This is a genomic window from Pseudoalteromonas sp. R3, assembly GCF_004014715.1.
GTDB lineage: Bacteria > Pseudomonadota > Gammaproteobacteria > Enterobacterales > Alteromonadaceae > Pseudoalteromonas.
Genome location: NZ_CP034835.1, coordinates 2,249,190 through 2,364,532, shown reverse-complemented (window position 1 = coordinate 2,364,532; position 115,343 = coordinate 2,249,190). Strand labels below are relative to the sequence as shown.

Sequence of the window (115,343 nt, the reverse complement as noted above, 5' to 3'; positions counted from 1 at the left end):
ATATCATGGCTGATCTCTTTGTTTTTAAAGTGCGGATGAACATTGCAGACTTGTTCCATCGCTCACATCATCAGGAAGTGTTCACCGCAGCGTTGCAAAAAGCCGAAACGCTGGAGCACTTTGTGTTGAAGTTAATCGGTTTCTGTGGCTTGTCGTATCTTGATAACGTGCACTGGCTGGGGGTGAGAGAGAAAAATCAACCCGATGTATGGCTTGAAAATACGCACGGGAAAATTGAGGTTGCACTGTATGTTGGTGAGCCCAGCCTGGGTGAATTGCAAAAGTATCGTAAGCATGCAGATAAAGTGGTCTGTCTGGTGGCCGATGCAGATGCCTGGTACAAGGAACTCTCTCCCCACTTGATTGCGATGCAGGACATTCGTATTTTTTCTTTATCGGCGGAGTTTGTGAGTCAGCTGGCTGGGGCACTGTCACGCAGCCTGCACTGGGATGTGATCATTGATAATGGCGTGATAAGTGTCAGTGATAAAGTGGATTATTACCAAAGTGAGATCATTAAACTACACTAGCTTAATGATCACATCTGTGATGGGTTTGCTGCAGCAGAGCAGAATTTCGCCATCACGCACAAACGCCAAAGGCTCTTGATTATAAGCAATCTTACCCCGGCAAAGCTTGGCGCGACAGGCACCACAAAACCCCTCGCGACATTGATAGGCGACCTCAACTTGATTTGCTTCTAATGTAGCCAGGAGTGAAGGGGAGTGAGCCGCATGTAATAGCGGCTCTTTTTCTGGGTCAAGAAAGATCTTTTTGACTGGCCTGTCTGTCATTACAGATCAAAGTCACCAAAGTCAGAGGCATCGACTTCTGAGTCGATCTGACCAACCAGATAAGAACTAATCTCTGCTTCTTGTGGGGCAACCTGAACGTTGTCAGAGACTAACCACGCATTGATCCAGGGGATTGGGTTACTGTTGCTTTCAAACTGTGTTGGCAGGCCAACCGCAGTCATGCGTACATTGGTGATGTATTCAACATATTGACACAGAATGTCTTTATTAAGACCAATCATAGAACCATCTTTAAACAGGTATTCAGCCCATTCTTTTTCCTGCTCTGCGGCTTCTACGAACATCTGAATAGCTTGCTCCTGACATTGCGCTGCAACGATGGCCATTTCCGGGTCGTCTTTGCCGTCTTGCATGATATTCAGAATATGCTGTGTACCAGACAGGTGGAGTGCTTCATCGCGGGCAATCAATTTGATGATCTTTGCATTACCTTCCATCAACTCACGCTCTGCAAATGCAAAAGAGCAGGCAAAACTCACATAAAAACGAATGGCTTCAAGAATATTTACTGACATGATGCACAGATAGAGCATTTTCTTCAGCTCAAACAGGTTAATATGCACTGTTTCGCCGTTGACTTCGTGCTTACCTTCACCGTACAGATTGTACAGAGAAACCTTCTCGATTAACTCGTCATAGTGTTTAGTCACGGCCTCTGCACGCTCACTGATCTTATCGTTCTCGACGATATCATCGAAGATAAGCTCGGGCGATTTTGTCACATTGCGAATAATGTGCGTGTATGAGCGACTGTGAATGGTTTCACTGAATGCCCAGGTTTCAATCCAGGTTTCCAGCTCAGGGATAGATACGATAGGCAACAAAGCCACGTTTGGAGAACGCCCCTGGACACTGTCTAACAGAGTTTGATACTTCAGGTTACTCAGGAAAATGTGCTTTTCGTGCTCTGGTAATGCCTGAAAGTCTAACCTGTCTTTGCTTACATCGACTTCTTCTGGTCGCCAGAAAAAAGACAACTGCTTTTCAATCAGCTTCTCGAAAATAGGGTACTTCTGCTGATCATAACGGGAGACATTAACAGACTGACCGAAAAACATCGGTTCCTGTAATTGATCGTTGTGGGTTCTGTTAAACGTAGAATACGACATAGATAATTCTCGACACCAAAAAAGAGCGGGTAAAATACCCGCTGACCAAGATTAGATTTTACAAGCGCCGCCTGCACAATCATCGTCTTCAACCTCAGGTTTCATTTCATCCTGAGCATCCGATGCACCGTCTCGGGTGTTGTGGTAATACAGGGTTTTCACACCCAGTTTGTATGCAGTTAGCAAATCTTTGAGCAACAGCTTCATAGGTACTTTACCACCCTCAAACTTAGTAGGGTCGTAGTTCGTGTTTGCAGAGATAGTTTGGTCAACAAACTTTTGCATAATACCTACCAGGCCAAGGTAGCCATCGTTTGATGGGATATCCCATAACAGCTCGTAGTTGCCCTTCAGTCTTTCGTACTCAGGCACAACTTGCTTTAGGATACCATCTTTACTGGCCTTAACGCTAATGTGACCGCGAGGTGGCTCGATGCCGTTAGTTGCGTTTGAGATCTGTGAAGAGGTCTCAGATGGCATCAATGCAGACAAGGTCGAGTTACGCATGCCATATTGCATAATGTCTTGGCGCAGTGCATCCCAATCCAGATGTAGCGGCTCGTTACAGATATTGTCGACATCTTTTTTGTAGGTATCAATTGGCATAATACCTTTTGCGTACGTTGTTTCATTGAACTTAGGACATGCGCCGCGTTCCTGAGCCAGCTTGTTAGACGCTTTCATCAGGTAGTACTGAATCGCTTCAAACGTTCTGTGGGTCAGGCCGTTAGCACTGCCATCTGAATATTTTACGCCATTCTTAGCCAGGTAGTAGGCAAAGTTGATAACACCAATACCCAGTGTACGGCGACCCATAGTCGCATTTTTTGCAGCCGGAACAGGGTAGTCCTGGAAGTCAAGCAAATTGTCCAAAGCGCGAACAGCCAATTCTGCTAACTCTTCAAGCTCATCCAGGCTGCTGATAGCACCCAGGTTAAAGGCCGATAAGGTACACAGTGCAATTTCGCCTTCTTCATCATTAACATGACTGAGCGGCTTAGTTGGCAGTGCAATCTCAAGGCACAGGTTAGACTGGCGGATAGGCGCAACTTTGGCATCAAACGGGCTGTGCGTGTTGCAGTGATCTACGTTTTGCAGGTAGATACGACCCGTGCTTGCACGCTCCTGAGCGAACATAGAAAACAGCTCAAGTGCCTTTATGCGTTTCTTACGGATAGACTCGTCTTGTTCGTACTGTACATACAGGCGCTCGAATTTTTCTTGGTCTTCAAAGAAAGCATCGTATAAGCCTGGGACATCTGACGGGCTGAACAAAGTAATGTAGTCATCTTTAATCAGGCGAGAGTACATGGTTTTATTGAACTGAACGCCATAATCCAAGTGTCTGACTCGGTTTTCTTCAACACCACGGTTGTTTTTCAGCACCAGTAGGTTTTCAACTTCCAGGTGCCAAAGCGGGTAGAACAGTGTTGCTGCACCGCCACGCACACCACCTTGAGAGCAGCTCTTTACGGCTGTCTGGAAGTGTTTATAAAAAGGAATACATCCTGTGTGGAATGCTTCGCCATTGCGAATAGGGCTACCCAGCGCACGAATTCGACCTGCGTTGACACCGATCCCTGCGCGTTGGCTCACGTATTTTACGATTGCGGATGAAGTGGCATTAATCGAATCCAGGCTGTCTGCTGTTTCAATCAGGACGCATGAGCTGAACTGACGAGTTGGTGTCCGCACGCCAGACATGATAGGTGTTGGCAACGAAATTTTGAATTGCGAAACGGCATCGTAAAAGCGTTTGATGTAGTCAAGGCGCGTTTCTTTTGGGTAATCTGAGAACAGGCTGGCAGCAACCAAAATATACAAGAACTGAGCGCTCTCATAGATTTCACCAGTCACGCGGTTCTGCACCAGATATTTACCTTCAAGTTGTTTTACCGCTGCATAGCTGAACGACATATCACGGTCATGATCAAGGAAGTCGTTAAGTTGCTCATATTCTTCACGGGTATAATCGGTAAGCAGACCTGCATCGTAGCGCTTATCTTCAACCAGTTTAGTGACATGGTCGTAGAGGTGAGGCGGTTCGAACTGGCCATAAGCCTTTTTACGTAAATGGAATACCGCCAGACGTGCCGCTAGATATTGATAATCTGGTGTGTCTTTTGAAATAAGGTCGGCAGCTGCTTTGATGATAGTTTCATGAATGTCTTCTGTGCGAATGCCATCATAAAACTGAATGTGAGACTTAAGCTCTACCTGAGAAACCGATACGTTATTCAGGCCTTCGGCAGCCCAGTTTATCACTCGATGAATTTTATCTAAATCAAGCGGCTCTTTACGGCCGTTTCGTTTACTGACAGATAATTGTTGGTTCATAGCTACGCCTGTATTCCCCCGGAATGCGGTAATTTTCATCGCATATTCATAATTGCTTAGCATTTCACCACTATATATGGTGTCCGCTAGAAAGAGGATCACAAGATAGTGGGGTTAGCGTCATTTTGCAATAGAACAACTTTCTATGGATTGTGGATAACATAGGGATAATATTTTTATGTTAGCAAATACTAACCTTCTGCTATCCAACGACGCTGTAAGCAAAAAAAAATCAACTCACGCCAGCCGATTTTTCGCTTTTTTTAAGAAATTTTCGCAAATTGCGCGACTGTTTTTTTTCTGCGCAAGTTTGTTCTCAATATAGTATAAAACACAATATATAGTGGTGTTTTATTATTAAGGGCACTAAATATAAGAAAAGATCGATTCTGGGTTAGTAAGATCCAGATCCGCAGACCAGCTTTGTGCTTCTTCCAGGGATGGAATAAAGCCCCATAAAGCGGCGGCAGATCTCATTCCTGCGGCTTTGGCTGCGGCAATATCGCGAGCAGCGTCCCCCACATATATACATTGCCCAGGGTTAACACCCAGTTTCTCTGCCACAAGCAATAGAGGTTCAGGGTGGGGTTTAGCAACTTCTAAGGTATCGCCACAGACAACCACCTCAATGTCTCTGAGTGCGGTGATCTGTGCTAGTAAAGGTAGGGTCAGAAAGGTTGGCTTATTGGTCATAATGCCCGTTTTTATCCCTTTCTGCGCAAGAGTCTCCAATAAAGACTCAACCCCTTTAAAACAGTGTGAGTGAACCGCCAGATTTTGTGCATAGTAGTCTAGCACTTCTTGCTTGAGGGTTTCGAAGTCGAATTCGTTCAGCTTATTGCCAAAGCCAACTTCTAATAGCGCTTTTACTCCATTGGAAATCGCAGGGCTATATTTTGCACGATCGACTTGCGCCATACCGTGCTTTTTCAAAACGTGATTCAGTGCACTACCCAGGTCATCACTGGTGTCGAGCAATGTCCCATCGAGGTCAAATATTACGGCCTGTGTCATGCGAGCTTCTCAAAATGTAGTAGGTAATTGACACTGACATCATTGGTCAGTGTAAAGGTTTTACCAAACGGGTTGTAGTTAATCCCGGCAGCACGACGTACTTTCAGGCCTTCTGCTTCAGCCCAGCCAATCAAAGTTGAGGGGCGAATAAATTTATTGTGGTCATGGGTACCTGGAGGCACCATTTTTAATACTCGCTCCGCAGCAACGACAGCAAGTAAGAATGCTTTGTGCGTTTTATTCAAGGTCGAAAAAAATACATCAGCACCAGGTTTGGCTGCTTTTGCAACTGCTGCAACTATGGATGCCGGGTCAGGTACGTGTTCCAACATCTCCATACAAGTGACCACGTCAAACTGCTCGGGGTGATGTGCAGCGAATTCTTCAGCAGACACTTTACGGTAATCTATGCTCACCCCGGCTTCGAGCGCATGTAGTTTAGCAACGTTAAGTGGCTCCTGGCCCAAATCAATACCGTGCGCTTTGGCTCCAAGCTTTGCCATGCTTTCTGTCAGGATACCGCCGCCACAGCCGACATCCAGTACATTTTTCTCAAATAATCCGCCACAACGGTCATTGATAAAATCCAATCGCAGAGGATTGATATCGTGTAGTGGCTTAAATTCTCCTTCGCGGTCCCACCAGCGTTCTGCTATTTCTTCAAATTTCGCAATTTCACTTAAATCTACATTTTGATGTTCGGTCATAAAAAACTTCCTCGTTGAACTGAGGGCATTCTATCGGTATTGGATTAAATTTCCGAGTGATTTAGCCACTGCATTAGGGCAGAATCTATGATAGTATCCGCAGTCGAACTAATAATAATTGAGCCTTTTGATGTCCATAGTGTGACACAAAAGGGAAAGACTCTGAAGGAAAGTGGTATTAAATGACTGATCTTGCCAATGAAATCCTCCCGGTCAATATCGAAGACGAATTGAAAAATTCCTATCTTGATTACGCGATGAGCGTTATCGTTGGACGTGCGTTACCGGATGTCCGCGATGGCCTGAAGCCTGTACACCGTCGCGTGTTATTCGCAATGAACGAGTTGCGTAACGACTGGAACAAACCTTATAAGAAATCAGCCCGTGTTGTGGGTGATGTGATCGGTAAATACCACCCGCATGGTGATAGTGCGGTTTACGATACTATAGTTCGTATGGCACAGCCTTTTTCATTGCGCTACATGCTGGTAGATGGTCAGGGTAACTTCGGTTCTGTCGATGGTGACTCGGCAGCTGCGATGCGTTATACCGAAGTGCGTATGGCTAAAATGTCTCATGAGCTATTGGCCGATCTGGACAAAGAAACCGTCGACTATGTGCCTAACTATGATGGCACAGAGCAAATTCCTGATGTACTGCCAACAAAAGTACCTAACCTGCTAGTGAATGGTTCGTCTGGTATCGCGGTTGGTATGGCAACGAACATTCCACCTCATAACCTGACAGAAGTGATCAACGGCTGTCTGGCTGTGATCCAAAACCCTGACATCACTATCGATGAGCTGATTGATTATATCCCAGGTCCGGATTTCCCAACCGCAGCTATCATCAACGGTAAGAAGGGCATCGAGCAGGCCTATAAAACCGGCCGTGGTAAAGTCTATATTCGTGCCCGCGCAGAGATCGAAACCGACGAGAAAACCGGCAAAGAAACCATCATCGTCAATGAGATCCCATATCAGGTTAACAAAGCACGTTTGATTGAGAAAATCGCCGAGCTGGTTAAAGACAAAAAGGTGGAAGGGATTAGCGCACTACGTGACGAATCTGACAAAGACGGTATGCGTATCGTTATTGAGATTAAGCGTGGTGAAGTGGGCGAAGTGGTGTTGAACAACCTGTATGCCCAAACCCAGCTGCAAACTGTGTTTGGTATCAACATGGTTGCACTTGATAATAATCAGCCGAAGTGTTTCAACCTAAAAGAAATGCTCGAAGCCTTTATTGTGCATCGTCGTGAAGTTGTAACGCGTCGTACCGTTTATGACCTCCGTAAAGCACGCGACCGAGCGCATACGCTCGAAGGTCTGGCGATTGCACTGGCAAACATCGACCCTATTATTGAACTTATCCGTAAGTCACCAACTCCGGCAGAAGCAAAGGCAGCACTAACCGCACGTTCATGGGAGCTGGGTTCTGTGCGCTCTATGCTGGAGCGTGCTGGTGAAGAGAACGTGGCACGCCCAGACTGGCTTGATGCTGAGTTGGGGATCCGCGATGGTCAGTACTATCTGTCAGAGCAACAGGCCCAGGCTATTCTTGATTTACGCTTACATAAGCTTACAGGCCTTGAGCACGAAAAGATCCTGGGTGAATACCAGGAGCTGTTAGATTTAATTGCTGAGCTACTATTTATTTTGTCATCACCAGATCGTCTGATGGAAGTGATCCGTGACGAGCTGGCGGAAATAAAAGAAAACTATGGCGATGATCGTCGTACAGAGATTTCAGCAGCAGCACACGATATTAGCCTGGAAGATTTGATCAACGAAGAAGATGTGGTCGTAACCCTGTCTCATGAAGGCTATGTGAAATATCAGCCTCTGTCTGACTATGAAGCGCAGCGTCGCGGCGGCAAAGGTAAAGCTGCAACTAAGATGAAGGATGAAGACTTCATTGAACGTCTGCTGGTTGCCAACACTCACGATACGATTTTGTGTTTCTCCACCTCAGGGCGCCTGTACTGGCTGAAAGTGTATCAGTTGCCACTGGCATCACGTGCTGCACGTGGTAAGCCAATTGTTAACTTACTGCCGCTGGAAGCCGATGAGCGTATCACCACGATTCTGCCGGTTAAACAGTATGAAGACGATAAATTTGTACTGATGGCGACGGCCAATGGTGTAGTGAAGAAGACGCCATTGACAGCATACAGCCGTCAACGTGCAAGCGGGATTATCGCTATTAACCTGAATGACGGTGATAACCTGATAGGTGCAGATATCACTGATGGCACAAACGACATCATGCTATTCACTGACCATGGTAAAGTTGTTCGCTTCAACGAGAAGCTGCGCGATTCAGAAACCGGTGAAGTGAAGATTGACCCTGAAACAGGTGAAGAAATGATGGCGCTGCGCCCTATGGGTCGTACTGCGACAGGTGTTCGCGGTATTAAGATGCCTGATGACGTGAAAGTTGTTTCGTTAATTGTACCTAAGAATGACGGCGCCATTCTGACCGTGACCGAAAACGGTTATGGTAAGCGCACGCCACTCGAGGAGTATCCGGCGAAGAGTCGTGCAACCCAGGGGGTTGTGTCAATTAAGGTGACTGAGCGTAATGGTCGTGTGGTTGGAGCTGTACAAGTTCAGGACAATGACGAAATCATGTTGATCTCTAACCGTGGCACCTTGGTACGTACCCGAGTCAACGAGGTATCTACCGTTGGACGTAATACTCAGGGTGTTATCCTGATAAGAACGGTTGACGACGAGCAGGTAGTTGGTTTACAACGTATCGAAGAGATTGAAATCGACGATACCCTGGAAGGGGAAGCTGAGCTTGTTGAAACGCCTGACACTGAAGAGCAGGCACCAGAGTAATCTGGGGGAAGATAAAAAAGCGGCTTAGGCCGCTTTTTTATTATTTCGACAGACATAATGTGAGCGCACAACATTACGTTCTGTGCGTTTACAAAAATAATTAAATACACTGCCTGGTGCAGTATAAAAACTGGAATGAGGAAATTATGAGCGTTTATAACTTTTGTGCAGGTCCGGCGATGTTACCTCCTGCTGTTATGAAAAAAGCCCAACAAGAATTTATTAACTGGCAGAACCTTGGCGTCTCTGTCATGGAGATCAGTCACCGTTCAGCGCCATTTCTGGAGCTGGCCCGTGAATGTGAAGCAAGTTTACGCCGTCTGATGAATATTTCAGATGAATTTGAGGTGCTATTTATGCACGGTGGTGGTCGCGGCCACTTTGCGGCAGTGCCGCTTAACTTGCACCAGGACGATGCGCCCGGTGTTTACATTGAGAATGGTATCTGGTCCTGTGGTGCGACCAAAGAAGGTCAGAAATTCACTCAGGTAGAGGCGATTGATATTCGTCGTGATCAGGACGGTGTTTTCGATGTGCTGCCTGTGTCACAGTGGGATTTACCTGAAAATGCAGCATATATTCACTATTGCCCTAATGAAACCATTGATGGCATAGAGTTATTTGAGGTACCAAAGCATCCAACCGCGCCGATTGTCGCAGATATGTCTTCAAATATCCTGTCGCGTGAAATGAACGTAGACGACTTTGATTTGATTTACGCCGGTGCACAGAAAAACATTGGCCCATCAGGGCTGAGCATTGCAATTGTGCGTAAGACTCTGCTTGAGCGCAAAGGTCTGCCAAGACCTGCAATTCTGGATTACGCAATTGAAGCGCAACAGCAAAGTATGTACAACACGCCACCGACGTTTGCCTGGTACCTGGCCGCTGAGGTCTTTAAATATCTGGAGTCTATTGGTGGTGTTAAGGCGATGGAAGCACATAATAAAGAAAAAGCAGCGCTTCTGTACGATTACATCGACAGCTCGTCTTTCTATATGAACAAAGTTGCTAAACACTGTCGCTCCTTGATGAATGTACCATTTTGGCTGCACGATGAGACATTGAATGAAGAGTTCCTGGCACAGGCGCAGGAAAATGGCCTGATTGCATTGGAAGGCCACCGTTTTGTAGGCGGCATGCGAGCCAGTATCTACAACGCGATGCCCATTGAAGGGATTAAAGCCTTGATCGCATTTATGGAAAAATTTGCTCAGGAGAACAGCTGATGGAACAACTCAGGCTAAACGCGATTAACAAAGTGAACGGCAGCGTTACTTTGCCTGGATCTAAGAGCCTGTCAAACCGGGTTCTGTTACTGGCAGCCTTGTGTGATGGTGTCACAGAAGTGAACAATCTGCTCGACAGTGACGATATACGTCATATGTTGTTAGCACTTGCAGAGATGGGCGTAAATGTTGAGTTAAATGCGGATAAGACGTCTGCTCGTGTTTTTGGTCAGGGTGGACGTTTCAAAACCCCGTCTGAAGCTTTGTTTCTGGGTAACGCGGGAACTGCATTCAGGCCTCTGACTGCCGTACTGGCGGCATCAAAGGGCCAGTTCACTTTGATAGGTGAACCCAGAATGGAGGAGCGTCCCATTGGCCACTTAGTTGACGCATTACATACTTTAGGTGCCGACATAAAATATCTGAAAAATAAAGACTATCCACCTCTGCAGGTCAATGGAGGTGCAATTGAAGGTGGTGATGTTGAAATAGACGGTAGCATATCAAGTCAATTTTTGACCGCACTGCTTATGGCCGCTCCACTTTTTGTTAAAGATACAACCATCCGGATCAAAGGTGAGCTGGTCTCAAAGCCCTACATAGATATCACGCTGGGTGTAATGGCACAATTTGGCGTTACTGTTGAGCATGACAACTATCAGGTCTTTCATGTTAAAGGCCAGCAAGGCTATGTTTCTCCTGGCAGTATTATGGTTGAAGGGGATGCATCATCGGCATCATATTTTATTGCCGCAGCAGCCATTGCAGGTGGCGAAATCGAAATCAATGGTGTAGGGCGTAAGAGTGTTCAGGGAGATATCGGCTTTGCTTCTGTGATGGAGCAGGTGGGAGCGGATATTGATTGGTACGACGAAAAACTTGTGGTGCGTAAAGGTGAGCTCAACGGGGTTGATATTGACGCTAATGCGATTCCAGATGCTGCAATGACATTAGCGACCGTTGCCTTGTTTGCAAAAGGCAAAACGGCAATTCGTAATATCTATAACTGGCGTGTGAAAGAAACAGATCGTTTGTACGCGATGGCAACGGAGCTTAAGAAGGTTGGTGCAACGGTAACAGAAGGGCACGATTTCATCGAAATCACGCCGCCTGATACATTTCAGCTGGCAGAGATCGACACCTATAATGACCACCGTATTGCCATGTGTTTTTCCATGGTGGCTGTAGGTGGAGTGGATGTCATTATTAACGACCCGGGCTGTACGGCGAAAACTTTTCCAACTTACTTTGACGTTTTGTCTTCGGTTAGTCAGTAACATCGAACCGGCTGTTTAGTCGTTTTAGATAACTGATATTTGGCCACTCTCAGGTAACTTGTTACTGACGAACAGGTTACCTGTCATGCCTTTTGGCTCTACCTTCTTTGTGCTGTAAATTTAAAATCAAACAAAAAGTTACATGTCAATAAGGATCTATTCAGCAAACTTGCGTATAATACCGGCGTTAATTTTTGGTGTGCATTTCGGGAGGTTTAAATGCAGGCTGTAATGCCAGTAATCACCGTAGACGGTCCAAGCGGCTCAGGAAAAGGAACGGTTTGTCGTTTACTTGCCGAAAAGCTCGATTGGGACGTGTTGGATAGTGGCGCTATTTATCGCGTTTTATCTTTGGCCGCTATTCATCATCATATTGCACTCGATAACGAAGAGGCTTTAGTTCCTCTGGCCGCGAATCTGGATGTTCAGTTTCCAATCGACGGCGTTACGAAAAAAATTAAAGTGATCCTCGAAGGTGAGGACGTTACACATACCATACGTAATGAGGAAGTGGGCGCAGCCGCGTCAAAAATAGCCGCATTACCCCGGGTTCGTGAAGCGCTACTGCGTCGCCAAAGAGCATTTCGCAGTGAAAGTGGTCTGATTGCCGATGGCAGAGATATGGGCACTATCGTTTTCCCAAAAGCTGAATTGAAAATTTATTTAACAGCCAGTGCACAAGAGCGTGCAAAGCGTCGTTATCTGGAGTTGAAGGATAAAGGCCTGGATGTTACACTAGATGGTCTTTTAAGCGAGATTGAAGCTCGTGATGACCGTGATATGAACCGCAAAGTCGCGCCTTTGGTGCCTGCGGAAGATGCTATTGTGGTCGATACTACTGAACTGGATGCAGAACAAGTGTTTGCGAAAGTAACCACTTTGGTTCAAGAGGCGATTGCCGCTGGCAAGTTGCCTGCATCGTTCTAGATTTCTTAACGCGTTGGCAGGAGGCCGACGTTATATTAACCACCCCATGCAGCATGGTTGCTAATTGGAATGTTTATTTATGAGACGTATTTAGTATGTCAGAAAATTTTGCGCAGTTATTTGAAGAAAGCCTAAAGGGTTTTGAAGCAGAGCAAGGCTCTATCGTTAAAGGTACTGTTATCTCTATCGAGAACAACATTGTTCTTGTTGATGCTGGCCTTAAGTCTGAAAGTGCAATCCCTGCAGAGCAATTCAAAAATGCTGCTGGTGAACTAGAAGTTGCTGTTGGCGACGAAGTAGATGTTGCACTAGACGCAATCGAAGATGGTTTCGGTGAAACTATTCTTTCTCGTGAGAAAGCGAAGCGTCACGAAGCTTGGATCCGCCTTGAGAAAGCTTGTGAAGAACAAGAAACTGTTGTTGGTATCATCAATGGTAAAGTTAAAGGTGGTTTCACTGTTGAAGTTGATTCAATCCGTGCATTCCTACCTGGTTCACTTGTTGACGTTCGTCCAGTACGTGACACAACACACCTTGAAGGTAAAGAGCTTGAGTTTAAAGTAATCAAGCTTGACCAGAAGCGTAACAACGTAGTTGTTTCTCGTCGTGCTGTTATCGAGTCTGAGAACTCACAAGAGCGTGAAGAGCTGCTGGCTAACCTTGTTGAAGGTCAAGAAGTTAAAGGTATCGTTAAGAACTTGACAGACTACGGTGCGTTCGTAGATCTGGGCGGTGTTGACGGCCTACTTCACATCACTGACATGGCTTGGAAGCGCGTTAAGCACCCAAGTGAAATCGTAAATGTTGGTGACGAAATCGCTGTTAAAGTACTTAAGTTCGACAAAGAGAAAACTCGTGTTTCTCTAGGTCTTAAGCAACTTGGCGAAGATCCTTGGGCAGCTATCGCTGGTCGTTACCCAGAAGGCGCTAAGCTAACTGGTCGTGTTACTAACCTGACTGACTACGGTTGTTTCGTTGAAATCGAAGAAGGCGTTGAAGGTCTGGTACACGTATCTGAAATGGATTGGACTAACAAGAACATCCACCCTTCAAAAGTTGTTTCACTAGGTGACACTGTTGAAGTTATGGTTCTTGAAATCGACGAAGAGCGTCGTCGTATTTCTCTAGGTCTTAAGCAGTGTAAAGCTAACCCTTGGCAGGAATTTGCTCGTCTACAAAACAAAGGCGATCAGGTTACTGGTAAGATCAAGTCAATCACTGATTTCGGTATCTTCATCGGTCTTGACGGTGGTATCGACGGTCTTGTACACCTGTCTGACATTTCTTGGAACACGCCTGGCGAAGAAGCTGTACGTGAATACAAGAAAGGCGACGAGATCTCTGCAATCGTTCTTCAGGTTGACCCAGAGCGTGAGCGTATCTCACTAGGCGTTAAGCAAATCGAAGCTGATCCTTTCAATAACTACCTAGACGCAAACAAAAAAGGTGCTATTGTTAAAGGTAAAGTGACAGACGTTGACGCGAAAGGCGCAACTGTTGAGCTTATCGAAGGCGTTGAAGGCTACATCCGTGTTGCTGACATCGCACAAGAGCGCATCGAAGACGCAACTAGCGTTGTTTCTGCAGGCGACGAAATTGAAGCTAAATTTGTAGGTGTTGATCGTAAGAACCGTACTATCAGCCTATCTGTTAAAGCTATCTTCGAAGCTGAAGAGAAAGAAGCGCTTGAGAAGCTGAAGAAAGAAGAGCCAGCATTCGAAAATGCAATGGCTGCAGCTTTCAAAAACGCTCAAAAAGACTAATAATCAGTCTTGAATAGAAGGGCACTTTTTGCCCTTCTTTTTTATCTAAAGGAAACGCTATGACAAAGTCAGAACTAATCGAAAAACTTGCTGAGCAACATATTCACGTTCCAGTCAAAGACGTTGAAAATGCGGTAAAAGAGATTTTAGAGCAGATGGCAGGTTCACTTTCAAGCTCGGATCGTATCGAAATCCGCGGCTTTGGCAGCTTTTCACTCCACTATCGTTCACCTCGTACGGGCCGCAATCCTAAAACTGGTGAAACCGTTGAGTTGGATGGAAAGTACGTACCTCACTTTAAACCTGGTAAAGAACTTCGCGATCGCGTAAACGCCAGTCTTGAAAGCTGAATAAAGAGGTAACGCTTGATCCAGGTAGTAAGAAAAGGATTATTTTTGGTACTGGTGATAATCGCTTTTGTACTGGGAACACAAAACCCAGCTTTGGTCAGAGTGGATTATATCATCGCCAGTTCAGAAGTGCCGCTAGCCAGCTTAATGAGCCTATGCGTGGTATTCGGTTTGGTACTAGGGTTGTTGCTGAGCATTGGCAAAATAACGCAGTTAAATAGGCGAATTCGCCAGCAGCAGAGAGTCAATCATTCGACGCAAGCGCACAGCAGTAAATGATTGAGTTACTTTTCCTATTGCTTCCGGTAGCAGCTGCTTATGGCTACGTCATGGGGAAAAACAGCGCTAAGAATCAAGCTCATGAGCAAAATCGAAAGATTACTTCGGAGTATAGCAAAGGGCTAAAGTTTCTTTTAGATAGAGAAGAAGATCAGGGCCTTGAGCATCTGATAAAATTATTGGAGGTCAGTGCTGACTCAGTTGAGCACTACCTCATACTTGCCACCTTATTCCGCAAAAGAGGTGAGCTCGATCGAGCCATCCGTATTCACGAACTGTTACTAAAACAACCCAGTCTGGACAGTCAGGTTATTCAGTCTTGCAAGCTCGCTCTAGCCGAGGATTATATCATGGCTGGTTTGTTAGATAGTGCCGAAGAGCATTTAGTCGAGTTGGTTAAATCAGACTATGAAGATGCACTCACACCCATTATTCAGCTTTACTCACAAACTCGAGAATGGCAAAAGGGTGTCAATATGTATGAGAGCCATTCAGATCTGTTTACCGAACAAACTTATTGTGCTGCAATTGCTAACTTTTACTGTGAAGCGGCACTTGACAGCCCAACGCAGGAACAATGTGATACTGAATACTTCGAGCGAGCACTCAAATTACCAAAGACGACAATCAGGCCTCTGTATGAATTAGGCCATGATGCATTGGGAAAAGAGGATAATGTTAAAGCAATTTATTACTGGCGTAAGCTGGTATCACAATTTCCCTGTGCCGTCCCTCTTGTGTTGCAAGACCTGCAAACTTGCTACCAACGTCTTAACATAGAGCATGAATTTTATACGCTGGTGAATGATTTGCTTAAAGCCAGTGGCGTGCTGGTAAAAATAAAGCATTGTGAAGGTCTCATGGAAGCGGGTCACACAGAGCAAGCGGTTGAATACCTCACAGACACGTTAAAGCGTGAACCATCAATTCGTGGTTTCAGTTTTTTACTTAAATTGCTCGCACGCAGACAAGATAAGTTTCAATCTGTATTAAATGAAGTAGACAATCTGGTGTCTGCTTATGTAGCAACAAAGCCAGACTACCAGTGTCGCAACTGTGGTTTCACCAGCCACAAACTCTATTGGTTATGTCCTTCCTGTAAGTCTTGGGAGTCAATACTGCCAAGCCAGGGCGTGGACGGTTATTGAAAATCGACATGTTAAAAGGTGAAATAGGTCAACTATGTCAAACACTGAAATGAAAAAGGTGCTTATTGCACTGGATTACGACAATGAAGCTGCTGCGCTGGCGTTTGTATCCCAGCTTTCTCCGAATGAATGTCGACTAAAAGTTGGAAAAGAAATGTTTACCTACTTTGGCCCTCAGTTTGTCTCCAAGCTGATCGACAAAGGGTTTGACGTATTTCTTGATTTGAAGTTTCATGATATCCCTAATACTGTTGCAAAAGCTGTTACGGCTGCGGCCGAGCTGGGTGTTTGGATGGTCAATGTGCATGCCAGTGGTGGCACTGAAATGATGAGCAAGGCTAAACAAGCACTTGAAGCCTACGGGGATAAAGCGCCCTTGCTGATTGCAGTAACAGTGCTAACCAGCATGGACCAGTCACAGCTCAGCAAACTGGGTATAGACAAAACTCCTCAAGAGCAGGTGCTTTACTTAGCTAAATTGGCAAAAGAGTCAGGGCTCGATGGTGTTGTGTGCTCTGCTCAGGAAGCACAAACTCTCAAGGCTGAATTAGGCAATGATTTTTGCTTAGTCACACCGGGGATCCGTCCTGCGGGGAGTGATGCCGGAGATCAGAAACGTATTATGACACCAGAGCTGGCAATAAAATCGGGCAGTGATTATCTTGTGGTTGGCAGACCTATCACTCAGGCAACCGATCCGGTGAAGGCCCTGAGCGCCATCAACGAATCGATCAAGGGGCTTTAAACCCAGCTCTACTTCAGACCAGTTCGCTTTAAAGAGCTGGTCTTGCTGTACTAACCTTGTGGGATTAGGGCAGCTATCTCACTTCCTCTATTACCTCTGCCCCCACATTGCGTTGGTTATTTTACCAGAGAAAGACCTCCCAATATCTATGAGCCTGCTACACTAGTATTGTTACAGGAAGTTTATATATTGTTATCATCAAGGAGTCGATATGAATCAGCAACAAGTGGTCAAGATAGTAAATGGCCTGGCTAATGGCATTGATCCGATCACAGGAGAGATCCTGCCCGCACAGTCGCCTTATAACCACCCAGACGTGATTAGGGCGCTTTTCCAGTCTTTACAGTGGCAGCCAAAGGCCAAGAAGGTAAAGAGAACTTTGGCTCAAAAGCAGCAGGAAAACCTTGAGAAAGGGCTACCGAAAAATTACGGTTTACCCTGGTCAGAAAAAGATATAGAGCAGGTGCTTGAACAATATAAAGGGAATGTGGAGATTGATAGAATCGCTGTTAATTTGGCCAGAAAACCGGGATCAATCATTGCGGTATTGAACAAACAAGGTATCGTTGACGATGTGCATGCTCAACAGCTCAATCAGCAATACAGGTATCAGGGGCTGCGCTAATCTGCTCTGATAAAGCCGCCGCGTCCAGAGTTAGGCTATTCTTATTTTGTCCTCAATTGCATGCTAATTTGAACGCATTTGAGGATACAGGGTCTTCAAATTGAGGTAATCAACATCAGGAGTGCAACGATGGATAAGTTTTTAGCGGCGGCGATTGAAGAAGCGAAAAAGGGGCTGGATGAAGGGGGATCCCGATTGGTTCTGTGCTGGTTCATAAAGGCCAGATAATTGGACGTGGACATAATCAGCGAGTCCAGAAGGGAAGTACGGTGCTACATGGCGAAATGGATGCCCTGGAAAATGCCGGCCGTTTGAGCGCTGCGGTATATAAAGAGTGTACTTTATATACCACCTTGTCGCCTTGCCCAATGTGCTCAGGAACTGTCATGCTTTACGGGATACCGAAAGTGGTGATAGGAGAAAACAAAAACTTTATGGGCAACGAAGCGTTACTTCGCGAACATGGCGTAGAGCTAGATGTGCGTCAGGATCCTGAGTGCGTCACTATGATGGACGAGTTTATCAAAGCCCGCTCGGACCTGTGGAATGAAGACATAGGTGAATGACCTTATCGAAAGTGAATGCCTTATCTAGGCCGCAGGCCGGCCTTTGAGACCATGATGTACGTCATTAAAAAAGGAACTTAATCCACTAATTCTTCGTCTTGCGGTTGTTTTGTGACCTGAATGTTTGTTAGGCTAAAGCGTAGCAGTCTCAGAACACAATTATAAGAAGAATAGTAATGGGCAATCTATTTTTAAAAGAGCGGGAGAATTGGTGGACTTGGATTGTCTGGGGTATTTTAGGGTGTGTTTCTACTGGTATCTTACTGCCGCACATCAGTGAGGTGTGGCTAGCACTATTGTCACCAGCTTGCTTCCTGCTTATATTAGCAAGTTGGATGAACTATAGTCGACGCTTTGATTTTAGTCGTGCATTTAAGGTGCTTAGTTGTGTGACTGTCATGTCCGTTATTCCTATTTTCATTGAACACCTGTTTCCAGTCATTGATCCGACGCAGGGCATCGTGGATATGGCTTTTGTGATACTCATATGTGTTGGGGTGAGCGTGATCGGGGCACTGTTTGCGAGAAGACCAAAGCAGTACTATTAACCGGAAAAGTCGAAAAGAGGGCAAAGTGCATGAAAGATAACCATCTAAGCATTACTTTTGCAAAATCTTGAATTAAGACTTTACATTTACGCCGCAGCACAATAGAATGCGCGCCAACAACGGAGAGATGGCTGAGTGGTTGAAAGCACCGGTCTTGAAAACCGGCATACGTTAATAGCGTATCTAGGGTTCAAATCCCTATCTCTCCGCCACCTCATTCCCAAAACCGCCTATACGGCGGTTTTTTTCGTTCGGAGGCAGTGATGGCTAAACAAGTGGTTATTCATAGTTCGTTATGGGTGATTTTCAGTTTCTTCTATTTAAGTGGTCTTCAGGCCGCGTTGGTATTGGCAATTGATGGTCAGGAGTATCCCAGTATCTGGATAACTTTGTTATATACATTTGCCTTCAACTTATTAGTAGGCCACATCATCACCAAGTATGAAAAATTATTCCCTATGATTGCTGGTGTGGTTATTTCGGTTTTCGGCGTAGTTGGCTTTGGTTGTTATTTCACCGATCGATTGGTGGGTTACAGCAACGAGCTGATCATAGGTTTGACGCTTAGTTTACCGTTTGCCACTTTCATGGTCAGAGAGTTCAAACTCAAAAACCAAAGCAAAGCGTAGCTAAGGCAGAGCCTTCTTATTCTTGCAGGCAGCCAGACTGCTTGCAGCGCTTTCCTGCGCTGTTTCTATAAAGTTATCGACCTCCCTGTTAGTCATCTATGCGCTGTGATACACTGCCGCTTCTTTTAAACTGATAAAAAAGTGGATCTAATATGTCAGATTTATTCAACACAGATGCTGAAAAGGCAAGTTATGGTATTGGTTTGCAAATGGGCGAGCAGCTAAAGTCTAACCCATTTGAAGGTTTGAACCTGAACTCGGTATTCGAAGGTATGAAAGATGCCTACGCCGGTGAAGCATTCCGTGTCGAGATCCCTGAGATCCAGGCTGCATTCGAAAAAATCAATGCAGAAATTCAACAGCGTCGTGAAGAAGAAGCCAAAGTACTGGCTGCTGAAGGCACTGCATTCCTGGAAGAAAATGCCAAGCGCGCTGAAATCACAGTAACTGAGTCTGGTCTGCAGTACGAAGTAATCGAAACAGGTGAAGGCGATAAGCCAGCAGCTGATTCAACTGTCCGTGTGCATTACCACGGTACTCTGATCAACGGTAACGTATTCGACAGCTCTTACGAGCGTGGTCAGCCTGCTGAGTTCCCAGTAAATGGCGTAATCAAAGGCTGGACTGAAGCACTACAGCTAATGCCTGTTGGCTCTAAATGGCGTCTATACGTACCACATGACCTTGCTTATGGCGAGCGTGGTGCAGGTGCATCAATCGCACCATTCTCAACTCTGATCTTTGATGTTGAGCTGTTAGAAGTGCTATAACTCAATAGCAGAGGCCGTTTAACGTAAGCGGCCTCTACTTTTATCCCTTCGTTTATTCGCTATCCTGTCCCATTATTATAAATCTTCATTTTTAAATATTTTGTTAACGTGATATTTGTTGTGTTTAATATTTATACAACATGGAGCACGTTATGTTTAAGAAAACCTGTCTGACTTTAGCTGTCGCTATGTCTGGTCTGTCAATGCAGTCTGTTTGGGCACAAGATGCTTTTTGTCCACGTGTTGAAGGCTTTTACTCTACCTGGGATTACCCTGCGGGTGGTCAACTAGATGTTCAACAACTGGCCACGGATAAACTCACACATATTATTGTGGCATTCGCCTATCCTAATGCTGATGGCACCCTAAACACGCTTGAAGCTGATCGCTATATTGATGACATTGTGGCACACGCCCATGCCAACAATACCGGTGTCATGATTTCAGTGGGCGGAGCCGGAGTCGACTTTCTGTCTATGGATGAGCAGGCTCGGGCTAACCTGGTAAAGAATCTGGTTGCTTATGCTGAGTTACACAAGTTAGATGGTATCGATGTCGACTGGGAAGACTGGAGTACATACAACCAGCCAAACCCAGTAGAAAGTGGCTATTTACTGGATCTGGTTAAAGACTTGAGAGCAGCATTACCAGCGCATCTGGAGGTCAGTGTTGATGTTCAGGCCGGTGGCTGGTCGGGGATTAACTTTCATCCCGACTTAGATGAGCACGCCGATTACATACGTTTCATGGCTTACGACTATACCGGAGGGTGGGGAGGCTCGCCGAAAAACCATCATGCTGCCTGGTCTTATATTCATGACGGCCTGGTTAACCCTGCACAGTGGAGCCAGAGTATGATCACTAAATACGATGTAAGTAAAACCAGCTTAGGTATTCCTTTTTACAATAAGTCCTTCCCGAACGGGGTGAGTGGCCCCGTGATGACTTTTACGGCACGAGATATTGTCGAAACTTTCGTTGACGGACTCGGCGTGGATTATAATGCTGGTTTCTATGAGCTGGATAACTACCTGCATTTTTGGGAAACGCCGGAGCTGGTGCGTACCAAGTCACAGTTTGTTGCCGACAATGGCTATCCGGGTATTTTTATCTGGGAGCTGCATCAGGACGCACGCGGTGAAAATAAGCTACTTGATGCCATTGGTGAAGTCTTACCTAAATGCCAGCCTTGTGCAGAGTCCTGGCAAGCTTATCCGAGTGTGTATCACACAGGGGATGTCGTGAGCTTTGCAGGAAAAAACTGGCGGGTTAATGGGGGGCCTTTACATGGAGTTGCGCCTATGACCGAAGGACATGCGCACAGGTACACCGAATTGGGCGCGTGCCAGAATTACGTCGCGGACCAATAAGTCCAACAGGCATAAAAAAAGCCCCAGAACGGGGCTTTTTAAGACTAAATTAGATTAGTAAGTTGCACTACCTTTGGTACGCGGGAAGGCGATAACGTCACGGACGTTGCCCATACCGGTTACGTAAGCAACGAGGCGCTCAAAGCCCAGACCGAAGCCTGAGTGCGGCACCGTGCCGTATTTACGCAGGTCGCGGTACCAGCTGTAGTCTTCTTTATCCAGACCCATTTCTTCCAGACGCTTATCAAGCACATCCAGACGCTCTTCACGCTGAGAGCCACCGATGATCTCACCGATGCCCGGTGCAACGACGTCCATTGCGGCAACGGTTTTGCCGTCTTCATTCTGGCGCATGTAGAAAGCTTTGATGTCACGCGGGTAGTTCTTGATAACAACCGGCGCATTAAAGTGCTCTTCTGCCAGGTAACGCTCGTGCTCTGATTGCAGATCTACGCCCCAGTCAACCGGGAATTCAAACTTCTTACCACAGTTTTTCAGGATCTCGATGGCATCAGTGTAATCAACCTGTGCGAAGTCTTTGTCGATAAATGACTCCAGACGTGTGATTGCCTGTTTTTCGATGCGTTGTGCAAAGAACTCCATGTCGTCACGGCGCTCTTCCAATACAGCTTTAAAGGCATATTTCAGCATGTCTTCGGCAAGGGCCGCAATATCGTCCAGATCGGCAAACGCTACTTCCGGCTCAACCATCCAGAATTCTGCCAAGTGACGCGAGGTATTCGAGTTTTCCGCGCGGAATGTTGGACCAAACGTATAGATTTTTGACATGGCGCTGGCATACGTTTCGCCGTTCAACTGACCAGATACGGTCAGGAAAGCTTCTTTACCAAAAAAGTCTTCGCTGTAATCAATGTCGCCCTTGTCTGTGCGCGGCAGGTTTTGCATATCCAGTGTAGAAACACGGAACATTTCGCCCGCACCTTCACAGTCACTTGCTGTGATGATTGGGGTGCTGATCCACATGTAACCTCTTTCGTGGAAGAAACGGTGGATAGCTTGCGACAAACAGTTGCGAACGCGAGTAACCGCGCCAATAACGTTGGTGCGTGGACGCAGGTGTGCATGCTCACGCAGATATTCGATGCTGTGACGCTTTGCTGCCATCGGGTAGGTATCCGGATTCTCAACCCAGCCCAGTACTTCTACTTTGTTAGCCTGAATTTCGAAAGCCTGGCCCTGACCTTCAGAGGCCACCAGAACACCGGTCACGGCCACAGAGCAGCCAGCGGTAAGACGAGTCACTTCTTCATAATTATTAAGCGAATTAGGGACTACGGCTTGAATAGGATCGAAACAAGAACCGTCATGGACGGCTAGGAATGAAATACCCGCTTTTGAATCGCGTCGTGTACGGATCCAGCCTTTTACAGTAACCTGGCTGTCTACCGCAACGGTGCCTGCTAGTAGCTCCGTTATCGCTGTGTGGCTCATCTTTACTCCAAAATGATTATTTATAATTAGTCGGTTGCGTGTGTTGTTTTAACTCACTGCCAGGACCACGCTTTTTGCGCAGTCACCTATGTCGTATCTTACCTGCGATGGACATATAAAAAAACCACCAAATGGGGATGTGAGTTAATTTCTTAAGGCTTTTTACCCTCTTTAGTGCGCACAGGCAAGAGAACGATTAATATTTGCTCATCTCAGAGCTTTATATTATGAAAAGTCGGTCGTCGTTTGCAGGCAATAGAGTAAAAACTGTCTGCCTTTTACTTGATGAATTACTTAATCGCAAAAATTATGGCATTATACCTGTCTACTACTAAGAAAAACTGGATATAAGTCGTTCAATAGATGAAACAGGCATTTATATTACGGGGATTACCTGGCTCTGGGAAAACACACTACGCATACGCACTGGCAGACGAGCTGGTGGCAGGCGATGAAACGCAATTTATCATTTGCTCAACAGATGATTACTTTCATAATGAACAGGGCGAGTACCATTTCGAAAAATTCAGATTGCCGGAATATCACAACCTCAATCTGGCACGCTTTATCAATGCGCTGGCTGAGGGGATCCCGCTGGTGATAGCCGATAACACTAATATCAAGCGCTGGGAATTTGTTGCTTACACCAGTGCAGCACAGGCGATGGGCTATCAAGTCAAAGAAGTGATAGTTGGTGAAGTGAAAGATAAATCAATGCAGCACTTGTATGCCAAACGCAATACTCATGGTGTTGCACTGAGAACCATTAGCAAGATGGCTTATATGTTTGAGTGGTAGTGGCAATAAGCGATTATCTGAAACGAAAAAGCCGACAAAGTTGTCGGCTTTTTTAGGGCTAGAATTCTTACATGGCTTCGTATTCGTCCTGCCAGAAGAATTTCTCTTCGCCAAATGCCGGTTTAAGGCCATCAAGCCAGGTCGCTTCTTCATCATATTTTGCAAAGAAAGGTCTCTGCACCCAGTCCGGGTTACGGGCTTGAATAAAGCGTAATACAAACACTTTCTCGCCGTTAATTTCTGTTACACCAGAGACTTCAACTTTACCCGGGCCTGCACTCATAGAAGGTCCGCGCACCGTGCGGCTCACACCCGATACATCTTTATAGGCATCGCGGAAGATTTCCCAGGTCTTGTAAAGCGGCAATTCAAAGTACCGCTTAGCACCGGTATCACGCTCAATGAACATGTAATAGGGGATCATGCCCATTTGTGTTTGTTCTTTCCACATCTCAGACCACATTTTAGGGTCGGTGTTGAGGTGGTTAAGCAAAGGCGCCTGAGTACGGATCTGTACACCAGTCTTGCGCAGCAATTTAATCGCTTCTTTGGCTATGTCAGTGCGTAACTCTTGCTTGTGATTAACGTGTGCCATAATAGACACGTGCTTACCGGCGTCGACCAGCTCTTTAAGCAGCGCTAACAAGTCCTGTGCATCCGGATCGGTCACATAACGGAATGGCCAGAAAGTCAGAGACTTAGTACCAATACGGATCGTGCGAATGTGATCAAAGCGCGGCTCTTTCAGTGCTTCGAGGTATTTACGTAGCTTAACAGTACGCATAACCATAGGATCACCGCCTGTCATAAGCAGATCGGTCACTTCTGTGTGCTCTTCCAGATAGCTGTGTAGCAGATCTTCGTCGTTGTTGTTAAAGCGAGTTGCTTTACCAACGAACTGTGCCCAGCGGAAACAGAAAGTACAGTAAGAGTGACAGTACTGGCCCTGTGCCGGGAAGAACAGCACGGTTTCTTTGTATTTGTGCTGAATGCCTTCAACGCGCTCACCGTCAAAGGTGGGGACGTTTTTATCCATCTGACCGGCTGGATGCGGATTAAGCTTTTGTCTTAGCTTAGTTGATAGCTCAAACACTTCTTCTGGCGTGTGCTCACGCTTAAGCAGTGCGGCCATTTCTTCGTACGACTCGTCGTCCAGCATGCCACGCTGAGGGAAAGTAAGCTGAAAAACGGGGTCGTTAGGTACTTTGTCCCAGTCAATCAGTTCATCAATAACATAGTTGTTCACGCGGAAAGGGAAAACGTTTGCAACCACCTTCATCTGAAAGCGCAGGTGCTCAGGCAGTTTTTCAAGTTGCTCAATTTTATCAATCTGACGGTGTTGATAAACAGTAAAGCGCGGTGGCTGATAAGCTTCAGCTGGCTGCAATTTGACGGTTTGTTGCATAGTTACTCGATTCTCAACTCTATTTCGAAATTTACAATCAAAGTCGCCTAGTCTAACAAAGCCATGAAATGATTTCAGGTACAAACGATGAAATATCTTAAATAATTGCAAAATTGGCAAAAAAAGTGCCAATTTCGCTTTTATTGTCGCACTTTTTAGCTGTGCTGAGGAAAACTAGTACGCGTTCTGTGCGATGGCGTCATAAATCCCATCAGCCAGTTGCGCGATATCTTCATCCGGTGTGATATACGGGGGCATCAGATAAATCAGCCTGCCAAACGGGCGGATCCACAAGCCTTTGTCAATAAAAAAGCGCTGTATTTTTGCCACGTCTATAGTGCGGTTTACCTCAACAACCCCGATTGCGCCCAGCACTCTGACATCTTGCACTGCGTCCAGTGCTCTACAACGCTCGAGCAACGCTAAACTATTTGCCAGGCGCTGGACCTGTTGTTGCCAGGCATTCGTTTGCAACAGGGTCAGGCTCGCATTCGCAGCAGCACAGGCCAACGGATTACCCATAAAAGTGGGTCCGTGCATCAGTACTTTGGCTTCGCCCTGACTGATCCCAATGGCTATCTCATCTGTGGTGAGCGTTGCCGACAGTGTCATGGTGCCGCCTGTCAGGGCTTTACCCAGACACAGAATATCCGGGCTAATGTCGGCGTGCTCGCAGGCAAATAATTTTCCGGTACGGCCAAAGCCGGTCGCTATCTCATCGAGTATCAGTAAAACATCATATTGGTCGCACAGTGTACGGAGTTTTTTCAGGTAATCCGGGTGATAAAAGTTCATCCCGCCGGCGTTTTGTACTATGGGTTCAATGATAAACGCGGCAATCTCCTGATGATGGGCTGCAAATGACGCTTCAAGTTGCGCAAGCTCTTCTTTACATGCCTGTTCATGAAAGCGCCCGGAGGGTGCTGGCACAAAAATATGCTCCGGCAGAAAGCCCTGATACATGCTGTGCATAGAATTCACCGGATCGCACACACTCATGGCGGCAAAGGTGTCGCCATGATAGCCTTTTTGCGCTGTCATCAGTTTAGTTTTGCGTGTATGACCCTGGCTCAGCCAGTACTGCAGAGCCATTTTAATCGCCACTTCAACGCTTACCGAGCCGCTGTCCGCAAGGAACACTTTATTGAGGGAGGCCGGGGTCATGGCAACCAACTTTTTACACAACTCAACCGCCGGCGCATGGGTCAGTCCGCCAAACATCACGTGGCTCATCTTGCCTGCTTGCTCAGTGATTGCGGTTACAATGTCGGGATGATTATAGCCATGAATGGCGCTCCACCAGGATGCCATACCATCAATTAATTCTTCTCCTGTTTCCAGGTGGATACGGTTGCCCTGGGTATGACTGGCCGGGTAAACGGGCAGGGGATCCAGCATGGAGGTATAGGGGTGCCAGATATGCGCTTTATCAAAGGCTAAATCGATTGTGTTATTATTGCTCACTTGTAAACCTTGCTTAAGTGGTCCGTGTTGACAATGGTAAAGCAAGAAGTAGACTAAGCCAATCACCGTCATAACAACTGACTAAAAAATGTCAGTCAAAAGAAGAGAATAATTATGGAATTGGGCACAGTACGTCACGATTGGACGCATAAAGAAGTTAAAGCACTATTTGAAATGCCATTCAATGATCTGTTGTTTCATGCTGCGAGCATCCACAGAAAAAACTTTAATCCCAATGAAGTACAGATCTCTACACTCTTATCTATAAAAACCGGTGCGTGTCCTGAAGACTGCAAGTACTGCCCCCAGTCGGGTCATTATAAAACCGACCTGGAGCGTGAACGCCTGATGGAAGTAGAAAAAGTCGTGGCTCAAGCCAAGGTGGCCAAAGAAAAAGGCGCAACGCGTTTTTGTATGGGCGCTGCCTGGTCTGATCCGAAAGATCGCGACATGCCTTATATCGAAAAAATGGTGCGTGAAGTCAGAGAGCTGGGCCTGGAGACCTGTATGACGCTCGGCAAGCTTGATAATGACAAAGCCCACGCACTCAGAGAAGCGGGATTAGACTACTACAACCATAACCTGGATACATCGCCTGAGTACTACGAGCAGATCATCACCACGCGTACTTATCAGGATCGTCTCGATACACTTGATCATGTACGTGACGCGGGTATGAAAGTCTGTTCCGGTGGTATTGTTGGTATGGGTGAGCAAGCGTCTGACCGTTATGGTCTGCTGATGCAGCTGGCTAACTTGCCAAAACAACCGGAAAGTGTGCCAATTAACATGTTGGTTAAAGTCGCGGGTACGCCACTTGAAGACGTAGAAGATCTCGACCATTTTGAGTTTATTCGCACCATTGCTGTTGCACGTATTATGATGCCGTACAGCTATGTACGTTTATCCGCGGGCCGTACAGCAATGAACGAGCAGATGCAGTCGATGTGTTTTTTTGCCGGCGCAAACTCGATTTTCTACGGTGACAAGCTGTTAACCACAGAAAACCCGGAAGCCGATGCAGACATGAACCTGCTAAGAAAACTTGGTATGCAACCGGAGAAGCGTCAGGATTATTCAGACGAAGCTTATGAAGCGTCTCTGAATTCTGCCATTGCAGACAAAGCCACTTCTGAACTGTTTTACGAAGCCAACTAAATGGCCTTTGAGTTCATCGATGCGGCTCTGAATAGCAGAGCTGCTGCCTCTTTGTTGCGCCATCGTCAGTGCATTGATAAGGTCTCTGCCCGTGAAATTGAAGTTGATGGTAAGCGTTACCTCAACTTCGCCAGTAACGATTACCTGGCACTGGCCGACCAAACACTGAACCTGACAGGCCAACCCGGTAGTCGCAGCTCCGCACTGGTGACTGGGTTTCAGTCAGTGCATGCGGCATTTGAATCGCAGCTCTGTGAAGCCTTTGGTTATGACAAAGCATTGCTTTTTGCAAGCGGCTTTGCAGCCAATACCAGTGTACTTCAGGCACTATTTAACGACCCGGCTGTTGGGCGCGAGGCAGAGCTGTTTCAGGATAAACTCAACCATGCCAGCTTGCTCGACGGTGCGTTGCACAGTCAGGCCAAACTGACCCGATTCAACCACAACGATGTGGGGCATTTGCGTGCCCGGCTCGAAAAATCCAAAGCAAAACACAAACTGATTGTGACGGAAGGCGTGTTCTCGATGGACGGGGATTGTGCCCCTTTAATCGACATTGCGCAGCTTGCAAAAACCCATAACGCCTGGTTGATGGTCGATGACGCCCACGCACTGGGCGTAGTAGGCGACAACGGGCTGGGCAGTATTGAACGTGGCGTAAAACCTGAACTTTTGGTGATCACCTTTGGTAAAGCCATGGCGTGTCAGGGGGCCGCAGTGTTATGCAGTGAACGGGTTCAGCAGTATTTATTACAGTTTAGTCGCGAATACATTTATTCCACGGCGATGTCGCCCATGCTGACCGACATCGCAAGCAGCCAGTTTGCTCAGTTACGCGGTGCAGTGTCACAAAGAGCGGCATTAAAAAATAACATTGCCTATTTTACACAAACCGCCGCGCAATTGGGTATTGCAGTGACGCCCTCAGACACAGCCATTCAGCCTATTGTTCTGGGCTCAGCAGACAATGCACTGGCGGGGCAACAGCAGCTTAAAGAGCGGGGCATTTGGCTTACTGCCATTCGCCCACCCACGGTGCCACAAAATGCAGCCCGATTGCGTGTGACACTGACTGCAGCGCATACAACGCAAGATATAGATGCGTTACTTAATGCACTTAAGGAGGCGATATGAGTGCGTCTGTTAAAGCGCAGGTTGCTTCGCGTTTTTCTCGCGCGTCTCAGGTCTACGTTCAGCATGCTAATGTCCAGCAACAAGCGGCGGAGATCCTGCTCAGGAAAATTACCCAACCCAGTACAACCTTGTTAGACCTGGGCGCCGGCCCCATGCAGCACCATGCAGCGCTAAGTACACGCTGCGCTCAGCTGGTGGCATTGGACCTCAGTGCCGGTATGTTAGAGCAGGGGCCTCAGGATGCATTTAAAGTCTGTGCGGATATGGACAGTTTACCGCTGGCAGATAACTGTGTAGATGCCATCTTCAGCAACTTTGCTATGCAATGGAGCCAGGATCATCCGGCTTTGTTTAAGGCGCTGAATCGAATATTAAAACCCGGCGGTAAAGCCTATCTGAGTGTTGTTGCCGATGGCTCACTGTGCGAAATACAGCAGGCCTGGCAGAATGTTGATGCGCACTGTCATGTTAACCGGTTTACACCCTTCGACAGTTTGCTTGCTTATAGCGAAGAAGCTGGGTTTGCGCTAGATGATGCCCAGCTGATGTGCCTTAAAGAAACCTTTGCAACAGCGCAGGCAGCTTTTAAATCTGTGAAAGCCATCGGCGCTAACCAGTTACAACATGAAGGCCAGCGCCGTGGCTTGCTGGGCAAGACACAATATCGTAAATTACTAGCAGAATACCCACTTACCAATGGCCGTGCCCAGTTAAGTTATCAGGTTGCGTTTATGGAGCTAACTAAATTATGAGTGCATTTTTTATCACCGGCACAGACACCGAAGTGGGCAAAACCCATGTGTCTTCTTTGCTGCTAAAACTACTGGCCCAGCGGGGAAAAAAAGCGGTGGGCTTTAAACCCCTGGCGGCAGGTGCCGAAGAAGCCTTTGGTCAGCTGGTTAATGAAGATGCACTAAGCCTGATGGAAGCGGCGTCTGTGCATGGTAAATACGAGCAGATCAATCCGTTTTGCTTTGAGCCGCCGATTGCACCGCATATTGCTGCCCAGCGTGCAGGTGTGACTATTAGCTGTGAAGTCTTAAGTGAAAAGTATCAGGAGCTTAGCAGCTTAGGTGCTGAATATACGCTGGTGGAAGGCGCCGGTGGCTGGGCATTGCCGATCAACGATACTCAGTTTTTGTATGACTGGATAAAGCAAGAAGAATTGCCCGTGATTCTGGTGGTGGGCTTGAAGCTTGGCTGTCTGAACCATGCATTTTTGACCGAACAGGCAATAGCCGCCGCCGGGCTAAACTGTGTTGGTTGGGTGGCCAATCAGGTAGACCCCGAGATGCAGGAATACGACGCCAATCTGGAGACCTTGAAACTGCGATTAAAAGCCCCTTTGCTTGCTGTCGCACCATACAGCGAAGGCACACCCAAACTACAGATCCACAGTGCATTGCTTGATTTACTGGGTCTTCAGCACAGCGCTAAAGCGTGACCCGAGTGCGTCGTCAGCACCGTAGTGGTAACTCAGTATTGTCTGTACTTAGCTATGCGGGCCTGAGTTTGGCATTCCTGCTATTGCTGTTCGTTACTCCGCGACAGGCGTCAACTCAGGCTCTTTCTGTTATCAAAGGAAAACCAATCAACCATTGCGACTATGGTTGTGCCCACGACAGAGCGATTAAAGTAAAATTGCTGGCGAGTGGCCATCTATACTTTATGTATGAGAAGGTCAGTTACCCTCTGAATGAGATCCGCGAGCTCGGTAAACTAGTAGATAAGTTGCGCATCGAAAACTCTACGGAAAGTGTTTGGTTGTACATATCACCAGACGCGTCAGTTGAAGATGTCATTGCGGCGTCAAACTTGTTCAGACAGCACTCAGTGCACCAGATAGTCATGGGCAGACTTGGAGCAGGAGAGTAAGCGTATGATCAGTTGCAGTGATTATGACTACTTTGAAATTGTTTGTATGTTTCGCTATCCGGTGACTCTGAGTCTGCGAAATGGTGAGCAAGTCTCGGGCACTGCCGCTGATCTATGTCGTGATATGAACAGGGACGAATGTATTCAACTGACTGTTTCAGGCACAACCAGGCAAGTTCTGCTCACGCACATTACTAAGCTGACGGTGACCGTCGCCAACCCTCATTTTTATGAAAAACAATTTAATTAGCTCATCGACTTTCTCCTTAAATTAATGAAAACTGTGTCTGAGCGTACCTACTTTGCTTTAAGGAGCATGCATGACACTCAGATTTAACGTATTTGGCAAGCGCATGTCTGTGAGCCGTATTGGAGCACAATGGCAGTTGTTTATTGACTCAGATACAGGGCTCCGAGCACGCGTGTACGATGTGGTGATCCCGCCTGAGCTGGATGACGGGGAGCTGGCGAAGTATCTGGATGATATTTATCATGAACTGTCTTGTGAACGTTACCCCAGAGTGACACAGGTTGATTAGGAGAACACTCAGGCAAAAGCCTGCCACTCCTAGCCCGCCACACTAAGGCCACCCAACAAAGGTCGCAGTACAGTTATTGTTGATTTTGCAGATTTTTGACTATCTTTAGTATCAATAAGGATGGCCAGTCATGGTGTACCAGATTGGCGTCATTAAGTGATCACCGGAGAAATCATGAATCTGCTTAAGCGCTTTTCCATTATCCAATTATCCATTATCAGCTCTACCGCCTTATTAATTTTCATTTTAATCCTGCTTAGCAAAGTGGTTTACCAATACTGGCAGGATATTGAAGCCACTAAAAATGACATTGCCTACATAGGTTTGCTGGATGCGATGGAAAAAGTGGCACATCACCATGCTGTGGAGCGGGGGTTAACGGCTGGTTTTTTGGGTAATCCTAATGCCCAAACCCGACAAGCGGTTGCTGCACAAAGATTGAAAGCAGATGCTGCGGTTAATGCGCTGGCGGGGTTATACAACGGGGTGTTTAAAGAAGACGACAAAGTACAAAAGTGGTTGCCGAACTTGTTTTCTTTGTTACGGGAAAAAGATGCGGTGCGTCGCGAGGTTGATCAGCAACAGGGAAAGAATGCGTTCAATTATTACAGCCATGTAAATCAGCTTGCGTTAAGTACTGCGATGCGCATGCAGGCCTATGTAACTAACCGCGAATTGGCGTCGAATTTATCCATTGCTTTCTTAATGGCACAGAGCAAGGAGCGAAAAGGTCAGTTGAGAGGGAAAGTGAATGGCGTGCTGGCAAGGAAGTCGGTCAATGAAGCTGTGGCGCGGGATCTCGCTTATTACCAGCTACAGCTATCACTTCTGAAAGAGCAGCTTGAGACTGCGCTGTCTGGCGACGTACTGAATACGTATAAACGGATCATGTCTGACAGCCGTGCACAAACACTGGATAGCGTTATCACGACGGTTTCGACGGCCGATAACGTCGATTTTTCGAGATTGCCCAATAGCAGCCAGTGGTTTGCCCAGGCAACAGGGCAAATTCAGGATGTAAAAGCGTTACTCGACAGCCAGTGGGCACATACACGAGAAATCAGCGAGGCGTATAAAGCGGATCTGGTCAATCAAATGGTCTGGCTGTTTGTATTATTTCTGATCTTTATGCTCATCATCATAGTGATCAACACGCATCTGTTTACTTCATTGCGAGACGAGCTGAACGAGTTAACCAGCATATTGACCAAAGTCGCGAATAACGGCGATCTCACTTTAGATGTAAGATTAAAAACCAGCGATGAACTGGGCAAAATATCGGAGTCCATTCACAATACGGTGTATGCCTTTAAAGATCTGTTGGTTGGGTTATCTAAGTCTATTAATGTAGGTACTAAACTGGGTAATCAGATGGAAAAAGCGGCCGGTCATGTCACGGAAGACGCTCAGCGCACGCAGAGCCTGGCAACCAATATTGCCGCGGCGATTGAGCAAATGGCCGCAACCAGCGAAGACATCGCCAAAGCGGCCTCAGATACGCTAACAGCCAGTGATCAGCTTAACGACGAATCTAAAAAGTTGCTGGAAGACAATCAGCGCAATCTGGATGCCATGAATGTGCTATCGCAAAGCATGGAGCAGGTAAACGAAATGGCACTTAATATGGAGCAGCAGGTGGAAGAGATTAACACCATACTGGACTCTATTCGCAGCGTAGCTGATCAAACAAACTTGCTTGCCCTGAATGCAGCCATTGAAGCGGCCAGAGCGGGGGAACATGGCCGGGGTTTTGCGGTCGTTGCCGATGAAGTCAGAGGGCTTGCCAACAACAGTAAGGGGTCGTCAGAGCAGATCTCTACATTACTCAGCAATCTGAATGACATCAGTCGCAATGTGGTCAATGCCATTAAGGAAAATACCGGCCTGGCGAGTAGTATTATGAGTGAAGTAGAACAAACTCGCCAGGTTTCTATGCAGGTGAGCGATCACAGTAATCACGTAGAGCAACTGACTACCTCAGTGGCCACGGCGGCGCAGCAGCAGTCTGTGGTTGCACAGGATATCTCCAGTAATACCACCGCGGTATTAGATGCTGCAAATGAAGAACTTAAAACCTCTCAGGCACTGAAAAAACTCTTTGATGACATGAAACTAAACAGTGATACACTGCAACGCACGATGGACAATTTTAAAATCGACTAAAGGCGCAGTTTCAACGAGACGATCTCTGCGCAGGCGTTAAGAGAGTGCTGGTATGTTGAATAAGTTATGGCGCTGGGAAGCGGGAAGGCAAGACTCGGGCTACGATAAAATGCTGTTATGCGGCGCAATCTGGCCCATTAAATTCGACTGTTACCTGATCCATTTCCCGGCGGGCAGTGAAATTAAACAGCATGTGGATCAGGTCAACGCTGGCAAACACTACCGGCTCAATATTATCCTTAAACACGCGAAACAAGGTGGAGAGTTTATTTGCCAAAATACCCTTGTAAACTGGACAAGGGTTAAACTGTTCAGACCCGACATAGAAGCCCATGCCGTGAGCAAAGTTACGCAAGGCAGCCGCTATGTGTTAAGTGTTGGTTGGGTGAAAGAATAATAGTTACCATATTCTTTGGTCAGCCAACTCTTTGTTCCTCAAGTAAGTCTAAATCGTGTAAAGCAAAGAACCACTAATGACTTAGCTTTAAAGGATGTTGGTCATCAATTTAATTTTCGCGCATTCAATAAGGAAAATGTATGGTCGTAAAATTCGCAAATCGTTTGATATTACTTACTCTGCTGCTCAGTACTTCCCACGCCTATGCAGACGAAGTCTATCGGCTCAGGCTGTTCTTTGGTCTGTCATTGCCAGGTGGCGGTGGGGTGTCGCTAGAGCAATGGCAGACGTTTCAAAACGATGAGATAGTAAAGACGTTTGATGGTTTTAATGTTGTTGATTCGGTAGGTTACTACAAAGGTAAACCAGAGCGCTCAAAAGTGGTGACCGTGATAGTGGACGAGCAGGGGGTTGAAAAGGCTAAGATGCTGGCGTCCTTATATGCCCGTCGATTTGGCCAGGACTCGGTAATGCTGGTAAAAGTACCGGTTGCTGAGTGGGATTTTATCGGGCCGGATTATAAAAGCGCTACGAACGTGAAATAGTTTTTGGTTTTGGGTGAAAAGGAATGGAATATTTGTGGTCTTGCTTTAAGCGCTTTGCAGTTAAGATGAAGCTTACGACGCTTGTTAGTTTTGCCCTCTGGTCAGCTCAGTCATACAGCCAAAGAGAAATCAGTATCGAGGCTTCTTTAACAATAGAGCCAACGTATCTTGAGGAAAGTTTGGTAAAGGGGCGAGAGGTTGTTAATCAGATGGTTAAATCAGGCATTTTCTCACCTGAGCCACAGGAAAGATTTGACTATCTTAATTTCCACTTTCCTGAAAAAGAAACGCGTGTGTTAGGGTATCAGCTTGTTTATTTTAACTACGAATATGCCGATAAGTACATTGGGTGCTGTATAAACCCTGGCGCTGCGGTTGTTCTCAGGCTCCCTTCAAATGAAGATGATGCCTATTTGCAAAAATTTGCAAAGCGTAACTACTGCAATATCTCAAGAGGCAATCACATTTATATGCCAAGGGAAATACAAAAGATGATCGTCAAGCTCGGAATCCCTACTGTGAACCTGGTAGAGTTATCTTGCAAAGAGCGCGATAGGCATGAGCTTGAGGAAGAAATTATGGCTCACGAGGTACGATAAGCTATGAAGGTTCCTTTAGCGTTAATTTTTTTATCAATATCATCGGCGTCGTACGCTGAAATTTTGGTTACGGCTAAGTATGAAGCAACAGTAACAAGGTTATGTGAAGAGACCGATGTTATGTGCGATAACGTTGTTTTAAACTTAATACATAATCTCAAAGGGGAGAAATTGCGGCTCGGCGGTAAAACATTACACAAAAACTGTCTTATCCCAGGTTCTGAATGCAGATTTGTCGGGTATGAATTTGAAGGGAAGCAGGTAGTCTACACACTCTTAACTGATGGTATGTTTCAAATCACCAATCAAAATGGCGAATTAGTATATTCAGAGAAAGGGAATTGGCTGTAGGTCTATTATGATTAGCATGAGTATTGAAAGTGCTACTTTATTGATAAAAGTTGGCGGCGTACCCTTTTTAGTAATGCCCATATTTATTCTGTTTTTTAAAGGAGTGAGCCTAAAACCTTTGCAAGTACTGACCAAATACCTCGTCTGTGTTGTATTCATGTATCTGGTTGTTGCAGCATCTTTATACAATTTAAATTATCAGCTGGATTTAATAGTTGTACAATTAGATAGAGATGGAGATGGTTCCATCAGTCTTGTCGAAGAGTCAACCTGGACTGAAGAGGAAATAAAAGCAAGAAAGATGCGAGTTGCTGATGGTGGCAGAAATGTGGTCGGCTACTTGTTAACGCCTTATCTTGCAGCGGCCTATAGCGCGGTCGTGTTTCTGTTTAGCTACCTTTGCATATGGTTCTTCAAGAAAATCAAAGTGCGATTTTATGCCTAGCACATTAATGCGTAAAAAATTCTACCTTCTGGCACTTATGTGTGCGCTCTGTCAATCTACATCGGCAGAAGCAAAACCCTGTAAAAATGTATCTGGTACATTATCGGTTTGGAACGGACACCCTCCGAGTCTAAGGATATCGGATACAGCGGATGGCAATATATATGGTGTTGAAGAAGCGGGAGAAGGGCCAAGCCCGGAGGCGTTACCTACTGGGCTTTATGCGCGCATTTTATCGGACGAAAATCACATCACAGCCACTTTCTGCCTGGACATACTGAAGGAAAATCGTCGCGTTGTATACGAAGGTACGGAAATCAGATTAATGAGAATTACCAGTTATACAGAATGAAGATATTCGGTATGGTAGCGGCGTATCTTTCTTAGTTAATATTGTGCGGGTGAGCTGATGAGCTCACCCTTGCTCTTTCTCTCTTGCCTGATAATTTGGCAGCAGTTCTTCGACAATGGTCTTTGCCGGGATGGTGTAGCGGACGCCACTGAACATTACTGAGGTGTTTTCTTCAATACCGGTTATCCCGGTCAGTGTCCAGCCTTCGCCTTTTTCCGGGCACCATACTTTAGTGGTGGGGGAATGACAATATACTCTTCGCTCATCTTAACGACTCCTGACGGCTGTTACTTAAGGCCCGATAGTTTATACTAATTTAGCGAAAAAGAGAGGGCTTTATTAAAAGCTTTTGGATGATGGAACCCGATGCAAATTAAAACCCCCAGATTGCTGCTAAGGCTGGTGAACTATCGTGATGTACCGGCGCTGGTGGCGCTGCTAAACGACCCTTTAGTAAGCCAGTACAATGATTATGGCGATAAGCTAACCCAGCCAGAAGTCAGGGCAATGTTACAGGCCGACCTTGAAGAATTCTACGAGGGGCGAGGCGGGCGCTTTGCGATTGAATATAACGGAGAATTCATAGGTACGCTCGGGTTATACGATTACCACGTCAATACAAAACACATTCACCTGGGCATTGAGCTTGCTCCCCGATTTTGGCGCCAAGGTCTGGCTTCTGAGGCACTCAGCGCGGCTTTGAATGCATTGGATATACTGGTGCCCGGCCGTGAGGTGTCACTCGTATTGGGCAAGGTTCAGCACAATAATTTGGCATGTCAGCGTTTGTTGAAGCATTGCGGGTTCCGACTAGTCAAAGGTGGTGCTGTTGCCATATTCGCGTTTTGTCCGTTGAGTGAAAAGGCAGGTTACTTTGATGAGTATGCCGCCTTTGTCAGTTCGTGACTATCATCTATCGATGGTAATGCTTTTTAACCTCGCGGGGTTGTTCACTGAAGTACAGCTGAAACTGTCGGCTAAAATAGCTGTGATCGGTAAATCCTACAGAAAATGCAATGTCACTTATTGAGTCATTGGTCTCTATTAGTAACTTTCTGGCCTGTTCTAGTCTAACCTGGGTCAGAAATTTTTTGGGTGTGGTATTCAGGTGCTTTTTAAATCGTCTCTCCAGTGCGCTGACCGATAAGTGACTTGCCTCGGCGATCTCCGTGAGTTTGAGAGGTTGAGCAAAGTTGGCTCTGATGTACTCGACTGGCGCCTTAAGTGCTTTCATCCCGGGTTGAGTACAGGTATGTACGTGGAGCTTTTTTGACATACCATAAGTTCCGATGATCTCGCCGCTTGCAGAATACAAAGGGCGCTTAGAGGTAACATACCAGGCAATACCGTCTGAACCATCGGCTTGATTTACTTCGAGTCGTTCCGTAACTGTTTGACCTGAAATTACTTTTTTATCATCAACCATATATTGGTGGGCGAGGTGAGGTGGTGCAAAAGCAAGATCGGTCTGACCAAGTATCTGGTGCAAAGAAGATACACCAATGTGCGCAAGGAAGGCTTCATTGCCGAATACGATTTCACCTTGCGCATTTTTAACCCAAAATAGCGTACCAGAGAGCATGTCGAGCATAGCTAATAATTGAGAAAAGTGTACAGAGTCGAAAAACGCATCGCTCTGATTTTTATCATTATCCATTGCATTACAGCTCATTCTTTTTCATTTCTTCTTATGTATACAATATATGTCATCGTAAGTCATTAATATAGATGTATTTAAATATTAATCATTAATTGGTGAATACAATGTCGCCGATTTTCTTGCATTATTGTCCGATTTTGACCTAACGCATAAATTCACTTTCTATTTACTATTTTTGCGATATCAGAAAAATAAGACAGCAGAATTAAGTAGATGAAAAAAATTAAGATGGGAATGGTCGGCGGTGGCCCGGACGCCTTTATTGGCTCTATACATCGCATGGCAGCACAGCTTGATGGTCAAATCGAACTGGTATGTGGCGTATTCAGTAGTGCGCCGCAGCGATCATATGAGTACGGAAGATATCTGGGTTTAAAGGCTTCGCGTTGCTACCAACATTTTAATGACATGCTGGAGATGGAATCTTCATTGCCAGAGGGCGAAAGAATGGAGCTACTAGCCATAGTCACGCCGAACCACTTGCACTTTCAAATGGCCAGCGAAGCGATTAAACATGGTTTTCATGTGATTTCAGATAAACCCGCCACGATTTCATTGGCTCAGGCACTTACACTGGCCCGTCAGCTTGCATGCTCTGATGTGTTATATGCGCTGACCTATACCTATACCGGTTATCCGATGGTGAAGGAAGCCAGATATCGGGTACACGCAGGCGAGTTAGGGACTATTCGAAAAATTATTGTGAGTTATCAACAGGGCTGGCTGAGTGGTAAAAATGCTGAGAGTACAAAACAAGCTAGCTGGCGACTTGACCCTGAACAGGCAGGGTTAAGTTGTTGCATGGGCGATATTGGTGTTCATGCAGCTAATCTGGCTGAATACATCAGTGGTAAATCTATCACCCATGTATGCGCGGATCTTAATACAGCATACGAGCACAGGGCGCTGGATGATGATGGTGCAGTACTACTCAGGTTTGGTGATGAAATCAAAGGAGTACTACTGGCCAGTCAAGTGGCTACAGGAGAAGAGAATAACCTTTCTATCAGCGTCTATGGAGATAAAGGAAGCCTAAAGTGGCAGCAGCAAAACCCCAACAGCCTGACACTCAGATATGCAGACAGTTCGATGCGAGTTATCCGAAGTGGGGTTGCTAATAAATCGTCTCTTGCTGTTGAAAACACAAGATTGCCCGCAGGTCATCCGGAAGGGTATATAGAAGCCTTTGCAAATTTATACCGCAATTTTGCAGCGCAAATTCGGGCGCGGCAATTGGTCCAGCCACCTTGTGATAAAGCGTTAGACGTACCGGGGATCAAAGAAGGGATCCGGGGAATGTTGTTCATTGATAGTGTTGTTCGGGCCAGCGGATCATCGCAAAAGTGGCATGCTGTTCAGGGGCGCAATTACATGACTGAAATTAGAGGGCCTGGTATTTTTCTGGCGCAGTTTATTGGGGATGAAGCGCCATATAATTCATTGGAAGGGCTTGCACAGTGGGCGTCAAGCTTGGGATACAAAGCAATTCAGCTGCCGACCCACATTGAATCTCTTTTCGATTTAGCGCATGCAGCCGAAAGTAAAGATTACTGTGAGCATATCAAGGCACTACTGGGGCGCTACAATCTGGTAATTTCAGAGCTCTCAACACATATACAGGGGCAACTGGTGGCTGTAGCGCCTTGTTATATTGAGATGTTTGCCGGGTTTTATCCAAACACCTTGAACAAAGATCCTGACTCAATTTCTTTGTGGGCGAGTGAACAGCTGATGCTCGCCGCTCAGGCCAGTAAAAACCTGGGGCTTAGTGCACATGCCACTTTTTCTGGCGCACTGCTTTGGCCTATGGTTTACCCTTGGCCTCAACGCCCTGGCGGTTTGATAGAGCAAGGATTCGAAGTACTTGCTCAGCGTTGGCTACCGATCCTTGAGGCTTTTGACATCGCTGGGGTTGATGTTTGTTTTGAGCTGCATCCGGCGGAAGATTTACACGATGGAGCGAGTTTTGAAGCGTTTCTCAGGCAGGTCAACCACCATCCCAGAGCCAATATATTATACGATCCAAGTCATCTACATCTGCAAAAAATGGATTATCTCGCCTTTATTGATTTGTATCATGACAGGATCAAGGCATTTCACGTCAAGGATGCGGAATATCGTGTCAATGGGCGGACCGGTGTATATGGCGGATATCTTAACTGGAAAGACCGAGCAGGGCGTTTTCGCTCCCTTGGCGACGGCCAAATCGATTTTAACGCGATATTCAGCAAACTCACACAATATGGCTTCGATGGCTGGGCTGTACTGGAGTGGGAGTGTTGCATCAAAGACCCCTACATAGGCGCGCTGCAAGGAGCCCAGATCATTAAAGATCTGATCATTAAACCGACTGAAAAAGCATTTGACGATTTCGCAGGCGGAGCCAGTTGCGAGATGACAAACAGGCGTCTCCTTGGGCTTGGGGAGCGTGAAATATGAACAGACAAGTCAAGCATTGGGCCTTTATTACTGCATGTATTGCACTGACGGTAACAGCGATGACTTTTGCTATCCGTGCTGGCATGTTGTCGCAGTTCAGTCAGGTAATGCAGCTAACCGACAGCCAGCTAGGCTGGGTCAACGCAATGGCATTTTTCGGGTTTCCAGTGGCAACAATCGTCGGTGGTGCTCTGTACAAAATGCTGGGTGCCAGACGGTTACTCATGATTGCATTTGCCGGCCATATATTGGGTTTGTTGTGCACCATATTTGCTTCGGGGTTTTACAGCCTGATGTTTGCAACCTTTTTAATTGGTCTGGCGAATGGTGCTGTTGAAGCAGGTTGCAACCCAATGGTTACCCGTTTATTTCCTACCAAGCAAACGACCATGTTAAACCGTTTTCATGTCTGGTTTCCCGGCGGTATCGTGTTAGGTTCACTGGTTTCAATATCAATGACCTATTTGGGTCTTGGCTGGCAGTTTCAGTTTGCCTGCCTGCTTATTCCAACTTTGCTCTATGGCGTATTGCTTATTCGTTTACCCGACAACTTTATCGAAGAACAGGCACCTGCGGAGCCGCAGCGTGGGGTATTAAAGGCTTTGTTTTCACCTCTTTTTTTGTTCATGTTGTTGTGTATGACGCTTACGGCGAGTACTGAGCTGCTAACCCAACAATGGATCGAACGCATACTCCGAGAATCCGGTGCGTCTGCCATGTTGACTCTGGCGCTGATCACCGGAGTGATGGCAGTCGGGCGTTATTTTGCAGGACCTGTCATTAAACAATTAAACCCACTGGGTGTGTTGCTTATGTCTTCTGTCGCGGCATATATGGGGATCCGCTTTATGTCTGTTGCACAGGGCTCTGAGGTGTATTACGCGGCGATTATTTTCGCTCTTGGGGTCACCTATTTTTGGCCCACTATGCTTGGATTTGTGTCTGAAAAGTTACCCAGAACCGGCGCACTTGGCCTGGGAGTCATGGGGGCTGCTGGTATGTTTGCTGTCAGTATCTGGAACCCGATAATTGGCCAGTTAGTTGAGCGAGGGCCGGCGGTGGGTACTCAAAATGCGTCCAGTACCTTAGTCGTTCTGAGTTACTTCCCACTTAGTCTGGTTGTGGCATTTGGACTGCTTTTGCTGGGCAGCTTTTATAAAGCCAGACGCCAAACTCCGAAAGGGGTATGCAATGACAGTTGAACACACTAATTACTCCAGAAGGCGCTTTTTGCAGGGTGTACTCATCAGTTTAGGGGCCGGTTTAAGTAACGGACTTATTGGTGATAGTGCTTTAGCAGCTGCGTTGAACTATCGGGTTGTGCCTGACGGTGAACCCTATCAGACCAAGGTGTTGAGCAAAGAACAGCTGATGCTGCTAAAGAGAGTATGCAACACCATTATCCCGGCAACTGAAACCCCCGGCGCCGGTGACATAGGCGTTCATGGTTTTATTGATCATCAGTTGTATCACTGCTACGACCTGAATGTACATAACCGTATGCGGGCGATACTGAGTGTAATCGAAACAAGCAGTCTGCGTATATATGGGCACTCATTCGCACAGCTTAATGGCGAAAAGCAAGTTGTGCACTTAACTCGACTGGAAACCGCAGCCGAGCCTTTCTCAGAGCAGCAGCGTACTGACTTTAAACAGCTTAAGGCACTGGTTTGCTTTGGTTACTACACGTCAGAAACCGGAGCCAGTCAGGAGCTTGTGTATCAGGCTTATCCTGGCGGATTCAAAGGTCAGATAGCCTATCGCGGGCAAGCTGGCTATGGCTCTTTGGCCTACTACTAAGGAGCTGTTATGTACATCAAAGAATCAAAACAAACGTATGATGCCATTGTGATTGGCTCAGGGATAACGGGCGGATGGGCTGCAAAGGAATTCAGTGAAAAAGGATTTAAGACGCTACTCATCGAGAGGGGGCGGGTTGTTGAGCATCGCAAAGATTACGTTGGCGAAGGCATGCCCCCATGGGAACAACCGCTTCGTAGCAAAGTGTCACTGGCGGAGATAGAGCAGCAGTATCATGTTCAAAAAAATTGCTATGCGTTTAATGACAGTACCAAACACTTTTTTGGTAATGACAGAGATTTACCATTTGAGACCGCAAAAGGAACTGATTTTTGGTGGATCCGCGCCAATCAGTTAGGTGGTAAATCATTACTTTGGCATCGCTTTTCATATCGCTGGAGTGACTTTGACTTTAATGCAAATAAATTAGATGGATTTGGCAATGACTGGCCAATTCGATACCAAGACCTGGCTCACTGGTATTCCTATGTAGAGCGTCATGTGGGTATTTGCGGACAGAAAGAGTCATTGCCACAACTTCCCGACAGTGAGTTTTTACCTCCTTTTGATATGACGGCGCCTGAGTTACACATAAAACAGCAGCTTGAAGCCGCCTTTCCTGACAGAAAGCTGATCCACGGCAGGCAGGCACATTTGACCAAACCCAGCGCACATCATCTGGCTCAGGGCCGGGGACAGTGCCAGGCACGTAATGAATGCCAAAAAGGCTGCTCCTTCGGTGCATATTTCTCGACGCAAAGCTCAACGCTGCCAGATGCAGCTAAAACCGGAAACTTACAGATAGCACCCAATAGCGTGGTGCACAGTCTGATCTACGATGGTATAAGCAATCGCGTTAAAGGCGTCCGAGTCATAGATAATGAAGACCTTTCACAACGGGAATATTTTGGCAAAGTGGTATTTTTGTGTGCATCTACGCTGGGTTCAACACAAATATTGCTTAATTCTCGCAACAAGACCTTTCCCAACGGTCTAGCCAATCGCTCCGGTGTACTTGGTCACTACCTCATGGATCATAACTATAACGCCTGGGCCAGAGCAGAGATCCCCGGATTTGAAGACGCTTTTTATTCCGGCAGGCGGCCAGGTGGATTGTATATACCTAACTTCTACTTCAAGCCTAATCCGAAAAGGCCATTTTTACGCGGATATGGTATGTCCGCCGGTGCTTATCGAGAGGACTGGAAGGCAATGCAGCACGAGGATGGCATTGGTATCGCATTCAAACAACAGTTACAGAAGCCCGGAAAGTGGCAGTTCTGGTTAGGGGCGCAGGGAGAGATGTTGCCCAGGTTTGAAAACAGTGTGCAATTACACGCATTTAAAAAAGACAAATGGGGCATACCGCAACTTGAGATCAACTGTCGCTTTTCTGAAAACGAACGATTGATGATGCTCGACGCCGCCGAGCAGGGCCAGTTAATGTTGGAAAAGATAGGCCTGGAAAATGTCTCTTGCGGCCTGCACGACAAACCGCCCGGTTCAGGGATCCACGAACTGGGTACTGCCAGAATGGGCAGGGATCCGAAAGACTCTGTGCTTAACGGCTTTAACCAGAGTCATGATATTCCAAATTTATTTGTTACTGATGGAGCTAGCTTTTGCTCTAGCGCAGTGCAAAACCCCAGTCTGACATTTATGGCATTAACAGTCAGAGCTGTGAACTACGCGGTGAAAGAAATCGCCGCCAGACGCATTTAAATAATAAAGGTACTTACTATGACGTTTTTTAAACGCTTTCTCTCAACGCTGGTATGCGCGGGGTTGCTAACAGCATGTAACGGACAACCAGGCACTCGCGACGCAGACAATCAAAGGACGATGCAACTTGAGCGATCACAAATCCCCGCGATCAGTGTGCAGTTATGGTCGGTCAACCATACGCTGAAAAAGACTTTAAGGGGACATTGGAAGCAATCTCGGCTATGGGATTTGATGCGGTTGAGTTTGCCGGTGATTTTGGCCCATATCGTGATGATCCTAAGGGATTGAAACGTTATCTGGATAGCCTGGATCTGCAAGTCAGCGGGGCGCATGTCAAAATGCATGAATTGACCGATGAGAAGTTTGAACAGACTGTAAGTTTTTATCAGCAGTTGGGCAGCCCAATGATGATAGTGCCCAGTGATAAACGAGCAGAGCAGGCCGAGACCATAGAAGCATTTGTTATGGAGTTAAACAAAGTTTCAGCAAAAATGCGTGCTAAAGGTATGCGTTTTGGCTTCCACAATCATGACCGGGAGCTGGTGCCTTACAAAAACAGCACGTACTGGGATTACATTGCTGCAAATACACCTGAAGACTTTGTGCTGCAGCTGGATGTGGGTTGGGCCCAGTACGCTGGAAAAGATCCCGTGACTTACATTAATCGCTATCCGAACAGAACCATTACTACGCACTTTAAAGCCAAATATCCAGCGGGAACATACAACAAGAAGCCTTTGATCGGTCAGGACATTACAGATTGGCCTGCTGTTATTTACGCTAATGTGAAAAAAGGTGGTACGCAATGGCTAGTGTTGGAGCAGGAAGAATACCCGGACGGATTAACTCAGTTAGAGGCAGTTCAGGTTTCAAAAAAAGGACTAGATAACATCATTACCCAACTGACCAATTAGGTCAGCGCACAACGACATAAAATAGGCCTTTTTCATTGTTAATGCCGCGAAGATGGCATAGCAGTCGGACCCAAAGTTACACCAAAATAACAAAGCATATTAGCCCGTACCGGCAATCAGAGGGCGGGCTGTACAAAGCACTACATATCAACAACAAGGATACAACAAGATGAAGAAACGCATTATTGCGGGGCTATGCTCGTTTAGTGCCTGTATTGCACCACTAGCAGTGCAAGCAAGCGTCAAACATGCCAGCACCGAGACGAGTGAAGTTAAAGCGAAACTTGCACACAATGAGTGGCCTCAGGACCCGTTAATGCCCAGCTGTGGCGCAGATGACAACGGTCAGGACTGGGCAAGATTGCAAAAGCTTGCTACTCAGCAACCTGTCGGGTTGATGGCACCATTTGCACAGCCCATGATGGCAGCAACACAAAGTGCACCATTGTCGCCCGAGCTATTAAGCAACAGTGCCGCAGTAGCGGGGCGCTACTATATCCCAGTCGTATTCCATGTATACGGTGACGCCTACAACTGCAGCGATGACAGCCAGAAGTGTCTGACTGACGAGAAAATACAGGATGCACTGACCAGGTTAAACAATGACTTTCAGGGACTGTCGGTCGACTCTCCTGAGGTCTCTCCTCAGTTTCAGGCGATCCGTGAAAATTTGAATATCGAATTTGTGCTGGCGGGTAAAGACCCTCAGGGCAACCCAACTAATGGTATTGTCCGATATAGTCACGATCAGAGGGGCTATGGCAACCATGATGATGAAACGCTGGCGAAAATACAGGCCGATGCCTGGGACAACTTCAGCTATATGAATGTGTATCTCATGCATGACTTGTATGATGATGGTAAGGAGACTAATTCCGGAGTTGCCTGGTATCCGGAATTAGCGATGACTGAGGAAAATACCGCACGAGTCGTCTATAACGGCCATTATGTGGGTAACAACACCAGTGAAAATTTTCGCTCGGTACTGACCCATGAGTTTGGTCATTGGCTTAACCTGATCCACACCTTCGAAACTAAGCAATGCTCGATTACCAACGAAGCGTTTTGTCATTCAACCGGCGACCGTAGCTGTGATACACCTCAGATGTCTATGCCCAGTGAAATGCAGAATAATGCGCCTAACTGCCTGGGACAGCCTACTAACACCGAAAACTTTATGCACTACTCAGACAACTACGCCATGTTCACACAAGTGCAGGTTGCACGTATGACCGCTGCGCTCCATAATCCAGCACGCAGTACTCTATGGTCGAACGATAATTTGATCAAAACAGGTTTGTCGCAGTATGTTAGCAATGCGGGTCATCCCTGGGATGGTAATTCGGGGCTGGATGTCGAACCGCAGGGGGAGGTGCTGGCCAGTTATCACATTCCTTTTGCTGCCAAAGCGTCAGTGGAGACCTTTGAGATAAACCTGCCTGATACTGCACACAACATCCTGTTTTATCTTAATGGTCACAGTGAAGACCCGGATCTGTATGTGTCAAAAGGCCAGATCCCGACACCACCGGCCAATGCGGATGAACAATGGATAGCCGATCTGATCTCTTTTAACAGTCCCGGAGACAGTGAAGCAGTTACGGTGGATACACCGGATGCGAATTATCCCTATTTTGCCTCTGTTCATGCGTTTACTGCTTACAGTGACACCACGCTGAGCGTCATTCAGGGTGAGGATCCCTATCTCAATGACGGTGAGCAGCGTTATACCTTGTTTAAACTCGATGGTCTTTGGGCGAATAAGAAAAATGCTTCCTGGCCGGACCGTAACGGTAAAACCTTTGACTTCCAATTCAGTGTACCGCAAGGCGCCAGCCGTACTGTGGTTGTCGTACCCGGGGGTTACCAGGGGCCCAAGATGGCAGATGGGTCAATCAAGAGAAATGGCGACTTAGATATGTACGTGGCCAAAGATAGGGCGGTTTCAAAAACACAGTTTGATTGCCGACCTTTCACCTGGAAAGGGATCACGGAATACTGTGAGTTTGAGGGCGGAGGCGATTTTGAGGTGATCATCGACCCCTTTGAAACTTACACCAATGCGAGCATTCAGGTGTATTACGAAATAGCAGACACACAAGATCAATTGCCGTTCGCAAACATCAACGGCCAGACGCGTGCAGAAGCGGTAGGCCACGCACTGAAGTTTTCAAGCGTTGGTTCTAACGACCCAGATGGCAAGATAGTCTCATTCCTGTGGGATTTTGGCGATGGTACGCAAAGCACTCAAGCAGAAGTTGATCATATTTATACCATGACTGGTACTTATCAGGTTAGCCTTACGGTTACCGACAATGCCGGGAATCAAAGCACAGCACATGGCAGCGCTGTGATCACTGAGCTATCGCCAGAGGATGCACCTTTGTGTAATGAGTGTGAACGTATTTACCTGGCTGACGAGCTAAACCTGGCAGCCAGTGCTGGTGGACAGACTTATAACTATGAGTTTGCAGTACCGGATGCGGCTTCTCTGGTAACCTTTGAGCTGGTCGAGCGTTACAATGGGGACCCAGATATTCACGTTAGTCGAAATCAGGCTGTGTCTAAATCTCAGTATGACTGTCGCCCCTGGGAGGCGCCAAATCAGACCGAATTGTGTCAGTTTGAACAAGGTGGTGTGTTTAACGTGATGATCGACCCGTTCAAGGATTATGAATTGCTGCGCTTCAAGGCGTACTATGATATCCATCGTGATGCCGACCGTTCCGCACCAAACCGTTTACCGATAGCCAACGCAGGCGGTAACCAGACCGTCAGAGCCGGGGAGCAGGTCTTTCTGGATGGACGTCAGTCGAGCGATCAGGATGGCGAGCTTATTACCTATCTGTGGGATCTTGGACATGGCACGACTCTGGTGGGTGAGACTATCAGTCATCACTTCGAACGCGCTGGCAGTTATCCCGTTAGCCTTACTGTGACCGATGATAAAGGCGCGAGCAGCAGCACACAGGTTATCATTCGGGTACTTCCGATTGGCGATTTTGATGAAGATGGCAATGTTGACAGTGATGACATCAGTGCGGTGCGCGCCGCCATTGCTGCAAACCTGCCACTGGACAACTCGTTTGATATCAATGGCGATGGCGTGATTGACAACGCCGATGTCACTGAGATGACTGTTTTGTGTAGTTTTGCAAATTGCTCGAACATTCCACCGCCACCTCAGCCTCCGCTTGCACAGGCCAGTGTATTAACGAGCAACAATCAAATCGGCCAGGCCGTGGCGTTCAGCAGTGCGGGTTCGGACGATGAGTACGGTCAGATCACCGCTTTTCACTGGGACTTTGGCGATGGCACACAAAGTGACTTTGCTAACCCAAGTCACAGTTACGCACAAGCAGGCGTATATCAGGCAACTTTAACGGTCACCGACAATGACAATATGACAGCCAGCGCAGTTGTCACAGTAGTCGTTGAGCATCCGCCCCTGACTAACGCTTGCGAGGGCTCAGATGGTTCAGCGGTGAGACGTCTGACTCCGAGTCAACCGCACTGCATCAACAGCACCCGTGGCTATTCATTTGCAGAAATGGATCGCGGTCCAAAAACAGTTGCTGTTACATTGATTAATGCGCCCGCCGATACCCGTATTTATTTCGGTGACGGTCACTGGCCCAAAGCTGATGGCAGCGATCATGACGCGGTGTCAGTGACAGACGCTGATCAGCAGTGCCTGTTCTATGAAATCACAGATCAATCTCGCTACTGGGGCTATCTGGTGATGTCAGGTAATCCGGTCGGTGCCACCATAGTCGTTGATTATGACGTTGCAGGCTGTCGCCCACACTAATCCCTGAAGACCATAAGCCACACCCTGTGTGGCTTATTTATTGTTACACCTATCGGGCACTGTCTTGAGGGTTAACTGTGCCCGCAATATAACAACACAACTAAATGAGACAACAACATGTATAAAGTAATCAAGATGACACCTCTGGTCATCGCTCTGAGCTCAGCCTCTGGCTGGGCGCAAGGTGACAGAGAAACGGCCACACCCATAAATGACTTTAGCGCTGCCGACGTAGCGCATATCCATGCCGATACTGAGTATAAAGCGGACGCAATGCACAGTAACAGGCAAATTACACCGAAATCAGAACTGCCTTTTGCAAGCCGTGCCTTTATGTCTTTCAGTAATGCGCTTTCGACTTCATCCAGCTGCCCCGATGAGGTATTCAGTCATCTCAGTGGTTCAGTTTTTCTGGAGGCGATAAGAAATCATGGTAAGGTCTGTATCGATACCTTGTTTAATGATAACCCTGAAACTCTGACTCTGGGGGCCTACACAGATGCTAATTTTGCAACCGTTATCAATGAGCTAAATACCCGCTTGGTTAACTACGATGGTCAGACTGATGTTACCTACCTTAGCGATTTGTTTTACTGGCTAAAAGCTTATTCGTATTACGATTTCAGACGTTTTGTGAACCCGACGACACAGCAAGCTATGGTTAGTACTATCAATACTCTCTACGCCAATGAGCACTTCTTTGATAAAACTGAAACCAATGCTCAGCTGATCCGCAGTGCGACGGGCATCATTAAAAATGCACAAATAGGTCAGTTTCTGGTGCCACTGACGCTTGGTCTGTTAGCCAGGTATGATGAATCCTACGAGCAAATTAATGACTGGGGCCGCTCAGCAACCCCTTTATTCTGGCAAGTTCTGAATGACTGTGCCGTGATACAAGCTGTCGTTCGCAACAGCATACACACGATCTGATAGATGCAATTACGGGTTTCATTAATGACAATCTGAATTGGCTGAGTAAGTCAGCCAACGATTACCACCTGTTCAATCTGGGGTATCAACTGGTTAATTTTTATCGTGGGGAACAAGAGCCCCACTTTGCCCAGTTAGAATCCAAATTACGAAATGAAATCACACGCATACTGAACAGTTACGGACCGCTCAAAACCGACCGTGAACGGACTCTTTATCTGGCTGTACTCGAATCGGTCAATTATAACCGTCAGTGTAATACTTACTCAGTGTGTGACAAGCCACAGGAAATCATTACCCAGGTACTTGGTAATCGCCTAACGTGCCCCTCAGGTAACCTGTTTATCTGGGCACAGGATATGACTGCAACGCAGCTGGCATGGACCTGTAACTCGCTCAAGGTCCATGAAGACCACTTTCATCAACTGTTGCGCACTGAGCGGGTCCCGGTTACACCGGATGACAATGATTCGCTCAGAATGGTGATATTCAATGATAAAAAAGAGTGGGTTACATACGGTGGAGTGCTGTTCAATGTCAGCACCAGCAATGGAGGGACCTATCGAGAGGGGGATCCGTCTAAGCCGGGCGATCAGGCCACCTTTTATGCTTATGAACATGTATCTGAGCGCCCGATTTTTGATATCTGGAACCTACGCCATGAATATGTTCATTATCTGGAAGGGCGTTATATCTCAAAAGGCGACTTCAATGACAGCAATAGTGCAGGCCGTACAGTCTGGTTTGGTGAAGGGATTGCGGAATATAGCTCGCTGAAGAACTGTAACCCTTATGCTGTTGAGGAGGCCAGAAAGGGGACTTATTCACTTTCCACTATATTCAGCAACGAGTATGGAGTGGGGCAAACACGGATCTACGACTGGGGCTACCTGGCAACACGCTTTATGTACGAGCAACAAAACGCCGCGTTCTTCGATATGCTGACGTTGTTTAAGGACGGTGATTTTGCGGGGTACCGTTCTGAACTGGTAGACAAATGGGTCGCTCAGAAGTTGTATGACGACCAGTTTTCAAACTGGCTGACACAAGTAGAGTCGACAGGGTGTGTTATTGATACCACGCGCCCTCCCTCACCAGTGGAGCCTGTGAATGTTGATGACATTCAGGGGAGTGATCAGGTTGGCATCAATGCCTGTGGGGTGCAGTTAGCGTCAGACAGAACACAGGCGGGTCAGGCCAGGTGTTTGTCAGGTACAGATACCCGACAGCTTAAAGAGTACCCCATTTACGTGCCCGAAGGGCTACAAAACGTTTCTCTGGAGATTACGCTACGCCATGGCACGGGCAATGCGGATCTTTATTATGAGTATGGCCGTCCGGATAACGGCTGGCGTTATACCCATGAATCTACAGGGCCCAGTAATGATGAAACCCTGGTGTTAGATAACATCGAAAAAGGTTGGCACTATATTGCGGTTGGCACCGAAACGGGCTATCAAAATACCACTTTGTTAGCTCGATATATTCAGCAACCCACCGCGGGTGAAAACGAACTGCAAAATGGGGTCGCTGTCCCCGTCAATGTGTCTGATAGTGGTCAACTGATTTATACCATGGCGGTGCCTGCTGGCGCGACTAATATTACCTTCAGCACCACAGGCGGAACAGGGGAGCTGGACTTGCATGTGAAGTTTGGCAGCGAGGCAAGCAAAACAGACTATGACTGTCGTCCCTGGAAAGTCGGTAACCGTGAAACCTGTCATTTTAGTACAACGAGTGGCGGGATTTACTATATCCTGTTGAGCGCCGACCCCATGTTTAGCGGAGCTACGCTGACAGGGCGTTATGACGCTAATTAACCTATAGCTCTTATCAGAAAAGTTAAAATAAAAAACCCGGCTGCATAGCCGGGTTTTCTTATAGTGGTTAGCTAAGAGGCTTATTCAAGCCCTTTTTTGCTGTACAAGGTAACCTTATCCGAAACCAGCGTCACTTTAATATGTTTGCTGTCGTTGCCCCAGGTGCAGTTAGTATGCAGGGTTTTTTCTTCGCACTGATCTGCTGAGCCTAAGAGTTGTTCTAGTTCAGTTTTATCCATACCCACTTCGATTTTGTCGTAGTTCTCCATGCTTACTTTAGAGCAGGCGGCCAGGCCGAGCAGCGCAGTCAGGATTAAAATTTTTTTCATAGTAGTTTCCGTCAGTGTCTGTATTTTCTGATTTGGAAGATAATCCCCATTTTGGGATGATCTAAATAATGGATGTCACCGCTGTATACACGGGTAAACTGAGACATTCTGGCGCTTTCTAAATCGCCTTCATCACTTTTATAATGATAGTCAAAGTTACTGGTGACGTATAAGTAATGCCGTATATGGATTTTCATCCAGCCCTGTAGTTGCCATAGCGCAGGGTCTTGCTCCCTTAGTGCACGCTCTTTGGGCTCACCCAGCAGGCTGATAAAGCCATCATCGGACGTATCTAAGCGAGCCACATAGCTGGCGGGCTGCTCGAACTTTTGTCCGCCATAAACGAGTATGTTCGGCGCGCGCTTTTTACTTTGGTCGGGAAAGCGCCAGCCGGTGTGCAGAATGGGTTCAAGTCCTTTCTTTTTTAGCTGATTGAGCACGCTGTCGAATTTAAGTTGCTCTTCGCTTAGCAAGTAGATGCTTTGTTTATGTTCCTGTGGCTCGGCATAGGGCGTCAACGGCAGCTGCTGATATTTTTCCATATAATCTATGCCGTCGGCGCAGTGCCAGGAGGTATCCTGTTGGACAAAGCGACTAGTTACCGTGCGAGGGTCAAAACGACTGTCACCATTCAGACAAGCTTGCTGGCCTGCGCTGTTATAGCCCTTTGTCAGCAAGTCCAGTGTCCGGTTTAAATCCAGCTCAGGGTTTTCAATCGTAAAGTCTTCATTCAGCTGATCGTTTTTTTGTTGGGCAAAGGCGATCAGCTCAACTTCATACCAGCGTTTTGCACTGGCCGGCGCAGAGGCCAGCAGCACTGTGCTTAGTATCGTCAGTGAAAGGGCTGTCCTTATCATGCCACCGCCTTTTTCTGAAAGTCGTCTATCATTGCATTTACCAGTTTTAAGCGTTCCTGACCATTTTTCTCTTCGATATTAAAACGTAACTTACTGGCACCTTCCATGCGGTACACAGCCGGGTTGCTTTGTATCAGAGCAATGATGAATGTCGGGTTAACCGTGGTACTGGCACTGAATTCAAAGTAGCCGCCTTTTTGGTTGGCTTCTACTTTGGTGATCCCCAGTTTAGCCGCTTTTGATTTCAAAAGTTGGATACTAAAGAGGTTTTTCGCTGCATCCGGCAGCAGGCCAAAGCGGTCGATCAGCTCAACCTTTAGTTCGTCCAGTGACTCTTCATCATTGGCGCTGGCAATGCGCTTGTACATGCTCAGGCGCATATTGACGTCATGGATATAGTCATCAGGCAGCAGGGCGGGGATCTTCAGGTCCACATCGCTTTGCTGTTGTAACAGGTTCTCAAGCGTCGGCTCTTTGCCCTCTTTGAGTGCCTGAACGGCCTGTTCCAGCATTTCCATATACAGGGTAAAGCCCACAGTCTGGATCTGACCACTTTGCTCATCACCCAGCAGTTCACCCGCGCCCCGGATCTCTAAGTCATGGGTGGCCAGAGCAAAGCCGGCACCAAGATCTTCGAGCGACTCAATGGCCTGCAGGCGTTTCACCGCATCTTTGGTCAGTGTCTGGCTGTTACGGGTTAGCAGGTAGGCATACGCCTGGTGATGGCTACGGCCAACCCGACCACGCAGTTGGTGCATCTGCGCCAGGCCCAGTTTGTCTGCACGGTCCATGATGATGGTGTTGGCAGACGGGATATCAATCCCGGTTTCAATGATGGTGGTACACACCAGCACATTGTGTTTCTGGTGATAAAAGTCGCTCATCAGCTGCTCAAGCTCTTTTTCACGCATCTGGCCGTGGGCGATGGCAATGCTGGCTTCGGGCACCAATGCGGCAATGTCAGCCGCGATTTTATCTATGGTCTCTACATTGTTGTGCAGGAAGTACACCTGACCACCGCGTTTAATTTCCCGCAGGATCGCTTCGCGAATAACCTCATCATTGCGCTCCTGCACAAAGGTTTTAACCGCCAGGCGTTTTGCTGGTGGTGTGGCAATGATAGACAGGTCGCGCATGCCACTCATGGCCATATTCAGGGTTCTGGGAATAGGCGTTGCGGTGAGCGTGAGTATGTCTACATCCGCACGTAGCTGTTTGATTTTCTCTTTTTGTCTTACCCCGAAGCGGTGCTCTTCATCGACAATCAGCAGACCCAGGTCTTTATACTTGATGCTCTGTTGCAGCAGCTTGTGAGTACCTATCACAATATCGAGTTGGCCATTTTCGAGCTTATCAAGGGTGTCTTTTTGCTCCTTGGTGCTATTAAAGCGAGACAATACGCCCACCTCAATAGGTAAAGAGGCAAAGCGGTCGCGGAAGTTTTCATAGTGTTGCTGCGCCAGCAAGGTGGTGGGGACCAGCACGGCCACTTGTTTGTTGTCGTTAATGGCCACAAACGCGGCGCGCATTGCCACCTCAGTTTTACCAAAGCCAACGTCACCACAAACCAGCCGGTCCATTGCCAGCGGGGTTTGCATATCACCCAGTACGGCATCAATGGCGTTGCGTTGGTCGTCGGTTTCTTCAAACGGGAAGGTGTCGCTGAATTCGCGATACGCCTGGCCGTCAAGTTTGAACAAGTGTCCGGGCTTACTCTGGCGTTTAGCGTAAATGTCCAGCAGCTCAGCGGCAACGTCACGGACCTTTTCAGCCGCGCGGCGCTTAGCTTTTTCCCACACATCAGAGCCGAGCTTGTGCAGCGGGGCTGAAGCTTCTTCACCACCAGAATAGCGGCTTAGCATGTGTAGCGCCGATACCGGCACATATAACTTAGCGTCATTGGCATAGACGATGGTTACAAATTCAGTGGCCACTCCCGCTGCGTCAATGGTTTGCAGGCCAAGGTAACGCCCAACACCATGATCCAGGTGCACAATTGGCTGGCCTTCTTTAAGTTCGGCCAGGTTGCGAATGAGTGCATCCTGACCCTGATCGTATTTATGCTTGCGACGGCGGCGCTGTGACACCTTAATACCCAGCAGCTCTTGTTCCGTCAGTATGCTCAGAGGTTTGGTACCATCAAGCAGCACCGAACGCTCCAGCGGGCTGACTATCAGACCCACATCGTTACGTGCACCGACAAAGTCGCTAAAGCTGTCGAACTCTTTGAGTTTCAGGCCGCTTGGCTTGAGCAAGGTCATCAGGGATTCACGACGACCATCCGACTCAACACTGAACAGCACCCGGCCTTTGTTCTTCTTCTGAGAGGTAATATAATCAAGCAGAGGCTTGTATGGGTCACTCTGTTTATGGTCAACCCGGACATCGGTCACTAAACTGGCACCGAGGTTAGTATGGCCCGCCTTAGTGCCTAAGCTTGCTTCACTCAGGCGAATTCTGGGGTAACGTGCAAAGCCTTCAAACAGGGTTTCGACATTTTGATACAGGCGCACCGGTTCCAGCAGAGGGCGTAGTGGGTCAACCCGACGGCTCTCATAGCGTTTGTTAACATCCAGCCAGAACTCCGAGGCGGCTTGCTCAATGTCGCCCAGGTGCATAAACACCGCTTGTTCTGGCAGATAGTCAAAAATCGTGGCTACCTGCTCATAAAACAATGGCAAATAATATTCGATACCCGCCGGCCAGTTGCCCCGGGTAACCTGCATGTAAATGGAGTCTTGTTCGCTGCTCGCGCCAAAGGTTTCACGATACGCAATCCGAAAACGCTCTATGTCTTCTTCATTGGTGGGGAATTCATGGGCCGGTAACAGGTCGATTGACTTGATCTGCTCGCTGGAGCGCTGGGTTTCAATATCAAACAGCCGAATACTGTCGAGCTCATCATCGAAAAAGTCGAGCCTGAATGGCGTGGTACTGCCCATCGGGAACAAGTCTATGATAGAACCGCGCACGGCAAATTCACCATGTTCCATCACCTGTTGAACATTGCGATAACCGGCCTGAGCCAGGGTTTCTTTGAGCTTTTGTGCATCCAGCGAGTCGCCTACTTTGAATTGCAGGGCGTTGCCGTAAATAAACTCTGGCGGTGCGGTACGCAACATTAAGGTAGACACAGGCAGCAGTAAGACGCCCTGATGTTGATGGCGTAAAGAGTTCAGGCTGGCAAGACGCTGTGAGATAATGTCCTGGTGCGGCGAAAAGTGATCGTAAGGTAAGGTTTCCCAGTCCGGAAAAACATGGACTTTGTCTTCGCCCAGCAAGTAACCCAGCTCAGTTTCAAGTCGCAGTGCACTTGGCGTGTCGGGGGTTACGACTACAACCAGTGCATCATGTTGTCTGACGCCCTCACTGATGGCAATGGACATACTGCTACCGACCAGCTGGCCCCAATGGATTTTATCCTTTTGTGATTTGACCCAGGGAAGTTGGTTCCACTGCGCTGTTGCCATTCATATACTCCTGTTACTGCAAGTTGTTTTTATTACACATGGTTTTTTCAATTCGCTTTCGCATTGATAAAACAGAACGGCCTGACTGAGTGTCGAGGCCGTTCGGTGGGATGATTTAATCCCGGTAGATTTTGCATAAATCCTGATAGTGGTCGATGCGACGATCTCTCAGGTAAGGCCAGATGCGTCGTACCGCTTCACTGCGGCTCTGGTCCAGTTCAACTACTAAGAGTTGCTCTTCAGTCTCACTACCGTGCGCCAGCAGTTCACCCTGAGGCCCGGCGACAAAGGAGTTACCCCAGAACTGGATCCCTTCACTTTGGGCGCTGGGGTCGGTTTCGTGACCAACACGGTTGACACTCAACACTGGCAGACCGTTAGATACGGCGTGGGCGCGCTGTGCGATCATCCAGGCGTCGCGCTGACGAATTTGCTCGTCCTTATCATCGCGCGGATCCCAGCCAATGGCGGTGGGGTAGATTAACATGTCAGCACCGGCCATCGCCATTAAGCGTGCGCCTTCGGGGAACCATTGATCCCAGCATACCAGTACACCCAGTTTACCGACTGACGTTTGAATAGGGGTAAAGCCCATGTCGCCCGGTGTAAAGTAGAACTTTTCATAAAAGCCGGGGTCGTCGGGAATGTGCATTTTACGATATTTACCGGCAATGCTACCGTCGGCTTCAAAAACTACTGCAGTGTTGTGATACAAGCCGGTTGCGCGCTTTTCAAAAAGCGAGGCAACGATCACCAGGTTCAGCTCTTTGGCAAGCTGGCAAAATAGGTCTGTACTTGGGCCTGGAATGGTTTCTGCCAGGTCAAAAAGGTCGGTGTCTTCGGTTTGGCAAAAATACAGGCTGCGATGCAGCTCCTGTAATACCACGAGTTTGGCACCCTGAGCTGCGGCATCACGGATCCCGGCAATGGACTTATCCAGGTTGTTTTGTAAATCAGCACTATTGCTGTGCTGAACCAATGCGACTTTTAACGTGTTGTTGCTCATTAAAATTTAGTCCTGTTTTAAAAATCCGGCGGGTAGCTGCATTGTAATACAGTGCAGGCTGCCAAATTGATGAATAATAGGCAGACAGTCAATGCCAATCACGGTACGTTCCGGGTGAGCGCTTTGCAATTGAGTCAACGCTTGGGCGTCGTTGTCATCACCGTATAGCGGCATCAAAACGGTGTCATTGATGATCAGATAATTTGCATAGGTGGCAGGTATTCGGTCGCCTTCATCGTTATAGACCGCTTTGGGCCAGGGCAGGGCAACCAGATTATAAGGTTTCCCTTGTGGTGTGCGGAACGACTTGAGTTGCGACTCCATGGCGCTCAGGGCAGCAAAATGCTCATCTTGTGGGTCATCACAACGGACATACACCAGAGTATCATTGGGTGCAAAGCGTACCAGCGTATCTATATGGCTATCAGTATCGTCACCAGCCAAATATCCGTGGTCGACCCACAGGAACTGTTTCGCGCCCAGTGAGTTACTTAACTCCTGCTCAAGTTCAGTTTTACTCAGGTGCGGATTGCGGTTTGGATTGAGCAAACACTCTGAGGTGGTTAACAGAGTACCAGCTTCGTCAATTTCAATGCCGCCGCCTTCTAGTACCAGCTCGATGCGCTCATAGTGATTTGCAGGGTTGATGATCTGAGCCTGAAGTTGCGCGTTAATTTGATTATCGAGCTCCGCAGCAAACTTATTACCCCAGCCATTGAAGGTGAAGTCTTTTACTGACAGCTGACCCGATGCGTCACGCGTAGTAAGCGGGCCATGATCGCGGGCCCAGGTATCATTACAGGGCGCATCAACAAACACAATTTGCGTCATATCGACGTCTGCGGCGATAAGCTTTCGGTTAATGTGTGCTTTTAGCTCAGTACTGTGTGCCACAATAACCACTTTCTCAACTTGAGAGATCTGCTGACACAAAGCGATATAAACGGGTTCAACCTGGGGTAAAATATCCGCCCAGTCGGTATCGGGATGTGGCCAGGTGAGCATCACTGCATCTTGCGGCGCCCACTCAGGTAAAAGTGTAAAACTCATGGTGTTATCAATCAAAATTAGTAGACGACTAGTTTAGCACTGACAGCTTGGCTGTCAGCTATTTTGTTCGTTTTCGTCGGGCGACTGACGCTTTTTTAGCTGCCGGGTTTGAGCATGTAAACTGGCACGGACCAGTAGCTCCTGATCGTTATCCCGGATCTGGGTAAAAGCCAGAGTATAGCGAAAGCCCGAGTCCACGGTTTCTTTGTCTATGACCTGCGCATAACAAAAGATGGCGCTGGCTTCGTGTTGCAGAAATACCTTGGTCCTGAAGTTCTGGCCAATGTCATAGTCCTGCTCAAGCGTTGCCGTAATGCCGCCACCGCCGTAACTGTCGCACCTCAGCAACTCGTCTTCAGGTTGTTCCGTGGCCAGGATATGGCTCATGATTAAGTCGATTTTTCGTGACTGGGCCTGCAGATAGGCGGCCAGATCGCTGGCCACATCGCCAAGGTTGCGCAATGGTCTTAGCGCATTTAAGTCCAGCTCATTGATTTCATTTGCCAGCCTGAACAGAGGCGGAATGGCAGATTCAAGCTGTGCCTGGCTCTTTGGTACCATGTTGGCATCTACCGGGTACAGATTGATTTGGTTTGATTCGGCAATCTGGAAATATTGCTCGAAAGTCTCTTTTAGGTCGCTATGCATATGCCGAAATGATACTGATACTGTCTTTATATCCATATACTAGCGAGTTTTAACCGCACTCGCTAGTATTATGCTGTTTCAGAATTAGACTCTGAATTGTTCTAACATGTTTTCCTGCTTGGCAATTTTCTCTACCTGAGACTGCATGGTGTGATCAACGGCTTTGGCTTCATCGAATACAGTGTCTGACAAGTTACGAATTTGCGAGGCGTTATTATTCACTTCCTCCACCACATGCTTTTGTTCACTGATCATATCCGCAATACTGACGTTTAAATCAACAATGCTTGCTATAGACTGGCGGATCGACTCAAGGGCTTCACGGGTGTCGTTGGCTTTATTGACCGACTTCTCTACTATGGTCTGACTCTGGTTCATCACCCCAACGGCGCTTTGTGCGCCGCTTTGTAATTGGTCAATCATGGCTTTGATTTCTGTAGTGGCTTCCTGAGTGCGTTGTGCAAGGGTCCTGACCTCATCGGCAACAACGGCAAACCCGCGACCTGACTCGCCGGCACGCGCTGCCTCAATGGCTGCGTTGAGGGCCAGCAGGTTGGTTTGTTCGGCAATGCCATTGATCACAGACAAGATTTGCTCAATGCCCGACGAAGAGACTTCCAGCTCGGCTACCACATCGACCGCACGTTTTATCTGTACAGACAGCTCGGTGATGGCATCGGTGGACTCAGCGACTATGGTTTCGCCGTTACTGGCAAGGTTGTCGGTGTTCTGTATGGCATCTGCAGCCTGTTGAGCGGTATCCGCTACTTGTTGCTCTGTACTTGACATATTACCTGTTGCGGTGGCCAGAGTATTAAGTGCGTTAAGCTGCTCTTCGATAGCCATGGTTGCCTGGTTTGCACCTGTTGAAGTCTGACGGGCATCTTCTAATACTTCATGGCCAAGTTGTTGTATATCCGCAATCAGATTTTGCAGACGAGAGGTAAAGCGATTGAAATTCTCTGCCAATGAGGCGAATTCTGGCTCGTTAGAGGCCTCTAAACGCACGGTCAGATCTGCGTGGCCTTGCGCAATATTCGCCATAGCGACATTGATGTCTTCAAGCGGTTTTAGGAGCAAGTTTATGACTAAAGAAAGTACGACCACAGCGGCTATCACGGCGATAATTGAGAATAAAGTGGCATCTTGTGCCATGGTATCAACTGCACTGAATACTTTGTCTTTCTCAAGTGCCACACCAACGTACCAGTCCAGTCCTTCCACATCTTTAAAGGTGACCAGATAGGTGCGGTTGTTCATCTCAACTTCCTGCACTATTTGTGATACCTGAGTACGGCCCAAAAACTCGCTAGCTTGTTGGCCATTAAGCTCTGTATTGGGGTGAGAGATAATAGTGCCATCTTTACTGACCATAAAGGCAAAGCCTGAGTCGAATAATTCGAAAGAATTGATCATGTTACCGAGCTTGGCCAGACTGACATCAAAAAAGATAGCGCCATGGAAACGGCCCCCTTTTTTCACAGGCGTACCCACGGATACCACAATTTCTTTGGTGACCGAATCGGCGTATGGGGCTGTGACTATCAGCTGATTTGCTTGTTTTGCGCCGGCAAACCAGGGTCGCACCCGCGGATCCCAGGTAGGGCCTGGATCCCAACCCGGATCACTGGCTACATAGTTGCCGGTTGCGTCTTCGCCATAGCCTATCAGTAAAAAGGTCTCTTTCAGCTTTGGCTGTGAAATCAGTGGCAGCGCATCTTGCAGCGTGTCGCTTTGCTCTACCAGGCCGGTGGTCAAAACTGCCAAATCAATGGCACCCTGCATTTGCGAGGTCACCGTATTGCTGATCCCCTGAATGATTTCTCCCACACTATCATTGACTTGTTGTTGTAAATTATCTTTCAGCAAAAAATACTGTTTGAGTGATAGTAGTAACAAGGCCAGAAAGAGCACTGAGGCTGAAACGGCAATTACCTTAAATTTGAACTTCACAGGCATATCTCCTAACTGCTTCCCTCTATAAAGGTAAATCATTGAGGGAAACTTTCAATTATTTAGGTATTTAAATCCAAAAATGGATCTTGGACTTAAAACAGGACCGGGCTATTAAAGTTACGTTCATCACAACTTGATTACATTAAATTGTAAATATGGCAATAAAGGGGTTTGGGTATGTTACACAAAGTGTATGGTCTGGCATTAGCTTCGGCATTTCTGGTTGCCTGTGGTGGCAGTGATAGCAATAGCAACTCTGGCACACAAACGAATGTGCAGTCGGAACAAAAGGCCAGGTTTACTTTGGGGGTGTCGGATGCGGCCGTTAATAATGTGGCTGCAGTGAACTTAGTATTCAAAGAAGTTGTTCTGCAAAGCTCTGGCGGTACGACGACACGTTTTGAAACGCTGGATGAATCCGGTAATCCACAAAAAGTGAACTTACTGGCTTATCAGGGTAGCAACACCTTCGAGCTGATCGCTGATAAGGAAATTGACGCCGGTGACTATGAATGGATGCGTGTCACTGTCGTCAATGGTATTGAAGGTGAAATCAGCGAGATGCGCTCTCATGTTGTGTATGAAGATGAAAGTCGGGCCGCACTGGCAGTCAAGCGTAAAGGCAATGATGGTGAGGGTGAAATCCAAATCAATTCAGTGCTGGTTAACCAGGGTGAAAATGACTATGTCCTGGAGTTTGACTTGGGTAAGGCGCTGGTTAAAACAGGAAACAGCAGCACGGTCTACCTAAAGCCGACTGCCGTCAGACTAGAAAATCAGGCGCTGGTATTTGATATTTCAGGCACCGTAACGGCTGATCTGCAAACAGCCTGTATCGCCGATAATTCTGCTCTGGCGCCGACCGTAGGTGGGTTTAAGCAGGTTGTTTATCTGTATACCCAGACTGAAGGTGAGCTTGGAGATGTGCAGGAAGAGGGTAACGGACCTATGGCAACGGCAGTACTCAATCAGGAGGGTCAGTTTGAGATAGGCTTTGTACCCGCAGGAGAGTATCAGATAGCCTATTCGTGCCTGGGGCATCTTGATGACCCTGAGTCAGTAGACACGACATTTGCATTGTACTCGACGCAATCAGTTTCAGTGAGTCAGGATACGGAAGTGACTTTCTCAGAATAACTGTCCATTATTCTATCAATAGTTGTGCTCCAGCCTTTTTGGCTGGAGGGTGACTATTCACCCCAAAGTTCATCCAGCTCTTCATCGGATATTTCCAGATAATCCATCACATCATCTTTGATCACTTGCCATTCGGGGTTTTGTTCGCTTACAGGATTAGTAGACAAATACGTTTTGTGACGGGCTATCTTTAAAATGGATAGCAAGTCGTTGCCAAGACTATCTAGTTCCCCTGAAGTGAGAATCCCGTCAACGTCATGTTGATAATAAATCACATTAATGACTATCTTTGGCAAACGCCACTGCTGAGCCAGCAAAGCGCCTATAGTACCGTGGCTAGTATGATATTGTGCGAATTCAAACTGACTTGCTTCGGTCCACCCATCAGTTTGTGCTTTGTCTAATACACTCTGATAGTCATCAAAGTGCTGACATAATATCGGAATGCCAACGCCATGAAACAATCCAAGCATATAGGCATGATTGGCCAGTGCTTGGCGATTAAGCCGATTGCAGATCAATGATGCATGCTGCCCTATTTCAGACTGGGTTTCCCAGAAATCACTAAGCGCTGCCGGCAAATCAACAGACGATTTCAAAGCAACGGCCTTAACTAAGGGAATAAGGCGTTTCAGACCCAGAATCATGACTGCCTGTTCGATGGAATCAATCTCGCGAGAGCGCCGAAAGGCAGCGGAATTGACTACTTGCAAAATGGCCGCACTGATCGCTACATCGCTTTGTAAAATTTCGGAAATCTTAGTGATGTTGGGTTCGGGAAGTTTAGCTTCTTCTGAAAACTGCAACAGTGCCTGAGGGCGCGGAGGAATACTGACCGTTTTTAAAATGAGTTTTTCTTGCTGTGTGAGGGAAATGGCCATGCAACACTACCTGTACGACTGACTATTATAAAAAGATAGTCAATAATCTGTGGTGCAGGCAACTCTGTGTTTCGCGAAGGAGCTAAAAGCAAAAAGCCCCGCTTAGGCGAGGCTTTTAAAACGCTATGTGTATCGATTATACGTTAGCTAGCGCCGAACGTGCGTCAACATATTCCATGTTGAAACCTTCAGCCACTTCTTTACACGTGATCTGACCCTTGATGACGTTCAGACCATTCAGGAAGTGCTGATCAGCAAGCAAGGCTTCTTTGTAACCCAAGTTTGCAAGCTTGATGATGTAAGGTAGAGTCGCATTGTTCAGTGCGAATGTAGAAGTACGTGGTACAGCACCTGGCATGTTAGCAACACAGTAGTGAACTACGTCGTCAACAATGTAAGTTGGCTCTGCGTGTGTAGTTGCTTTAGAAGTGGCAATACAACCACCCTGGTCGATAGCAACGTCAACAATGGCAGCGCCTGGCTTCATTGCTTTGATGTGATCAGCAGTAACCAGCTTAGGTGCAGCAGCACCTGGGATAAGTACACCACCGATAACTAAGTCAGCTTCCAGTACGTGCTTCTCAAGCGCATCAGCAGTTGAGTAGATCACTTTTGCCTGGCTGCCGAATTGAGCGTTCAGGCTGCGCAGTACATCGATGTTACGGTCAAGGATAGTAACGTCAGCACCCAAGCCAACCGCCATTTGCGCTGCGTTACGGCCAACCATACCACCACCGATAACAACCACTTTAGCAGGTTCTACACCTGGTACGCCGCCAAGCAGCATGCCGCGACCTTCACGAGACTTTTCAAGCGCCTGAGCACCAGCCTGAATAGACATACGGCCAGCTACTTCTGACATAGGTGCAAGCAGAGGTAGACCGCCACGTGCGTCAGTCACAGTTTCGTACGCGATACAAATTGCGCCGCTCTTAACCAGGTCTTCTGTCTGAGGCAGGTCAGGTGCCAGGTGCAGGTAAGTGAACAGGATTTGATCTTCACGAAGCATCGCGCGCTCAACAGCCTGAGGCTCTTTTACTTTCACGATCATGTCTGCTTCTTCAAATACCTGCGCTGCCGTATCACGGATCTCAGCGCCTACCTGAATGTAGTCTTCGTCAGTGAAACCGATACCGATACCAGCATTTGTTTCTACTATTACCTGGTGGCCGTGATTAATCAGTTCACGAACACTTGCTGGAACCATACCAACACGGTACTCGTGGTTTTTTATTTCTTTAGGTACACCAATAATCATAACAATTCGCCTCAATTAAGAACGGGGTAAAAATTTTCGACCATTATAGATATGGTTTGCTAGTATGTCCTACCTTTTTTGATATACTTGATAGTTATTAACACTGTATTAAGTAAATATTCAGGATAAAAAACTGAACATGCATACTCAGTTAGATAGAACCGATAGAAAGATTTTAGTTGAACTGCAAAAAGACGGACGAATTTCTAATGTAGAATTGGCCAGAAGGATTGGGCTAAGTGCAACACCTTGCCTGGAGCGCGTCAAAAAGCTTGAACGTGAAGGTTATATAAAAGGTTACAAGGCGGTTGTGGATCCGGTCAAACTGGGTCAGGGTTTGTTGGTCTTTGTGGAAGTCACAGTCAATAAAAATTCGCCTGACGTATTCGACCGGTTCAATCAGGCGGTAAAGCAGCATGACGAGATTATTGAATGTCATCTGGTATCCGGTAACTTTGATTATCTGTTAAAAACCCGGGTAACAGATATGTCTGAATACCGAGGTGTTCTGGGTGAGATACTATTGAAACTGCCTAGTATTAGCGAAAGCCGTACTTATGTTGTTATGGAAGAAGTCAAAGGGGAGCAAGGTGAAGTGATAAAACCTTGTGCACCCTAAGGAAATTCTTGCTAAGGTGTGCAAAAAGTCATGTTAGAATTAACTAAACAGTATTTAGGTATTACATAATGCGCTTAAATGGTATTCAGCGCCTGCTGGAGACTGGCCTGATCATCAGTACGGCGGCGGCAATTTTTACGCTGTGCGCACTCATCAGCTTTGATCCGGCCGATCCCGCCTGGACGCAAACGGGCGAATTTATCAAGGTCAATAACATTACTGGCGCTGCCGGTGCCTGGGTTGCCGATATTCTGCTGCTCAGTTTTGGCTGGTTGGCCTTTCTGGTGCCGGCTTTTATTCAGTTATTCGGCTACCTGTTATTTAAAAAACCACACAAATTATTGCAGCTTGATTACACCACGTTGGGGTTAAGGCTCATTGGCGGTACCTTGTTTATCACCTCTGCCAGCGCTATCTGTAGTATCAACTTTGATGATATCTACAACTTTTCTTCCGGTGGGGTAGTGGGGGACGTGGTCGCCAGTGCCATGATGCCAGCGTTCAATTTTACCGGTACCACCATCTTATTACTGTGTTTTTTCTTTGCCGGTTTAACCTTACTCACGGGTGTCTCCTGGGTTGAGTTCGTTGACTACATTGGCGAAAAGGTAGTGGCATTTTGTAAGTGGTGTTTTGCAAAGATTAAACATCGTGCAGAACACACGCCTGTTACAACACCTACACCAGACAATGTAAGTTTAGATAGTGAGGCACCGAGGCCAGAGTCTGCCCTGATAAACACCATGGATAGAGAGGCCGGAACTGATAGTGGACTCAATGATGATGTATCTGCAGAAAATGAGTTGGATACGTCGACCGAAGCAGAGCAGCCAGAACCAGAAGAAACTAAACCAAAGAAGCTTAAAGACAGATTGTTTGGCCCCAAAGCCGAGCCTGCCACAGAGTCAGTTCCAGACAGGGTGCTGGAAACAGATAAACGCTCTGGAGACGATATCGCTGTAGCACCAAGTGTGTTTGATGAACTCGATGATATTCTTGAGCAGGAAATTAATTTTTCAGCAGTTGACGATGAAGCTTTTGATACGGTTGCTGCACTTAATGCGCTAGACGACACACCTGCGCCAGCAGAGACCAAAGTTGTTTCGCCAGCCAGGCCATTGAAGCCCAAGGAAAAACCAGCCTCTGGTTATCAGCCGCCGCCCAGCGCTAAAGAGCAGTTTGAGGCTTTATTAGAAGCCGAGCCGCCGAAAGATCCGTTGCCCTCGCTTGACCTGCTGGACAGACCCGATAAGGCGAAGAACCCGATATCCGAAGAGGAATTGGAAGCCGTATCTCGTCTGGTAGAGGCTAAATTACTGGATTTCAATATTCAGGCCAAGGTCATGGGGGTTTATCCTGGCCCTGTTGTTACTCGTTTTGAGCTGGACCTGGCACCTGGTATAAAAGTAGCGAAAATTACTGGTCTGGCAAAAGATTTGGCACGTTCGTTGTCTGCGGTTAGCGTGCGTGTGGTTGAAGTGATCCCGGGTAAGACTTATGTGGGCCTGGAGCTGCCCAACAAGAACCGTGAAATAGTGCGGCTATCCGAAGTCATCAACGCCCCTAAGTTTGAGCAGAATCCATCACCCTTGACTATGGTACTGGGTAAAGATATCGCTGGCCAGCCTGTGGTCGCCGACCTTGCTAAAATGCCGCATTTGCTGGTCGCGGGTACAACTGGTTCAGGTAAGTCAGTGGGCGTTAATGTCATGATATTAAGCTTGCTATACAAGTCGCCACCTGAAGATGTGCGGATGATCATGATTGACCCGAAAATGCTCGAATTGTCGGTGTATGAAGGCATTCCCCACCTGTTATGTGAGGTTGTAACCGACATGAAAGAAGCTGCCAATGCACTGCGTTGGTGTGTGGGTGAAATGGAGCGTCGTTATAAGCTGATGTCGGCACTGGGAGTGCGTAATCTCAAAGGCTATAACCAAAAAATATTGGATGCCAAAGAAGCCGGACACCCCATTATGGATCCGCTGTTTAAAGATACCGATGGCATGGCGGATGAGCCACAGGAACTCGATAAGCTACCGAGTATTGTGGTGGTGATTGACGAATTTGCTGACATGATGATGATTGTGGGCAAAAAAGTGGAAGAGCTGATTGCACGTATCGCGCAAAAAGCCCGTGCTGCTGGTATTCACTTAGTATTGGCAACGCAGAGACCATCCGTTGATGTGATCACTGGTTTGATCAAAGCGAATATTCCAACCCGAATGGCGTTTCAGGTATCGAGTAAAATTGACTCACGTACCATATTAGACCAACAGGGGGCAGAAAACCTGTTGGGTATGGGTGATATGTTGTACCTGCCACCTGGCACCAGTGTACCAATCCGCGTGCATGGCGCGTTTGTAGACGACCATGAAGTGCATGCGGTTGTGAGCGACTGGAAAGCACGTGGTAAACCTAACTATATCGACGACATCTTGTGTGGTGAGGCCACAGAAGATATTTTACTACCAGGCGAGACAAGCGAAGGTGAAGATGAAGAATCGGATCCGCTATACGATGAAGCGGTGGGATTCGTGATTGAAACAGGTAAGGTATCAGTCTCGAGTGTTCAGCGTAAGTTGCGCGTAGGCTACAACCGCGCGGCTCGTCTGGTCGAACAAATGGAAATGTCCGGCGTCGTTAGTGCGCCAGGACACAATGGTGCCAGAGAAGTTTTGGTACCTAAAGGTGGAGCGAATTAATGAAGTTAAAACCACTTATTCTGGCCCTGAGTGTTACTGGGGTCATACCTGTTGCAGATGCAGCACAAACAACCGAAGCCCAGACCGTCAGCGTTGCGGCACAGTCATTAAAACAAAAGCTAAAGGCACTTGAGAGCTTCCGGGCCAAGTTTGAGCAAAGCGTTATCGATCAGGATGGTCACCTGATCCAGTCAGGTAAAGGTGAAATCGCCTTGCAATATCCAGCAAAAATCCGTTGGCAGCAGGATGAGCCCGATGAGACGCTGTTGGTTTCTGATGGGTTAAGAACTGTGTATTTCGATAGCTTTGCAGAGCAGGCTACCATTCTCAATACTTTGGGCCTGATAGACACTACGCCTTTTGTGTTGTTGACTACGCAAGACCCTAAACAGTGGCAAAAATATAGCGTGTCGGAGGTTTCAGGCGGGTATCGCATCGAACCTGTTCAAACGGGTGCCCAGGTGGAGCGTCTGGATGTTTTGTTTGCAGACAACAGTCTTAAGATAGGTCAGCTCAACGTGACAGATTCATCTGGCCAGATCTCTAGCTTTAAGTTTAGTGGTGCGCAAATTAATGTACCAATAGATGCAGCGCAGTTTAAGTTTGTTATCCCAGAAGGGGTGGTCGTCGACGACCAGACACAAAGTGACTAATCTGGGATTTGATTTTGCGCCAGATGTGCGGCCTTTGGCGGCGCGAATGCGTCCAATGGACCTGAATGGCTATATTGGTCAAAGCCACATTCTGGCACCTGACAGCCCGCTGCGCAGGGCGATTTCTCAGGGGCGGTGTCACAGTCTGATCTTATGGGGACCACCCGGTGTGGGCAAAACCACGCTCGCTGAAATCATTGCCCACCACGCCAATGCACAGCTATGTAAGCTATCTGCGGTGACTGCCGGTGTGAAAGAAATACGTGAGCAAGTCCTTGAAGCAAAAAACCGACTGGCCCAGGGGGGGATGCGCACGATACTCTTTGTCGACGAGGTGCATCGCTTCAACAAGTCGCAACAAGATGCATTCTTGCCGCACATTGAAGACGGTACCTTTATCTTTATCGGTGCGACCACAGAGAATCCATCATTTGCACTGAACAACGCTATTTTATCCCGGGCCAGAGTTTATACCCTTAAACCTTTGAGTCTGGATGAGCTGGGCTTGGTATTACGCCAGGCGCTGTCCCAGGACAAAGAGCTCAGCCGTCAGAAAATCACCCTGGACGATACGGTGATAGACGCATTATCACACGCAGCAGACGGTGACGCCAGAAAAGCACTAAATCTGCTGGAACAGGCTACTGATCTGGGTGCCAATGGTGAAGGACAAATAGTGATTGATGAAGCTGTGCTAAAGCAGGTTTTGCCTTCGCACCTGGCAAAATATGACAAGGGCGGCGACATCTATTATGACCTGATCTCTGCGTTTCATAAATCAGTGCGCGGCAGTGATCCGGATGCTGCGCTTTACTGGTATTGTCGGATTCTGGCTGGAGGTGGAGATCCTTTGTACGTCGCCAGAAGGCTGCTTGCGATTGCCACCGAAGACATTGGTAACGCCGATCCTCGCGCCATGCAGGTGGCACTTAACGCCTGGGATATTTATCACCGGGTAGGCCCGAGTGAAGGAGAGCGTGCTATAGCGCAGGCTACGATTTACCTGGCCAGTGCAGCAAAAAGCAATGCGGTTTATATGGCATTTAATCAGGCGCAACAAGATGCAGCGAGTGACCCGGATTACCCTGTGCCCGAGCATTTACGTAATGCACCCACCAAGCTTATGAAGGAGCTTGGCTATGGAGATGAGTATCGCTATGCGCACAACGAACCCGGTGCTTTTGCTGCGGGTGAATGCTATTTCCCCAGGGAGATTCAGCAACGTCGATACTATGACCCCAGTAACAGAGGGCTTGAGAAACAAATTTCGGAAAAGCTCCGTTATTTGCGTGCCCAAAACCAGCAAAGTCCACAGCAGCGCTATAAAGATGAAGATGACTTCTGATGGATCCACTTAAAACCTATTTAATGATTGCCTCGGGCGGTGCATTCGGCGCTTGCTTGCGCTTTTTTATTAGCGATCTCACCCTAAAACTCTTGGGTAAGGGATTCCCTTTTGGCACGTTGACCGTTAATATTCTGGGTTCACTGTTGATGGGCATTCTCTACGGATTAATTGATAAGCAGATCATTGAAGTATCACCGGCTAAAAGTCTGGTCGGAATTGGCTTCTTGGGTGCTTTAACGACATTCTCTACCTTTTCAATGGATTCTTTGCTGTTACTTCAGCAAGGCCAGATTGTGAAAATGGTACTGAATATAGTGTTGAATGTCGTGATGTGTATTTTCATGGCCTGGATAGGCCTGTGCTTAGTCATGCAAAAAGGTTAAAAGAACAAACTATGTTAGATGCAAAGTATTTACGCCAGGACATTGAGGAAGCAGCAGAGCGTTTGAAAAAACGTGGCTTTGAACTTGATGTAGCAGCTATTAACGCGCTGGAAGAAAAACGAAAAACACTGCAGACCAAAACTCAGGAGCTGCAAAGTGAGCGTAACAGCCGTTCCAAGGCGATAGGCCAGGCCAAAGCAAAAGGGGAAGACGTTCAGCCGCTACTTGATGCAGTTGCAGATCTGGGCGATCAGCTCAGTGCGGCAAAAACTGAGCAGGATGAAGTGCTGGCTCAGTTGCAAGATATTGCAGCAACCTTACCTAATCTGCCGGCCGAAGATGTGCCTGTGGGTGCTGATGAAAGCGAAAATGTTGAAATCAGTAAATGGGGCGAGCCTAAAACATTCGACTTTGAAGTAAAAGACCACGTTGACTTGGGTGAAGCGCTGGGCAAGGGTTTGGATTTCGAAACCGGTGTTAAGTTAAGTGGCTCACGCTTTACCGTGATGCGTGGCGGTATTGCCCGCCTTAATCGTGCATTATCGCAATTTATGTTGGATACGCATACAGATAAAAATGGTTACACGGAAATGTGTGTGCCTTACCTGGTCAATAAAGCAAGCCTTTATGGTACCGGTCAGCTGCCTAAGTTTGCAGAAGACTTGTTCCACACTGAGGCACTGAGTGAAGACCAAGACGGCTACAGCCTTATTCCTACTGCTGAAGTACCTTTGACTAACTGTGCTCGAGATGAAATCTTCGACGAAAAAGAGCTACCTGTTCGCATGACTGCTTACACACCGTGTTTCAGAAGTGAAGCGGGCAGTTATGGTCGCGACACCCGTGGTCTGATCCGTCAGCACCAGTTTGATAAAGTAGAACTGGTGCAGCTGGTTAAGCCAGAAGACTCAATGGCAGCACTGGAAGAGCTGACAGGCCACGCAGAGGGTATTTTACAGGCGTTGGAGCTACCTTATCGCAAAGTGGTTCTGTGTACTGGTGATATGGGCTTTGGCGCTGCTAAAACCTATGATCTTGAGGTTTGGTTACCTGCACAAAACACTTATCGCGAAATCTCGTCTTGTTCAAATATGCAAGATTTCCAGGCTCGACGTATGCAGGCACGTTTTCGTCGTGCAGGTGAGAAGAAGCCAGAATTACTCCATACACTAAATGGCTCTGGATTAGCAATTGGCCGTACTTTGGTTGCAATATTAGAAAACTATCAACAAGCTGATGGTTCTATTGTTGTGCCAGACGTATTGAGACCATATATGGGCGGTCTTGAGATAATTCAGTAAAACACTTAACACATTGATCTAAGGCCGCATTCCAGCGGCCTTTTTTATTACAAATTAATGAATGTTTTTTTACGCTTAAATATCAATAAACAAGCCTAAAAAAAGAGTAAAAAAGATAAATTAGCTAAGAAAGTCGGGTTTGTTGTATTAATTTCTCTTTTATGCCGTTTTTATTATCCTCACTCATCGTCAGCATGTTGCATGTCAAAACGATATATGATTTATTGTTTTTGAAGGTTTGGCCAATCCTGAATTAGTCGACGTGTGTCTGGCAAAAAAGTGCATTCGCAGTCGGCCGTTGTTTAACCATATGCAATAGTAGAAATGTTAGTAGTTAAGTGAAATTCGAGCTATCGGCTGCCAGGCAGCCTGCGGCGAAGCACTGAATCAAATTGTACCGAGGACATTGTCGTGTTTCGTACGGATTGATATTTACGAATTTATTAACTATTTATTAAATGTGGATGTCGTAACGACGAAAGCAACTTGAAAAATATGAAGGTGAGGAATTTACCTATGAAGAGACAGAAAAGAGACCGTTTAGAAAGAGCACATGCCCAGGGATTTAAAGCAGGTTTAGCGGGCCGGTCCAAAGATTTATGTCCATATCAGCAAGTAGAGCACAGATCCGAATGGTTGGGGGGATGGCGAGAGGCCATAGATAACCGCAACATGTACAAAACCTAAATTCCTATAAATATCTAATGACTAAGCAATGTCAAAAGCCCCTGTAAAGGGGCTTTGTTTTTATAGACGCTAGATACTTAGAATGCGCTAGTGTCCTGGAACAAGCCAACTTTCAAGTCTTTTGCTTCGTAAATCACACGACCATCAACTTCTACTGTGCCATCTGCCAGACCCATAAACAGCTTACGCTTGATAACACGTTTCATGTCTACACGGTAAGTTACTTTCTTAGCGGTTGGCAAGATCTGGCCTGTGAATTTAACTTCACCTACACCCAGTGCTCGACCAAGGCCCGGACCGCCTGACCAACCCAGGAAGAAACCGACGATTTGCCACATTGCATCCAGACCCAGACAGCCTGGCATGACCGGGTCGCCACGGAAGTGACAGTCGAAAAACCACAGATCAGGGTTAATATCCAGCTCTGCAACGATTTGGCCTTTACCGAATTCACCGCCATCTTCATTAATCTCGATGATACGGTCCATCATGAGCATATTATCGATTGGCAGGCGACAGTTGTTCTCGCCAAACATTTTGCCTTCAGCACAGAGGATCAGTTCTTCTTTTGTATAGCTATTTTTTGGTTCCATAATCTTCAATCTTAGTCTTAAATTGCCGCTACTTTAGCTTACACTTGTACGCCAAACAACTCTGAACAGTTAAAATTTGCTTGCTCTTTAAGCACTTTAACCATTTGGCGCCGAATTCTTTATCAATTACCACTGCTGAGCTTCGTCATTCTAGTAGCGCTATTACCCTATATGCGTATATTCACAGAATAATGGCGTTTTTAAAGCGCAACAAACTGGCAGGGTTGAGGTTAATGAATGAAAACCATTCAAATAGTCATCTCATATTGATAATTTCCTTGTTTCTCGACCTTTCAGGGCGATTTTTGTGTTAAAAATCTTTATAATTGACTTAGTCGTTTTTAATGTTAACGGAAGTTTATGATCCTTTTTGTAGATGCTTTGACGGTAATTGATTTTTCTTACTTGTGTAGTAAACGCGGCGCCGTCGGCGAGAGCTGGATTGTTGATATGACATTGCATGGCCAGTTGAATGAAGAGTCTATGGTGCTGGACTTTGCCAAGGTAAAGAAACAGATCAAGGCCATTATAGATGACACAATTGATCATAAGCTGGCAATTCCAAGTCAACTGGATTGCAATTTGTCTTCGCAAGACGGCAGAGTGAGGTTTGACGGTGAATTTTGCGGTCATCACCTCGCTATGAGTGCACCTGACGAAGCTGTTTGTATCGTCGAGGGTGACGTTATCAACGAAGACGCTGTGATTGCGTTTTTGAAGCAACAAATCTTGCCTAACATGCCTGATAACGTGAAGGACGTCGAAATTGAACTTCGCCCTGAGCCTAGTCGCAGTTTTTACTACCATTACAGTCACGGCTTGAAAAAGCATGACGGTAACTGCCAGCGTATTATTCACGGACACCGCTCTGACATTGGCATTTATCTTGATGATATTAGCATGCCTCGTTTGCAAAAGGAGTGGGCGGAGCGCTGGCAGGACATCTATCTTGGCAGTGAAGAAGATTTGATTGATGCAAGCGCACTAAAGCACATTACTGCACGCGACAATGATTATGCTTTTGCTTACTCGGCATCTCAGGGATACTTTGAGCTGGCCATCAGCAAATCACGTTGTGACTTGATCCCCTGTGACAGCACCGTTGAGTGTATTGCAGAGTATCTCGCCGGTGAGATCAAAGCACAGTATCCAGAGCGAAAAGTGAAAGTGAAGGCGTTTGAGGGCGTTGGAAAAGGAGCAATCGCTTATGCCTGATTGGCTAAGTAAAGCAAAGAAAACGGCCACGATTTTGGCCGGTTTATGCCTTGGTATGGGATCTGCTCATGCCATTGAGCTTAAAGGATCACTCACCCAGGGGGGATGGTAATTGCGCAGCTGGATGGGGTGCAATCTGCCAGGCTTAACGATAAAGACCTTGCCATAGCCCCGGATGGCAAGTTTGTATTTGGTTTTGGCCGAGACGCCGGCGTTGAACATAGTCTGAGCTGGGTCGACAAAGACGGCAAAACCCACACTAAAACTTTGCTGATCACGTCTCGCGACTATGACATTGACCGCATTACCGGGGTTGAGAAAAAATATGTCTCACCACCAAAGGAAGTATTGGCTCGGATCCGTAAAGAAGGTGCGCAGGTCAGTGCCGCTAGAAGCAAGCTGAGCACTTTACCGTATTTTGATGACCCGGTGTACCGTCCTTCAAAGGGCAGAATATCAGGGGTTTACGGCAGCCAGCGTTATTTTAATGGCAAACCCAGAAGACCCCATTTTGGATTGGACATTGCCAATAAAACCGGCACACCGGTGTTGGCCCCTGTCTCAGGCAAAGTTGTTTTTGCTAATCCAGATCTCTATTACAGTGGTGGCACTCTGATCCTGGACCACGGATATGGTATTACCTCTACCTATATACACCTCAACCAGTTACATGTTAAGGAAGGGCAGCTGGTAGAGCTTGGCGACCATATTGCCGACATAGGCGCAACCGGCAGGGTAACAGGGCCACACTTGGACTGGCGTTTTAATTGGTTTAATGAACGTCTGGATCCACAACTTCTAATGATTGATCAACTCGCAACGAAAAGCAGTAAAGAATGACACAAACAGATAAAGACGCAGTAATAGCTCAACGAATTAAAGACTCGCAAACCTCGGTTACCAAAACGGTATTTCCAGGTCGTACCAACCACCATAACACACTGTTTGGTGGCGATGCGTTAGCCTGGATGGATGAGGTGGCCTTTATTGCTGCGACGCGTTTTTGCCGCAAACCTTTGGTAACCATTTCATCAGACAGAGTCGACTTTAAAGAAGCGATCCCGGCTGGCACATTTGCAGAGCTCGTAGCTAACGTGGTTCATGTCGGTAACACCAGCTTAAAAGTGGAAGTTCACATTTACCTGGAAACCATGCACAAAGATGATAAGCACCTGGCCATCTCTGGCAGCTTTACATTTGTAGCTGTCGATGACAACCACAGACCAACGCCAGTAGTTTGTGATCAAATGTTGAATGGCTTTAGTTAACGGACAGTTCGCAATCAGCATTATTTTATGTAGGAGTCAGAACGACTCCTTTCATCACACAAGAACACATCATACAAAGGCTTGAGTTCATAAACTTAGCAATGACTGATTTGTGTCCCCATTTTTCACCAAACCGCCTTTTATAATCGAGCTGGTTTGCAGTATCATCAATGTGGCGGGAAGGTGCTTTTAGCAGTTTACCTGGAAGGAATTCATGGATTACGACATCTCACCGTATTTAAACCTCACTCCGCTAAACATAAAACAGGCGAGTGTACTACTGGAAGCTGTAGAGTTGAGCAGGGAGAGCCTGGAAACTTACTTGCCCTGGGCAGCGTCTGTTACGGATCTGGATGGCGCCAAAAAGTATATCTCAGAACGTCTTGCTATGTCTGACAGTCGCTATTTTTCTATTATGTATCATCATCAATTTATTGGTGTTTTTGCTATTAAATCGGTAGAGGCACCCAATACCTGTGAAATCGGGTACTGGCTTTGTGAAACAGCACGCGGTAATGCAATAATGGATAAAGTTCTCCGAGTGATGTTACCCAGATTACAAGAAGAGCTAGCAATGCGGCATATCGAGTTTCATTGCCTGGATTTTAATGTCGCAAGCATCAAAATCGCGCAACGGGCAGGGGCTAAACTGGTCCGGCGCTATGTGGTTCCAATGCAAGATAAACTACCAAAAACTATGTGTATATATACCGCGGACTTGTCATAAAGGGTTGTATGAAAGAGTTACTTAACAAAGGCAAAGTAATGTTGTCTGAGATGCCGGAAAAAGTGTCAGCAGAGCTGGCATCAGGCTTTCAGTTTGTAAAAGAAAAAGTGAATGGACTGCCTATTTTCATGTCCGTGGAGAGGACTGCAAGTAACAGCGGCATAAGGTATGATGAGAAGCATTATTTTGTCGTACCCTTTGCGCTTAGTGAGCACGGCTTTGCACTTCATACTATAAGAAACCTGCCCGAAGGGGTGCCTGAAGTTAATGAGCTGCCAAAAAGGCGTATTTTTCACTTTCCAACCACCCACGCTGAGGCCCAGCTGCGAGAATATATGGTTAACTGTGCTGCACAGCTTGCTATAGAGCGAACCAGCGCAGACCCGGGTTCACTGCATTCCCTGGCTGATCAGATAGACGCATTAGACCGCAAACTAACCTATGGTATGCTTTTGATTGGCGGTGTTGCGGCTTTAACTAACCCCTTGTTGGGGGCTGGGATCGCTGCTAAAGCTTTACTCCCGGGTGTTGCAGGCATAGTCTCAAAATTTACACTCAGGCCAGCTGCGCAGAAGTTGGCCGAGCATAAAGAAGTCGAAGCTATCAGACAAGCAGAAGAAAACATACTTAGAGAGTTCGGCGACGCAAGCACGGTTAAGGTTATCAACCCGATTTTACAACAGCTAGATCTTGCGTTACGTACTACAGAGAATCAGCACGACCCGTTGCTTGATTTTAATTTTAGTACCGCTGAAATAAAGGAGCTTAACGGCGATAAGTGGCGAGTACTCACGGAAATTGCTATGTATCATATCTACAAAGATGTGTATCTCGACCCATTATTGTACAAACAAGCTAAGCTCGGTCCTGAGGATATTCGTTGGTTTGATGTGTTATTTAGCGATTTAAAAGACAGCTGAAGGGGTATTGGGTTTTAGCTGATACAAAAAAAGAAAAAGTCGACCTTCAGGTCGACTTTCTCTGCTCTATAGCACCATTGCAGCAATCCAGCCAAAGATAAGCAAAGGGATGTTAAAGTGAATAAAAGTTGGGACTACTGAATCCCAGATATGGTCGTGTTGACCATCGGCATTTAAACCGGATGTTGGTCCTAAGGTCGAATCAGATGCCGGTGAACCTGCGTCTCCCAACGCTCCTGCTGTTCCAACAAGTGCAACCGTTGCCATAGCAGAAAAGCCCACTTCCATTGATAGAGGTACAAACAGAGTTGCGATAATAGGCACCGTCGAGAAGGAGCTACCGATGCCCATAGTAATAAGTAAACCCACCAGTAATATCATGGCAGCGGCCAATGGTTTATTCTCTCCAACAAAATCAGCACACGCACTTACCAAACTGGCAACGTGACCGGTTTCTTTCATAACAGACGCAAAACCTTGTGCAGAGATCATAATAAAGCCAATCATCGCCATCATAGCAACGCCTTTACTGAATACATCTGAACTCTGGTCCCACTTAACAATACCAAACAGACTGAACATCATAACGCCAACCAGACCGCCCAGAATCATTGAACCGCTGACGTTCTGTGCAAGTAAGGAACAAACGATAGCAAGAGTGCCAGCAATGATAACCTTACGTTTTTCTTGAGCATCATGACTCATGATGCCCGGCTGTAGCATATCGGACGTCACTTCATCATGAGTATACTGACGCGGTTTACGGTAACTGATGAATACCGCAATGATCAGGCCAATTAGCATTCCCAGTGCCGGGATCACCATGGCATAGGGGACTTGTGTATTGATTATTTCTAGGCCGTTATCAACCAAGTTTTTGTGCAGAATTGAATAAAGATAGATACCGCCAAATCCATAAGGCAACACCATATAGGAAGTTGCCAAACCAAAAGTCAATATACAGGCAATGGCTCGGCGGTCGATATTCAGCTGATTAAATATCACTAACAGTGGCGGTATCAGGATTGGGATGAAAGCGATGTGCACCGGAATAAGGTTTTGTGATGCGACAGAGCAGCCCAGAATAATAACCATAATCAGCATACTTAACAGCTGACTAGAGCTTTGCTGATTGCCGTGGACCAGTGACAGCAGCTTGTCGGCTAGGATCTGGGTTAACCCAGATTTAGAAATGGCAACAGCAAACGCACCTAACATGGCATAGCTCAGCGCAATTTCTGCGCCACCGGAGAGGCCGGAATTAAACGCATTGAGTGTTTCCGATAACCCAAGGCCGGCACTTAGCCCGGCAACCATAGCACTGATCGTCATTGCAACAATCACGTTTACTCTAAATAGTGTCAGGCCGAGCATCAGCAAAACACCAATAATGACAGCATTCATAATGTTATTTTTTCGCCTTTTTTATTATTAAACGACCCAGCGCCTTCATCCTTGCAGCTTCCACCTTGGTTAACGGCGCTCGGGAAAATCTCGATTTTACAAAGTATTGGTTAAATTCTTCCAGCTCCTGCGATAAAGCGGGATATTGAGATTGCAACGCAGACAAAGCTTGTGCGGGGGTGACTTTGTGTAGTCCATCCCCTCCAAGGCGACATACTGCGTGATGCAGTCTGACAGCTTCTGGTAATTTTACAATCTGCTGTCGTTGCAGGTACCAAAAGCGTATGACAAATATCGCGATCAATAGTAAAAACACGCTCAGTCCCGGTAATATTTTATGGTATTGACCGAATAAGTCTCTCAGCAGCCGTGATTGCTTCTGATGGTCGAAATTTAACACCCAGCGTGTCCACTGGTAATCTAGTTGCTCAATCTGAAGTCTGAGCCAATTTACCAGAGCCAGATTTGAATAAGACATCAGGCTCAGGCCCAGGTTATCTTTAAATTCCTCTTCGAGCGCTGTCAACTCTGACAAAGAGCCCGTGAGTCTGTCTGGTGCAATCCAGGCTGTTGGGTCCAGGCGATACCAGCCTTGTTGTGGCACATAGTACTCTACCCACGCATGGGCGTCATACTGATAGACGCTATAATAGCCACGTTCGTCGTTATATTCACCACCCAGATATCCTGAAACCAGGCGAGCAGGAATTCCCGCTGCACGCAACAGAAAGGCGGCCGTTGCGGCGTAGTGACCACAAAACCCTTCCCGAGTCTGGGTTAAAAACATGTCTATGCTATCTGTAGCATTGATTGGCGGAGGCTTAAGTGAGTAACGAAAACTGTTCTGAACAAAGTATTGTTTCATTTGCTCAATAAACTCAGCGGTATTGTTGGCACGACTATCCCATTGCTGAGACAGCTCAGTAGCTAGCGGGTTAATTTCTTCCGGCAATGCGGTATTGACTCTATACTGCCAGTTTACTAGTCCGGAACCTGATATGTGGATGGGCGTCACCTGGTATTCAATGCTACTGCTGAGATGCTTTTGCATAAACAAAGTACCAAAGTGGTTGGTATTAACCCCGCGCGTAGTCGATTTTGCCTGGCCCAGACTATATAACCAGGTTTTACCAGATGCTCTGGCAATCACAGTATAGCTTTCACCGACTGCTCTATAGGGCGTCTGCAGCGGCACGTCATGGTGCGGTGATACCCGCCATCTTGTGCCGTCAAATTTATCGTGTACCAAAGTACGCCAGTAAAACGGCGGTTGCATTTGTGCATTATTGGGCAAGATAGCCCTGAACACCAACTCGTCTGAGCGAGACAGTTCAGAGATCTTAAAAGGGTCAATATCTTCAGACAATCCCGTTTGCGTTTTTTTGGCACCGGGAAGTTGCCAAAACGGTGAAACTTTAGGGAGTAGAACAACCATGATAGCGGCCAAGGGAAGAGCGAGTAACAGGTGTTTACTCGCTTGTTTTGTGGCGCTGCGAAGCTCAATACCATGTTCTATCCAAAGCATTTGAGCCAGGTTTACTACCAACATCGCAAGTACAAACAACAGTGACAAAACATTCTGAGAAAAGATAAAAAAGCAGGGATAAACAAAGAAGTTGAGCAACTGAACAGACATTGCCTGTTTTTTTGATTTAGCCTGAATCGTCTTCAATGCGCACGCACCCAACAATAAGGATACAAACATTTCCACCAGATTTGAAAAACCTATCGCTACAAATACGACCAGTATGACAGTAAAAGCCAGCAGGTTGATCATTGTCTCGGAGGGCCCTTTAACTAGGCCTCGATAGATTGCTACCTTAAACAACACGATAAGCAACATAGCGCTGGTAAATACAACCCCAAAGTGGTTAAACAGCAAGAGACTGACTAAACCATATATCACCGTTGTGATTAAGGTTTGTGCCCCCAGGAGCTTGTCAGAAATCACTTAGTGCCTCCAAACACGTTTCCCGATGTTTGTCTCCACGATCAACGTCAACCTGAACTGCATTACTCAGGCGTAATGCGAACACGTCACCTTGCTTGTCTGCTTCAAGGATCTGGTGGCAAAGTTTTGACAAGCGTACTTCTTTGTTACCATCGTGCGCGGCGTAGTCAAAAGTATGTTGGGAGTAATAACTGTCGCCGCTGTACTGTTTAACCAACAGTTGCTGGTTTTTAGCAAAGTGTCGCCAGGATATTCTGCTTTTGCTTATGCCCGGTCTGAACCGTTCCAGGCCATCAAAGTTTTCATGGCTTTGTGTACTTTGTTGTAAATACTGACCCTGAGACTCGGTAGCTTCCTGAGCACTGAATGTCAGTTGACACGTCAGTGGAGCTGGGTAGATACAAAATGTTTTGTCTACATTCAGGTAGGTCCAGACCCGCACCAAACCGAACGGATAGCGACTGGATAATTTAATTCGACCAAGCTGATATCGGCCCCTTTGTTCAGGGTGTAAAAAGAGTGAGGCGACTGTTACCCCTTGATAATAGTTGTGATTACTGGGGCTGGAATCATATTCCTGGCTTGCTATATCCAGAGAGTAGCAGTCATGAGGAGTAGTAAGTTTGATACGTACTTCGACAGGCTTAGATGCAAAATTGTTCTTAATATCCAACAACTGTATCGTCAGGCCATGCAAATTTAGGTACCCATAAATCAGCGCAAGTACCAGGATCAGAAGCATAATATACGCGACGCCGAGTATCAGATTGTTCTGGTAATTACTACCCAAAACAAAGTTAAGGATCACCATACATAGAAAGAATGCGCCTTGCCTTGACGGAACAATATAGATGTTATGATGCGAAAGAGTGATTTGCGCAGCGCTGTGCTTGCGCTTGATCATATCAGCCAGCCAGGACTGTAGCCAGTCACTGCGCATTGTTACAGTACAACCGCGACGTTATCAAAGATCCCCTTGACGACATCATCCAGCTCATGTGTGGCAATATTCAGACGATGACCGGCAACGGCTCCAAATACGGCCTGTACATCATCTGGTAATGCATAATCCCGCCCCAAGGTTAGCGCATAAGCACGAGTTGCCAACCCTAAAGCGATACTGGCACGTGGTGACAGGGGATCACTAAACTGCCCGCTAAAACGCGTGAAATTTACCAGGTTGATGATGTATTGCACCACGGAGTCTGACAGGTTGATGGAAAGTACCGTTTGCTGAAGTGCGGCCAGTGCATTCAGGTCTAATACGCATGGTATTTCGCTCAAAGTCTGCCTTTGCAGGTTATTACCCAAAATAAGACTTTTCTCGGCTTGTTCATCCGGGTAGCCTAAGCTGATCCGCAAAAAAAAGCGGTCCAGCTGCGACTCTGGAAGTGGATGAGTCCCGATTGATGCAATGGGTTTTGTGTTGCAATGACAAAAAATGGGTCCGGCAAAGGATGTGTCTTACCATCAACCGTGACCTGACGTTCTTCCATTGCCTCAAGCAAAGCGCTTTGTGTTTTTGGACTGGCTCGATTTATTTCATCGGCGAGCAATACCTGACTAAAAATAGGCCCAGGGTGAAAGTCAAAACTTTGCTGTGAGCTATTAAATACACTGGAACCGGTTATATCGGCAGGCAACAGATCACTGGTAAATTGAACTCGTTGGTAACTCAATCCAAGCACATTCGCAAGACCGTGGGAAAGGGTAGTTTTGCCCATGCCGGGCAAGTCCTCAATTAACAGATGTCCCTTACAAAGCAGGCAGACAACAGCGAGCTTGATCTGCTCTTCTTTCCCCAGTATCAATTCTGAGAGCTGGTTGATTATTTCTTCGGTGGTTTTATTCATGCAATCATTTCGAGTCTTTTCATTACTGAATCGACTTTTTTAGCGTTAAAAGGTTTAGCAATAAAGCCTTTTGCGCCCAACTCCCAGGTATTTTGCACGTTTTCGAGACTGTTATGCCCAGAACACATAATGACATGAACATTGGGGTAATTGTCATTGATGTATTCCAGAATTTGTGTGCCATCTGTATCTGGCAATTCTATATCCAGGAAAATTACATTAGGTAATTTTTCAGCCATCAATGGCATCGCTGATTTAAAGTCTTCAGACTCATAGACTTCTTCAAAACCCAGATTTTCAAGAATGTCTATCAGGTAACTACGTACATCTTCGACGTCATCGATGATCAAAATTGGCTCTAGGGGTCTGACAAGTTCCATATTGTATTTACTTCTTTTGAACGACAAGGCTAATACTAAGACAAGCGTAAAGTGAGCTCAATGGCATTTTATCAATTAACTGTAAATTCATCTTAACGACCAGGTGGCTAACACATAAACCTATGCATACCTACTGAAAGATATACCAGTATTTCTCAAAATCTCACATCAAGCAGTGAACGATATCGATTAGTCGATAGCCAACGTTCACTGACTTTCAGGCTAATAAATGGTGCTATGTGATTTGCGGGTAATACATGTGTTGGCTATCTTTTGTATGAAACTTTCTTAACTGATCCACCAAGAAGGATGGCTGTGAGAATACTATCAGTAGACGATAAATCGCAAAACAGAGCGCTACTGGAGCGGGCTTTGAGAAGTAAGTTTGATATAGCTTCTTCGGATGGTAGCGAACCAATTTTCCCCTTCTTGAACAGCATAAACCAGACGTTATATTAATGGATATAATGCTGGGACAGAGCTACACAGGGTACGATTTGGTCAAAGAGCTCAGAAGTTGCGCAACATATGCAGAGTGTGAAGTGATATTCATATCAGCTTTGGACTCAAGTGAAGATAAGCTCTTGGCCTACGGGTGTGGTGGAGATGATTATATTTCTAAACCTGTAGATGTTAACGAATTGCTCGAAAAATTAAAGAGGGTGGAAGTTCGTATTTCGGAGCGAGCATTACTTAAAGAGCAGTTTGAAATGGCCTCGGATACTGCATTTTGTTCAATGCAACAAGCAAATGAGCTGGGAACCCTTATTAGTTTTTTTACAGATAGTTTAGATGTTATTGAAATAGAAGAACTTTTTGAAAATATAAGAAGGTATTATGGTAATGCGGGTGTTAGGTGTAGCTGTGAGTTTCGAGTTGCCAATACATATCATCAGTTTCCCAAGCAAAGTACAACCGATCTGGAGCGTGAGATCCTTGAATTGGGTAGGGTGGCTAAACGAATAGTCCCGTTTGGATCAAACATGCTTTTTAACTCACGGTTTTGTTCAATGTTAGTCAAAGGAATGCCCGTTCATGATGAATTGCTTATGGGACGAGCCAGAGACAACTTCGCCATCTTACTTACAATAGTTGATAGCCGCATTGAGTTTATTGAAGAACAACTGGAAAAAGAACATATACGCAAAAAAGCAATTGAGGAACTAAAAAGTCAGCTGGAGGGAGATTTTTCGACAATCAAGGCGCTCTGTGAAGAGCAAGACAATCAAATTGCAAAGTTCATCAGCAAACTGTCTCAGGATATTCAACTAAAGGTGATAACACTTGGACTGGATGAAGAGCAAGAGGCCGCACTTATGAGTCTGATTGACGAAGCGCAAGAAGTTGTTGAGGAAGCACAAGGTATATCTTTTGTTATAGAGGATAAGCTGTTTCGTATCACCCAGCAGTTAAGAATTATAGAGCAGCCCAAGTAGTGCGTAACACTAACATCAGAGTTCACCGTAGTGCACTCTTTTACCTAAGACTTAAAGGCTAGTAGGCGGCGATATTGTGGAAAAAATGAGAGAAAACTCGGTGATCTTGGCTATTGATGATAACCCTACTAACCTGAAATTACTGCAAAGGCTGCTCAGTTCAAAAGGTTACCATAATCTGCACTTGCTATCTGATTCACGTGAATGTGTAGAGGTATATAAGAAGCTCCTGCCTGATTTGATTTTACTCGATATCAATATGCCCTATATGGATGGCTTCGATGTAATGGATGCGCTTTTCTCATTAGAGTCAGTACCGATGGCGCCTATCATAGTGATTTCAGCGCAGCACGATAGCGAAAGTACTCTTAAAGCTCTGGAAAAAGGTGCTAGAGACTATGTTACAAAGCCGTTCGAAAAAAATGAACTACTGGTCCGTGTAAGGAATTTATTGGAAGCTCATCTGGCACACAAAATGCTGAATAATCAGGCAAACGTACTAGAGCAGATGGTATTACTGCGTACCAAGGAGCTACACGATACTCGCTTAAGCGTTGTTCAAAGACTTGGCATGGCGGCCGAATACAGAGACGAGGAAACCGGCAACCATATATTACGTATGAGTCATATCTGTAAGCTTATCGCCCAGAGACTAGGCTGGGATGAATATGATGTTGACCTGATCCTCAATGCTAGCCCAATGCATGATATAGGCAAGATAGGGGTACCGGACGCCGTTTTGCTAAAAGCGGGCAAACTGACCACAGATGAATGGGAAAAAATGAAAGCGCATGCAACCATAGGAGGACGACTCCTAGAAGGCGACGAGTCTGATTTGATGGTAATGGCAAAAAATATCGCTCTGACTCATCATGAAAAGTGGGACGGCTCGGGCTATCCAGAAGGACTTCTTGGGGAGCAAATCCCGATAGAAGGCCGCATTGCGGCCATTGCCGATGTCTATGATGCTTTGACATCTGTGCGCCCTTATAAACATGCATGGCCAGCTTCTGAGGCAATAGATTATATAAAAAGTAGTAGTGGCAAACATTTTGATCCTAAACTGGTTGATATATTTATAGATAATATTGATGAGATAAACGAGATAAAGAATCAGTATCAAGACTGAAAGAGGGCAAGTAAAGCTTTAAAAAAATCTGCACTGAATTGAAGAGCTAAAAAGGAAACATCGGCATGTTTATCGTTAACAAACTTTTTCGTCTTCTAGATAAATTACGGTCTCAAATTGAAGCATACGAAAGTAATTCGACACCGTTGAGCCGTGAGTTGCTATATTCAATTAGTGAGAACTTTGAAGAGCTATTTAACCAAGAAAGTAATTTTGTTTATCCAAGTTCATTTCTAAATAAGACAATTAAAAAGTACTTAAAATTTTTTGATTGTGGGCCATCCGAATACGAAATTGGAACAATGCATGACAGCATTGAAGCGCTCATGCAAATCCTTTTAAATATTGACCTGTACTCAAAGAATGCTCCGATCGATGACAAAATTAATAAAGACAAGAGTGAAATCATTGTCATTGATGATATTGAATCAGACCGGTTGCAGTTAAAAGATATTCTTATTCGCCTAAATTTTTCGGTGTCAACTGCTGTTGATCTTGAACATTTTATAAAAATAATAAGTAGTCAATGTAAAGTTGTTAGAACGGTAATATTAAAGTGGAATGGAAAACCAGAAGACCCAAAGCTTATTTCTATTGTCAAATCAATAAAGTCGAGTGAAAATTCTGACATCAGACTTGTCTTAATGTCGGGAGCATTCTTCAAAAGTGATACCAGGCTTGCTTTGTTGAAAGCTGGAGTAGAACAGCATATAAAATTACCTTGTCACGAAGTTAATATAGCGCCTTTGGTAAGTTCACTAAAAAGTGATTGTGATGAGAACCCTTATCGGGTATTGATCGTTGATGATAATGCCTTGACGTTAAGTACGTACGCCAAAATACTTCAGGAACAAGGCTTTGAAACATTCGAGTTTTCTGAGCCCTTAGCTGTGCTTGATAAACTTCAAGAACTAAACCCAGACGTAATATTGCTTGACTTTCATATGCCAAAAATTCTAGGTCCTGAACTGGCTCTGCTGATCAGGGAACAGTTAGGTTTCACGGATATTCCAATTGTTTTCCTTTCTGGTGATTCAACACTAGCCTCACATTTATATGCGATAAAATCTGGTGCTGACGACTTCATACTTAAGCCTGCCGAACACCACCACCTATGCCTTACGATATCAGTCCGTGCTAGTCGTTATAGAATTAAAAACAGCCTGGAAAATGAGTTGAGAAAAGAAATGCTGGAGCGTGATAAAGAGCATCAGGCCATCAATTCCCATGCAATTGTAAGTGTTGCAGATAGGCGAGGTAACATAACCTATGTGAATGATTATTTTTGTCAAATAAGCGGCTATTCAGAACAAGAGCTAATTGGTGAGAATCACAGGATAATTAAATCCAATACCCACGACTCATCTTTCTACAAAGATATCTGGAAAACTATATCTCAAGGTAAAACCTGGAAAGGTGATATTTGTAATCGGCGTAAGGATGGTGGCTTATACTGGGTGCATTCGACAATAGTTCCTCTTATTGGTGAAAATGGTCACCCTAATCAGTATGTATCTATCCGTACAGATATTACAGCCAATAAAATGTTGCAAGAAGCACTTAAAGCGATGGTTATAAGCACTTCCACAGCGATTGGTCACGAGTTTTTCGACGAAACAACACAGGCGCTGTGCATAGCTACAGGAGCCACTTGCAGTTTTATATCTGTTATGACTGGTCAGCCAGGTGTAGCAAAAACAATCTCGCTTTTCAGTAATGGGGAGTTTTTGGAGGAATTTACTTATGCACTTGAAGGAACGCCGTGTGAGTATATCAAAAGTAATTCAATTTGTTTTTATGAAGAAGGTGCTTCACGGAAGTTTCCGGCAGACCCATGGTTGCAAGAAAACAATATCGAGGCATTTATTGCAGCTCCGCTCAGTACTCTAGATGGAGAAGTGTTAGGAGGCATTGGGCTAATGAGCGATAAGAAGTTATATAATTGTGACTATATAAAATCTCTCATCGCCGTATTTGCTGACCGTGTTTCCTTGGAGTTACTACGAATTCAAAACGATCGAAAACTCATACTAGCTAAGGAGGAAGCCGACCGGGCAAACCAAGCAAAATCTGAATTTTTGTCTAGTATGAGCCATGAACTTAGAACACCACTCAATGCAATTCTTGGCTTTGGTCAGCTTTTAGAATCATCAGAAAGCATATCTGGTGATGATAAAGATGATTTATATGAAATATTGAAAGCTAGCAGGCATTTACTTAGCCTAATAAATGAAATATTAGATTTATCTAAAGTAGAGTCTGGGAAATACAGTGTCAAAAGTAGTGTCTGTGTTGTTAACAGCATCATAAATGAATGTACCTGCTTGGTTAAGGCTAGCTGTATTGATAATGATATAGATTTGGAAGTTAATGATGTTGAAGAAGTAAAAGTCAAGTGTGATCCTATGAGGTTAAAGCAAGTAATAATAAACCTGTTATCAAACGCGATAAAATATAACAAAAAAGGAGGTAAGGTAGTGGTGAGAATAGCGAATAGAAGAGCGCATTGTGAAATTTCTATTAGCGATAGTGGAGTAGGGATTTCCGAAGGTGATATGGAAAAGCTTTACCAACCTTTTAATAGATTGGGAGCAGAGTCCACTGAAACAGAAGGTACGGGGATCGGATTAGCTTTCTCAAAAAAATTGATTGAGTTAATGCATGGGGAATTATATGCAGAAAGTGAGCTCGGTGTTGGTAGTACATTCACTATCAGATTGCCTAAAGAAGGAATATAGAAATCGGATTTTTTTATTTATTTTTATTCACAATTAAATAATTACCACGCTGTTTTTCAGAAGTGTGATTTTTATAACTGCTAAGCGGTTTTTTATTTAAGTGGAGCTTTAAAAGCTAATTGAGAAGGTCTTTTGGTGGTGTAATGAGTAAAAACGAAAAGGGTTTTAATGTCGATAAATTCGACGAGTTGAATTCTCAACTAGCCTCTCAGTATTCAAGGTTGTCAGCTGTAATCAATACCGTTGTTGATGGGATTGTTACTATTGATAAGAAAGGAGTAATTGAGACGTTTAACCCTGCTGCAGAGCGAATTTTTGGCTACAGAAAAGATCAGGTTATCGGACATAATGTAAAAATGTTAATGCCAGAACCTTACACAGCTGAACATGACTACTATCTAAATAGTTATCTTACAACAGGGAGTGCTAAGGTAATCGGTCTAGGTAGAGAGGTTGTTGGCCAAAGGGCCGATGGAGCCTTATTTCCGATGGAGCTTTCTGTAAGTGAGATGCAAGTGGACGGCGAAGTTATGTTCACAGGAATTGTGCGGGATATATCAGATATTGTAGAACAGAAGTCATTACTGGGAGACCAAGTTGCTCGTATAAAAGCAATAATTGAAACTGTCATTGATGGCATAATTACTATCGATGAATATGGGGTTATTGAAAGTTTTAACCCTGCGGCAGAGAAAATTTTTGGTTACAAAACCGATGAAGTCATTGCAAATAACATAAAAATGCTAATGCCCAAGCCTTATCAACAAGAGCATGATCAGTACCTAAATAATTATAAAGTAAGCGGCATTAAAAAGGTAATAGGTTCAGGACGAGAAGTATTGGGTCAGAGAAAAGATGGCTCTGTGTTCCCTTTGTCACTTTCAATAAGTGAAATGAACATCAACAACAAAAAAATGTTCACTGGTATAGTGAGAGATATCACAGAGCAAAAAAAGTATGAAATCGCGCTAAGTCAATATAGAGAGACACTTGAGGAAAAGGTTAAGCAGCGCACGTTTGAATTAGAAAATGCAACTCAACAAGCCCAAGCCGCCAATAAAGCTAAGTCAAAATTTCTCTCTCGAATGAGCCATGAACTACGCACTCCTCTAAATGCTATTATCGGTTTTACACAATTACTCGATGACGAAGAGCTAACTGAAATACAGAGAGATAATTTAAAAGAAATCGCATTGGCCAGTAAGGCTCTTATGGCTATGGTTGATGATATACTTCAAATCAATGCAATTCAAAATAAAAATATCAATCTAAAACTGGAGGAGGTTTCTCTCAATGAGGCTGTGAAAGAGTCGTTGAAGTTACTTACACCCAAAGCGTTAGGTAAGAGTATTTCCTTGGATTTTAACCATGAAGAAGAATTTTTTGTAACTGCAGATTACTCAAAGTTGAAGCAGGTAATTACAAACCTAATCGATAACGCTATTAATTATAACTTTGAAAGAGGGACGGTAAGAATATTGATTGAAACCTCAGAAGAACAAGTGAAAATTAGCTTTATAGATTCGGGGAAAGGAATTAGCAAGGAGCAGTTAAAAACAATTTTTTCTCCATTTGAGAGAGCATCTGACGAATATACAGGAGAAGAGGGTATTGGGATTGGACTTACAATCGTCAGGGAGTTAGTTCAGGCCATGGATGGAGTGGTTGGTGCATCTAGTACGCAAGGTAAAGGGTCAACTTTCTATTTTACACTTCCTCTATTACGCATAGTTGGAACTGATGAAAAATAGCTTCACGTGTGTTGTATATTGAAGATAATATAACAAATAGAAAGTTGATGAAACGAATGATAAGCAGGTTGGATGGCATCGAATACTATGAGTCCGTTGACGGCAACTCAGGAATAGAAGTGGCTAATGAATTATTACCCAGTTTAATTTTGTTAGATATTAATTTGCCCGACATATCAGGATATGAGGTGTTCCAGGCAATTCGAGACCATGATAAAACAAAGAACATTCCAATTATTGCTGTATCCGCAAATGCGATGGAAGCAGATAAAGAAACAGCAAAGGCGCTGGGGTTTACAGATTACATTACCAAGCCTATTGAGATGAGCATACTAAAAGAAAGTATTGATGTTGCTCTTGGTACTGCGGACAAAGAAAACCGGCCGTTTCAAAAATGAGGTTCATGTATCATCACCCAATTATGGTTACGTGAGCTCAACGAGTTAGAGATTTGGAGAGCAACGCACAGCCAAGCAAAAAGTGTTAACCTCTACACTTAAAATGTCCGATACCGTCTAGTATAGGACATAGTAGACTTATTAGGAGGTCCCACACCAACCTCAAATTACTTAGTTAATAACAACCTATAATTTACGTTATGTTAAATGATATATTCATGGCAAGTTTACGGTTAGTGACTAAGCTTATGATAATAAATCTGAGAGTCTGTTTACAATGCCGTATGTTTTGTCCTTATATCTTTGCTTTATTCTGCTCTTTCCGCTTAAGGGCTTGGTGTAAGGGGTCGTTCATTTCTAGATTTAGCCAAGATGGGAAATTCGGTTGGTCGTCGCTCTGAAAGCCCTATTAATCAAGGCCTGAACAGATCCTAGCTAAAAAATCACCTGTTTGCAAATTACGTTTGTTTTTAGACAAAAACCGCTCATTTCATATCATTCCGCGCTCATTCCTGCTCACAATACGTTTAGAATTAGATCATTAATCGCCGTTTTAAACGGGCTTTAAACACACTTTAAAACGCCTTTAAACCCCGTTTAAATCTGCTGAATGGCCACCACGCGGTTTTGGTCTGGCATTACCTCAATGATGATCAGCACATCGTTAATGGTTAACTGGATCACGCTTTGGTTGAATGTGCTCAGGCCGTTTGCCTGGACTATATCCATCATTGAGGCTGCTTGCTCGTAGCCTAAAACCTGAATGGCTGTTTTGATCATGGGCTCGTCTATGACTACCAGTGTGCTTTTGGTTTGCGGTGCTTTGGTGAGTACGTCGTTAGATACGTCGCTGTGCAAATGGCCTAACGAGAATACGCGGCCTGTCTCTGGCTTGTTGAGTGCCTGGCGAGCTGCTGCAGCGGCAACCTGCTTTTTATAGTAACGTTGGCCTTCCTTAATTGCGCCGTTAAACAACGGCGTCGTGATCTCTCGTAGGTTTTTATCCAGGCCTGCGAGCATTTTACCGGTTGACTGATCGGCACCCAGCCATGCTTTACCAGGATTGTAATTCCAGCCGAGATCTATGCCTGGTAATTTTTCTAATTCTTCGCCCGTTTGTGGGTCGACGACCTTAAACGGTTTTAGGTGGGCATTAATCGCTGAGTCTGGCGTGACTGTCAGGCCCATACGTTTAATGTCTCGCTCGCTGAGGTTGACTACTTTGCAGCGGCACATCCAGCCGTTTGGTGGATAATGTGTATCCCAGAACTTATGCTCCAACGGTAGCAATATATAGTGCCACGTTTGGTGCTTGGGTCTTACGCGTTGATCACCGGCTGTTAGATACAACAAATACGGTCGTCGCTCTTTTAGCCTGGTCTGTTGCTCCCAGCGGCCAGCGGCACGTGCGGTGTTTTTGTTGTTTTGGTATATAACCTGAGTGCGCCAGCCCCGCTTACCATTGTATGACCAGCCATGTTTAGCCACGGTCTCATCAAACCGCTTACGAAACTGAGTGATCGTCTCGCCGTCCTCGATGGCCTTTAGTACGTCTGTATAGAGGTCGTTTAGCAGCGCGGTTTTGGTTGCACCGGCAACCGTAAACGCACGCGCATGGATATGGCCCATCAGGTCTTTGTATGACTCAGTGGGGATTTGGACTTTGTCTTTAAAGTGGTTTATGGCCTCGCGGAATTGCACCTTGTGACCATATTGAGGATCAGTACTCGCAGGCATTATTATTTATACCTGCCGATCAAATCAGTTTTTGATTTTGAGCCCTGGCTGGAGCCATAGAAAAAATTGAGAATTGCGCCGAGTGTGGTACCCAGCAGAAAACCCAATATCGTATCGGCGAATCGCTCTGAGCCCTCTGGTATATCTACAAACGTTATTGCTGCTATATATAGAGAGGTTGCGATTGCCCAGAACCAGGAAAAATAGTAAATGAACCGCTTGGCCACCCTATCATCCTGATCCAGCGCCGCCTGCTGCATTTGCCTGGCACCTTGTACATTTTTCAGGGCAAGAATTGCCAGCTCTTGCTCCTTATTGAGCACAGCCAGACGAAACTGCGTTTGTAATGTGTCATTGCTACTTAACGCATCGACCAGATTGGCGGGGTCTTTGGTGCCGGTAACGGTTTTGGCTATATCAATGACCTTGTTGGCCACGCCAGCGGCGTTTGAGCCTGATAGCCAGTCACCCAGTTTTTCGTCCAGGCCTGTTAACTTTGCCAGGCCCACGGCAATCGCTATTGGTCCCATAGTCACCTCAGAGCTTTGCTATATCCAAAGAAATTGCCTGATCAGCGCCCTGCTCATCTTGCTCATAGAAACGGATGAATCTACAGCTATCAATTGCTGTGACTGACTCGGCAATAATGTCCATGGCCTTTTGCCATTTACCGGTATCGTCCGATATTTCCAGGCGGCGCAGGCTTAAGATCCGTTGTGGGTTTAACGTGCCTTGCTTATCAGTGGCAAATACTTTGTTCACGATCGCCTTGATGTTTTGGTTGCCGCCTTCGGTCCATTCGTTCAGGCACTCGTCTATCACTTGCTTAGCGACTTGTAGCTCTGGGCCCAGCTCGATGCGTTCCTGCACCTGGATTTTTACAGACAGTGAATGGTCAAACGAACGCAGCGTAATATTGCCTTTTTTGCCGCCCAGGTTTACGTCATATTCTTGTGCCAATAGCTCCAGAAAGTCGTCTGATTCCTCCATTTGTGCCTGTTTGAACGCGGCTAGTTCAGCTTGTTGTTGTCTGGCCTTGGCAACAGCCTTGCGTACATACTCATCCTTTATAAGATCTGTTTGTTTGATGTTGACGACTGCAACCAGGTTGCCTTTGCCGTCTTTCATAAAGCCTTCAGGTATACCGTTCATGTTTAAATTTCCTCATCATTCGCTTCATTCATTCCCGCTAAAAATTCATTTTCAAACGCCTGCCCTGCGATGTCGGCCAGTGCGCCTGATGTGATGTTGGGGAATTGTGCTTTTATCTTGTCTGCCAGCGCCTGGACTGAGTCCGATTGCTGGGCAAACTCATATATCTTTGCGATCTCCAGTTCGGTTGCCTGGTCAAACGCATCGAATGTGGGTATGTCGGTGGTTGGTTGATCGCCTGCGGCAAACTCCACCTTGGCGGCGCTGGCTATGCCAGTGCCGTCGTCTTTTACTTCCAGGATTTCTTGCCCTTGCTGAGGCTTTGGAATGCCCAAGACTTTGTAGGCATAATCCTCGCTCACGGGTATTAACCTGGCGGACTCACGCACTACGTTTACCGTGTCCAGGTTTATCTCTTTCTGGTCTCGCCAGATGTATTTTGGTGGCTCGCCGCCATCAAAATTAACTCGGTGAACAATTTCCAGGATTTGGTTTCGGTACCCTGATACCAGCGCCCTGTCTGCCCTTTGGTTTTCGCCCGCTCTTTTTGCATGAGTCTCGCTGGCCGCACGGGCACCTGACTTTTGCTCTGTTGCCAGGGTTTGGGAGGTCAATGCCTTGCTCATCTCTGCATTACACAGGTCGATCAGCTGCTTTTGCACTGGCTCACCGCTCATTTTGCTCTCTAGTATCTCCATTGTGGCATCATCGGGAATAACCGCGATGCCATCTGTGATCAGCTTGGCCAGCCCCTCCATTAACTCGGTGATCTCATTGTCCTGCGTACCCACAGGGTACTTACCTACAGGGAATGGCACGCCGAACCGCTCGCACAGCTGCACAAAAAACTTGAACCCGCCGTGTTTGAACGTCCAGGGCCAAAAACAACTGCTCAGAAGCGCGGTACCATAGGGATTTTTGGCTGTTGGCATGTGGCGAACACATGTCCAGCGCTCTGGTAGGATTGGCTCACCCTGTGGGTTTTCGCGGGTCCTTACCAGTAGCTCATGATCAGGTGTAAACACAAACCGGCCTGCTGGCCACTGCTCTACGGATGACGGCAACCAGCGCCCGTCGGTCTTTTGGAACTTGCCCAGATGCGTAACCGCAAACCCATGCAAAATAGCACTGTAGTTGTGCCAGTCGGTGTCCATCCACTCCGTCATGGCTGCCGGGCGGCGGCCCATGAGTGCCATAGCCAGCTCATAGCTGTTTTTACTGGCGGCATCATCACCACCTGGTACCAGCTCAGCACTAAACGCGAACATGCCTGATCGCAGGCTGCGCAGCTCTCCGATCACATGGGCATCCGTTGCAATCTCGTCATAGATAAACGCGCTTTTACCTGCCTTGCGGAGGATCGGGTCTGGGTTTGGCAGCTCTCGCATTAGCCCAAACATATTTGGGTCTGTTTGCGACATGTTGAACATCTTTTGCAGGGCTCTATATCCCTTATAACTCAGGTGAGGTTTAGACATGGTAGCCCCCTATTGATTTGGTCACTTTGGTACTGCGGACCTTTGGAATGCCACCGGCTCCGGTGCTGGCAATCATCCATAAAATAGTTAAACAACAGCTCAGGTCGTAGTGATGGTTGCTCTGTTTCTCTGGCCAATTCTCCAGCTCGTCGATCAGCAATGGTGTCTTGGAGTGAAACAGAATCTGCGCCGGTTGATTGGTTACATAGGGCTCCAATCCTTCAATGCGTTCTTCTTGGCTCACCGTTGCTGTGATCCCGCGCAATGGCAGTGGTACGCCCTCCTCTATACCCCGCTTAACGTAGTCCTGGCGCATGTATTCAAACGCGTTGTTGTTCTCAAACCCCCACACCAGGCATTTGTATTCGCGCTGCAGGCGGATCAGGTCATTGAGCAATTTGCTGGGCCCTCGTACCTTGCGGCTCTCGTACTCTAAATGCAGCTGGCTTAGTTCTTTGCAAAACAGACCAACCAGTAACGCACTGGGGTCGGCCCCGGCAGTTCTGCCCATACTGGGGTCGCAAGCGCCGTAGGGCGTCCATATCCTGGGCAGATGCACCCAAAACTCCATTGGATGGAATATCATCTCGTCATCGGCTTTGGCTATACCCTGCATCTCGCGGTTAAACTCGCGTTTATTAGACGCCCACATCACCATCAGGTCATACAGAGATCGCACACTGGGCCAGCTGGTTTTTGCGCCCTTTGACATTTGCCGCTTGTTCTTGATCCAAAACTTAAATGAGGGTTTGTCCTCTTTAGCAACGGCCTGGCCTTTGGCTGCCGCTTTTTTCTCAAATTCTTTGTCCTTGTAGATCATGAGTTCGCGGCATTCTTCCCACAGGTCCATGCGCTCGGGAAGTTACCGATCGCTTTAAACCTGTGTACCAGGTGGCCGGGCGCGTGCTCGGCGCGCGAGATAGGGTCGTCGCTGTTTAATACCGTGTTTACGCCCAGGAATTTAACCGTGCCGTCGGGCGGGCCGAGGTACTGCACCGCAGCCTCAAGGAATGCCCATCGCGAGTCCCGCTCGGTAGCCGACCTGGCCTCTTTATCCGTGATAATGTCATCGGCCATGAGTAATTTAGGGCGGCTGGCACCATGGAATGCGCCCCGTACGGACTGCTCAGCGCCCCGGCTTTCAAACCGCACGCCCTGGGCGGTAACAAACTCGCCAATTTTCCAGACTGGCGACGCCTGGCAGACCTCCGGAAAATCCAGCATCAGGTTGTTGTTTTGCAGCAGCTCGGTTTTAACCACTTCGAGTGTTTTGGCGGGCATTTTTGCTTCTGCGCCAAATAAAATGGTGTAGTCAATAAATATGTCGGGCTTTGCCAGGCCCAGCTCTTTGCATACGTCGTCATCCTGAAGCAGTGCCAGCACTGCCACATAAACCGGTGCTATCTTTACGCCCAGCGTCGACTTACCTTCGCCCCGTGGTGCAACAAACCAGTTTTTCCAACCATTGGTTAGTTTTAGCGCCTCGGGGAACCAGTTCATAAAGTAGGCCTGGAACTCACTGGGCTTCTGCCCCTCGTCCAGCCACATGTGGTGAGGGAAATAAGTATACACGAAATACTCAAAGTCACCGCCCAGCACCTGCTTACGCCTTGCTTTAATGGCCTCCGGGCTTGGATCAATGTCTCTTTGTTTGGCCTCAATATCCAGGCGCAGACCAGCGGTGATCTGCTCCAGCTCAGCCAGAAACTCTTTGCTGTTCAGGTCAGCCATCAGTCATCCATTATATTGACGAGTTGCGGGCCAAATGCGGTCAGTATCTCAACGAGTTGAGGGGCATAATCGGGGTGATTTTTGCCAACAAATGCAGCCAGCTTTTTGAGTACTTCGGCTGCCACGGCGCGTCTTTCAACCTTTTTATTTCCGCCGCTCAGATTCATCACTTTTGAATAGGTATCACTAAGCTGGGTTAGCACCTTTATTCTGTCTGCCAGCGACAGGCCGCTTTCTGGGTCTTTGATCAGGTTGAACGTTTCATGTACCTGGATGGTAAATTCTTCTACAAAATCTTGGGTAAACTCTCCGGCTGGGCCGGTTGCCTTGCGTGCTGCCGTTCGCGCCAGGTCCCAGTCATCGCCATTGGCCTTGGCTTCGGCTTTCCAGCGGCGTGCTGTTCCGTCAGCTACGGAGTGTTTTACAGCCGCAACAGACAGTGCCAGCAGCTCATTTACGTAGCTATGGCGAACCGCATTCTTTATCTCTGCAGAATGCGCCATACTAGCCCCCGGTTTTGAGCTTCAAAAGCTCGGCTGCAATTGCCACAGCCAGGGCGGTAACGCCACTGATGGTGCCTACTTTGATTCGGGTGTTGGTGACCTTTTCTTCAACCGTTGTCACGCGCTGTTCGATGCCATCTACGCGCTTGTTCAGGTCAGACTTTATATCTGTTAGCTGCTGGAGGATTGCAGTTTGCGTGCCTTGTATCTCGCCGATCGATCTGAATAGCTGATGTTCTTGTTCTGGTGTCATTCGAACCACTCCCCTGATTGCATTTGCTCGGCCAGTTCGTCGGCGCGTTTACCTACCTGCACGGCCCAGCGGCTGTCTAACATTTCTAAAGCGGCCGTTTCCCAGTCGGCTTTTTCGACGGCGGCGATGGTTTTTTTGAAATTCAGCAGGCCACTTGTGCCCAGGTTAAATGCCATGTTGATCAACACCGCTTCGCGGGCTGGGTTACAGCGTGAGGTATCAATGTTGGAGCGCACCTGGTCAGTGAAGTAGCTAATGTCGTTACTTAGCAGGTAGTCGGCTTCGCGCTCGGTTATGCCGCGTTGTTCCAGGTTGCGGCCTACGCCAATTGTTTGAAATCCTGCTGGGCAGGTGTATGGCGTCAGGCGCACGCCTTCATGTTGTTTGAGTTGTTTGATCAGCTTTTCCATTCGCGGCCCTTAGTTTTTGTTTGGCAATTTGAAAACATGTGGGCACAGGTCTGGGTGCGGGTACCGGGGCGCGTTGCTTATCCAGCTGCGTGCGAACGGCTTTGCGTAGCAGTGCAATGAGGTTGGGCTGGCATTCCCGGGAAATGGCTATTTTTGCCTCCCGAGTTGGGGCCGCAACTATGCGTTTGCTAGTGACCAAACAGGCTCAGATGTTTTGCTCATGGGCCGAGTATGGCGGGTTTGCTGGGGTAAATTAGCTGTAAAATGTTTTACACAGGGTGTGCGGTGGTGTGGCTATTTAGGCTAAAACAAAAAACGACCTACTGCAATAACGGTCGTTTAAATTGGGTTTAAACTCGGTTTCAATCGGGCTGGATGGGCCTTAGTGCCGGTAATCCGTTTTTGAATTTTTGGCCTGGCTCAATGGCTTTGTCGGTGGGCTCATCAACGGTAAACGCGCCGCCCAGTAGAAAAATCAACCCGACCAAAATCAAAGCTGTTTTTAGGTGTTTTTTCATATCATTTCCCAGTATATGTCAAATGGTCCACAGAAAAACAGCCCGACTTACCCTGTAGTTTCACCACCACTTCACCGCTGCACATGGTCCAGGCGTCGCTCGCAGTTTTGACCGCTTCGCCGTCTCTAAACGTCATAACAGATTGGTAAATAAACCCACTACCGACAGAGTATTGTTCGTTAAATTGTTCTGCTGTTAGTTTCATAAATCCTCCTGGCCAATGTCCAGCCTTGGTAAATTGGCGTACATTTCGTTTGTGTCACTCACAACACCACGTAATTCGCAGTGCTGGACCTTGTTACCTGTTAGCTGTGTGTATTTTTCAGCGACCAAACGCGCTATGTCGTGCTCGTCTACCTCAACAACCCCGTAAACCTCATTGGTTGCTACCCGTGCGTCTTTCCAAAGCAAAATTACGAATGTATCCATGGTTAAGCCTCATTTTTTAAACCAAACATTTCATCACAATGCTGACACTGAGCTTCCTGGTCGCGCAGTTCATCCGGGTAAATAAGGGATTCTTCCTCGCAATATGGGCAGCGAGCACGGACTTCAAACTTTGTAAATTCGGCTGTTTTCACTTCATTTCTCCTAATTCTTGTTCCGCCTGGGCCAGTTCTTTGTCCAGGCCGTACAGTGGCAAATTTAACGCCACTCGGTGTTGTATGTGTCTCTGTGTAAAGCCCAGCGCCTCGACATAGTGCTCCTTTTTTGGCTTGTCGCTCCATGCCAGCTGCTGGGCGGTTATCAGGACAATGTTATTGCTGTCCATTGTTAAAACAGCTCTTGCTGCAGGTGGCCGTCTCCCCGTTGGCCTAACCAGTCCTCGATGGCGGCTGCGTCTGGCTCTGCCTGCCTAACCAGGTTGGTTATGTGCTGCCGGGTCAGGCCAAACCGCTCAACCAGTTGGTTTACATGGGCTCCGGCTTTGTACGCCTCAATGATCTGGCGGTTACGTAGCTGAGCCAGCACTTTACCGGCGGTTGGCACCTGGTAGCTTTTACAGCCATGTTCCTGGGCTATACGCATTGCCAGGTCGGTACCAAAAACCTTGCTAAACTCGTGCTCTGGTCCTGGCTCTGCGGGGATGTAAAACATCCGGTTTTGATGTTCCTGGAGCAGCTTTAGTGCCTTTTGAACACCCAGCACCGCAACATACACCCGCACACCGTGAGGCAGCACGCCCAGGTCAATTGTTAGCTCAGCCATAGTCGTCATCCTCGAACAGGTAACCCAGGCCAGAGTCTTGCGAGCACAGCGCGGCAAACTCTTTTTCCTCGGCCAGTATGTCTATTTTTCTGCGCGCGGCCCCTTTTGCTTTGTCGCGTTTACTCAGCTCAGGATAAACGCCCTCGCTATATTTGGGGCGTTCTGGGTTTATAGTAATCTCTGCACCTCTAGCCATTGGGTACCTCCCGCGCCAGCCACTGCTTTAGCATGTTGATCAGCTTGCCCCAGTGATCGTTTGCTTTGTACAGGTTGGTGCCGTCGGTGTAGGTTTTACACCAGTTTTCGCAGGCCTCTTTGCTGTCTTCATCCACCTTACCGGCGCTGGCCAGTTGGCCCCACAGGCTAAAGATCAGGCGTAGCGATTTGTTCAGTGGCTTTTTGGCTGCCATACCGTTGTAGCGGGTCAACAGAGCCTGTTGCTGGTTGGGGGTAAGCCCTGTACAGCTGTTGGTTACGTTGTTGCTGATCTGCAAAACGTTGGCAACGTGTTCGTCCTGGCCTATTCCGGCCCGGCTCTGTGCCGCTTTTATCTTGCGTACCATGTTCATGCCGCCACCTCTGCTTCCTCGATTTTTACCGTTGGAAACGTCATATACTCCAACAACTTAAAATCCCAGGGCTGATCGTCGCCCTGGTACATTCGGGCGATGCGGTCGAACCGGTTCGTAAATTCCTGCGTAAAATTTACATGTGATTTAACCTTGGTAAGTTGTTTGCACTCGTATAACCTTTGCCCAAGGAATACGCAGAACGCGCCTACTACGTTGCCGTCTACCTCGTCCAGGATAACGCCCTCGGGGTCGTTTTTGCCGAGGTGGTGCAGCATGGTGCGTTCGTCCAGGTTGTCATTGAGGACGAAATGGCCGCTAAAGAAGGCTTCGTGTACTTTTACTGAAATTGCCATGTGTATTTTCCTTCTGTTGATGATGGCCTTGTTGCAGCAAGGCCTTTACTTTTGTTAAGGGTTAAAATGGATTTCTCTAAAATTACTGAGCTTTGTGGCTCCCTGAAAACAACACTTGCAGACGCGCTACCTGCCGAGCACACCAATGTGCTAAGCAAAATAATTTCAGGAATGTGCCCACGTGAATTTGTTGAACTGGAGCAAGAATACAGCGCGCAGTCTGAGGCGTTGATTCAAGGAATTTTGAAAGCGGTGCATGACTTTGGGTTAGGTTCTCAAGTCTTGCAATCCGCTTTGCAGACCGTAGTTCCAAACGCGCACGACTCGAAAGCACTGTTGGTTTATTACTATGCGCTGTGTCAGCTGTGTGCGGCTCAGCGGGTGTATGAGTCGCTGATGAATGAGCCTGATCTGCTCGACACAACAATGTTTTATCTAGACCGCATTCAGTCAGCTTATCGGGTGTCGCTGGACGCTCAGCCTGCGGGTGTAATTGAGTGGCCGTTTGCAAGTGAGCCGCCCTTCGTGCTGGTGCCCAGCTGGGTGTAGTACATTAGTCATTTTATATCTCCTGTTGTGGTTGCTGAGTGGGTTGTACAGCAGCCCACTCTTTTAAAAATCAGATAGTTTGCTTATTCAAAATGGTCGCGCAGATGCTGTTCAGCATCAGTTTGTCGACCTTCTTATTTGGGTTCTTGCGTACATGTGAGATCACGTGTGGCATCACGTTTTCGACCAGCATTCGAGCATTGCCCTCCACGCGAGAGTGCAACCATTTCCAAAATGCTTCGCTGTCATCGGCCAGTGGCAAAGCGCCATGGCTTAGCTCCATGAATAAGGTTTTGATATCTTCGATAGGCAGTTCGCCTACCGCACGAGGCCAGAAGCACACGCGGCTGGCGATCAGCTCGTAGCGCTCCTGGCTTTGTAGTTTGTCTACAAGTTGGATATTGCCGATCAGCACCACACCAATTTGTGCACGGTCAGAGATAGTACGCAGTGGGTCGAGCGCGTTGGGTTTGCACTTGTCGGCCTCGTCCAGGATGATGATTTTGTTGGTGCCTTTGAGTGCGTCGACTATTTTGTCGCGCAGTCTGCTGTTGCCACCGGTTTTGGATATGCCCAGGCGGTCAGCCAGCTCCTTTAGCACCTGGGTAGAGGTCATATCCTCGTCGCCATCAACCATAAATACGTGGTCGTTGCTGTCACGGTAGTGCTCCGCCCCTTTGCTTTTGCCAATGCCTGCAGTGCCCGCAACTACGGCAATACGCCGGCGCTCCTGGGCATGTTCGCACGCCATTTTTATTAGTTTTGGTACTGATGTTTGTACATAGGGCACATCCCCATAGCGGATGCGGATATTAGCCAGGGCATCGCTTTTTGCGGGCTTGCTATCCTGTTGTACCTCCATGTCGGTAGGCTCCAGGATGCTCCAAATCTCGTGCAGCAACTTAGTAGGGCTCGCAGCGTATTTGCCGTTTAACAACTGGCTGATGGTGCCCGAGCTTTTATTAATGCGGGTTGCCAGGGTGCTGCTCATAACGCCCTGCCCCTCCAGTTCCTTCTCCTTCATTCGTCGCTTGATACGGGCGAGGATCAGCTTGTCGTCCTCTGTGTAGGCGTTGGATATAGGCGCATCTGCCATAAACAGTTGCGGGTCAAACTCACCAAAAAACTGTTGCCACAGTGAGTTGATCACCTTCTTGGGGTCAATGGGGCTTTTGCCCTCCAGTACAGCCTGTACGCTCTCCAGTGCCCAGCCATTGCAATACTCAGTGGCGGGTATGTTAAATAGCTCAATCTCGTTGTTGATAATGCGGGTTTGCAGCTGCTGCAACTCGCTGTAGTGCTCTGTAAATGTCATTATTCGTCATCCTCTGTTACTGCAAAATCGGTTAGCTCCAGTGCCTCTGGTTGTTCGGGTTCAACCAGAAAGTCGTTCAGGTCCATTTCAAAAAACGGGGTTTGCTCTTTGTGCTCAATGCTCAGGGGTCCGGTGTCGGCTGCCAGTTCTTCAACCTCGTCTACATCCACAACGCGGGTTTTTGCGGCCTGTGCCAGGATTTCGTGCTTCTTCTTATCCAGCCGCTTGAGCTGGAACTTGGTGCGTTCGTCGCGGCGCTGTTCTATGCGCGACTCAGGAATGGCGGGCACTTTGGTTTTCAGGTGTGCAATGAGCAGCAATTCGCCAGTTAGCTCATGGAGTTTGATTGTTTTGTCGTCGGTCATACTGAAACCGGCTATCAGCTCCTGGCCGTTAAACTGGTGCAGGTAGTCGGCTGTGTACGTACGTTTGTGTAACTGGATCTGGCCACGGCGCACCTTAACTTTGGTTTTGGGCAGAAAATCAAAATCAATGTGTGGCGGCTTTGATTGCACAAAGTTCTCGTCCCACACCTGTTGACGGGTTTTGCCGGTTTCCTCCGGGTGCGGGCTGTTGTGGTAGTGGTCTAAAAATTTATTAAACTCGGCCACCCATTCCTCAACGGTGGGCAGGTGGCGCTTACCCTGTTTAATCTCCTTGAGTACCAGCTTTTTAAAGCTCTCGTCTTCGTGGCGGCCGCAGTAGGTCTGGAACCGCTTGCCAACACGGTCTTCCATATGCAGGAAAAACCGCTCAATCCATTTAGCACGGGCATTACCAGGAATGGCAAAAATAGGCTCTATATCCAGCTGGGCATACACGCCTATGCATTCCTCATTCATCATGTTGGCCTTGTAGCCCGAGCCGTTATCCACGTAAAACATGCTCACCAGGTGATCGTACTTTTTGATAGAGGTCGTCAGGGCGTTCAAGGTTGCTAATGTGTTTTCGGCCTCGCTCAGATCCCAAGCAACAATTTTGCGGCTGCGTACATCCTGCAGTGCGGTTAACTCATACCTAAACGGGTTGCCACTTTTATGGTGGGCCAGGTAAACATCCAGCGTATGGCCGTCGCCGTTATATAAGAAACCAGCCGGAATGTGCGCAGTAGAGCGCAACTTAAAATCTTTATGGGCTTCTTTGTACAGCTTGGCACCCATGCGGTACGGGCTCTTAGGGCCCAGTTCGTGCGGCAGCGAGCCAATAAAGCGCCGCACCTGGTGCGCCTCTACTTTATAGCCTTCGGCTTTCAGGTCGTCGGCCACCATGGCAAACGACGGCGATGTGGGGGCATGGTAAAACTGCAGCGCGCGGGTGGCCCAGTTTGGCAGGTCTTTGCCCCTGCCCCGGTGTGCTGGTAACAGCCCTTCCAGGCCATTGGCCTTGTACGCCTTTACCCAGTTAAACAGGGTTGCACGGCTGGGCACCTTATTAACGGTAATAATGGCTTGCGATAGAGCAGGCGTAACCAGTCCGCTTTCCAGGTTTTGTTTAAACCTTACAAATGCCGCATCTATGGCAGTGCCAGCGCTGAGCAGGTGTTTAACTATGGTTTGCCTGGCCATTGCAGTACTGCGGGCCTTATCGCTGGCCTGTTGCCAGGTGGGCGCAGCCACTTTGGCAGGAAGGTTATTAAATTTGATCACAGCAGGATGCATTACTTATCTCCTTTCGTGCTTAATCGGAATGATTCCAGCAGGCGCTCGCGCTCGGTATCGACGTATTGCCACTCGGCATCGTCAAACCTGGGCAGGTTGTCGATGCCCTGTACATACTCGCCAAACTCCATGTGTAGCTGGCTGAGCATGGTGCCTATCTGGGTGTAAATACTGGCGTAGGCGTGGTGTACCACCTGGGCGGCGGCAATGCGCGATGGCAAGTCCAGCGTGCGCAGCTCGCACAGCTGAGTAACCCCCATTTGCGCCTGCTGGAGTGCGTCGTTTAATAATTCGGTATGGCAGATGGCGTCTTTGCGTATCTCGCTCAAAAATATGGGCATATCAAACCGGCTGGTCGGCGTTTTGCGCAGTCGCTCCTGCTCCAGTTCGTTGATCAGCTCGGCTTGCGAGTCTTCGAGTTCAGACTTTTTCTCCAGCAGTTCGGCTACTTGCTCGCGGATGTTCTTGCTGGCTGTTTCAGCTAATACTTCGTAGTCTTCATCGTCCAGCTCTTTGAGCGTTTCAATGGGAACTTTGGTGAGTTCGGTCAGCTGCTTTTGAGACATGTTCAAAATGGACACCGTGTCCATTTTGCTTTTTGGTAACTGTTTTAGCATTTTTGCTACAGCCATTACCCTTGTAGCTGTGCGTCTGTGTATGCCGCGCTCAATTAACATTTGAGAAAACTGTCCATGTTTTAACTGTGCTTTGACATGCAATAAAATGAAGCCCATTTCTGCTGCGTCGCTAAATTGTCGATTTGCCAGAAATGTCGCCCGGTCCATGCACTCGTCAATACTATTAGGCATTACTATATTGAGTGGCGCAGTTTGGCTTTCTATCTGGTGTTGCAGTTCATCAGCTGATTCTTCACCAACGATTGCAGCGAGTTCAGTTGTCATAGCAACCTCGAAATTTGGGCAGATCTTGGTCTTTGATAGGCATTGTCATAGCTCCGGGATTAGTTAGGACTTAGGCGAGAGTTGTTCTAGCAGTCGCTGCTTATGCTTTTGTAATTGCGAGATTTCAATGTCGGCCTGCGCTACATCTTGCATCATTAGCTCGCGCTGGTTTACAGCCTTATACATAATCGGCTCAACAAGAATGTTTAGCGGCTCAATGCTTTTTAGCGCCCACAATAGCGCTGGTAGGTATTGAATGGGCATATTTGTCGACTGGCTTGGGGCAAACCAGCGATTCAAGTTACCTTCATTTACCTCAACTTCATGTGCTTGCAGTGCGCGATTCATTCTGTCTGCAAGGCCTGCGCGAGTGAAGCCGCTTCTGCGCATACACGCGTTTACAGCATGTGAGAAAGCTGCCAACACTTCACAATCGGGTGGCGTTTGACTTTCAAAAATGTTGTTTTCTAGTTTAGAGTCGTAATTTTCCACGTGAAAATCTCCTGCTATTTAATGTGGTGCTCGTTCTACATATGATCCATTCTTGGTACTGGGACCGGCTTACCTTGTTTAATTGCATCTGCAATTTGTTGCCGTCTGATTTCCCGATTTTTTGGACCTCGCTTTTTTCTTGTTGTGTATTTGTCACCAAACACGCTAGTAAGGGTTTTTCCGAGGGACAGACAAATTGCTGTAGCTATGTGCTTAGAGGTCGAGTTGCCAGCAGCAACGTTGTATACATGTGAAACTGAGCAGCCTTTTGCGGCAGCAATATCTGAAAACTGGACGTCATTTGCTGATAAGCCGCTGCTGATGTCTTCGATAGACATATGTTCAAATTTTTTTTCTTGGTCAGTCATGATAGATTTACCTTTATGCTTAAATTGTTTCGCTAAAATTATTTTGCACTTAGTGTTTTTTCAAGTTAGCGCTAAATAAATATAGCGTCAAGTTTAATTTTTATTTTTTATGCTAAATAAATTAGGTGTTGACAGCTAAAAATGTTTACCGATAGTATGGCGGTGTCTGAGATAGGTGATGTGATCTCAAAGCTGCAAAAGAAATTTGGTGTGAGTAGTGATCGGGCTTTGTCAGAAGAGCTTGGGCTCTCTCATAGTGGGATAGCTATGGCAAGAAAGAAAGAGACGCTTCCATACGCAGCTATAGTTTTAGCTTGCATCAAAAAGGGTGTCTCTCTTGATGAGATCTTTGAGATTGAGAGTAAAAGCAAATCAAATGACGCTACTTTCAATGACAAAAAACCAACTGTGGAATCCAGCGGTAGTGTTAGAAATAGTACCGAAGATGCATTGGCCGCATTGGCCTTAGTTGAAGAAATAATGGATGATTTGTTGGAACCAAAACACCTTGACGCGGAGCGTGAACTCATAATTCGTAATAAGTTACGGCCAATGTTAATTGAAAAAGCATTTGAGCATAACTTTAACGAAATCATGGTTAAAACCATTGCTGAGGGAGCGCTTTATATGGCCTACTGAAGGATAAATAATATGAAAATTAGAATTGCCCCACTAGCTCTGCTCCTTGGAATGCTGTCTTCATCGGCAGTTGCTCTTGAACCTTTGCCTGACAGAGCGCAAGTTCAGCGGATGAATGCTGACCTGTTGTTGCCAGATGGCAGCACACTCAATGTAGATGTGTCGTTTGACTGTGGCAGCGACTACAAAAACACAGCCGTTATGGTTATGAGTAATTCAGGCGCCCAATTAATCGCAGCTGCTTATACTCACTTGTATGGTGAAAGTGCTGGTCAATCCGTTATGGAGGCCTGGGAAAACAAGCAAAATGCGTCAGACCCTAGAAAACCTACCTACCTATTTATTCTTGCTCCCCGAGAGCAAAACTTCGATTGGCAAAAACGCCAGCAAAACAAATTTAACAAAATGGTTTCACGTGTTAGTATTAATGAAACGAGTGTTGTTAATTTTGAAATGGATTCTGTTTCTTCATTCCCTCCAGTGGTGCTAGCTGGATGCGGTGTACGAAACCACAACCCGCAAGAAGTCGAATAATTAGGGCCAAGGGGTGGCTATGACCTCCCCTTATAAAAAGGAATTCTTAGCTATGTTTGCAGCAAGGATTACATTACTGGCGTTAGCTTTGCACGGTGGAGCAGCAGCCTTAGAGGTTGAGCATCTTAGCAGTGTTGCTCAGGACAGCCGTGATTACGTTTATTTCCCGTCACATGAAGGGCTGCTCAGATATGATGGCGAACACCTTCTAAATTTGAGTCACTTCTCAGCGTTGCCCTCTGGTCTTGCAAGAGATATTGAGATCAGCGATACGGATGTAGCGTATGTTTTATATAACTCCGGTGCTGTATGGTCAATTGATCTTAGGAGCCTTGAAGCTCGATCATTTGCTGAAACATCAGCAACGAATATAGCCATTACCCATGAAAGTCTATTCACTCAGGAAGCTAACCGTGTTCTTGAGTATAAGTTGAGCACAGGTAAGTATGCGATCCGACTATCGGGGAAAACTGAGGTTATAGATTTGGAATCTGGATATGGTCATGTCTTTGCGCTAGCAAGTGATGGCCTCTATCAGTTTCAAAAGGGTATGAGTACAAATGTCGTGGCACAAACAGTCAAAGTCGGCGACATTGATGTAACACCACACGGAGTTGTGTATTTTGCTAATGATCATCTCGGCTACTACTCGAATTTACAGGGCACTACGCTTACCAATGACTCGATAAAGCGCGCTGAGAACCTTACATACGTAGCACCTTACTTTGTTTATTACACGGATGGTGACAGTGTGAATGAAGTATCGTTAACTACGTTGGAACAAACTCGTGAGCAAGTAAACTCTACCAGAAAGACTTACCTCTCCATGTTTGCTGATAGCAAGCAACAGCTTTGGGGTCTAAACATTAACGAATTTGGTATTGTGGAGGGCAACAGCCGTGTTAGTAATTTTACTGTTGGCTCACCCTACAACATTTTGGAGCGTGTAAACGGCTCATGGTGGGTAGGGACAACGAAAGGAGTATACAAGGATGGACAGCCAGTTGAGTGGCTCAATGAGCAGATAGGCAAGGATTTTGAAGTCACTGCGTTTTCTACTTTTGCAGGGTACCTGATCGTATCTACGAACGATGGTGCGTACTCTGTTGACGTAACCAAGCGTGCCGTTAAACCGATTTTTAACGGCTATGTTATCAACTCGACTGTAATCAACGAGCAGCTTTACCTGGCAACGGATGAAAGCGGAATTGTCCGCTTTAACTCAAAGTTGGAATATGATGATTTTCATATTATCAACTCAATGTTGATCAGTAACGAGATATTGAATGTAACAGAGATTAATAGTCACCTGTATATTAGCACAGCAGCCGGATTGGTCAGGGCCAGTGAGCCAAATTCAGTTTTCCATGAATACCAAGGTCAATCTAAGGTAACTGATGTTGCAATGTTTAATAGTAATATCTATATGGCGACTTACGGTGACGGGCTTTATAGAAAAGATGGCGACGACTGGATTAAAGTTCCTTCTCCCAAATACATCAAAGAGATTGTAGAGTCTCAGAACAAAATATATTTGCTGACAAACAACGGTATTCATTTTTTGGACGCCGATAAATCAGCGACTCAGCTAATACGCGAAACTCAAGATCATGCTTTCATGATCGGCAGTATGCGTATAGTGGGTGAGCGTATCTATGCTGTTAGCGATAGTGCATTTCTGGAGATTTCAAATTCTAGCGAATTTGAATTGGACGCTCCAATCGTGAGTTATGTGAAATCAGCTAACGGGGTCTCACTGGGTAATACGAGTTTGACATTAGATCAAGACGGTTGGCTCGATATTGCGGTCTCAAATTTACAATATGCGTATAATGATCGGGTTAAATATGAGTATCGTTTCAATGGTGGTGATTGGCTGTCTTTACACAGCCCAATGCTACAGTTGAACGAGTTGGCTCCTGACCGCTATGTAGTTGAGTTCAGGCAGCGGCTCGGGGAGGCTTGGAGCGAGTCAGTAACCTATCAGTTTGAGATTACGTCTGCTTGGTACAACTCCCCTACAGCAATTACCGCTTACATAGCATTTGTTGTGGCTGTTTTACTTGTTGCTGGTCTTTATGTTCATTTTTGGATTCAATCGTTTCACAGGGTCTATCGTCAAAACCGTGAAAAGTTACAGCGCAGCAACCTTACTCATGCGGCTATGTTAGCTGAGCAAGCTAGAGTTCTTTGCTCTGGTGACGACACCATGTTAACTGAGGGGTTGGTTAAATTAGATAAAGTGCTAGAGCTGCTTGAACCGATTGCGCACAATGGTCCGTATCTGGGCGATCAAAAACTTAAGTCGGGTTTAGACTTACTCCAAGTGCAGTCAAATCTACAGGCAAAGATTAAAGTTCATTTTGACGTAACGTTGGGTCGTCTAAAAATGGATAAGGAATTGGAGAAAGACGTTTACTCTGTGGTATATCACGCGCTGCACAATGCAGTACTCCACTCCGAAGGTACATTTGTGAAAGTTAATATTCATAAGCTCAAAAGCCAACTTGAAGTATGCATAGAAGATGATGGAGTAGGGATCCCTTTAAGGTCGCGCCTGCATTTTGGTGAAGGCCTGTACACAATGAGAGATATAGCCAAAGCATTTCACACCAAGTTGCGTATTAAGACAGGAAAGAAAGGAACGAGTATTTCGATGATGTTCCCACTCATAGAACCAGAGCGCCCAACCAAAGATGAAATCCAGCGAGATATGCTTGAGAAGATGTAAAAGGAGATTAGCTTATGGCGATGCCTATATCTAGAGTTTACGTTTACAATACAACGTGGGAAGGCTTTGTTAGCCGAAAGGCAGATTTGTTTAATGAGATATTCAAGTATACAGACCTTACACGAAAAAACACTATTAATGACCTAAAGTCCAAAAATTGGAATTACAACCCTATTAAAGGGGTAAACAAGAACGACAAATTAGAAGTTCTATTAAAAGATAAACTAATTGTGATCACGTTAAGTCCAGAGATTGAGAGGAAGCATTTTGGAGCTTACTTTAGCAAACTGAGTTCTGCTAAAGGAAAAAAGAAAGCTCACCTTACCCTTTTTGTAGTTAAGAATGAAAAATATTTAGAAGATGGTGTCGAATTTATGCAAGGGTATGCGCTAAATAAAGGAGCAATCGAAGAAGATACTGCATTGGTTGTTTGTTCACACCATCATTCAGGCAACCCTGAAGTGATTGATTTGGCTTTAGCGAAAAAATCTCGACAAAACTCTTTAGATTATGAAGAACTCACAGCTGATACAATACACTTCAAGAAGGAGTATTTCCAAGCTGGCAAAATTATTTTGTCCCACTTTCAGGAAGTTCTCAGCAATAATTTTCCCGAACACCACTTTAATGTAGATATTACGCTCGGGAAAAATTCAATAGGTATGACTATAAAATTCACGCCAGGCATGAGAAAACTAATTACACAATTACTCAGGGACTATGCGTGTGTAGTAACAGAGCAACAATCTAGCCATACGATTGCTAAGACAGAGCAAGAGCAGTTTGAACTAGAGAACGTAATCAACTTGGCGGCATTGTCTGTTGAAAGGAACCTAGCGCTTAAACAACAAGAAGTGTTTGATGAATTGGAACAAATTAAAATTCAAAATAAAAAGTCAAATCACTTACTAAAAGATTTATTCGCCAAAGTAAGAGACGTAAACGAAAATGTTGAGATTACACAAGAGTTGCAGGCTGACTTGCTTGTGTTAAGTGAACAGGGTTTTGAGGCTGTCCTAGATAGAATTGGATGTAATGAACCCGAAATAATCGAACTTGTAGAGCGATTGGACGAATTAATTAAGTGTGCAAATCTTGATGCCAAGAGCTTTTACGAAACCGCAAGAGATTTGAAGGCGCGCTCCACACTGGCGTTTACTAGCTTCAAAGAGTACGCGCTTAGCACCTATGTTGGTGTAGCTGGAAATCAGGCCTTTGCCATTCTTAATCAAATCATTTGACATAGTTGTCGTATTGCAATGAAAATCCGAGTTGCAGGTCATATTTTACCTACTCTCTCTGAGAGAATTCGAATACTCTAGTTGTGAATGTAAGCAAATAATCATGAGGAAATTATATGAGTACACTCTGCGACTATTTAGGGCTACCTAAACACTTGTTTGATTCGTTAGATATCGAAATTGAGGAAAACTGGGGTAACTCAGATCAGATGCTTTATAACTATTATTTTTATGTAAAGAAAGGTACACCACAGGAAATCTTAAATCTTAAATGCTGGGAAGTCGGTGACATGGTAGAGATACCGGTCGATGTTTTTGCTGACGAAGAACCTGACTTTTAATCTACTATTCTCGGGCCCAAGTAGCCCGCTTTGAATTGCGCTACCTGGACCTATGCGTAAATCCCATCTCCTGAATTACACCCAAAATACAAAAGCGCTCAGACGCGCCCTGAGCGCCGCTGTGATAATTTTGCTGTGGGTAGAGTTGCATTAAAACCGTTTAAACTGTTTCAGGCGTTTTTAAACCGGTTTTAAACTGGGTTTAAACTCATGTTTGAGGTGGTGGGTGTTGCGGGTGGTAAAAAGCGTAGTAAAAGTTACAATTACGCTTTCATAAAGACAAAGTGGTTATAAGACAAAAAAAGCCGCTGATACAGCGGCTTTGTGATGTAGTCATTCTACTTGCAGTGCGTGCAGTTAGGAATGACCAAACAGCGCTTACCTTTCTTGGGATAAATAGTTTTGCCATTTTTAACCACATGGGTAACAAAACTAATCTCACAAGATTGTTTGCACTTTGGACAGTACCCAGTAGCCATACTGAATCCTCCACAAAGTTGTGAGGCGCAGCGCATAATTTAACTTGAAAAAGTTATTATTAAAGTCTAATATCAATGTCGCCAAACAAGTGATTTAAACCTTTGCTATGCCTCAGGTTGAAATTACCCTTTACTATTAAAGTAAAGGAACCCTTGTGAACCCTACTCCGTTTGGATAGGGTTTTCACATATAAAAATCAAGTGATAACTGACTAGTCTCATATCCCATGATTTCCAAAATCTTTTCGGCAAATGAATCTGCCTGCCACTCGGCATCCTCTTCTTTGCACACATCGTCATTGTCTGTGTGATGTAGAAGAGCTTTGTGACTAAGTGACATATGCCCTAATTCATGCAGCATAACTGCTAAAGCATCTCTATCCCCACCACAAGCGTTTAAATATATTGACTGAGGTACAGATATTACAGCTTTATTTGGGTCATAATGTCCTTTAGTCACAAAGAGCCATTCAGTATCATCAATAACTTGAAGGGTTACCCCTATCTCTGATAGCTGTTCAAAACATTTATCGAGCTTTCGTTTATTTCTTTTGTTAAAGCCAAAATATTTGGCAACTATCACAGCTACGCTATTGATTCGACTGAGAGGCATTGGTGCAACGCGATTTCCTCTCAGTCGGTAACTTTCAGGCATACTCTACTCCTAGCCGTTTTGATTAATCGTTTCTAAAAAATCAGCAAATCGTTTAAGCTCATCAGGAGTAAACGAAGAGTTAGCAAAACCAGCTACTAGCATTTGTTGCTGTTGTGATAGTCCTGATAAGGACACACTTTTGTTTGCAACGTCAGCCAGAGTAGATAGGTTTTCTATTTTAATTCCTTCTTCTTGAAAGAAATCTTCGATCTTACTCACCCATTCCTTAGACACTTTTTTACTTCCAGTTTCCAGGCCGCTTAAAAAAGCTGCTGATGTACCAAGTTCTTCAGCCATCGTTTTCAACGTATGTCCTACGTCTATTCGTGCCTTACGAACTGCTTTTCCGAAATCTGTTAGTGACATGCTTAATTGCTCCATTAGACCCGGTTAGTTATTTGGGTCAGGTTAAATATAATAAATACCGGGAAATAATTCAACCGATTTAGTTAATTTATTTTCATTTTTTATGAAGGCTTGGTTTAAGTTACTGTTTTATATTAGAAATCAACTTAAGCAAATCTGTTCTTATTCTCCATCTATTACGCTATTCAGGTTAATTGAAAACACCGGTGTGTCTTTTTTGTTGGGTTTGACGTTGTCCAGGATAGTGCGCAGCAGGTTGTAGGTTTTAGGTGCTTTCGTGCCTTTGCTCCAGTTGTAACCCGCCTCGTCCAGGAACGTTTGCTCTATGTCGTTCCACTTTGGCAGGAGTGCGTCCCAGTACGCGCTGGAGCCTGCCAGTTTATGCAGCTGGGACTTATCGCCGTTGAACACCTCCTGGAGCATGACCAGGCAGCGGTTAAAGTCGCCCGGATCTGACGGGTGGCTGACGCGCTTTTTGTTGTAACCGAGTAGTTTAAACCCCATGTATTCGCTGCTGTAACCTGTTCGGCCTGTTGCCAGCCAGTTTAAAAAACGCTGTTCTGTATTCATTATTTATCCTCAGGGTTGATCATTTTTGATTGCCTGAGTAGTCTATTTAAAGCCGCTAACCCGTTTAGCTGTAAAGTGTTTTACACCTAATTTAACCCCTCTCCCCCGCTAACATCAGCTCATATCATTAACCGTGAGTGAGCACGATGGCTGACAAAGCAACAACCAAAAACACTGAGTTTGACTGGTTCGAAATCTTTCGGGCTGGTACGCATACCGATTCATCCGGGCAGACCCAGGAATTTACTGAGGCTGACCTTAATTCTGTTGTTACCAACTTTACCCCCAAGACCAGCCCGCTGGTGATTGGCCACCCAGATATGAACGCCCCGGCATGGGGCTGGACCAGCGAACTGAAAGTAGAAAACGGTGCGCTGTTTGCCCGCGCCGAGGATGTGGCCGTTGAATTTGCAGAGGCGGTAGAAGGCAAACGCTATCCCAACCGCAGTGTACGCCTGGAAGGCAAAGCCGGTGACTACACACTCGGCCATATTGGCTACCTGGGTGGTAAACCTCCTGCTGTTGCTGGTATGCCGTGGCAGTTTAACGGCGATGAACCTGGCGTTGTTTTTGAGTTTGCGGCCAGTGATGCAGAGGAGCGCGCAGACGACGTTGCACTGCAGGCCGCCCGCACACTCACCAGCTTTATGGGCAATCTGCGCGAATGGTTTATAGAGCAGTACGGTGTAGAGACTGCTGACCGCGTTATGCCCAACTGGGACGCGGACTGGCTGAAACGCCAAACCGCCATTGCCGACCACGAAATAGACAAAGAACGCTATGGCGACCACCGCTTTAGCGCCCCCCCAACTAAAACAGAGGAAACCCAAGTGAGTGAACCGACTGATCAAGAGAAGGCATTGCAGGCCAAGCTGGACGCAGCCGAACAGCAAAATGCGAAACTGCAGTTTAACCAGCGAAAAATTGCAGCGCAGACATTTATTGACACAGAAGTTAACGGCGGCAAAGCGCCACGCGTTACCAGCACAGACGGCCTGGCCGATTTTATGGCAAACCTGGAGGCTGGAGGCGATGCAACATTTGAGTTCGCCGCAGCAGATGGCTCTGGCACTAGCACGGTTAAACCGGCTGCATTTTTCAAAAACTTTTTAAAGTCCCTGCCTGAGCAAAACGGGCTGACAAAAGACTTCAGCAAGCACGACGGCCAGGAAGGCGACGGCGAGCTGACTGCTGAGCAGCTGGCAAGTAAGGCGTTGGAGTTCCAAAAATCGCAGTCAGATAACGGTATTACCATCAGCATTAGCGCGGCAATGGCGCATGTAAAACAGGAGTCCAACAATGGCTAGACCAGGATTAATTAAAAACTACATTGCAGACGGCATGCTGGGCAAATACCGCATTGCAGCAGTTTCAACCGGTGCTGATTTTACCGCTACGCAGGCCACTGGGGTTAGCAGCCCTATCCTGGGCCTGACAGAGCTTGGTAGCGACAACGAAGTACACCGCGTAGATGTCACCATGACTCAAACAGGCGAAGTGACCTATGGCGGTGATGTGATGCCGGGCGACCCGCTGGTGTCGGATGCTGAGGGCCGTGGCATCAAACTCGATATGAGCTTGTACGCCGAAGACAACGAGATTTGGGTATTGGGCACTGCGCTTGAAAGTGGCAAGCTTGGCACGGTGGGCAGTGCAACCATCTCTCCCTATTTAATTGTGAAGTAAGGATCTGTTATGAGTAACGGTTTACCATTTACCCCCAACACCGAACAAACCGCCATTGCGATTGCGTATCGCAACCACAAAATGATTGCTGACGATGTGTGCCCTCGTGTGCCGGTTGGTGCCGCAAAATTTGAGTACAGCGTGTTTGACTTAGCTGAACGCTTAACCGTGCCGGATACACTGATTGGCCGTAAGTCTGAGCCTAATCAGGTTGAGTTTACAAAATCAGAACAAACAGCCAAGACAGAAGATCATGGCCTGTCGGATGTTGTGCCAAACAACGATATAAAACAGGCACCGCCACACTATGACCCATTAAACCACGCCACCGAAGGGGTTACCGACTTGGTGATGTTGGCCCGCGAACTGCGAGTAGCCAAGCTGTATACCGACCCAGCCAACTATGCCCACAACCATGACCTGAGCGGGGCAGATTTTAAATACCTGGACGACCCCAATAACGATGTACTGCAATTTTTGCAGGAGTTGATGGACGACATGTTGGTCGCGCCCAATACCATGGTGTTGCAGCGTAAAACGGCAACCAAGCTGCGCTCTAACAAGCATGTGATCAAGGCGTACAACGGTAGCCTGGGCGACAGTGGTTTGGTGCCTATGGCATTTATCCAGGACACCCTCGGGATAGACAAAATACATATCGGCGAGGCGATGGTAAACGGCGCTAAAAAAGGCGAAAACCCCAAGTTTGAACGTGCCTGGGGGAATGCCCTGTCACTGACCTACATTGACCCGCTAGCTAGCACCAAAAACAACCGCATGACTTTTGCTATGACGGCCCAATATGGTGAGCGCGTGTCGTCACGCCGTGATGTGTCTGCAGGCCTTGATGGTGGTATTGAGGTGCTGGTCGGGGAGCGCGTGCGTGAGCTGGCTATCGCTAAAGAATACGGCATGTTGCTGACGAACCTGTTTACGCCAGCCTAACCCTGTTGGGGCTTCGGCCCCGCTACTTATCCCACTATATATAGGAGGTCTTATGTTTGTAGACCCATCACATGTATTAAACAGCATTGGGGTTAATCGGCTGTTGGAATTTGCCAATGGGCGCTTTGCGCTTGGTTATGACGCGCAGCAAGTCACTGAGGGCGACTTAAACCAGGCACTGACGGGCACGCCTGAAACCGATTTACAAACCACAGTTGCCAACTGGTTTAAAACCGCTGCTGCCAATGTGGACAACACCATTTTTGGTTATGTAGTGCGTTTTAACCTAACCGTGGCTGAGATTGATAGCTCGCCCCTGCGTGGTATTGCTGCGGAGCTGATGCGTTATGAGTTGTGTAATAACGACACTGACGAGAGCATTTTGGCTCGTCGAAAAAATGCCATGCAGGAGCTGGGCAAAATCGAATCTGGCGTTATCCAGGTAAAAGTGCCACCGCCTGCATCGCGCGGACCTGTGCGCACTGCGGCACCCGCCAGCGAGTTTAACTGGCCAGCGTATTAATCATTAAGTGGGGAGTATAAATATGTTTAATTTTATTAATAAGCTATTCGGGCTGGGTAATAAAAAACGATATACACGGCGCCGTACACATAACCGCAGACGGCAAGTATTCGATACTCAGACAGATGCATGGGTGTATGTTTGTTCTCTGGACATGACACACGACGAATACGAAGCGCTGGAAGACTTTGGAAGTTCGATCAGTGATTCATCACCTGTGTTTGGAGACTCGGGCATATCCGTTTTTGAACCGGACACTTCATCGAGCATGAGTTCTGGTTACTCTGGCGGCTCTGACGGAGGCTCCTGGGGTGGATCATCCGATAGCTCCAGTTCGTCAAGCTCCGGCGGATGGGACTAACCCATGGCGGGCGTGTATATCAATATAACCGGCGATGGCATTGAGGCATTGCAGGTGATTGAGCAGCGCAGTAAAGCGCCCGACGACATGCTGGACGATATAGGCGCATTCCTGGATATGGATGTAACCGAGCGCTTTTTAGATGAGCTGGCACCGGATGGCACCCGTTGGCAACAGTCGGAGGCCGC

Annotated in this window: 114 protein-coding genes, 1 tRNA gene and 4 pseudogenes (1 of these 119 only partly in view); 69 read left to right on the top strand and 50 right to left on the bottom strand. The window is 46.6% G+C overall.

The window, feature by feature from the left end; all coding sequences use genetic code 11:
- Positions 1–5: 5 nt before the first annotated feature.
- Positions 6–530 carry a YaeQ family protein gene (locus ELR70_RS15285; RefSeq protein ID WP_054015013.1) on the top strand — a complete coding sequence of 175 codons (525 nt, stop codon included), beginning with the start codon at positions 6–8 and terminating at the stop codon, positions 528–530.
- Here ELR70_RS15285 and yfaE read toward each other — a convergent pair.
- From yfaE to ubiG, 5 genes are all read right to left on the bottom strand, one after another.
- Entirely contained in the window at positions 522–794 is a 273-nt protein-coding gene (gene yfaE, locus ELR70_RS15280) for a class I ribonucleotide reductase maintenance protein YfaE (protein ID WP_054015014.1), read from the bottom strand. The genes ELR70_RS15285 and yfaE overlap by 9 nt on opposite strands.
- Positions 794–1,924, bottom strand: a complete 1,131-nt coding sequence (nrdB, locus tag ELR70_RS15275; RefSeq protein WP_054015015.1) for a class Ia ribonucleoside-diphosphate reductase subunit beta — start codon at positions 1,922–1,924, stop codon at positions 794–796. The genes yfaE and nrdB overlap by 1 nt, the downstream gene beginning before the upstream one ends.
- A gap of 51 nt (positions 1,925–1,975) precedes the next feature.
- Positions 1,976–4,261, bottom strand: coding sequence for a class 1a ribonucleoside-diphosphate reductase subunit alpha (gene nrdA / locus ELR70_RS15270; protein WP_054015016.1), 2,286 nt, complete (start codon positions 4,259–4,261; stop codon positions 1,976–1,978).
- A 366-nt stretch (positions 4,262–4,627) separates the two neighbouring features.
- On the bottom strand, positions 4,628–5,275 hold the full coding sequence (locus ELR70_RS15265) for an HAD-IA family hydrolase (protein WP_054015017.1): 648 nt from the start codon (positions 5,273–5,275) through the stop codon (positions 4,628–4,630).
- A complete protein-coding gene (ubiG, locus tag ELR70_RS15260) occupies positions 5,272–5,982 on the bottom strand; it encodes a bifunctional 2-polyprenyl-6-hydroxyphenol methylase/3-demethylubiquinol 3-O-methyltransferase UbiG (protein ID WP_054015018.1) in 711 nt (236 codons plus the stop codon). The genes ELR70_RS15265 and ubiG overlap by 4 nt, the downstream gene beginning before the upstream one ends.
- Positions 5,983–6,164: 182 nt before the next feature.
- Here ubiG and gyrA point away from each other — a divergent pair, with 182 nt between their 5' ends.
- The 15 genes and pseudogenes from gyrA to ELR70_RS15180 all read left to right on the top strand — a co-directional run bounded on the left by gyrA (position 6,165) and on the right by ELR70_RS15180 (position 21,054).
- A complete protein-coding gene (gyrA, locus tag ELR70_RS15255) occupies positions 6,165–8,828 on the top strand; it encodes a DNA topoisomerase (ATP-hydrolyzing) subunit A (RefSeq protein ID WP_054015019.1) in 2,664 nt (887 codons plus the stop codon).
- Positions 8,829–8,974: 146 nt separating this feature from the next.
- Positions 8,975–10,057 (top strand): 3-phosphoserine/phosphohydroxythreonine transaminase, encoded by a 1,083-nt coding sequence (gene serC, locus ELR70_RS15250; protein WP_054015020.1) that lies wholly within the window; start codon positions 8,975–8,977, stop codon positions 10,055–10,057.
- Positions 10,057–11,334: a 3-phosphoshikimate 1-carboxyvinyltransferase gene (gene aroA, locus ELR70_RS15245; protein WP_054015021.1), complete on the top strand. Its 1,278-nt coding sequence runs from the start codon at positions 10,057–10,059 to the stop codon at positions 11,332–11,334. Before serC ends, aroA begins: the two co-directional genes overlap by 1 nt.
- Positions 11,335–11,553: 219 nt before the next feature.
- Entirely contained in the window at positions 11,554–12,261 is a 708-nt protein-coding gene (cmk, locus tag ELR70_RS15240; protein WP_054015022.1) for a (d)CMP kinase, read from the top strand.
- 95 nt (positions 12,262–12,356) lie between these two features.
- A complete protein-coding gene (gene rpsA, locus ELR70_RS15235) occupies positions 12,357–14,024 on the top strand; it encodes a 30S ribosomal protein S1 (RefSeq protein WP_010384522.1) in 1,668 nt (555 codons plus the stop codon).
- Positions 14,025–14,083: 59 nt separating this feature from the next.
- Positions 14,084–14,374: an integration host factor subunit beta gene (ihfB, locus tag ELR70_RS15230; protein ID WP_046004371.1), complete on the top strand. Its 291-nt coding sequence runs from the start codon at positions 14,084–14,086 to the stop codon at positions 14,372–14,374.
- Between the two features lie 275 nt (positions 14,375–14,649).
- Complete coding sequence (gene lapB, locus ELR70_RS15220; protein WP_054015024.1) at positions 14,650–15,801, top strand: lipopolysaccharide assembly protein LapB; 1,152 nt, start codon at positions 14,650–14,652, stop codon at positions 15,799–15,801.
- 34 nt (positions 15,802–15,835) lie between these two features.
- Complete coding sequence (gene pyrF, locus ELR70_RS15215) at positions 15,836–16,546, top strand: orotidine-5'-phosphate decarboxylase (RefSeq protein WP_054015025.1); 711 nt, start codon at positions 15,836–15,838, stop codon at positions 16,544–16,546.
- Positions 16,547–16,757: 211 nt separating this feature from the next.
- Positions 16,758–17,171, top strand: coding sequence for a hypothetical protein (locus ELR70_RS15210; protein WP_054015026.1), 414 nt, complete (start codon positions 16,758–16,760; stop codon positions 17,169–17,171).
- Positions 17,172–17,300: 129 nt separating this feature from the next.
- A pseudogene (locus ELR70_RS15205) lies at positions 17,301–17,737 on the top strand (nucleoside deaminase).
- Between the two features lie 176 nt (positions 17,738–17,913).
- Positions 17,914–18,285: a hypothetical protein gene (locus ELR70_RS15200; RefSeq protein WP_054015028.1), complete on the top strand. Its 372-nt coding sequence runs from the start codon at positions 17,914–17,916 to the stop codon at positions 18,283–18,285.
- A 121-nt stretch (positions 18,286–18,406) separates the two neighbouring features.
- A tRNA-Ser gene (locus ELR70_RS15195) sits at positions 18,407–18,497 on the top strand.
- Between the two features lie 51 nt (positions 18,498–18,548).
- Positions 18,549–18,914 carry a hypothetical protein gene (locus ELR70_RS15190; protein ID WP_054015029.1) on the top strand — a complete coding sequence of 122 codons (366 nt, stop codon included), beginning with the start codon at positions 18,549–18,551 and terminating at the stop codon, positions 18,912–18,914.
- 152 nt (positions 18,915–19,066) lie between these two features.
- A complete protein-coding gene (locus ELR70_RS15185) occupies positions 19,067–19,684 on the top strand; it encodes an FKBP-type peptidyl-prolyl cis-trans isomerase (protein WP_054015030.1) in 618 nt (205 codons plus the stop codon).
- A gap of 152 nt (positions 19,685–19,836) precedes the next feature.
- Positions 19,837–21,054 carry a glycoside hydrolase family 18 protein gene (locus tag ELR70_RS15180; protein ID WP_054015031.1) on the top strand — a complete coding sequence of 406 codons (1,218 nt, stop codon included), beginning with the start codon at positions 19,837–19,839 and terminating at the stop codon, positions 21,052–21,054.
- Positions 21,055–21,108: 54 nt separating this feature from the next.
- On the opposite strand, the gene asnS is transcribed toward ELR70_RS15180, so the two are convergent.
- Positions 21,109–22,506 carry an asparagine--tRNA ligase gene (gene asnS / locus ELR70_RS15175; protein ID WP_054015032.1) on the bottom strand — a complete coding sequence of 466 codons (1,398 nt, stop codon included), beginning with the start codon at positions 22,504–22,506 and terminating at the stop codon, positions 21,109–21,111.
- Positions 22,507–22,869: 363 nt separating this feature from the next.
- On the opposite strand from asnS, the gene ELR70_RS15170 reads away from it, so the two are divergent.
- Positions 22,870–23,304, top strand: a complete 435-nt coding sequence (locus tag ELR70_RS15170) for an AAA family ATPase (RefSeq protein WP_046004386.1) — start codon at positions 22,870–22,872, stop codon at positions 23,302–23,304.
- A gap of 67 nt (positions 23,305–23,371) precedes the next feature.
- Here the strand turns inward: ELR70_RS15170 and ELR70_RS15165 are convergent, their stop codons facing one another.
- Positions 23,372–24,709: a lysine 2,3-aminomutase gene (locus tag ELR70_RS15165; RefSeq protein ID WP_054015033.1), complete on the bottom strand. Its 1,338-nt coding sequence runs from the start codon at positions 24,707–24,709 to the stop codon at positions 23,372–23,374.
- Positions 24,710–24,883: 174 nt separating this feature from the next.
- Positions 24,884–26,173: an adenosylmethionine--8-amino-7-oxononanoate transaminase gene (gene bioA, locus ELR70_RS15160; RefSeq protein ID WP_054015034.1), complete on the bottom strand. Its 1,290-nt coding sequence runs from the start codon at positions 26,171–26,173 to the stop codon at positions 24,884–24,886.
- A gap of 114 nt (positions 26,174–26,287) precedes the next feature.
- On the opposite strand from bioA, the gene bioB reads away from it, so the two are divergent.
- From bioB to ELR70_RS15095, 13 genes are all read left to right on the top strand, one after another.
- Complete coding sequence (gene bioB, locus ELR70_RS15155; protein ID WP_046004389.1) at positions 26,288–27,331, top strand: biotin synthase BioB; 1,044 nt, start codon at positions 26,288–26,290, stop codon at positions 27,329–27,331.
- On the top strand, positions 27,332–28,465 hold the full coding sequence (locus ELR70_RS15150; RefSeq protein ID WP_054015035.1) for an 8-amino-7-oxononanoate synthase: 1,134 nt from the start codon (positions 27,332–27,334) through the stop codon (positions 28,463–28,465).
- A complete protein-coding gene (locus ELR70_RS15145; protein WP_054015036.1) occupies positions 28,462–29,217 on the top strand; it encodes a methyltransferase domain-containing protein in 756 nt (251 codons plus the stop codon). The genes ELR70_RS15150 and ELR70_RS15145 overlap by 4 nt, the downstream gene beginning before the upstream one ends.
- Entirely contained in the window at positions 29,214–29,909 is a 696-nt protein-coding gene (bioD, locus tag ELR70_RS15140) for a dethiobiotin synthase (RefSeq protein WP_054015037.1), read from the top strand. The genes ELR70_RS15145 and bioD overlap by 4 nt, the downstream gene beginning before the upstream one ends.
- A gap of 5 nt (positions 29,910–29,914) precedes the next feature.
- Positions 29,915–30,340, top strand: a complete 426-nt coding sequence (locus tag ELR70_RS15135; RefSeq protein ID WP_054015038.1) for a hypothetical protein — start codon at positions 29,915–29,917, stop codon at positions 30,338–30,340.
- 4 nt (positions 30,341–30,344) lie between these two features.
- Entirely contained in the window at positions 30,345–30,590 is a 246-nt protein-coding gene (locus ELR70_RS15130; protein ID WP_054015039.1) for a Rho-binding antiterminator, read from the top strand.
- A 70-nt stretch (positions 30,591–30,660) separates the two neighbouring features.
- Entirely contained in the window at positions 30,661–30,879 is a 219-nt protein-coding gene (locus ELR70_RS15125; protein ID WP_054015040.1) for a hypothetical protein, read from the top strand.
- Between the two features lie 174 nt (positions 30,880–31,053).
- The gene (locus ELR70_RS15120; protein WP_054015041.1) at positions 31,054–33,042 is read left to right on the top strand and encodes a methyl-accepting chemotaxis protein; all 1,989 of its coding nucleotides are present in this window, start codon (positions 31,054–31,056) and stop codon (positions 33,040–33,042) included.
- 52 nt (positions 33,043–33,094) lie between these two features.
- Positions 33,095–33,439, top strand: a complete 345-nt coding sequence (locus tag ELR70_RS15115; protein ID WP_054015042.1) for a hypothetical protein — start codon at positions 33,095–33,097, stop codon at positions 33,437–33,439.
- 140 nt (positions 33,440–33,579) lie between these two features.
- Positions 33,580–33,984 carry a DUF3574 domain-containing protein gene (locus tag ELR70_RS15110; protein ID WP_054015043.1) on the top strand — a complete coding sequence of 135 codons (405 nt, stop codon included), beginning with the start codon at positions 33,580–33,582 and terminating at the stop codon, positions 33,982–33,984.
- Between the two features lie 23 nt (positions 33,985–34,007).
- Positions 34,008–34,583, top strand: a complete 576-nt coding sequence (locus tag ELR70_RS15105) for a hypothetical protein (RefSeq protein WP_054015044.1) — start codon at positions 34,008–34,010, stop codon at positions 34,581–34,583.
- A gap of 367 nt (positions 34,584–34,950) precedes the next feature.
- Entirely contained in the window at positions 34,951–35,379 is a 429-nt protein-coding gene (locus ELR70_RS15100) for a hypothetical protein (protein WP_054015046.1), read from the top strand.
- 718 nt (positions 35,380–36,097) lie between these two features.
- Positions 36,098–36,637 carry a GNAT family N-acetyltransferase gene (locus ELR70_RS15095; protein WP_054015049.1) on the top strand — a complete coding sequence of 180 codons (540 nt, stop codon included), beginning with the start codon at positions 36,098–36,100 and terminating at the stop codon, positions 36,635–36,637.
- Between the two features lie 7 nt (positions 36,638–36,644).
- Here ELR70_RS15095 and ELR70_RS15090 read toward each other — a convergent pair whose 3' ends face one another.
- On the bottom strand, positions 36,645–37,388 hold the full coding sequence (locus ELR70_RS15090) for an AraC family transcriptional regulator (RefSeq protein ID WP_054015280.1): 744 nt from the start codon (positions 37,386–37,388) through the stop codon (positions 36,645–36,647).
- A gap of 216 nt (positions 37,389–37,604) precedes the next feature.
- On the opposite strand from ELR70_RS15090, the pseudogene ELR70_RS15085 reads away from it, so the two are divergent.
- From ELR70_RS15085 to ELR70_RS15045, 9 genes and pseudogenes are all read left to right on the top strand, one after another.
- Positions 37,605–38,720: pseudogene (locus tag ELR70_RS15085) on the top strand (Gfo/Idh/MocA family oxidoreductase); the annotation flags it as partial.
- Between the two features lie 42 nt (positions 38,721–38,762).
- A complete protein-coding gene (locus tag ELR70_RS15080) occupies positions 38,763–39,830 on the top strand; it encodes a sugar phosphate isomerase/epimerase (protein WP_054015051.1) in 1,068 nt (355 codons plus the stop codon).
- Positions 39,827–41,032: an MFS transporter gene (locus ELR70_RS15075; RefSeq protein WP_054015052.1), complete on the top strand. Its 1,206-nt coding sequence runs from the start codon at positions 39,827–39,829 to the stop codon at positions 41,030–41,032. The genes ELR70_RS15080 and ELR70_RS15075 overlap by 4 nt, the downstream gene beginning before the upstream one ends.
- On the top strand, positions 41,022–41,630 hold the full coding sequence (locus tag ELR70_RS15070; RefSeq protein WP_054015053.1) for a gluconate 2-dehydrogenase subunit 3 family protein: 609 nt from the start codon (positions 41,022–41,024) through the stop codon (positions 41,628–41,630). Before ELR70_RS15075 ends, ELR70_RS15070 begins: the two co-directional genes overlap by 11 nt.
- A 9-nt stretch (positions 41,631–41,639) precedes the next feature.
- Complete coding sequence (locus ELR70_RS15065; protein WP_054015054.1) at positions 41,640–43,352, top strand: GMC family oxidoreductase; 1,713 nt, start codon at positions 41,640–41,642, stop codon at positions 43,350–43,352.
- Positions 43,353–43,516: 164 nt separating this feature from the next.
- Positions 43,517–44,269, top strand: a complete 753-nt coding sequence (locus ELR70_RS15060) for a sugar phosphate isomerase/epimerase (protein ID WP_241566311.1) — start codon at positions 43,517–43,519, stop codon at positions 44,267–44,269.
- 169 nt (positions 44,270–44,438) lie between these two features.
- Entirely contained in the window at positions 44,439–48,080 is a 3,642-nt protein-coding gene (locus ELR70_RS15055; RefSeq protein WP_054015056.1) for a PKD domain-containing protein, read from the top strand.
- Between the two features lie 117 nt (positions 48,081–48,197).
- Complete coding sequence (locus tag ELR70_RS15050; RefSeq protein ID WP_128064620.1) at positions 48,198–49,013, top strand: M9 family metallopeptidase N-terminal domain-containing protein; 816 nt, start codon at positions 48,198–48,200, stop codon at positions 49,011–49,013.
- Positions 48,965–50,833 carry a collagenase gene (locus ELR70_RS15045; protein WP_347232138.1) on the top strand — a complete coding sequence of 623 codons (1,869 nt, stop codon included), beginning with the start codon at positions 48,965–48,967 and terminating at the stop codon, positions 50,831–50,833. Before ELR70_RS15050 ends, ELR70_RS15045 begins: the two co-directional genes overlap by 49 nt.
- 80 nt (positions 50,834–50,913) lie before the next feature.
- Here the strand turns inward: ELR70_RS15045 and ELR70_RS15040 are convergent, their stop codons facing one another.
- From ELR70_RS15040 to ELR70_RS15010, 7 genes are all read right to left on the bottom strand, one after another.
- Complete coding sequence (locus ELR70_RS15040; RefSeq protein WP_054015058.1) at positions 50,914–51,162, bottom strand: hypothetical protein; 249 nt, start codon at positions 51,160–51,162, stop codon at positions 50,914–50,916.
- An 11-nt stretch (positions 51,163–51,173) separates the two neighbouring features.
- A complete protein-coding gene (locus ELR70_RS15035) occupies positions 51,174–52,019 on the bottom strand; it encodes a CsiV family protein (protein ID WP_054015059.1) in 846 nt (281 codons plus the stop codon).
- Positions 52,016–55,489 (bottom strand): transcription-repair coupling factor, encoded by a 3,474-nt coding sequence (mfd, locus tag ELR70_RS15030; protein ID WP_054015060.1) that lies wholly within the window; start codon positions 55,487–55,489, stop codon positions 52,016–52,018. Before mfd ends, ELR70_RS15035 begins: the two co-directional genes overlap by 4 nt.
- Before the next feature lie 115 nt (positions 55,490–55,604).
- Positions 55,605–56,495: a carbon-nitrogen hydrolase gene (locus ELR70_RS15025; RefSeq protein WP_054015061.1), complete on the bottom strand. Its 891-nt coding sequence runs from the start codon at positions 56,493–56,495 to the stop codon at positions 55,605–55,607.
- A 6-nt stretch (positions 56,496–56,501) separates the two neighbouring features.
- Positions 56,502–57,545: an agmatine deiminase family protein gene (locus ELR70_RS15020; RefSeq protein WP_054015062.1), complete on the bottom strand. Its 1,044-nt coding sequence runs from the start codon at positions 57,543–57,545 to the stop codon at positions 56,502–56,504.
- Positions 57,546–57,599: 54 nt separating this feature from the next.
- On the bottom strand, positions 57,600–58,193 hold the full coding sequence (locus tag ELR70_RS15015) for a PilZ domain-containing protein (RefSeq protein WP_054015063.1): 594 nt from the start codon (positions 58,191–58,193) through the stop codon (positions 57,600–57,602).
- Positions 58,194–58,277: 84 nt separating this feature from the next.
- The gene (locus ELR70_RS15010; RefSeq protein WP_054015064.1) at positions 58,278–60,152 is read right to left on the bottom strand and encodes a methyl-accepting chemotaxis protein; all 1,875 of its coding nucleotides are present in this window, start codon (positions 60,150–60,152) and stop codon (positions 58,278–58,280) included.
- Positions 60,153–60,326: 174 nt separating this feature from the next.
- On the opposite strand from ELR70_RS15010, the gene ELR70_RS15005 reads away from it, so the two are divergent.
- Positions 60,327–61,286 carry a DUF4382 domain-containing protein gene (locus ELR70_RS15005; RefSeq protein ID WP_054015065.1) on the top strand — a complete coding sequence of 320 codons (960 nt, stop codon included), beginning with the start codon at positions 60,327–60,329 and terminating at the stop codon, positions 61,284–61,286.
- Between the two features lie 53 nt (positions 61,287–61,339).
- Here ELR70_RS15005 and ELR70_RS15000 read toward each other — a convergent pair whose 3' ends face one another.
- Positions 61,340–62,167 carry an HDOD domain-containing protein gene (locus ELR70_RS15000; RefSeq protein ID WP_054015066.1) on the bottom strand — a complete coding sequence of 276 codons (828 nt, stop codon included), beginning with the start codon at positions 62,165–62,167 and terminating at the stop codon, positions 61,340–61,342.
- 136 nt (positions 62,168–62,303) lie between these two features.
- Complete coding sequence (gene ald / locus ELR70_RS14995) at positions 62,304–63,425, bottom strand: alanine dehydrogenase (RefSeq protein WP_054015067.1); 1,122 nt, start codon at positions 63,423–63,425, stop codon at positions 62,304–62,306.
- Between the two features lie 133 nt (positions 63,426–63,558).
- Here ald and lrp point away from each other — a divergent pair, with 133 nt between their 5' ends.
- The 7 genes from lrp (at position 63,559) to rmf (ending at position 71,121) form a co-directional block, all read left to right on the top strand.
- Positions 63,559–64,044 carry a leucine-responsive transcriptional regulator Lrp gene (gene lrp, locus ELR70_RS14990; protein ID WP_268795158.1) on the top strand — a complete coding sequence of 162 codons (486 nt, stop codon included), beginning with the start codon at positions 63,559–63,561 and terminating at the stop codon, positions 64,042–64,044.
- Positions 64,045–64,112: 68 nt separating this feature from the next.
- Entirely contained in the window at positions 64,113–66,749 is a 2,637-nt protein-coding gene (locus tag ELR70_RS14985) for a DNA translocase FtsK (protein WP_054015068.1), read from the top strand.
- On the top strand, positions 66,749–67,402 hold the full coding sequence (gene lolA / locus ELR70_RS14980; RefSeq protein WP_082353165.1) for an outer membrane lipoprotein chaperone LolA: 654 nt from the start codon (positions 66,749–66,751) through the stop codon (positions 67,400–67,402). Before ELR70_RS14985 ends, lolA begins: the two co-directional genes overlap by 1 nt.
- Entirely contained in the window at positions 67,395–68,747 is a 1,353-nt protein-coding gene (locus tag ELR70_RS14975; RefSeq protein ID WP_054015069.1) for a replication-associated recombination protein A, read from the top strand. The genes lolA and ELR70_RS14975 overlap by 8 nt, the downstream gene beginning before the upstream one ends.
- Positions 68,747–69,133: a fluoride efflux transporter CrcB gene (gene crcB, locus ELR70_RS14970; protein ID WP_054015070.1), complete on the top strand. Its 387-nt coding sequence runs from the start codon at positions 68,747–68,749 to the stop codon at positions 69,131–69,133. The genes ELR70_RS14975 and crcB overlap by 1 nt, the downstream gene beginning before the upstream one ends.
- 11 nt (positions 69,134–69,144) lie before the next feature.
- Positions 69,145–70,434, top strand: coding sequence for a serine--tRNA ligase (serS, locus tag ELR70_RS14965; protein ID WP_054015071.1), 1,290 nt, complete (start codon positions 69,145–69,147; stop codon positions 70,432–70,434).
- 516 nt (positions 70,435–70,950) lie between these two features.
- Positions 70,951–71,121, top strand: a complete 171-nt coding sequence (rmf, locus tag ELR70_RS14960) for a ribosome modulation factor (RefSeq protein ID WP_010384607.1) — start codon at positions 70,951–70,953, stop codon at positions 71,119–71,121.
- Positions 71,122–71,198: 77 nt separating this feature from the next.
- Here the strand turns inward: rmf and fabA are convergent, their stop codons facing one another.
- Positions 71,199–71,714: a bifunctional 3-hydroxydecanoyl-ACP dehydratase/trans-2-decenoyl-ACP isomerase gene (gene fabA, locus ELR70_RS14955; protein WP_010384707.1), complete on the bottom strand. Its 516-nt coding sequence runs from the start codon at positions 71,712–71,714 to the stop codon at positions 71,199–71,201.
- A gap of 360 nt (positions 71,715–72,074) precedes the next feature.
- Here fabA and ELR70_RS14950 point away from each other — a divergent pair, with 360 nt between their 5' ends.
- The 5 genes and pseudogenes from ELR70_RS14950 to ELR70_RS25440 all read left to right on the top strand — a co-directional run bounded on the left by ELR70_RS14950 (position 72,075) and on the right by ELR70_RS25440 (position 75,844).
- Positions 72,075–72,929: a 6-carboxytetrahydropterin synthase gene (locus tag ELR70_RS14950; RefSeq protein ID WP_054015072.1), complete on the top strand. Its 855-nt coding sequence runs from the start codon at positions 72,075–72,077 to the stop codon at positions 72,927–72,929.
- A gap of 55 nt (positions 72,930–72,984) precedes the next feature.
- Positions 72,985–73,769: pseudogene (locus ELR70_RS14945) on the top strand (M23 family metallopeptidase).
- Complete coding sequence (locus ELR70_RS14940) at positions 73,766–74,197, top strand: acyl-CoA thioesterase (protein WP_046004424.1); 432 nt, start codon at positions 73,766–73,768, stop codon at positions 74,195–74,197. The pseudogene ELR70_RS14945 and the gene ELR70_RS14940 overlap by 4 nt, the downstream one beginning before the upstream one ends.
- A gap of 214 nt (positions 74,198–74,411) precedes the next feature.
- Positions 74,412–74,924, top strand: coding sequence for a GNAT family protein (locus tag ELR70_RS14935; protein WP_054015073.1), 513 nt, complete (start codon positions 74,412–74,414; stop codon positions 74,922–74,924).
- An 8-nt stretch (positions 74,925–74,932) separates the two neighbouring features.
- On the top strand, positions 74,933–75,844 hold the full coding sequence (locus ELR70_RS25440) for a hypothetical protein (protein WP_235577078.1): 912 nt from the start codon (positions 74,933–74,935) through the stop codon (positions 75,842–75,844).
- Between the two features lie 66 nt (positions 75,845–75,910).
- On the opposite strand, the gene ELR70_RS14925 is transcribed toward ELR70_RS25440, so the two are convergent.
- From ELR70_RS14925 to ELR70_RS14905, 5 genes and pseudogenes are all read right to left on the bottom strand, one after another.
- Positions 75,911–77,248, bottom strand: a complete 1,338-nt coding sequence (locus ELR70_RS14925) for a Na+/H+ antiporter family protein (RefSeq protein ID WP_054015074.1) — start codon at positions 77,246–77,248, stop codon at positions 75,911–75,913.
- 4 nt (positions 77,249–77,252) lie between these two features.
- Positions 77,253–79,199, bottom strand: a complete 1,947-nt coding sequence (locus ELR70_RS14920; RefSeq protein WP_054015075.1) for a DUF3488 and transglutaminase-like domain-containing protein — start codon at positions 79,197–79,199, stop codon at positions 77,253–77,255.
- A complete protein-coding gene (locus tag ELR70_RS14915; RefSeq protein ID WP_054015076.1) occupies positions 79,189–80,139 on the bottom strand; it encodes a DUF58 domain-containing protein in 951 nt (316 codons plus the stop codon). Before ELR70_RS14915 ends, ELR70_RS14920 begins: the two co-directional genes overlap by 11 nt.
- A 2-nt stretch (positions 80,140–80,141) precedes the next feature.
- Positions 80,142–81,052 (bottom strand): annotated as a pseudogene (locus ELR70_RS14910) (AAA family ATPase).
- A complete protein-coding gene (locus ELR70_RS14905) occupies positions 81,049–81,432 on the bottom strand; it encodes a response regulator (RefSeq protein WP_054015078.1) in 384 nt (127 codons plus the stop codon). Before ELR70_RS14905 ends, ELR70_RS14910 begins: the two are co-directional and overlap by 4 nt.
- 458 nt (positions 81,433–81,890) lie before the next feature.
- Here ELR70_RS14905 and ELR70_RS14900 point away from each other — a divergent pair, with 458 nt between their 5' ends.
- The 5 genes from ELR70_RS14900 (at position 81,891) to ELR70_RS14880 (ending at position 88,884) form a co-directional block, all read left to right on the top strand.
- Positions 81,891–82,868, top strand: coding sequence for a response regulator (locus ELR70_RS14900; RefSeq protein WP_241566310.1), 978 nt, complete (start codon positions 81,891–81,893; stop codon positions 82,866–82,868).
- Positions 82,869–82,953: 85 nt separating this feature from the next.
- Positions 82,954–83,997, top strand: coding sequence for an HD domain-containing phosphohydrolase (locus tag ELR70_RS14895; protein WP_054015285.1), 1,044 nt, complete (start codon positions 82,954–82,956; stop codon positions 83,995–83,997).
- Between the two features lie 65 nt (positions 83,998–84,062).
- Positions 84,063–86,735 carry an ATP-binding protein gene (locus tag ELR70_RS14890; protein ID WP_054015079.1) on the top strand — a complete coding sequence of 891 codons (2,673 nt, stop codon included), beginning with the start codon at positions 84,063–84,065 and terminating at the stop codon, positions 86,733–86,735.
- 143 nt (positions 86,736–86,878) lie between these two features.
- Positions 86,879–88,486 carry a PAS domain-containing hybrid sensor histidine kinase/response regulator gene (locus tag ELR70_RS14885; protein ID WP_128064618.1) on the top strand — a complete coding sequence of 536 codons (1,608 nt, stop codon included), beginning with the start codon at positions 86,879–86,881 and terminating at the stop codon, positions 88,484–88,486.
- Positions 88,487–88,494: 8 nt separating this feature from the next.
- Positions 88,495–88,884, top strand: a complete 390-nt coding sequence (locus tag ELR70_RS14880; RefSeq protein ID WP_277749868.1) for a response regulator — start codon at positions 88,495–88,497, stop codon at positions 88,882–88,884.
- A gap of 597 nt (positions 88,885–89,481) precedes the next feature.
- Here ELR70_RS14880 and ELR70_RS14875 read toward each other — a convergent pair.
- From ELR70_RS14875 to ELR70_RS14805, 18 genes are all read right to left on the bottom strand, one after another.
- The gene (locus tag ELR70_RS14875; RefSeq protein WP_235577080.1) at positions 89,482–90,621 is read right to left on the bottom strand and encodes a phage minor head protein; all 1,140 of its coding nucleotides are present in this window, start codon (positions 90,619–90,621) and stop codon (positions 89,482–89,484) included.
- Between the two features lie 2 nt (positions 90,622–90,623).
- Positions 90,624–91,151 (bottom strand): hypothetical protein, encoded by a 528-nt coding sequence (locus ELR70_RS14870; protein ID WP_054015082.1) that lies wholly within the window; start codon positions 91,149–91,151, stop codon positions 90,624–90,626.
- Positions 91,152–91,158: 7 nt separating this feature from the next.
- The gene (locus tag ELR70_RS14865; RefSeq protein WP_054015083.1) at positions 91,159–91,773 is read right to left on the bottom strand and encodes a DUF3164 family protein; all 615 of its coding nucleotides are present in this window, start codon (positions 91,771–91,773) and stop codon (positions 91,159–91,161) included.
- Positions 91,774–91,775: 2 nt separating this feature from the next.
- Entirely contained in the window at positions 91,776–93,251 is a 1,476-nt protein-coding gene (locus ELR70_RS14860; RefSeq protein ID WP_054015084.1) for a DUF935 family protein, read from the bottom strand.
- Positions 93,244–94,071, bottom strand: coding sequence for a hypothetical protein (locus ELR70_RS25435; RefSeq protein ID WP_241566309.1), 828 nt, complete (start codon positions 94,069–94,071; stop codon positions 93,244–93,246). Before ELR70_RS25435 ends, ELR70_RS14860 begins: the two co-directional genes overlap by 8 nt.
- A complete protein-coding gene (locus ELR70_RS25430) occupies positions 94,068–94,982 on the bottom strand; it encodes a hypothetical protein (RefSeq protein WP_241566308.1) in 915 nt (304 codons plus the stop codon). The genes ELR70_RS25435 and ELR70_RS25430 overlap by 4 nt, the downstream gene beginning before the upstream one ends.
- Positions 94,982–95,485 carry a DUF1804 family protein gene (locus ELR70_RS14850; protein ID WP_054015086.1) on the bottom strand — a complete coding sequence of 168 codons (504 nt, stop codon included), beginning with the start codon at positions 95,483–95,485 and terminating at the stop codon, positions 94,982–94,984. Before ELR70_RS14850 ends, ELR70_RS25430 begins: the two co-directional genes overlap by 1 nt.
- Before the next feature lies 1 nt (position 95,486).
- Positions 95,487–95,738 carry a hypothetical protein gene (locus ELR70_RS14845; RefSeq protein WP_054015087.1) on the bottom strand — a complete coding sequence of 84 codons (252 nt, stop codon included), beginning with the start codon at positions 95,736–95,738 and terminating at the stop codon, positions 95,487–95,489.
- Positions 95,735–96,148 carry a glycoside hydrolase family protein gene (locus ELR70_RS14840; protein WP_054015088.1) on the bottom strand — a complete coding sequence of 138 codons (414 nt, stop codon included), beginning with the start codon at positions 96,146–96,148 and terminating at the stop codon, positions 95,735–95,737. The genes ELR70_RS14845 and ELR70_RS14840 overlap by 4 nt, the downstream gene beginning before the upstream one ends.
- Before the next feature lie 362 nt (positions 96,149–96,510).
- Complete coding sequence (locus tag ELR70_RS24905) at positions 96,511–96,666, bottom strand: hypothetical protein (RefSeq protein WP_160317362.1); 156 nt, start codon at positions 96,664–96,666, stop codon at positions 96,511–96,513.
- 1 nt (position 96,667) lies between these two features.
- On the bottom strand, positions 96,668–96,871 hold the full coding sequence (locus tag ELR70_RS14835; protein ID WP_054015089.1) for a hypothetical protein: 204 nt from the start codon (positions 96,869–96,871) through the stop codon (positions 96,668–96,670).
- Positions 96,868–97,095 (bottom strand): hypothetical protein, encoded by a 228-nt coding sequence (locus ELR70_RS14830; RefSeq protein WP_054015090.1) that lies wholly within the window; start codon positions 97,093–97,095, stop codon positions 96,868–96,870. Before ELR70_RS14830 ends, ELR70_RS14835 begins: the two co-directional genes overlap by 4 nt.
- Before the next feature lie 2 nt (positions 97,096–97,097).
- On the bottom strand, positions 97,098–97,247 hold the full coding sequence (locus ELR70_RS24900; RefSeq protein WP_160317363.1) for a hypothetical protein: 150 nt from the start codon (positions 97,245–97,247) through the stop codon (positions 97,098–97,100).
- Complete coding sequence (locus tag ELR70_RS14825; protein WP_054015091.1) at positions 97,244–97,438, bottom strand: hypothetical protein; 195 nt, start codon at positions 97,436–97,438, stop codon at positions 97,244–97,246. The genes ELR70_RS24900 and ELR70_RS14825 overlap by 4 nt, the downstream gene beginning before the upstream one ends.
- A gap of 2 nt (positions 97,439–97,440) precedes the next feature.
- Positions 97,441–97,875, bottom strand: coding sequence for a Mor transcription activator family protein (locus ELR70_RS14820; protein WP_054015092.1), 435 nt, complete (start codon positions 97,873–97,875; stop codon positions 97,441–97,443).
- Entirely contained in the window at positions 97,868–98,071 is a 204-nt protein-coding gene (locus ELR70_RS14815) for a hypothetical protein (RefSeq protein ID WP_054015093.1), read from the bottom strand. The genes ELR70_RS14820 and ELR70_RS14815 overlap by 8 nt, the downstream gene beginning before the upstream one ends.
- The gene (locus ELR70_RS14810) at positions 98,064–98,444 is read right to left on the bottom strand and encodes a hypothetical protein (RefSeq protein ID WP_054015094.1); all 381 of its coding nucleotides are present in this window, start codon (positions 98,442–98,444) and stop codon (positions 98,064–98,066) included. The genes ELR70_RS14815 and ELR70_RS14810 overlap by 8 nt, the downstream gene beginning before the upstream one ends.
- On the bottom strand, positions 98,441–98,800 hold the full coding sequence (locus ELR70_RS14805) for a hypothetical protein (RefSeq protein ID WP_054015095.1): 360 nt from the start codon (positions 98,798–98,800) through the stop codon (positions 98,441–98,443). The genes ELR70_RS14810 and ELR70_RS14805 overlap by 4 nt, the downstream gene beginning before the upstream one ends.
- A gap of 66 nt (positions 98,801–98,866) precedes the next feature.
- On the opposite strand from ELR70_RS14805, the gene ELR70_RS14800 reads away from it, so the two are divergent.
- A complete protein-coding gene (locus ELR70_RS14800; RefSeq protein WP_128064616.1) occupies positions 98,867–99,349 on the top strand; it encodes a hypothetical protein in 483 nt (160 codons plus the stop codon).
- 70 nt (positions 99,350–99,419) lie between these two features.
- Here the strand turns inward: ELR70_RS14800 and ELR70_RS14795 are convergent, their stop codons facing one another.
- The 5 genes from ELR70_RS14795 to ELR70_RS14775 all read right to left on the bottom strand — a co-directional run bounded on the left by ELR70_RS14795 (position 99,420) and on the right by ELR70_RS14775 (position 104,084).
- Positions 99,420–100,664: an AAA family ATPase gene (locus tag ELR70_RS14795; RefSeq protein WP_054015097.1), complete on the bottom strand. Its 1,245-nt coding sequence runs from the start codon at positions 100,662–100,664 to the stop codon at positions 99,420–99,422.
- On the bottom strand, positions 100,664–102,322 hold the full coding sequence (locus ELR70_RS14790; protein ID WP_054015098.1) for a Mu transposase C-terminal domain-containing protein: 1,659 nt from the start codon (positions 102,320–102,322) through the stop codon (positions 100,664–100,666). Before ELR70_RS14790 ends, ELR70_RS14795 begins: the two co-directional genes overlap by 1 nt.
- On the bottom strand, positions 102,322–103,224 hold the full coding sequence (locus ELR70_RS14785) for a hypothetical protein (RefSeq protein ID WP_054015099.1): 903 nt from the start codon (positions 103,222–103,224) through the stop codon (positions 102,322–102,324). The genes ELR70_RS14790 and ELR70_RS14785 overlap by 1 nt, the downstream gene beginning before the upstream one ends.
- Before the next feature lie 63 nt (positions 103,225–103,287).
- On the bottom strand, positions 103,288–103,716 hold the full coding sequence (locus tag ELR70_RS14780) for a hypothetical protein (protein ID WP_054015100.1): 429 nt from the start codon (positions 103,714–103,716) through the stop codon (positions 103,288–103,290).
- Positions 103,717–103,751: 35 nt separating this feature from the next.
- Positions 103,752–104,084: a hypothetical protein gene (locus ELR70_RS14775; RefSeq protein ID WP_054015101.1), complete on the bottom strand. Its 333-nt coding sequence runs from the start codon at positions 104,082–104,084 to the stop codon at positions 103,752–103,754.
- A gap of 141 nt (positions 104,085–104,225) precedes the next feature.
- On the opposite strand from ELR70_RS14775, the gene ELR70_RS14770 reads away from it, so the two are divergent.
- The 5 genes from ELR70_RS14770 to ELR70_RS14750 all read left to right on the top strand — a co-directional run bounded on the left by ELR70_RS14770 (position 104,226) and on the right by ELR70_RS14750 (position 109,570).
- Positions 104,226–104,723, top strand: coding sequence for a helix-turn-helix domain-containing protein (locus ELR70_RS14770; RefSeq protein ID WP_054015102.1), 498 nt, complete (start codon positions 104,226–104,228; stop codon positions 104,721–104,723).
- 12 nt (positions 104,724–104,735) lie between these two features.
- Positions 104,736–105,257, top strand: a complete 522-nt coding sequence (locus ELR70_RS14765) for a hypothetical protein (protein ID WP_054015103.1) — start codon at positions 104,736–104,738, stop codon at positions 105,255–105,257.
- Positions 105,258–105,276: 19 nt separating this feature from the next.
- Entirely contained in the window at positions 105,277–107,988 is a 2,712-nt protein-coding gene (locus ELR70_RS14760) for an ATP-binding protein (protein ID WP_128064615.1), read from the top strand.
- Positions 107,989–108,002: 14 nt separating this feature from the next.
- The gene (locus tag ELR70_RS14755; protein ID WP_054015105.1) at positions 108,003–109,229 is read left to right on the top strand and encodes a hypothetical protein; all 1,227 of its coding nucleotides are present in this window, start codon (positions 108,003–108,005) and stop codon (positions 109,227–109,229) included.
- 116 nt (positions 109,230–109,345) lie between these two features.
- On the top strand, positions 109,346–109,570 hold the full coding sequence (locus tag ELR70_RS14750) for a hypothetical protein (protein ID WP_054015106.1): 225 nt from the start codon (positions 109,346–109,348) through the stop codon (positions 109,568–109,570).
- Positions 109,571–110,233: 663 nt separating this feature from the next.
- Here ELR70_RS14750 and ELR70_RS14745 read toward each other — a convergent pair.
- From ELR70_RS14745 to ELR70_RS14735, 3 genes are all read right to left on the bottom strand, one after another.
- On the bottom strand, positions 110,234–110,704 hold the full coding sequence (locus tag ELR70_RS14745) for an ImmA/IrrE family metallo-endopeptidase (protein WP_054015107.1): 471 nt from the start codon (positions 110,702–110,704) through the stop codon (positions 110,234–110,236).
- A gap of 9 nt (positions 110,705–110,713) precedes the next feature.
- Positions 110,714–111,070 (bottom strand): helix-turn-helix transcriptional regulator, encoded by a 357-nt coding sequence (locus tag ELR70_RS14740; protein WP_054015108.1) that lies wholly within the window; start codon positions 111,068–111,070, stop codon positions 110,714–110,716.
- Between the two features lie 162 nt (positions 111,071–111,232).
- Positions 111,233–111,640 (bottom strand): hypothetical protein, encoded by a 408-nt coding sequence (locus ELR70_RS14735; RefSeq protein ID WP_054015109.1) that lies wholly within the window; start codon positions 111,638–111,640, stop codon positions 111,233–111,235.
- 146 nt (positions 111,641–111,786) lie between these two features.
- Here ELR70_RS14735 and ELR70_RS14730 point away from each other — a divergent pair, with 146 nt between their 5' ends.
- The 6 genes in view from ELR70_RS14730 to ELR70_RS14705 are tightly spaced (at most 52 nt apart) and all read left to right on the top strand, a layout consistent with a single transcriptional unit that may run on beyond the window.
- Positions 111,787–112,947: a hypothetical protein gene (locus ELR70_RS14730; protein WP_054015110.1), complete on the top strand. Its 1,161-nt coding sequence runs from the start codon at positions 111,787–111,789 to the stop codon at positions 112,945–112,947.
- Positions 112,940–113,326: a hypothetical protein gene (locus ELR70_RS14725; RefSeq protein WP_054015111.1), complete on the top strand. Its 387-nt coding sequence runs from the start codon at positions 112,940–112,942 to the stop codon at positions 113,324–113,326. The genes ELR70_RS14730 and ELR70_RS14725 overlap by 8 nt, the downstream gene beginning before the upstream one ends.
- 9 nt (positions 113,327–113,335) lie before the next feature.
- Positions 113,336–114,271: a hypothetical protein gene (locus tag ELR70_RS14720; protein ID WP_054015112.1), complete on the top strand. Its 936-nt coding sequence runs from the start codon at positions 113,336–113,338 to the stop codon at positions 114,269–114,271.
- 52 nt (positions 114,272–114,323) lie between these two features.
- Positions 114,324–114,794: a phage protein Gp36 family protein gene (locus ELR70_RS14715; protein WP_054015113.1), complete on the top strand. Its 471-nt coding sequence runs from the start codon at positions 114,324–114,326 to the stop codon at positions 114,792–114,794.
- A gap of 22 nt (positions 114,795–114,816) precedes the next feature.
- A complete protein-coding gene (locus tag ELR70_RS14710) occupies positions 114,817–115,155 on the top strand; it encodes a hypothetical protein (RefSeq protein WP_128064614.1) in 339 nt (112 codons plus the stop codon).
- Between the two features lie 3 nt (positions 115,156–115,158).
- Positions 115,159–115,343: the 5' portion of a phage virion morphogenesis protein gene (locus tag ELR70_RS14705; protein WP_054015114.1), read on the top strand. The gene runs 259 nt beyond the window's last position; 185 of the gene's 444 nt are visible here — the first part of the coding sequence; its start codon is at positions 115,159–115,161; its stop codon lies beyond the right edge, outside the window.

Bases quoted from the DNA above. Each gene is read 5' to 3' on its own strand.
- ELR70_RS15285 (WP_054015013.1), top strand. From the start codon at position 6: ATGGCTGATCTCTTTGTTTTTAAAGTGCGGATGAACATTGCAGACTTG.
- yfaE (WP_054015014.1), bottom strand. From the start codon at position 794: ATGACAGACAGGCCAGTCAAAAAGATCTTTCTTGACCCAGAAAAAGAG.
- nrdB (WP_054015015.1), bottom strand. From the start codon at position 1,924: ATGTCGTATTCTACGTTTAACAGAACCCACAACGATCAATTACAGGAA.
- nrdA (WP_054015016.1), bottom strand. From the start codon at position 4,261: ATGAACCAACAATTATCTGTCAGTAAACGAAACGGCCGTAAAGAGCCG.
- ELR70_RS15265 (WP_054015017.1), bottom strand. From the start codon at position 5,275: ATGACACAGGCCGTAATATTTGACCTCGATGGGACATTGCTCGACACC.
- ubiG (WP_054015018.1), bottom strand. From the start codon at position 5,982: ATGACCGAACATCAAAATGTAGATTTAAGTGAAATTGCGAAATTTGAA.
- gyrA (WP_054015019.1), top strand. From the start codon at position 6,165: ATGACTGATCTTGCCAATGAAATCCTCCCGGTCAATATCGAAGACGAA.
- serC (WP_054015020.1), top strand. From the start codon at position 8,975: ATGAGCGTTTATAACTTTTGTGCAGGTCCGGCGATGTTACCTCCTGCT.
- aroA (WP_054015021.1), top strand. From the start codon at position 10,057: ATGGAACAACTCAGGCTAAACGCGATTAACAAAGTGAACGGCAGCGTT.
- cmk (WP_054015022.1), top strand. From the start codon at position 11,554: ATGCAGGCTGTAATGCCAGTAATCACCGTAGACGGTCCAAGCGGCTCA.
- rpsA (WP_010384522.1), top strand. From the start codon at position 12,357: ATGTCAGAAAATTTTGCGCAGTTATTTGAAGAAAGCCTAAAGGGTTTT.
- ihfB (WP_046004371.1), top strand. From the start codon at position 14,084: ATGACAAAGTCAGAACTAATCGAAAAACTTGCTGAGCAACATATTCAC.
- lapB (WP_054015024.1), top strand. From the start codon at position 14,650: ATGATTGAGTTACTTTTCCTATTGCTTCCGGTAGCAGCTGCTTATGGC.
- pyrF (WP_054015025.1), top strand. From the start codon at position 15,836: ATGTCAAACACTGAAATGAAAAAGGTGCTTATTGCACTGGATTACGAC.
- ELR70_RS15210 (WP_054015026.1), top strand. From the start codon at position 16,758: ATGAATCAGCAACAAGTGGTCAAGATAGTAAATGGCCTGGCTAATGGC.
- ELR70_RS15200 (WP_054015028.1), top strand. From the start codon at position 17,914: ATGGGCAATCTATTTTTAAAAGAGCGGGAGAATTGGTGGACTTGGATT.
- ELR70_RS15190 (WP_054015029.1), top strand. From the start codon at position 18,549: ATGGCTAAACAAGTGGTTATTCATAGTTCGTTATGGGTGATTTTCAGT.
- ELR70_RS15185 (WP_054015030.1), top strand. From the start codon at position 19,067: ATGTCAGATTTATTCAACACAGATGCTGAAAAGGCAAGTTATGGTATT.
- ELR70_RS15180 (WP_054015031.1), top strand. From the start codon at position 19,837: ATGTTTAAGAAAACCTGTCTGACTTTAGCTGTCGCTATGTCTGGTCTG.
- asnS (WP_054015032.1), bottom strand. From the start codon at position 22,506: ATGAGCCACACAGCGATAACGGAGCTACTAGCAGGCACCGTTGCGGTA.
- ELR70_RS15170 (WP_046004386.1), top strand. From the start codon at position 22,870: ATGAAACAGGCATTTATATTACGGGGATTACCTGGCTCTGGGAAAACA.
- ELR70_RS15165 (WP_054015033.1), bottom strand. From the start codon at position 24,709: ATGCAACAAACCGTCAAATTGCAGCCAGCTGAAGCTTATCAGCCACCG.
- bioB (WP_046004389.1), top strand. From the start codon at position 26,288: ATGGAATTGGGCACAGTACGTCACGATTGGACGCATAAAGAAGTTAAA.
- ELR70_RS15150 (WP_054015035.1), top strand. From the start codon at position 27,332: ATGGCCTTTGAGTTCATCGATGCGGCTCTGAATAGCAGAGCTGCTGCC.
- ELR70_RS15145 (WP_054015036.1), top strand. From the start codon at position 28,462: ATGAGTGCGTCTGTTAAAGCGCAGGTTGCTTCGCGTTTTTCTCGCGCG.
- bioD (WP_054015037.1), top strand. From the start codon at position 29,214: ATGAGTGCATTTTTTATCACCGGCACAGACACCGAAGTGGGCAAAACC.
- ELR70_RS15130 (WP_054015039.1), top strand. From the start codon at position 30,345: ATGATCAGTTGCAGTGATTATGACTACTTTGAAATTGTTTGTATGTTT.
- ELR70_RS15125 (WP_054015040.1), top strand. From the start codon at position 30,661: ATGACACTCAGATTTAACGTATTTGGCAAGCGCATGTCTGTGAGCCGT.
- ELR70_RS15120 (WP_054015041.1), top strand. From the start codon at position 31,054: ATGAATCTGCTTAAGCGCTTTTCCATTATCCAATTATCCATTATCAGC.
- ELR70_RS15115 (WP_054015042.1), top strand. From the start codon at position 33,095: ATGTTGAATAAGTTATGGCGCTGGGAAGCGGGAAGGCAAGACTCGGGC.
- ELR70_RS15110 (WP_054015043.1), top strand. From the start codon at position 33,580: ATGGTCGTAAAATTCGCAAATCGTTTGATATTACTTACTCTGCTGCTC.
- ELR70_RS15105 (WP_054015044.1), top strand. From the start codon at position 34,008: ATGGAATATTTGTGGTCTTGCTTTAAGCGCTTTGCAGTTAAGATGAAG.
- ELR70_RS15100 (WP_054015046.1), top strand. From the start codon at position 34,951: ATGAGTATTGAAAGTGCTACTTTATTGATAAAAGTTGGCGGCGTACCC.
- ELR70_RS15095 (WP_054015049.1), top strand. From the start codon at position 36,098: ATGCAAATTAAAACCCCCAGATTGCTGCTAAGGCTGGTGAACTATCGT.
- ELR70_RS15090 (WP_054015280.1), bottom strand. From the start codon at position 37,388: ATGGATAATGATAAAAATCAGAGCGATGCGTTTTTCGACTCTGTACAC.
- ELR70_RS15080 (WP_054015051.1), top strand. From the start codon at position 38,763: ATGACTGAAATTAGAGGGCCTGGTATTTTTCTGGCGCAGTTTATTGGG.
- ELR70_RS15075 (WP_054015052.1), top strand. From the start codon at position 39,827: ATGAACAGACAAGTCAAGCATTGGGCCTTTATTACTGCATGTATTGCA.
- ELR70_RS15070 (WP_054015053.1), top strand. From the start codon at position 41,022: ATGACAGTTGAACACACTAATTACTCCAGAAGGCGCTTTTTGCAGGGT.
- ELR70_RS15065 (WP_054015054.1), top strand. From the start codon at position 41,640: ATGTACATCAAAGAATCAAAACAAACGTATGATGCCATTGTGATTGGC.
- ELR70_RS15060 (WP_241566311.1), top strand. From the start codon at position 43,517: ATGGTCGGTCAACCATACGCTGAAAAAGACTTTAAGGGGACATTGGAA.
- ELR70_RS15055 (WP_054015056.1), top strand. From the start codon at position 44,439: ATGAAGAAACGCATTATTGCGGGGCTATGCTCGTTTAGTGCCTGTATT.
- ELR70_RS15050 (WP_128064620.1), top strand. From the start codon at position 48,198: ATGTATAAAGTAATCAAGATGACACCTCTGGTCATCGCTCTGAGCTCA.
- ELR70_RS15040 (WP_054015058.1), bottom strand. From the start codon at position 51,162: ATGAAAAAAATTTTAATCCTGACTGCGCTGCTCGGCCTGGCCGCCTGC.
- ELR70_RS15035 (WP_054015059.1), bottom strand. From the start codon at position 52,019: ATGATAAGGACAGCCCTTTCACTGACGATACTAAGCACAGTGCTGCTG.
- mfd (WP_054015060.1), bottom strand. From the start codon at position 55,489: ATGGCAACAGCGCAGTGGAACCAACTTCCCTGGGTCAAATCACAAAAG.
- ELR70_RS15025 (WP_054015061.1), bottom strand. From the start codon at position 56,495: ATGAGCAACAACACGTTAAAAGTCGCATTGGTTCAGCACAGCAATAGT.
- ELR70_RS15020 (WP_054015062.1), bottom strand. From the start codon at position 57,545: ATGAGTTTTACACTTTTACCTGAGTGGGCGCCGCAAGATGCAGTGATG.
- ELR70_RS15015 (WP_054015063.1), bottom strand. From the start codon at position 58,193: ATGCATAGCGACCTAAAAGAGACTTTCGAGCAATATTTCCAGATTGCC.
- ELR70_RS15010 (WP_054015064.1), bottom strand. From the start codon at position 60,152: ATGCCTGTGAAGTTCAAATTTAAGGTAATTGCCGTTTCAGCCTCAGTG.
- ELR70_RS15005 (WP_054015065.1), top strand. From the start codon at position 60,327: ATGTTACACAAAGTGTATGGTCTGGCATTAGCTTCGGCATTTCTGGTT.
- ELR70_RS15000 (WP_054015066.1), bottom strand. From the start codon at position 62,167: ATGGCCATTTCCCTCACACAGCAAGAAAAACTCATTTTAAAAACGGTC.
- ald (WP_054015067.1), bottom strand. From the start codon at position 63,425: ATGATTATTGGTGTACCTAAAGAAATAAAAAACCACGAGTACCGTGTT.
- ELR70_RS14985 (WP_054015068.1), top strand. From the start codon at position 64,113: ATGCGCTTAAATGGTATTCAGCGCCTGCTGGAGACTGGCCTGATCATC.
- lolA (WP_082353165.1), top strand. From the start codon at position 66,749: ATGAAGTTAAAACCACTTATTCTGGCCCTGAGTGTTACTGGGGTCATA.
- crcB (WP_054015070.1), top strand. From the start codon at position 68,747: ATGGATCCACTTAAAACCTATTTAATGATTGCCTCGGGCGGTGCATTC.
- serS (WP_054015071.1), top strand. From the start codon at position 69,145: ATGTTAGATGCAAAGTATTTACGCCAGGACATTGAGGAAGCAGCAGAG.
- rmf (WP_010384607.1), top strand. From the start codon at position 70,951: ATGAAGAGACAGAAAAGAGACCGTTTAGAAAGAGCACATGCCCAGGGA.
- fabA (WP_010384707.1), bottom strand. From the start codon at position 71,714: ATGGAACCAAAAAATAGCTATACAAAAGAAGAACTGATCCTCTGTGCT.
- ELR70_RS14950 (WP_054015072.1), top strand. From the start codon at position 72,075: ATGATCCTTTTTGTAGATGCTTTGACGGTAATTGATTTTTCTTACTTG.
- ELR70_RS14940 (WP_046004424.1), top strand. From the start codon at position 73,766: ATGACACAAACAGATAAAGACGCAGTAATAGCTCAACGAATTAAAGAC.
- ELR70_RS14935 (WP_054015073.1), top strand. From the start codon at position 74,412: ATGGATTACGACATCTCACCGTATTTAAACCTCACTCCGCTAAACATA.
- ELR70_RS25440 (WP_235577078.1), top strand. From the start codon at position 74,933: ATGAAAGAGTTACTTAACAAAGGCAAAGTAATGTTGTCTGAGATGCCG.
- ELR70_RS14925 (WP_054015074.1), bottom strand. From the start codon at position 77,248: ATGAATGCTGTCATTATTGGTGTTTTGCTGATGCTCGGCCTGACACTA.
- ELR70_RS14915 (WP_054015076.1), bottom strand. From the start codon at position 80,139: ATGCGCAGTGACTGGCTACAGTCCTGGCTGGCTGATATGATCAAGCGC.
- ELR70_RS14905 (WP_054015078.1), bottom strand. From the start codon at position 81,432: ATGGAACTTGTCAGACCCCTAGAGCCAATTTTGATCATCGATGACGTC.
- ELR70_RS14900 (WP_241566310.1), top strand. From the start codon at position 81,891: ATGGATATAATGCTGGGACAGAGCTACACAGGGTACGATTTGGTCAAA.
- ELR70_RS14895 (WP_054015285.1), top strand. From the start codon at position 82,954: ATGAGAGAAAACTCGGTGATCTTGGCTATTGATGATAACCCTACTAAC.
- ELR70_RS14890 (WP_054015079.1), top strand. From the start codon at position 84,063: ATGTTTATCGTTAACAAACTTTTTCGTCTTCTAGATAAATTACGGTCT.
- ELR70_RS14885 (WP_128064618.1), top strand. From the start codon at position 86,879: ATGAGTAAAAACGAAAAGGGTTTTAATGTCGATAAATTCGACGAGTTG.
- ELR70_RS14875 (WP_235577080.1), bottom strand. From the start codon at position 90,621: ATGCCTGCGAGTACTGATCCTCAATATGGTCACAAGGTGCAATTCCGC.
- ELR70_RS14870 (WP_054015082.1), bottom strand. From the start codon at position 91,151: ATGGGACCAATAGCGATTGCCGTGGGCCTGGCAAAGTTAACAGGCCTG.
- ELR70_RS14865 (WP_054015083.1), bottom strand. From the start codon at position 91,773: ATGAACGGTATACCTGAAGGCTTTATGAAAGACGGCAAAGGCAACCTG.
- ELR70_RS14860 (WP_054015084.1), bottom strand. From the start codon at position 93,251: ATGTCTAAACCTCACCTGAGTTATAAGGGATATAGAGCCCTGCAAAAG.
- ELR70_RS25435 (WP_241566309.1), bottom strand. From the start codon at position 94,071: ATGATCTACAAGGACAAAGAATTTGAGAAAAAAGCGGCAGCCAAAGGC.
- ELR70_RS25430 (WP_241566308.1), bottom strand. From the start codon at position 94,982: ATGGCTGACCTGAACAGCAAAGAGTTTCTGGCTGAGCTGGAGCAGATC.
- ELR70_RS14850 (WP_054015086.1), bottom strand. From the start codon at position 95,485: ATGGCGCATTCTGCAGAGATAAAGAATGCGGTTCGCCATAGCTACGTA.
- ELR70_RS14845 (WP_054015087.1), bottom strand. From the start codon at position 95,738: ATGACACCAGAACAAGAACATCAGCTATTCAGATCGATCGGCGAGATA.
- ELR70_RS14840 (WP_054015088.1), bottom strand. From the start codon at position 96,148: ATGGAAAAGCTGATCAAACAACTCAAACAACATGAAGGCGTGCGCCTG.
- ELR70_RS24905 (WP_160317362.1), bottom strand. From the start codon at position 96,666: ATGAAAAAACACCTAAAAACAGCTTTGATTTTGGTCGGGTTGATTTTT.
- ELR70_RS14835 (WP_054015089.1), bottom strand. From the start codon at position 96,871: ATGAAACTAACAGCAGAACAATTTAACGAACAATACTCTGTCGGTAGT.
- ELR70_RS14830 (WP_054015090.1), bottom strand. From the start codon at position 97,095: ATGGATACATTCGTAATTTTGCTTTGGAAAGACGCACGGGTAGCAACC.
- ELR70_RS14825 (WP_054015091.1), bottom strand. From the start codon at position 97,438: ATGGACAGCAATAACATTGTCCTGATAACCGCCCAGCAGCTGGCATGG.
- ELR70_RS14820 (WP_054015092.1), bottom strand. From the start codon at position 97,875: ATGGCTGAGCTAACAATTGACCTGGGCGTGCTGCCTCACGGTGTGCGG.
- ELR70_RS14815 (WP_054015093.1), bottom strand. From the start codon at position 98,071: ATGGCTAGAGGTGCAGAGATTACTATAAACCCAGAACGCCCCAAATAT.
- ELR70_RS14810 (WP_054015094.1), bottom strand. From the start codon at position 98,444: ATGAACATGGTACGCAAGATAAAAGCGGCACAGAGCCGGGCCGGAATA.
- ELR70_RS14805 (WP_054015095.1), bottom strand. From the start codon at position 98,800: ATGGCAATTTCAGTAAAAGTACACGAAGCCTTCTTTAGCGGCCATTTC.
- ELR70_RS14800 (WP_128064616.1), top strand. From the start codon at position 98,867: ATGGATTTCTCTAAAATTACTGAGCTTTGTGGCTCCCTGAAAACAACA.
- ELR70_RS14795 (WP_054015097.1), bottom strand. From the start codon at position 100,664: ATGACATTTACAGAGCACTACAGCGAGTTGCAGCAGCTGCAAACCCGC.
- ELR70_RS14790 (WP_054015098.1), bottom strand. From the start codon at position 102,322: ATGCATCCTGCTGTGATCAAATTTAATAACCTTCCTGCCAAAGTGGCT.
- ELR70_RS14785 (WP_054015099.1), bottom strand. From the start codon at position 103,224: ATGACAACTGAACTCGCTGCAATCGTTGGTGAAGAATCAGCTGATGAA.
- ELR70_RS14775 (WP_054015101.1), bottom strand. From the start codon at position 104,084: ATGACTGACCAAGAAAAAAAATTTGAACATATGTCTATCGAAGACATC.
- ELR70_RS14770 (WP_054015102.1), top strand. From the start codon at position 104,226: ATGTTTACCGATAGTATGGCGGTGTCTGAGATAGGTGATGTGATCTCA.
- ELR70_RS14765 (WP_054015103.1), top strand. From the start codon at position 104,736: ATGAAAATTAGAATTGCCCCACTAGCTCTGCTCCTTGGAATGCTGTCT.
- ELR70_RS14760 (WP_128064615.1), top strand. From the start codon at position 105,277: ATGACCTCCCCTTATAAAAAGGAATTCTTAGCTATGTTTGCAGCAAGG.
- ELR70_RS14755 (WP_054015105.1), top strand. From the start codon at position 108,003: ATGGCGATGCCTATATCTAGAGTTTACGTTTACAATACAACGTGGGAA.
- ELR70_RS14750 (WP_054015106.1), top strand. From the start codon at position 109,346: ATGAGTACACTCTGCGACTATTTAGGGCTACCTAAACACTTGTTTGAT.
- ELR70_RS14745 (WP_054015107.1), bottom strand. From the start codon at position 110,704: ATGCCTGAAAGTTACCGACTGAGAGGAAATCGCGTTGCACCAATGCCT.
- ELR70_RS14740 (WP_054015108.1), bottom strand. From the start codon at position 111,070: ATGTCACTAACAGATTTCGGAAAAGCAGTTCGTAAGGCACGAATAGAC.
- ELR70_RS14735 (WP_054015109.1), bottom strand. From the start codon at position 111,640: ATGAATACAGAACAGCGTTTTTTAAACTGGCTGGCAACAGGCCGAACA.
- ELR70_RS14730 (WP_054015110.1), top strand. From the start codon at position 111,787: ATGGCTGACAAAGCAACAACCAAAAACACTGAGTTTGACTGGTTCGAA.
- ELR70_RS14725 (WP_054015111.1), top strand. From the start codon at position 112,940: ATGGCTAGACCAGGATTAATTAAAAACTACATTGCAGACGGCATGCTG.
- ELR70_RS14720 (WP_054015112.1), top strand. From the start codon at position 113,336: ATGAGTAACGGTTTACCATTTACCCCCAACACCGAACAAACCGCCATT.
- ELR70_RS14715 (WP_054015113.1), top strand. From the start codon at position 114,324: ATGTTTGTAGACCCATCACATGTATTAAACAGCATTGGGGTTAATCGG.
- ELR70_RS14710 (WP_128064614.1), top strand. From the start codon at position 114,817: ATGTTTAATTTTATTAATAAGCTATTCGGGCTGGGTAATAAAAAACGA.